Source organism: Amphibacillus sediminis NBRC 103570 (genome assembly GCF_001552275.1).
In the GTDB taxonomy this organism is placed as follows: Bacteria; Bacillota; Bacilli; order Bacillales; family Amphibacillaceae; genus Amphibacillus_B; species Amphibacillus_B sediminis.
Genome location: NZ_BCQW01000002.1, coordinates 57672 through 173014 on the forward strand (window position 1 = coordinate 57672; position 115343 = coordinate 173014).

A 115343-nucleotide genomic window follows, 5' to 3' on the forward strand; every position below is an offset into this window, starting at 1 on the left:
TATATAGTGCGGCTTCCGCTTATCTATTCCTACTTATTCCAGTATCCATTGCCTTATTCATTGCTTTACAACCTAAAACTTTAGCATTACTAAAGCAAGCTGTTCAGCAGAGTTTTTTATCATAATCACATATTATCACCCAGCGTTGGTTTTAATTGCCTTTAGGCTGTAACTGAAAAATCCTTAAGAGATAGCTTTTGATTATGTTGGTCTTGGTCAGGGAACTCTGGTAAATCAACACCTTCATCCATATATGGTATCATCTGTTCTAGATTAAATTTATCCCAATAATATAGATGCCCCACAATTTGTATGACTGACCATTTTCCTTCTTTAATAGGTTGGCAAAGACTTGCTTCTGGATCTATGTCAATATCTTGGACACAAATAGTTTAAGTTTTCAATGATATTTTTAGCCAGCATTTCGGCAGAAATTTTCTGCTTCTTGTGGCGTCATGTAATTTATACTGCCATGAATTCTTTTGCGATTATACCAACCTTCAATGTATTGAAATAATGCTATTTTTGCTGAGTATTCATCTAAATACTGAACATGGTTTACTTCTTCTTTCTTTAAAATGGCATGGAATGATTCAATGCATGCATTATCGTAGGGACTACCTTTATAACTAAATGAATGCGTCATATTAAACGTTTCAATTAAATTGGCGAATTCATCGCTTGTATATTGACTACCAAGGTCTGAATGAAACCATCTTTCTGAAATCATCATTGTAACGTTTACCGTGTTTTTGATTTGACATTGGACACAACCTCCTAGTAATAATCTTAAAGACTTAACTACGTTGTGTCCATGAAACTATACTAGCATCATTCAGATACTTTTTTTAATGGCTTGATTGCTTCAATTAAACTTTCAAATTGACTTAAAGTTTTATTAGTCAAGTTATTATCCTCCTATCATTTTAATAGAATCTTTTCATTTATAGTAATCATATACTAAAGCCCACCAATAAGAAAGCGCTAGCTAATCACGTTTCTGTTGATTGGAACTTAAATACTTTTTTCAAATTTAACGTTGTATTTAGACTATAACTATTCCTAGAGTGCAGCTGGAAACCTGTTAAAGGCTTTTGATAAAACCGCTTTAGGAAATACTGATTTTGAAGTATAGAATGTTTCATGTTGCTTAGATTAAACTTAAAATTAGTATTTGCTCCTTTACGTTAGGGTAACCATAAAGTAATTCAGAATATTAACCAAAAGGTTGAAAAAGTATATAAAGTTCCTTATAATATTGTAGTGCAAGAGACTCATGACTACCCCTACATCCGTATCTTGCAAATACGATCGAATAGGTGGTTATTAAAATGAAAAAATATCGCGTATTGTTATACTACAACTACGTAGAAATGCATGACCCAGAGGGCTATGCCAAAGAGCATAAAGCATTCTGTGAATCATTAGGACTTAAAGGCCGCATTCTCGTGGCTGAAGAAGGGATAAATGGGACTGTTTCTGGAACTATTGAAGCGACACAGGCTTATATGGATGCCATGCATGCAGATCCTCGCTTTAGCAACATGCCATTCAAAATTGACGAAGCAGATGGACATGCCTTTAAAAAAATGAAGGTGAAGCCTCGTCCTGAGCTCGTTACACTTCGTTTAGGTGATGAAGATATCAATCCAAAGGAAGTCACAGGAAACTATCTTGACCCTAAAGAATTCTTTGAAGCAATGCAAAAAGAAGATACTGTTGTCATTGATGCTCGTAATGATTATGAATATGACCTTGGACATTTTCGTGGTGCTGTTCGTCCTGATATTCGTACTTTCCGAGAGCTACCTCAGTGGATTGAGGCACATAAAGAAAAATTTAAAGGAAAACAGATTTTGACTTACTGCACAGGCGGGATTCGTTGCGAGAAATTTTCTGGTTGGTTGATCGAAAAAGGCTTTGAAAATGTCAACCAGCTTCATGGGGGAATCGCAACTTATGCCAAAGACCCTGAGGTTAAAGGACAGCTTTGGGATGGGAAAATGTATGTGTTTGATGAACGTATTAGCGTTCCGATTAATCAGGTTGAGCATGTCGTGGTTGGTCAGGATTACTTTGATGGTAGCCCTTGTGAACGCTATATTAATTGTAGCAATCCCGACTGTAATAAACAGATTCTATGCTCAGAAGAAAATGAAGCAAAATATTTGGGTGGTTGCTCATCAGAGTGCCGAACTCATCCACGTAATCGTTATGTAATCGAGCATAATCTTTCAGAAGATGAAGTTAAGACACGTTTAGCAAAGATTGCTGAAGAAGAGAACACCAATAAAGCGATCTAAGGTTATCCTTTTACCTTGCTAGAGAATTTATTGTTTAAAAAAACATTTCAAAAGGGGCGTTAAGAAGATCATGACTTCTTAACGCCCCTTTAGTGTATTTTCTTATGACTCTATGTCAGATATCATTCTCAATACTGGGAAATAACATCGATTGGTACGAGGTCTTATTTTAAGCTAAATTCTTAATTAAATCAGCCATTTCAATTGCAGTAATAGCTGCTTCAGCCCCTTTATTCCCAGCTTTTGTGCCTGCTCGCTCCACTGCTTGTTCAATCGTTTCGGTGGTTAATACACCAAAAATAATCGGAACTCCTGTTGAGATAGAAGCATTCGCTATCCCTTTAGCGGCCTCATTACATACATAATCGAAATGCGGTGTTGCACCTCGAATCACGGTTCCAAGCGTAATAACAGCATCATAGCGCCCTGACTCCGCCAATGTCTTTGCTATTAATGGCAACTCAAATGCGCCTGGCACCCAAGCAACTGAAACATTCTCTTCTTCTACACCGTGACGACGCAGTGCATCCTCCGCACCACTTAATAACTGGCGTGTAATAAATTCATTAAATCGTCCTACTACAATAGCGATGTTAAGTCCTGTCCCGACTAGGCGTCCTTCAAATGTTTTTTTCATAATCTCTCTCCTTTAACCCTTTAATAAATGACCAAGCTTAGACTTCTTAGTCGCTAAATATTTTTCATTATTTTTGTTGGCTTCAATTTGAATGGCTTTACGATCAGTTACGTTTATTCCATACTCCTTCATGCTCGTCATTTTTCTTGGATTATTGGTCAGCAAGATAATTTCTTCTGCACCGAGATCACGTAAGATTTGAGCACTAATCGCGTAATCACGTAAGTCATCGGCAAATCCCAACTGATGATTAGCTTCTACAGTATCGAGGCCCTCTTCCTGTAAGCGATAGGCCTTTAATTTATTGATTAAGCCAATTCCTCTCCCCTCTTGACGCATGTAGACTAAAATTCCAGTACCAGCCTGCTCAATATCCCGTAAGGCTTGCTCAAGCTGTGGGCCACAATCACAGCGCTGAGAACTAAACACATCACCTGTTAAACATTCAGAATGAATTCGAACAAGCGGCGTATCGCCTGGTTGAATTCTACCTTTAATTAGTGCCACATGCTCCTTGCCTGTCACTTTCTCTGTATAGGCCACTAATTTAAAATCGCCATATTCAGTCGGCAAAGCAATGTCAATTTCTTTTTCAATCAACAGATCATGACGCTTGCGATAGTTAATTAGGTCTTGAATTGTAATAATTGGCATATGCTCTTTTTCAGCCAAAGCCTGAAGTGAGGGTAAGCGAGCCATTGTCCCATCCTGCTCGATAATTTCACAAATGACTGCAGCAGGTACTGAACCTGCTAATCTTGCTAGATCAACAGCTGCTTCTGTATGACCAGGACGAGTCAGCACACCAAAGTCCTCAGCTATTAAAGGAAAGACATGACCAGGACGCTTAAAATCTGATGCGACAGCCTCCTCCTTAATTAATGCCTGAATGGTTTCAGATCGCTCAAACGCACTAATACCTGTCTGCGTATCAACGGAGTCGACACTGACCGTAAATGCTGTACCATGTGAATCGGTATTATGCTGTACCATTGGTTCTAGCCCTAAAAATGCCGCTCGTTGTTTAGTTATAGGCGTGCATATCAGACCCTTCCCCTTGGTTGCCATATAATTGATTGCTTCAGGGCTGGCATGTTCCGCCAATATGACAAAGTCCCCTTCATTTTCCCGATCCTCATCATCAACAACAATAATCATTTCGCCTTGACGTAGTGCTGTTAATGCTTGTTCAATCGTATTCAATTCGATTACCTCCTTAGCTAGGAAAACCAGACTGTAATAATGTTTCTTTTGTCAACACTTGATTAGCTTGCTTTTGCTTCACTAACATTTTTTCAATGTATTTAGCAAGAAGATCGAACTCTAAATTAACCAAATCCCCCTGCTGTTTGTCTGCCAAAATAGTTGCCCTCTGTGTTTCTGGGATAAGGGAAACAATAAAGCCATCTGCTTTAACATTAGAGATAGTTAAAGACGTACCATCTACTGTAATTGATCCTTTATTCACGAGATAGGATAAATCAGCCTGCCCAGTGACAATTCGGATATAGTGCGCATTCGCTTCCTGCCACGTGCTTTTTATTATCCCAGTCTGATCAATGTGTCCTGAAACGAAGTGACCACCAAAGCGACCATTAGCAGCTAAGGCACGCTCTAAATTGACTAAGGAGCCTTTTGTTAATAGACGTAGCGAAGTATCACGAAAGGTTTCTGGCATCACATCAACAGTGAAGCTAGCCGAATTAAATCGAGTAACGGTTAAGCATACACCATTAACGGCAATACTATCTCCCACCTTTATGTCTGTTAATACCTGATTTGCTTCGAGAGTTAGAGCCATACTCGCTCCTTGCTTATGGATGGTACGAACGATACCTTTTTCTTCGATAATACCGGTAAACATAGTTACTTAGCCTCCTTTTTAGGTCGAGCAATAACTTTCAAATCAACACCAAGCTGTTCAATTGCTTCAAACTTCAAATCAAGTGCCTCAGCCATCAAGAGTGGTGAATTGCCAGCTACCACTCCTATTGCTTGTTTGCCTGTTAGTAGCTTTGGAGCGATATACCAGTGACATACCTGAAAGGCTCTGGCTTTGATAAAACTGGCATGAACTGTGCTTCCACCTTCGACATATAAGGATTGAATACCTAATTCACCTAGTCGACCAAGTAATTCGTCGATATCGATATAAGGTGTGGCAAGCTGGACGACCTTTATATGTGAATAGTGTGATTGAAACGATGTGGCGTCTGCTTGACTGCCACATACCACCCATGTTGGAGCTAGATCGTTTAATATTTGACGATCTGGTGCTATCGCTAAATCGGTGGCTAAAATAATTCGAATGGGATTTTTTCCGTATTGGGGCTTACGTACGGTTAGTTGAGGGTTGTCTGATGCAATGGTTTGACGACCAACGAGAATCGCATCATGAATGGCCCGTTGATAATGGACATCTTCACGTGCTTGATCTGATGTAATCCACTGACTGTTACCTGTTTTAGTTGCAATTTTTCCATCCAATGTCATTGCCGCTTTTAATGTGACAAATGGACGTTGATGCTTCATATAATAAAAAAATGGCTCGTTAAGCTTAAGCGCCTCTGCTTCACCAAGACCCACCTCGACCTCAATGCCCGCCTCCTTTAACCGCTTAATACCTTTACCGGCTACCTTAGGATTCGGGTCAATGGACGCAATAAAAACACGTTTTATTTTTTTCTTGATTAATAAATCTGTACAAGGTGGGGTTTTTCCAGTATGAACACATGGCTCTAAAGTGACGTAAATATCAGCTTGGGCAGCTTGTTCACCAGCTTGATTTAAAGCATGAACCTCAGCATGTGGTTCACCGGCCTGTAGATGACTGCCCATTCCTACAATACGGCCATTTTTGACGACAACTGCCCCTACTGACGGGTTCGGGCTAGTCTGTCCCACTGTACTTTGAGCCAAATTTAATGCCACAGCCATGTAATCTTCTTTTCTCAATAACTCACCTCCTAAATGATAAAAAGCCCTAGATATGTGATCTAGGGCTTAATGGATAGACAAAATAAACGCAGTTTGTTATTCGATTCACAAATTGCATTTAACTAGACGTAAGGTCTTGATTTACATCTATCATTCTTTTTCCCATCCAGACTTTAACTGTCGGTTTTGGATTCTCACCAAATCCACCGTCGCAAAAAATTGCTCCGGGTCACGGACTTAAGGTAAAGCGGCTACCTTTCACCGTCGGTCGGGAATTACACCCTGCCCCAAAAGAATTTTCCTATTCGATTGCTGATATTTTAACATAATTTAAAACAAAATGCACTTAATTAAATGTCCGAGGCAAACCATAGTTTAGTAAAGTCAATCCAACCCAGCGCATTAATGGTGACTCCCCTGAAATAGGAGGGATAAATTGCATATTGTTTTAATCGATACAAATAATGACAGTAATGATTTGTAACAAGCTGTCCTTCGATTTGATCAAGAATGGCTAGCGTTTCGAACCTGTCCCAATCACTTGAGACGAAAAGTGTTTCAATGTCAGCTTTCGTCTTATTCGGAAGGTGTGAACTAAGGACACTATGATCCCCTAAAAACGTATTAAAATATGTGATAAGCGGATTTTCATCTGCTAGTTGTTCACTAAGTAAAAGATCAAAAGCAGTTAAATCCTGTTGGAAAAAATCTTGATAATCAAAAAATGCCAGTTCTACTATTAGACCTACCTCTTTAAGGCGATCCTGAATCCAATTTCCATCCTGCTCATTACCTGCACCGTGATAGCTAGCTAATCGCAAGGTTTTTCCTTGATATGAGCTTAGATTAAGACTGGATTCTGCTTGTTCTATTGTTTGGTTACGCGAAGATACTTGCTCCAATTCTCTCCTCATTCGTGTAGCTGGTACCGAACGACTCCCTGCTAAATCTTTGATTAAACGCTGTGACTGTAATGCCTGACATATCGCTTGACGTAATTCATGATCTCTAGAAAGTAATCCAGTTTTACCGTTTAATGTCAGCATTTTGCTACCCTTATCAATAGCCGTATACTGTTTAAAGCTTTTGGTATCACGCTGATAAGGATAGGGATAAAAGTTAATCGGAAATAACGACGAATCAATTTTTTGTTTAGTATTGTTATATAATTTCGGAAAAAAGTACAGGGTAACACGATCAATCAATGGTCTAGTACCATAGTAGCTTTGATGTACTGCTATATTTAATCGATCTTTAGTATTTTCAACGACTTTAAATGGCCCTGCACCGACAATTTGACCGTCACTCTTTAAAAGAACTGCACCCGCTAATGTAGCAAATAGATCTAACAAATAAGGCATCGACTGTTTACAGCTTATCCTTATGATTAGCGTTGTTACAACTTCTATTTTGTCAATATGGTTCATAAACCAACGATAGGGTGAATCCTTATTTTTATGCCTTAACAGACTATGCTTGACATCCTCTGCTATTAATTTCTTACCATTATGAAAATAGAGATCTTTACGCAAATAGAACAACCACTTGGATTGATCAGCATTTGTCTCCCATGCGTGAGCTAGTCCAGGCAAAAAATACGGCTCATTTTGGTTAAAGGTAAGCAATGAAGCGTATAAATGGCGCATGATATGATTTTCTGTTCGCCGATTAACTGATGCAGGATCTAAGATCGCCAGAGGACGATATGATGGAAAACGAACCTGTTCTTCTTGCTCCAAAGAGGACTGTCGATAAGAATTATTGAATACATGTTCGACTAAAAAGGCCTGAAGTGTTCCTTGGGCAAGCTGATAGCTTTGGATAAATTCAATGGCTTCGTCAATCGAATGCTGATCCACCAATTCCCTAGCATACTGAAGGATTACATCTTCAATGGGAAGACGTAGGATAATCCTTGAATGATGACCGCGCCCTTTACCTGCTTGCCAGTCGATCCAAGCTCTTTCCTGCATTTTTTTGATTATAATTTTGACATTTCGCTCTGAACAATAAAATAGCTTAGCTAAATCTGCGATCGTTATTGAAATGGGCTGGTGATAAGAAAACGAATAAGTTAAACATAGTGTATAATAACGGTCAATTAACATGAAAGCCTCCCTTAAAAGAGGAAATAGTTTTAGATTAAGTTTACACTTTTTTTCCTCTTTTTTAAAGCTAAACTATTACGTAAAGGGGGATGCAGAATTGAAATTAAGAATAGCGACATGGAATAAAATAAAGCAACAAGAGCTCAGTCATGCCTTAACCGATTTACCTATCGAACATGGCTTTGTCGCCAATACGATTGCCGACATCCAGGAAACTGGACAAACCTTTACTGAAAATGCATTTTTAAAGGCAGAAACCATTCAACACTATTATCCTGACGACATTATCATAGGCGAAGATTCCGGCCTATCAATTGAGGTACTAGCGGGCTTTCCAGGTGTGAAAACGGCACGCTTTATCCCTGGGTCAGATCGTGAACGAGCCTTAAATCTTTTTGACAGGTTAAAACACTATCCTTTAAGTAAACGGAAAGCGGCCTTTCATAGTGTCATAGCAATTTTATTCCCTGATGGAAGCAAAAGCATAGCAACAGGAACAATGCGTGGTTGGATTAATCGTAATGAGGATAAACCTATTTCTGGTTATGGAAGTATATTTCAATTGGAAAATCGTATTTATTTGGAAGAACTGTCCCTACAATCCTACCTCGCCCTTTCTCATCGCCAGCTTGCTCTACAGCAAGCATGTTATCTAATAGGGGATTGGCTGAATCAGGGAGGTGACAGCTGTGAAACGAGCTAGTAAAAATAAAATTATTGGCTTAGCCATTTTAACCGGTGTTGCCATTATGGGTGATGCCATGCTATTGATTATACTACCTTTATACTGGAGCGAGATGGGGTTGACTGCAGTTTGGCAGGTTGGTGTCTTATTATCGGTTAACCGCTTTATTCGCCTACCTATCAATCCACTTGTAGGGCTTTTCTATCGCCACTACTCTTTGCGAACAGGCGTATGGATAGCCATGCTCTTGGCCCTATGTTCGACCTTTTCTTATGGATTTTTTAACCAATTCAGCCTTTTATTTATCATGCGTATTCTTTGGGGGATTGCATGGTCAATGCTTCGATTAGGTGGCTTTTTAACGATTATGCAAGTTACCACAAAGCAAAATCGCGGCCAGTCTGTCGGGATGTATAATGGTATCTGGGGAATCGGAAGTTTAATTGGCATGGTTGCAGGAGGGTTCCTAATTGGTCATGTATCTATTCGTTTTGTGACCACTTTATTTACGTTAATAGGATGTATCAGTCTTCCATTCATACCGATGCTAGTGCCAAGCAGCAAGGGGGAATTAAATAAAAACCATGACAAGCAACCGATGACCTGGTCAAGCAATAAACTTGTCGCCATGGCAACAAGTCTAGTAATGGGATTGATTATTTTTGGTATCTTTGCTTCTACACTTAGTCCCATTATTGAATTAAATAATCAAGCTAATTTGATAATATGGTCAGTCAGTTTAAGCTCCGCAGCTTTAGCGAGCATCGTTCAAGCCGTAAGGTGGGGATGGGATCCTTTTTTAGCGCCTTTTGTGGGTAAACGATTGGATCGAATTAAGCATCGAGCCATTTTCATCAGTAGTCTATTAGGGGTCATTGCCTTGCTGTTTACTATTATCGCTTTTGTCCAGCATCTCCCATTACTCATCATCATGTTACTTGTGTTTCAGCTAGCTGCAACTATTTTCGTCACAACAACTGATACCATTGCTACTGATTTAGCAGCTAAAGAGAACAGTGTAAAAATAATGACCATTCATACGATATTAGTGGATATCGGTGCAGCTATGGGACCCTTTCTATCCTATCTTATTTTAGAGTTCTCTACACTGCCGACTGTCTATTTACTTTCAACAGTTCTACTTGCTGGCTTAGCTATCGTTTGGTTGAGTTCGGCATTGCGTGAAAGAAAACGTATGCTAAAACAAGGCTGGAAAGTGAGTAACTAAATAAGCGTAGAGTAAGGTTGGAACTAACTTGGACTTAATCCTTAAATACATTGTAACACCGCAGATAAAGTGAAACTTCGTTCATTGGGGGGTTCGGACGCATAGGATGTGCAGACGTTGCGACACGACGTCGCGAACTTAGTCAGCGTCCTCTATCCCCCACTTAAACGTTAGTTGAACCAAACAGATCGTTACTGGCTGTTGGATCTCCTACTTAGTCATGGCGTGTTCACTATTTCTTGAAGTGGGAGTTTTACAAAAGCCCTTCGATGGGGCGAGTAATCGCAGCCAGCCAGTTACACTGCGATAAAACATACTCCCTTGCGGGCATGGCTACAGGCTTATAGGATGTCAGACAGCTAGGCATTGCCACAAGGACGTAGCGATTTTAGCCTAACAGTCCTCTTAGCGGATTTTCCGCTCACAGCTTTTCTCGTTAGTGTCGCAAATTGCATCTGATCGTTAGTTAATCAAATGCGAGCGCCTTGGCGTATTTGCGCCCGGATTTTATCGAGCAACGCTCGATAAAATCTACTAAAAATCTGCGGCGTTGCCGGAAATTTTAACTTTACTCACTTGGGGTTTACCCCCCACTGAATGGTATGCAAATAAGCATTTATCTCACCACGGGAGACTTCTACTCGTTTAAAATTTACTAGATGGAATGACTTCCTTGTTAACATTTTGCCTTTACTAACATGCAAGCTAAACTTGTTTGAAAAACGACTAAATGAGACACGAATTGAATATAGGATTGATCCCACTCTGTTACAAATCTATCATTAATCTTCACCGATAATACGTACCTCACACTCAAGTTCGACCCCAAATTGCTCTTTCACTTTCTCTTGCACCATTTCAATTACAGCGATGTAATCTTTGGCTGTTGCATCATTTTTATTAACAATGAAGCCTGCATGCTTTGTTGACACCTCAGCTCCCCCGATTCCTTTCCCCTGAAGCTGACTGTCTTGGATAAGCTTACCAGCAAAATAACCAGGGGGACGCTTGAAAACACTTCCACACGATGGAAATTCAAGTGGTTGTTTAGATTCCCGACGTTCGGTTAAATCATCCATAATTGTCTTAATTTCCGATTGGTCACCAGGCTGTAAGGCGAAGCGTGCTTCGATCACAATATAACCATGGTTTGGAATATTACTTGTACGGTATCCCAGCGCTAAATCAGTAGCAGGTAGCGTCAAAATCTGACCAGATCGATCAATGACCACGGCCTCAGAGAGACAATCCTTAATCTCACCACCATAGGCTCCTGCATTCATATAAAGAGCACCACCGACCGTTCCGGGAATACCACAGGCGAATTCAAGTCCTGTCAGTGACTGAGCCAACGCATAATAGGAGGTATCAATAATACGTGCCCCACTTTGGGCAATGATATACTCACCTTCGTGCCGAATTGCATTTAATTGCTTTAGATTCATGACAATACCACGAATTCCACCATCTCGAACAATAAGGTTTGACCCATTTCCTAACAAAGTAAATGGAATTTGTTCACGATTCGCTAACCTTACAATTGCTTGAACCTGTTCAACAGAAGTAGGCATGACAAAATAATCTGCCTTACCTCCCAATTTAGTATAGGTATGGTTACGAATCCATTCATCTATTAAAACATTTGCTTCGCCAACTATATCCATTAATGCTGCCTTAATCGAATGACTTTGAGTCAATGCAATCATCCTTTAATCAATTGTTGCAAATTCAGATTTGCACAAACACAATTATAGCAGTAGTCGATCGGAATCGCCAATAGCAATTCAAGATAAGTTTTGTCAAATTACCGTTGCTCCAAGGGCTGATTCAAAATGTCCTAGTGCCCATTGATGTCCCTCTTGATTAAAGCTAGCTACGGCATCTTTGTGAATAACGAGCTTAAAACCCTTATTGTATCCATCAACAGCTGTATGCAGCACGCAAATATCGGTACAGACTCCCACTAAGTGAAGTTCTTGTATCTCACGCTCACGTAATTTCATCTCTAAATCAGTCCCAGCAAACGCACTATAACGTGTTTTGTCAAGATAATAGACATTAGCCATCGTTTTAATAGCTTGATAGTATGGCTCTAACTGTCCATATAAATCTCTCCCCGCTGTATTAACGATATTGTGAGCTGGAAACAAGTGACGTTCTGGATGATAGGGGTCATTTTCTTCATGTCGGTCAATCGCGAAGACGACAAAATCCCCTTGCTCAACAAATTGTTTTGTTATTTTTAACACTTGCCCTTCAATAGCTTGACCCGAATCACCACAGGTTAACTTTCCCTGAGGAGCTACAAAATCATAGGTATAGTCAATGTGAATTAAAGCCCGCTTCATACGATCACCTCATCGATTAATTTTTATTTAGTTAGCTCTACCATATACCTTGATTGTTATTTCAGCAAGTGCTAGCTTGTTATATTGGGCTGAACTAGGTTTTTTAGTGAAATATAGGTTATGTTCACTTAATTATCACACTTATTTAACAACCGCTTAATAATAGATCGGTATACTTTGATAGAGATATAGATTATGTGGAGGGAAGGCATTATGCAAATAAAAGCTACAGAGCGTTCAAGTTGGTTCACCATGCCTAAACGATTGATATTGTTAACCGTGGCATTACTGTTAATCTCTAATAGTATAATTGGAGTTACCTCCTACTATTCTGCTAGAAATTTAACAGTCAATCAAATCGAGCAGCGTTTAATGCGAGAAGTATATTTAATGCAACAAATTGCCTCAAATTTAAATTTTGTTTACATAAGTGATTACGATTATTTTATGCAACAACTTGAAAGTAACGTAAGAGATCAACAAGAGGTATTAGCGCAGGATGGACTAACGTCAGATTTTTTTTACATCTCTGAACACAATGTTATCCCTTTTCAAACCAGTTCGTCCTCACTTCCTGAAATTGATCACGTGTTAAGTGAACAATTACTCGAGCTTAAAACTGGCATTATACATCATCAGATTGATGGTGAACCCTACACCATCGCCTTTCAACACATGCCTGAGATTAATGGCATCTACGGTATTATCCTTCCTGAGGCTACCTACTTGACAGCGATTAATCAGATGGGGAAATTTACGTTTATCGTGACATTCATTAGTCTTTTGCTTTCGGTTGTTATAACGATTTGGTTTGTACGAAGTGTTACTAACCCTCTTCACCGAATACAAGAAACCATGCATCAAGTAAGAGAAGGTCAGTTAAAGCGGATAACCAAGCTTGGTACCTCTATCCCAGAGCTTAGATCATTAACGAGTAGCTATAATACAATGATTGATCAAATGACCAAGCTGCTTAAACAAATAAAAGAAACGACCGAGCAAGTTACGAAAACAGGCTTTGAACTCCAGACAGCTTCTGATCAAACTTTAGCAGCTAGTCGTGAATTGATCGACACGCTTTCAGGAGTAAAGGAAGGAGCCGAAACAACTGCAACTCAAGCTGATTCAAATTCCGAAGTGGCTCATTCTACACAAAAGCTAATTGAAGGAATGAAACAACAAATCCATCAAGCATCTTTTCGTTCTTCCGATATGAATCAAGCTGCTACTGACGGAAACAGACAGATGCAAGCATTAATGGCAACACTTGATCATTTCGAAGATCATGTTACGTATGCAACGAAATCAATACACAATGTTAACAGCTCCTCACAGTCTGTTTATCATCTTATTTCATTATTAGAGGATATTGTCGATCAAACAAAGCTGTTAGCATTAAATGCTTCAATTGAAGCTGCTCGTGCTGGTGATGCTGGAAAAGGCTTCTCTGTCGTAGCGGCTGAAGTCGGCCGTTTGGCTGAGCAATCTAAAGCGACAACAGATCAAATGGCTTCAACCATCAACCAAATGTTAAACAAAACCGATGCAGCAGTTCAAGCATTCGACCAAATGCTTGAAGAAAGTCAAACGAACCTCCAACATGCCGAAAATACACAGACGAAATTCGAATCATTGCTAGAAGAAATTAAACAAGTCAGCGAGGTCTTAGTTCGAGTTGGTAACGAGATGGGGAACGTAGAAGCTGTGATCCCAAAGCTTGAATCAGGTTCTACTAAACTATCAAGTATCTCACAAGAAACTTTGGCAAGTTCAGAGGAAATGGTCGCCACAAGTGAAACGCAAGTCAATCAAATGGAACAAATCTACCAAATTGGGGTTACCTTACTCGATTTATCACAACAATTAGAGCAATTAGTTAATCCGTTTCAATTTGAAGGAAATCACGAATAAGAAATTGTTCCTTAATCAAGAAAGGGCACAAGATATAAATGCCTATATCTTGTGCCCTTTCTATCTCATTTAATTTATAGATCTACAGCAGAAAAGCGTCTTGCCGCCAAATTAAAGGTATAACACATACCCATGATATAAATCACCAAACCTAACCCTAAAATAGGTAACTGTCGAAACATCATATCAGGACTTGTACTATCTAACCATTGAAGTGATGGAATATGTGCTAAAAATTCCATTATGAATATTCCGATTACCGCTGGGACACTGGCGATAATAAAAGTTCGCCCAACTTTAAATGCTGTTTGATAGAATTGAACAAAAAATATCAGATTAAATATGGCAAATATGATTAGTCCAAATCCATAATAGGCAACATTAGCTTCAATCCCCACTGGATTCCCCTCTGGAATAATATAAACACGCAAGATCGCAAATGGTATTGAAATAAGCAATTGTGTCAACTGAGTAAACGATACTAATAAACATTTACCTTTAACAACATCACTTTTTTTTATCGGCAAAAGAGCGGTATAATAGGTATCACGGGTTTCCCTACCAAACATAAACGTAATAAACGGAGCCAAACAACCAAATAAAAAAACAACGCCATAAGGGTAAGCAGGAACAATAACTAATATCCCCATTAACATAAACACGAACAATGTTGGATGTGCTGCCAGTCGCAATTCTTTATATAACAGGTTAAACATTATTGCTCCCCCTTTCAGTACGCAGCATGACTTCTTCTAAGGTTAATCCCCTACTATCACTAGGTTCCTTGAGGTGCTGAAAGGATTGGATAAAACTTTCCTTTTCTGCACTGGCCAGTACCTTGCCTTTCTTTATATATGTGATGTCATCCGCACATTTTTCTAAATCTGAAGTAATGTGAGTAGAAAATAAAATACTACGCTGTCCATCTTTAATTAACTGCCTAAATAGGACCAATAAATCGTCACGTGAAACAGGGTCTAATCCACTGGTAGGCTCATCAAATATTAGAAGCTTAGCATGATGCGATAGTGCCAAGGCAATTGAATATTTTACTCTCATGCCAGCAGACAACTGTTTGACTTGTTTTAGCTCATCAAGATTAAATTCCTGCATATATTTTTGATAGGCTGATTCGTCCCAGTTCGTATAGAATCTTCTCGTAACGTTTGTAATATCACGAAGCTTTTTGTGTTGGTAGAAATCGACACCACCAAATACCACACCAATCTCTTGTTTACAAGCCAATTCATTGTCTGGAAACGATCGCCCTAGCATTTCAATCTGCCCATCATCTGGGCAGACCATATTTAATATGGATTTAAGTGTCGTTGTTTTACCAGCACCATTTACACCAATTAACCCCATGATCCGACCGTAAGAAAGGGAAAATGAGACACTTTGTAGAGTAAAAGAAGGATACTGCTTAGTTAGTCCTTGCACAGATAATATATTCATTTACTGTCACCCCTACTTGAACGATTTTCGATAATGTGGTTGGCTATGCTAAGAAAAAATTGCTCAGGCATTAAGGCGATACCAGCTGATTCAGGATTAGAATCACCTAAAACAATTAAGGCATCACCCTGTTTTAGCCCAAACATATCACGTGCTTTTTTCGGAATGACGATTTGTCCTCTTTCTCCGATCTGAACGGTTCCAAACAGATGTTTATCTTTGGGCGGCACAGGAACACCATTTTTTCTTTGATCAAAGTGGACTAAATCATCCAATGAGACCTCATATAGATTAGACAATGCATCGCAATGCACGATGTCAGGTACAGAATCACCAGCTTCCCATTTAGCCACTGATTGCCGTGTCACACCAATTGCTTCTGCCACTTTTTCCTGTGATAATTGCTTCTGCTTGCGCAGACTAGCAAGGTTATATGCAAGATTTCCTTCAGTTTGATTATTCATATTTATCACACCCCTTGATCACAGTTTACACTTATCCTTTGGATATGCAATCAACCAACAAACACAAATCATGTTAAATTTAGTTACGTCATTTAAATCACACAACAATAGTAAAAGCATAAGCTGTTCGTTGAAGTCACTGCCAATAGCTATTGCTGCCCACCGAAAAAACGCATCCGATCTTGCCAAGATCTGATGCGTTGCTATTCTAGTCCGATAATAGTACTACCATTAAAGCCTTTTGGGCATGAAGGCGATTCTCTGCTTCCTGAACCACAACTGAATGTTCACCATCGATCACATCAGCTGTTACTTCCTCTCCACGGTGGGCCGGTAAACAGTGCATAAAAAGATAATCTTCTTTTGCATGTGATAGAAGTTCTTCATTAATCTGATAACTAGCAAATAGTTGTTCTCGAGCTGCCTGTTCACTCTCCTGTCCCATACTTGCCCAGACATCCGTATAGATAACATCAGCATCCTTAATTGCCGCTATCGGATCAGTCGTAACGGTAATCGTGGTTCCTGTCTCTTGTGCCAGTGCTTGAGCCTTCTGTACAATAGCATCTTGGGGTAAGTAGTCTTGTGGTGCCGCTGTACTAAAATCCATTCCCATTTTCGTTGCACCTACCATTAAGGAATGAGCCATGTTGTTTCCATCACCAATGTAAGCCAGTTTGAGTCCAGCAAGCTTTCCCTTTACTTCTTCAATCGTTTGTAAATCGGCTAATACCTGACAAGGGTGGAAGTCATCGGTTAGCCCATTTATAACGGGAATGGACGCATGTTCCGCTAACTCTTCCACATCTTTTTGAGCATAGGTACGAATCATGATACCATCTAAGTAACCAGATAAAATTTTGGCCGTATCGGAGATAGGCTCACCACGTCCAAGTTGTAAGTCATTCGTGCTAAGGAATAAACCAATTCCGCCTAATTGATAAATACCTGCTTCAAATGATACACGCGTACGCGTTGATGATTTCTCAAAAATCATCCCTAAAACTTTACCTTTCAGTGGTTGATAGCTTTGACCAGCCTTATGCTTAGCCTTAATCTCCTTGGCAAGCTCCAGTAAATAAGTCAATTCCTCTGTAGTATAATCAAATAATGTTAGAAAATCCTTCCCTTTCATTTGTGTGTGCTGATCCATTACGACACCCCTAACTTCAATTATTTAGTTAAAACGACACATGTTTGTTGATAGCTTTAATACTGATCCGCCACTCATTCCATCGCCACGCTCAATCTACTTGCTTCTAACTCGGCCTGATTGTATACAGATATCAAATATTTGCACCCCGATTTGTCAAACTTTGCTCGCTATATTTCCGTTGAAAGTCTGTGGCATCCGCTGGAAGCTCTAACTTTATACAGCCGGGGTCTGTGCCCCTGCTGAATGGAATACATATGGGTATTCATCTCACCACTATAAAAGTGGGAGATTTCTGCTGATTGAAGTTAAAGCATTTGTCTCTGCTCGATAGCTAGCCAGCGTTGCTATATCCATGTCACGATAATCTAATGCGGTTAAATAGGCGATTAAAGTCTCTGGATAGCTTAATACAACAGCTCCATTAACCAATCCTTGCTCTCGAATCGCTGTTGATTGATTATCACAAATAAGGTTAAATTGCTCATTCTCGATCGCCTTAATCGCTTCTTCAACCGTTAAAACATGAGCTACATTGACCCCATATTCAGCTAACTGATCGGCTGTGTCTGGTGTAGCAGAAAGAGCTACTTTGGTATGCTTTAACGCATGCACTAATTTATCATCGATAGTCGATAAGGATAAAAATAAACCTTTGCCAGCTGTTACCGGAAGTAAGCTCTCTCCCTTCCAACCAAATGCCTTTGCTAATGCTTCTTCAACAGTTTTGCCCAATCCAATCGCTTCACCCGTTGATTTCATCTCAGGTGACAAGAGCGGATCAACGCCAGGTAATTTATTTGAAGAAAAAATAGGCATTTTCACAGCATAAAACGGGATATCCTGATGTAGACCCAGAGCCCATCCTTGATCTCTTAAATGCTCGCCCATCTGAACACGTACCGCTAACTCAACCATTTTTACTCCTGTCACTTTGCTCACAATTGGGACTGTTCTTGAAGCCCTTGGATTGACTTCTAATACGTAGATCGTTTCCCGATCAGGACTAAGCACAAATTGTATATTTAACATACCCTTTACCTTTAAAGCTTGAGCTATTTTCTGGGTATACTGAGTTATCGTTTCTTTCTCCTGTTTAGATAGACTTCGTGCTGGGAAAACAGCAACACTATCGCCTGAATGGACACCAGCAGGCTCAATATGCTCAAATATACCTGGTATGATAAGATCTTCACCATCACAGACCGCATCTACTTCAACTTCAATTCCCTCAACAAATTGATCAATTAATAGTGGAAAAAGACGTGAAGATGGGGTTTGTTTGGACAGGTTCGCTACGTATTGCTCCAACTCTTTTTCTGATTGGATGACCAACATCCCCTGACCACCAATGACATAAGATGGCCGAATTAAAATAGGGTAACCTATTTGTTTTGCCGTTTCTTTGGCATCGCCTATCGACATCACAGCATCGCCAGGAATATGGGGAATATTAAGTTGTTGTAGTAACTGGTAAAATAAAGCCCGATCCTCAGTTTTGTCAATCAGCTCAAGATCAGTTCCGATCACATTAACTCCTGCTTTAACTAAATCATCTGCTAAATGAATTGCTGTTTGACCTCCAAATTGGACAAGAACACCGATGGCCTGTTCTTTCTCCACAACCTGCATCACATCTTCTGCATTAAGTGGTTCAAAATAGAGATGATCAGCCGTGCTATAATCGGTACTTACCGTTTCAGGGTTATTGTTAATGACAATCGCCTCTATGCCTTGATGTTTTAGAGCAAGCGCTGCATGGACTGAACAATAATCAAATTCAACTCCTTGACCAATTCGAATCGGTCCAGAGCCTAAAACGATAACCCGTTTGTCACCCACTAATGGTTCTACTTCATCATCCTCATACCAAGAGCTATAGAAATAAGGTGTATCCGCAGAAAATTCCGCTGCACAGGTATCAACCATTTTATAACTTGCTCGAATGTTTCGTTCATCCCATTTTGTCTGAACAATCTCCTCTTCAACATTAAACAGCTCAGCCAATCGTTTATTGGAAACAGCATATTTTTTTATTTGACTTAATTGATTAGCGTTGATTTCCGACCACGTCTGCTTAGCTAGATTCAATTCAAAATCAATCAGCCATTTAATTTGGTCGAGGAAATATTTGGTGATTCCTGTGATCTTCTGGATAATAGCTACACTGTACCCACGTCGAAAGGCTTCAGCTAAGACAAACAATCGTTGATCTGTGGGTTCACCTAAGGCTTGATTAAGCGCTGTATCTGATAACTTCTCAACACCTGGAAGCTGCAGGCTGGTCAAGCCAATCTCTAATGATCGAATCGCTTTATTTAAAGCTGCTGGGAAGTTACGTGCAAGTGCCATTACCTCACCAGTCGCCTTCATTTGTGTACCTAAAGTTCGGTCAGCTTGATAAAACTTATCAAATGGCCAACGTGGAATTTTTAGAGCAATATAGTCAATAGCGGGTTCAAAGCTGGCATATGTATCACCCGTAATGGGGTTAAGCACCTCGTCCAGGTGATAGCCTAGGGCAAGCTTTGCAGCAATTCGCGCAATTGGGTACCCAGTCGCTTTAGAAGCTAGTGCACTCGAGCGACTCACACGTGGATTCACTTCAATGATAATGTACTCGTCACTGTCAGGATTAAGAGCAAATTGAATATTACACCCCCCAATTACACCGAGCTCCCGTATCACTTTTATCGAAGATGATCTAAGCATTTGATGTTGCTGATCCGTTAATGTTTGAGTTGGAGCAACCACAATACTGTCTCCTGTGTGAACACCAACTGGATCGAGATTCTCCATATTACAAATAATGACACAGGTATCGTTGGCATCTCGCATCACTTCATATTCGATTTCCTTCCAGCCTTTCACACTTTGCTCTATTAACACTTGATCAATCGGACTTTGTTGTAAACCATTTTTGACAATCCGTTCAAGCTCTGACTGATTGTTAGCAATCCCTCCACCTGCACCTCCCAATGTATAGGCAGGTCGAACAATGATCGGATAACCTATTTGTCGTGCAAAGGCTACGGCATCAGCAATAGATTCAACGGATAAGCTTTCTGCAATCGGCTCATTTATTTGCTTCATCATCGATTTAAATAGTTCTCGGTCTTCGCCTTTTTCGATCGTGTCTAGTGGTGTGCCTAACAAGGCTACTTTATGCTGCGCTAATACCCCTGCCTCAGTTAAAGCCATCGCTAAATTTAAACCTGTTTGCCCACCTAATGTAGGCAGCAGCCCATCTGGCTTTTCTTTTTCAATAATTTGACTAATTGACTCAAGCGTTAGGGGCTCTAAATAAACATGATCAGCTATGTTCTCGTCAGTCATAATTGTAGCGGGATTGTTATTGACTAGCACGACTTCAATCCCTTCCTCTTTTAATGCTAAGCAAGCCTGTGTTCCCGCATAGTCAAATTCAGCGGCCTGACCGATCACGATCGGACCAGATCCAATGACCAGGACCTTCTTTATCTCTGTTAATTTAGGCATGTTGCTTCTCTCCCTTGATGCTTAACGATTGTATAAAATCTTCAAAGATATAATGGGTATCAACTGGGCCTGGATGTGCCTCAGGATGAAATTGAATTGTTTGTATTGGCATAAACTTATGCTTTAGTCCTTCAACCGATTGATCGTTCACATTTAGGTGGGATATCTCCCAATCGTTTTGATTGATCGTTGAGTCTTTCACTACATATCCATGATTTTGTGATGTAATCATGACCTTGCCCGTAGTCAAATCCTTAACAGGATGATTACTACCGCGATGGCCATACGGCAAACGTGTTGTCTCAGCTCCAAAAGCTAATGCAATCAGCTGATGACCTAAACAAATACCAAGTGAAGGGTACATCTCTGCTACAGCCTTAACTGTTGGTAAATAATCACTTAAACTCGCAGGATCCCCTGGGCCATTTGAAAAAACAACAGCATCTGGATCAAGCTCTAAAATAGTGTCCAGGGTTGTATGAAAGGGTACAATGGTTACATCACAGCCAACTGAGCGGAGCGCATCAACAATTGATTGCTTATGACCATAGTCAAAAACAACAACATGATGGTTTACGGTGCCATTTGCTTGGTAATATTCCATTTTATTAACCGATACCGTTTCAACAACTAATGGATTGACCCGTTCCTGTTTCGGATAATCATCAGGTTTAGTACTAATTTTTCCATAGACTTCACCATACGTCCGAATGATCTTAGTCAAGGCTCGGGTATCAATATCATATAAGGCAGGAATATTAGCACGATCAACAAAATCAACTAAGGAATAATCCGAATGATAGTGTTCTGGATCATTACAAGGTGTTGAAATAACTAATCCAGCTAAAGCTGTATAAATACTTTCCTTTACTAGATCGTTACAACCGTAGTTACCAATTAAAGGGTATGTTAGTGCAACAATTTGTCCAGCATAGGATGGATCAGTCATAACCTCTTGGTAGCCTGTCATTGCTGTATTAAAAACTAGTTCGCCTTCCTGCTCAATTGGCTTGCTCAGCCACTTCCCCTTTAAAACGTCACCTGTATTTAATACCAAATAGGCATTTTGATCGTTCATTCTAATCTCCTCCCCTTACTAGCGTCAATAAATAAATATACAACAAAATTAATAAATATTCATTTATATGGATAGAAAAGCTCAGCTCTACGCTAAGCTTGTTGAATAATTGAATCGGATCATCGAACTTATCTGTATGAGATCATTCTAAATCTTCGTAACGATAAGTAACGAATCTCGTTATTGTTTGGTTTTCGATAACTTAAAAGGTATATGCTCGGTGGCATAAACCAATGCCCATCGGTTGCTTTATTCCTAAATCAGTGTCTTTTGACATTTACATTAAGTAATCGTCAGCTGTGAAAGGCATGTTATTTTTTGCTCAAGCCAAAGTTGACTTTGTTTTAGCAAGGCTTCTGCCTGTTCAACTTGACTTTCAACCCTTTTTTGAGCTGTACCTCCTGCAACGTCACGAGCATTCACGACTGCTTTAGGATCTAATACCTGATAGATATCATGGTTAATGACTTTAGAAAACTGTTGGAATTCTCCTAAAGAAAGCTCTAATAGATACTTTTTTTGTTCAATACTATACAGTACGGTCTGACCAACAATAGCATGAGCCTCACGAAAAGGAATACCTTTTTGAACCAGATAATCAGCTAAGTCAGTGGCATTGGAGTAATCCTGTGCAACGGCTTGGTACATTTCCTTTTGATGGATCTGCATTGTCTCAATCATTGGGGCAAAGAGGGCTAATGCTCCTTTAATTGTTTCAACTGTATCAAACATTCCTTCTTTATCCTCTTGCATATCTTTATTATAAGCGAGTGGTAGTCCTTTTAAAGTGGTCAGCATTCCAATTAAGTGTCCATATACCCGGCCTGTTTTACCACGAACCAATTCAGGAACATCTGGGTTCTTTTTTTGCGGCATCATACTGCTACCTGTACAAAACGCATCATCTAATTCGATAAAATTAAACTCTGCACTTGACCACTGTACTAACTCTTCAGATAGCCTTGATAAGTGAGTGATAATTAGGGAAGCAGCAGCCAAAAACTCAACAACGAAATCTCGATCACTTACACTATCCAGACTATTTTCAGTAATAGAATCAAAGCCAAGCTTTGTAGCTACATATTCTCGATCAATAGCAAAAGTTGTCCCTGCTAGAGCACCTGCTCCTAATGGTGAACGATTAATTCTTTTCCAGGAGTCCATCAATCGTTCCAGATCACGTTGGAACATAAAGACGTAAGCAAGCAAATGATGTGCTAATAGCACTGGCTGTGCACGTTGCAGATGCGTGTAGCCTGGTAAAATCGTTTCGGTATTCGCTTTTGCCTGAGTGATGAGAGCTTGCTGCAATCCAGTTAGTAGCTGTCCAATTTGGAGTAGTGCGTCACGCAGGTATAAACGCATGTCAAGCGCTACTTGATCATTTCTACTTCTACCCGTATGGAGCTTTCCACCTACAGCACCAACTTGGTCGATTAACAGCTTCTCGATATTCATATGGATATCTTCATTGCTCACAGTAAGCTCAGCTGTTCCTGCCTCAATCTGTTTTGCAACCTTTTTTAATCCTTGGCTGATGACGATCGCGTCATCTTGTGAGATAATCCCACAGTCAGCAAGCATACTAACATGGGCAAGACTTCCTTGTATATCAAACATCGCTAGCTTTTGATCAAAGGATATCGAAGCTGTATATTCATCTACGAGTTGATTAGTTGGCTTGGTAAACCGTCCACCCCATAATTTCATTGCTTGACCGCTTCCTTTATATCTATTATCGTCTTCGCCATGACATCTTTTTTAAGCTGTTGTGCTCCTGTAACTGTCTCATGTACTTGTGTAGGTAAGCCCCAAAGCTTAATAAAACCAAGGGCAGCCTCATGGTCGAAGGCATCTCCTGTCGAATAGGTGGCTAAATCCATATCATAAAGTGAATAGGTAGATTCACGCCCTACTACAAATGCTGTTCCTTTAAAAAGCTTAACCTTTACATTACCAGAAACATAGGTCTGAGTTTGTTTAATAAAGGCCTGCAAGGCTTCAGTCAGTGAAGAATACCATAAGCCATCGTACACGGTTTGAGCCAGCTTTTGCTCAATAATTGGCTTAAATTGCGCAACTTCTCGTGGAAGTGTCAATGCTTCAAGCTCCTGATGTGCTGCAATTAATGTAATCGCAGCCGGTGCTTCATAGATTTCTCTAGATTTAATCCCGACTAAACGATTTTCCACATGATCGATTCTACCCACTCCATGTTTCCCTGCAATTTGGTTAAGCTTTAAAATTAACTGGTCCAAAGCAAGGGTTTCACCGTTAATCGCCACAGGCTTCCCTTGTTTAAAGGTTAATTCAATGATTTCTGGTTCGTCAGGGGCATTAACGGGGTCCTGAGTTAAATCAAATGCATCCTTTGGTGCTTCAATCCATGGATTTTCTAAAATTCCACATTCATTACTACGTCCCCAAAGGTTTTGATCAATACTGTAAGGGCTATCCTTAACGATAGGAACTGGAATACCATGCTTTTCGGCATAGGCTAGTTCTTCATCACGACTCATCTTCCATTCACGTACGGGTGCAACAATTTTTAATGAAGGATTGAGTGCTGTAAAGGCTACATCAAAGCGAACTTGATCATTTCCCTTACCTGTACAACCGTGTGCAACAGCTACCGCTCCTTCACGTTCAGCAATATCCACTAATACTTTTGCAATGAGCGGACGAGATAGTGCTGAAATTAATGGGTACTTGCCTTCATATAATAGATTTGCTTGTAGCGCTGGTAAAACATATTCTTCAGCAAATAATGCTTTAGCATCAACTGAATAAGATTTAATGGCTCCAACATCTAGTGCCTTCTTTTTAACAAATTCAAGATCCTTTCCTTCCCCGACATCTAAGCCTACGGCTATGACGTCATAGTTATATTGGTCCTGTAACCATTTTATGGCGACTGAAGTATCCAACCCGCCTGAATAGGCTAAAATAATTTTATCCTTTGACATGAGCACTCTCTCCTTAATTCTTATTCCGAAACGAAATATCAATCTATTTTGTATTATTATGCGTTAAAAAGAATAAAAATTCAAGATATTTTTTTATTAATCTTTCTTCATCCACAACTTAACCCTTATTTACTATACTTTAAGATCATTGATTTTATCGATCGATTGAATAAATATTTATAGCGAGACTCAACAAAGCATCGAATACTTAGCAACGTGATCTCATTATTGAATTTGCTTTTTCTCGCGTATCTAGAGGGATGCGATCTGTGAATCCGCCGCCATTTAATTAATGTTGATTTTATCGCAGTGTAACTGGCTGAGGCTGCGATTACTCGCCCCATCGAAGGGCTTTTGTAAGACTCCCACTTCAAGAAATAAATAAACACGTCGTGTCACAATTTATGCACGAGCACATCCTATGCGTCGAAACCCCACTGAACGAAGTTTCACTTTATCAAATGCACCTTGGCGTATTTTGCCCAGATTTTGCCGAACGTAGCTCGATCATTTTCCTTTGAAAATCTGTGGCACCGTCTAGGCTTTAACTTTCTTCAGACGGGATTTGAACCCGAAATGAAGGAATATAATTGGCATTCATCTCACCACTAATAGAGGTGGAGAACTTCTGCTTAATGCCGTAAAGTACACATTCTTTAGAAACGTTACTATAAACCAAAGCGACTAATGGATAATTCGATCTAAAACATATGAATAGGAGGGAAAACATGAGGCTATACTTGAGATGCTTTTATCTATTGCCTATGACCACTTTAATCATAGCTGGCTGTAGTGGAAATACCAATACCGAGGATACAGCACAGTATGAGCTAATTTCTGACCAACAAGAAGATAGTTTTTCAGGTGAAGCCAACATGACAGAGACGTTAGAAGCCCGAGCAGAAACCGATACGTTAAACCGTCAAATCATTTACCATGCCTACCTTGATCTTGAAGTACGTGATTTTGACTCAGCACTAGAAACGATTGAACAGAATTCAGCTTCCATTGATGGCTATATTGTTAATCGCCAAATAAATCAATTAGATAATAATGAACAACAAGGACACTTTACGATTAGAATTCCACAGCAAGATTTAGATTTTTTTCTTAAAAGTCTTGAATCAGATAATGTCGCCATTAGTCATCAACAAATTAATGGAGACGATGTAACTGAACAATATCTCGACCTTGAAACACGCCTGGCTTCAAAACAACGAGTCGAAGCACGATTACTTGAGTTTATTGATGATGCAGAAAATACTGAGGATTTGTTAAATATTTCACGGGATTTAGCCGATGTACAGTTAGAGATAGAGCAACTTAAGGGGCAGCTACAATATTATGATAACCGGATTGAATATGCGACTGTCGAATTAAATATTGAGCAAGTTAATACAGAACTCGTCCATGAGCAAGATTTACAGGTTTGGCAACGTATTAAAAACCAGCTCTTAAAAAGCTACAATTTAATTGTAATTGGAAGCACGAGCTTAATCGTTTTTTTAATAGGAAACCTACCTATTTTGCTAATTGTTTCTCTCCTTACATGGGGACTTTATCGGCGCTTTTATCGAAAAAGAAAGGAATCCTAACATCGATATAGAAACCGGGACAAAAGGATAAATCACCATGCCGCGTGACCTTACATTCTGTCAGTCCTAAGTCATAGCTATGGTGAATAGCCATTGAGTTTAATGAAAATGTACCTGTTGTGCTGGTACGCAGTAAGTATTTTGCCTGAGCTGTGAGAACACTCTACTCTTAGAAGTAGTAATTAGTTAAGCACTAAAAGGCGCATACTCTCTCTAAAGAGCATGCGCCTATCTTTATTTCATTTAACTGATCCGTCAGAGATTCCTTTAATAATGTACTTTTGCAAGAACATGTAAAGGATAATAATTGGAATAATCGCTAAGACTAAACCAGCTAGCGCCAAGTTCCACTGTCTTGAATATTCACCAAAAAAATAAAAAGTTTTTAATGGAATTGTGTGCATACCAGGTCGATTGATGACTAGAGATGGCAAAAGATAATCATTCCAGAACCAAATCGCATTTAAAACAATGACAGTTACAGTTGTTGGTTTTAGCATCGGCAACATAATATACCAGTATATTTGGAACCGATTACACCCATCCATAATAGCCGCTTCGTCCAGAGCCTTTGGAATCCCTCTTAATGCTCCAAAATAAAGGAATATGGCTAAACTTGAGCCCAAGCCTAAGTACATGATGGCTAGGCCTGTTCTATTTAGCATGTCAACAGCACCAAAAATCGCTACAAGAGGGATCATAATGGACTGGAATGGAACTAACATTAAAATCGCAAACAAAAAATAAATGACCGAACTAGTTTTAGATGGTCTTCGTGACAAAGCATACGCTGCCATCGAGGTACAAAAGACGATTAACACGATACTCCCAGAAGTGACCAGAGCAGAATTATAAAAACTCTGAACAAATTCAAGACGCGCAAAAGCAACCGGGTAATTATCTAAGATAAAGTCGATAGGTAGGTTGAGTGGACTCCTGAAAATCTCTCCCCTTGTCTTAAACGAGTTAACAATCACTAAATAAAAAGGGTATATCCATAATAAAGAGGTTAAGATACCAATTATTAAAAAGGAAAAAGTCGCGTATCTTTTTTTCTTCATTACATATCCACCTCTCTTTTACGTGTAAAGTAAATTTGTATAACAGACAAGCTTGCCACAATAATGAGGAAAATGACTGCTTTCGCTTGAGCATAGCCCATTTGACGGGTCATAAAAGCCGTATTATAAATGTTCATAGTCACCATCTCCGTTGAGCCAAATGGTCCACCACCTGTCAACGCCATGTTTTGGTCATAGACCTTAAATGCATTCGATAGTGTTAAAAACAAGCTAATTGTAAAGGCTGGAGCGATTAACGGGAATTTGACATGCATAAACCGTTGCCAAGCATTGGCTCCATCTATTGTGGATGCTTCCAACAATTCTTGTGGGACATTATTCAGAAAAGAAATGTAGATGACCATAATATAGCCACTCATTTGCCACACAAACAGGATAACGAGCCCCCAGAAACCAGTTTCTGTATCTGCTAACCAACCACTAAAGAAGTCCCAGCCGGTTAACTGGGCAAGACCATCAAATGCTCTTAGGTAGATAAATTGCCAAATAAAACCTAAGATAATCCCACCAATTAAATTTGGCATGAAATAAATTGTACGGAATATCGTACTCAATTTACTTGTCTTTTGCGTCACAAGCAAAGCAAGTCCAAGACCCATTACATTAATTCCGACAATAGATGCAATAGAAAAACGTGCTGTAAAACTAAGACTATTTAGGAAGTTCTGATCTGATAATAACTGTCTATAGTTAGATAAGCCTACAAACTCAGTTATTTGAAACCCATTATATTCAGTAAAGGAAAAGTAGACTCCTTGTAAAAAAGGGTAAATGATGACAATGGTTATCGCTAATAAACATGGCAATAAAAATAGCCAATAGGTCGACTGTCTAAATTTCATTTTGCTTAACACCTACCATCGTTGAAGTATAGTTAGTGGAGTCAAAGCCATGACTTTGACTCCAGGAGAGATGTTATCTCATTTCTGAAAAATAGTTGCTGACTATTTCTTCAAACTCTTCCCAACTTACTGAACCACTTAAATACTTCTGAAATTCTGGATGTAAAACTGTATTGAAAAAACCATCAGGATATTGGTTATTAGCCCACATAGCTGTTTCACCATCTAAGAGCATTCGATAAATATCTTGTGAAATCTCATCTTGAATTAAATCTTGATCATATCCCTCATGTGCAGGTATATACCGAAAATCGGTCATAATCATTTCTCGGCCATAGTCCGATGTGTACATCCAATCTAAAAATTCTTTCGATGCCTCAATTTCAGCCTCTGGTTTTTGTCCATTAACCCCCCAAAACCATGATGGACCCGCCGCAATTCTGCCTTCTGTATCCGATTCAACAAAGAGTGGTAAGATACCTAATTTATTCTCAACAAAATCGGGATCGATCTCAATTAATGTTGGAATAATCCAATTACCTTGGTGAATAATCGCAACGCGTTCATTAACGAATAAATCCTCAACTGACGTACTATAATCTAATGACAGGATTGGTTGGATGTTATAGGTATTTATCAAATCGGTGTAATCACGGAATCGGTCACCATACTCAAAGTTAAGTTGTTGAGATGCATACGCATCTGTAACGCTATGATTAAATTCGGCAGAGGTGAAATGTGCCGAGAATTGACTAACTACCCAATCTTCTGCTCCGCTAAAGGCAAAAACTTCATCTAGACCAAGCGCTTCCTTTTGAGTATCAATTGTTTCTATAGCATCAACAAAATCCTGATAAGATTCAATACTATCTGGATTAACACCTGCTTGGTTAAAGATATCTCGATTTATCATTAATCCAAAACCCTCTATATTTAACGGAATGCCGTACTGGGTGCCATCTATCGTAGCCCCTTCTAATGTTCCATCAATGGCAGTCTGTGCAGCTTCCATATCAGAGATATCAGTTAAATAATCCATGTATGTTTGAACATCTGATAACCCACCTAAGGTTATAATATTTGGGTCTTCTCCTGATGCGAAGCGAGCTTGTAATGCTGATGGCGCATCTTCTCCACCACCTACTGTCGTTAACTCTATGTTTATCCCCGGATTCTCATCCTCATAGGTTGCAATCATTTCTTCCAATTGATCACGTGTTTCCACTTTGATATTGAATATAGAGATGGTGACATCATCACCACTATTTGTTCCATTTCCACAGGCAGCAGCTATTATTAATACGATTAGCAAGAACACAATTACTTTAATTGAACGTTTCATTTTTAAACCTCCTTCATTTTAATACAAGATAAATGTGGTCTAGATGATAATTTGTAACGTTTGTACATCAAATAATGAGATCACTATTTTCCCTTCAAGATTTTGGCTAACCTTTCCTTGAGAACAAGATTGAATTGAATAAAAATCGTTTAAAACAAGCTGATAATGCTTATCTTTTAAATTACAATTAACATTTAAAATGTTATCATGGCGTTCAATCACCATTGTCCCCTTTATTTTACCTTGTGTATTTGTTACGTTAGCAGTAGCCTGTTCACCGTTCTGTAATTGGTAAAGGGTAAAAGTTGCATGATGATCATATTGATAGTCTGGTAAATCTTCACGATTACCCGTAACAAGCAATGTATTTTCTCTTACATATAACGGAAGATTCATATAATCATAGTACATATTAAACCACTTACCACCATCAACTACCTCATTCGTTAGGAGATGCGTCCACTTTCCTTGTGGCAAATAATAATCCACACGGCCTTTTTCATTAAAAATTGGTGCGACAATGAGAGAAGAACCTAGCATGTATTGCTTGTCAATAAATTGAGCGGTTAAATCATTCGGAAAATCTAGTAATAATGGTCTCATGACAGGGATTCCTGTTTTATGATTTTGAACTGATTCAGCATACAGATAGGGCATAAGTCTATTTTTAAGCTTAGTAAAATATCTGGTAACATCAACAGCTTCTTGATCAAATGCCCATGGTACTCGGTAAGACGTCGAGCCATGGAGACGAGAATGTGTTGATAGTAAGCCAAATGCTGTCCATCTTTTAAATAAATCCGGTGTCGCTTTATTTTCAAAGCCACCAATATCATGGCTCCAGTAGCCAAACCCTGATAAAGCTAGTGATAAACCTCCTCTCAAACTCTCTGCCATTGATTCATAGGTTGCATCACAATCACCTCCCCAATGAACAGGAAACTTCTGACTACCAGCAGTTGCAGACCGCGCAAAAACGACCGCTTCCCCTTCTCCCTTTTCCTGTTTCAGAAGTTCAAACACAAGCTTGTTATAAATATAGCTATAGTAATTGTGCATCTTTTTAGGATCAGAGCCATCATAATAAACAATATCGGTGGGAATACGCTCGCCAAAGTCGGTCTTAAACGAATCAACCCCCATATCTAAAAGCGCTTTCAATTTCCCCTTATACCATGAACATGCAGCTGGATTTGAGAAGTCAACAATCCCCATACCAGCTTGCCATAAATCCCATTGCCAAACTGTACCATCCTCACGCTTAAGTAAATAACCATACTTAACAGCTTCATCAAACAAACTCGATTTTTCAGCAATATACGGATTAATCCAGACACAAATTTTTAATCCTTTTTCTTTTAATCTCTTAATCATTGCCTCTGGTTGTGGAAATGCATCATGATCCCATTCAAAATTACTCCATTCAAACTCCTTCATCCAAAAACAATCAAAGTGAAAAACTCGAAGCGGTATATCATGTTTAGCCATACCATCTACAAAGTAATTGACTGTTTCTTCGTTATAGTTTGTGGTAAATGAAGTTGTTAACCAAAGACCATAGGACCACGCTGGCGGTAAAGCAGGCTTGCCAATTAATTCAGCATAATGCCGGTAAACATCTTTGGGCTCATCTCCACTCATAATATAAAAATCAAGCACTTCTCCTTCAACGCTAAATTGTGTTTTTGAAACAGCTTCTATTCCAACTTCTAGACTAACCTTTTCAGGGTGATTGACAAATATACCATATCCTCTGTTACTTAAAAAAAATGGCACATTTTTATAAGCTTGCTCTGAGCTTGTTCCCCCGTCTTGATTCCAAATATTAATCACTTGTCCGTTTTTTATAAATGGGCTAAAGCGTTCACCTAATCCATAGATATACTCACCTACTGCTAGATTAAGCTGTCCGCGCATATAGGATTCTTTTTTCGGACCTTGAATCCAAGCTAATCCTTTTTGATTTAAATGGGTCAGTTCTTCTCCATTTGCCTTGTAAACTGTAATTGTAAGTGGACTAAATTTAATAGTAACCTTTGTCTTACCTGTCTCCAATATAAGACAATCCTCTTGCTTATCAATATTAAATTCTTGCTGCTGATCATTAAGTTCAAATTTGGGATTTTCAATGATTGCCCCTTTATGATGCCACGTTTTAATGCGTACGACATCTTTAATAGGTGAGCTTAATTCTATTGTTAAATTGGCTGTATTTAAAGTATCACCTCTACTTTCTATCCACTTACAAGGAGCAAAAAGGGTTACTATTTTTTGATCAATACTTACATCTCTAACATTATAAGTATGATTAATCTTATAACCTTCTTTCGTCAACCAAAAACCATCTGTAAACTTCATAAGTACCTCCTTATTGTAACCGCTTTAAAATGAATACATTACGTATTATACTAAGAGTATTGTAGTTGGTATTGCACAATTAAGTGGTAAATAACACAATTCTGATATTTAAATAAAGTGAAACTTCGTTCAGTTTACACTGCGATAAGATAAAAAGGAGGTTCACATTGGATAGAAAATTATTAGAAAATCGGCTTCACGGGGATACTATGTTTCCTGTACGTGTTTACACTGTTGACTATTTAGATGGTGATGTCATCTTTAATTTACATTGGCATCCTGAATTTGAGATTTTATACTTAGAAGAGGGAGAGATGACCTTTCAGGTTGGTACTGATGTTTACCAAATGAAAGAAGGAGATGCTTATTTTATACGTAGCGAACAATTACACGGAGCCTATCCCGTAAAAGGAAGATCATTCAAATTTCATGCGATAGTCTTTCATATTAATCTTTTAAAGAGCTTCACCTTTGATTTGGTTGATTCAGAATATCTAGAGGTGCTTGAGTCATCCTTCTTTCCTAATGCTAAGAAAATTAATACGACAGCAAAAAACAACCTCATTATTCAATTATTAAAGATATACTTCGAAAAAAAATACGGATTTGAAATGGAGATTAAAGCTTACTTACTACTGATATTAGCTGATGTTTTCAGGGATGATTCTCAAAAATTCAAACAGCTATCTGTTAGTGATGAAAACAAGCTCGATTTAATTAAAATGATTATGAAATATATTAATCAGCACCATCAAGAAAAAATCTCTGTTGCTATACTTGCAGAGCAGCTCCAAATGAGTGAAGGGCACTTTACTCGTTTCTTTAAATCCATTGTGCACCTAACACCAATCGAGTATGTCAATTCCGTTCGAATTAACAAAGCCTGTGAGCTCCTCAAAAAAACCAATAAACCAATAGTTGAGGTTGCTATGGACGTAGGCTTCAATAGTCAAAGCTACTTTATTCGTACCTTTAAAAAGCAGCGTGGATGCTCGCCACGGGAGTTTAGAAAGACTGAAATAGATCTATGGTAATTCTTTACAAAAACCCAAAGTGAAAAATTTTATTATTTTGTACACATGTTAAGGATTATCTTTACTTCGACACGTTTTATGGCAATATAAAGGATGGTGTTCTATGTATTCTACACTTAAGGATACCGGTTAGTCTTTCTTTGTACATAATAAAAAAGAAGAGTGCAACCTACCAATTATTGGTGATTCCACTCTTTTTAATCTTGGGTTACTAATCAAATGCGCAAGGGGTATTTACGCATATAGCTTCACTCTATAAAATGAAATTTCGTTCAGTGGGGGTTTCGACCATACGATGTACTCGTGAAGACGTTGCAACATGACGTCGCAAACTTAGTCAGCTTCCTCTCTCCCCCACTGAACGTTAGTTGAACCAATCGGTCGTTACTGGCTGTTGGATCTCCCACTTAGACATGACGTGTTCCCTTATTTCTTTGAAGTGGGAATCTTACAAAAGCCTTTCGATAGGGCGAGTAATCACAGTCCCAGCCAGTTACACTGCGATAAATTCCAGCTATAAATTTCCGTTGAAAATTTGTGGCCCGTCGGTGGCTTTAAGTTTTATTCAGACCAGAGTTTGAACTCCCATTGAATAGCAAACAAATATACTTTTATCTCACGACTTTTAGAAGCAGGAGCCATCTACCTGCTGAATGTAGCTAGACTCATTCAAAGAAATTATTCTTTAGTTTCGACTTGCGCTCATGACGTTCAAATGCTAATTCAATTAGTCGATCAATCAAATTAGGATAGTCAACACCCGTTAAACTCCAAAGTTTTGGGTACATGCTGATCCTAGTAAATCCAGGAATGGTATTAACTTCATTGACGACTAATTCTCCGTCTTCCTTCAAAAAGAAGTCGATTCGTGCCATTCCCTCACAATCTAAAATTTTAAATACTTGTAATGCTACTGCTCGAACCTTTTCTGTCTGCTCGGTTGAAAGCTTTGCAGGGGCTGATAAAATTGCACCCGTTTCATCAATGTATTTAGATTCGTAGGAATAAAATTCAGTCTGTGGTAAGATTTCTCCAGGTAATGAAGCTTCAGGACTTTCATTTCCGAGTACAGCACATTCAATTTCACGACCAATGATTGCCTGTTCGATAATTAATTTGTCATCAAAGATAAAAGCCTCTCTAATTCCTTGTTCAAACTCCGTTTTCGTGTTAACTTTGCTAACACCAACAGATGAGCCTTGACTAGCTGGCTTAATAAACAATGGTAACCCCAATTGTTCTTTGACCTTGTCAAATGAGATCTGCTCTAACTGATGTTTCTTATAAACTAAGCCATTAGCAACAGACAGCCCAGCCTGCTTCAACAGCCTTTTGGTAAAATCCTTATCCATACTTGCAGCTGAACCCAATAAGTCCACACCAACAAATGGAAGATTTAGTGTTCTCAATAATCCTTGCAGGCTACCATCTTCCCCTAAAGTACCATGTACTACTGGAAAAATAACATCAACTTGTGCTATTGGCTGATTTGTTGCCAAATTAATCAGTTGAGCCCTGCTTTCTCCTGGCACAACTGCCACACGTTGATCAGTATGATTTAAGCGAATTTTTTTGGGATCATCTGCATTAATTAAATAGGTGTCTGGGTCATTTAGATGCCATTTTCCTTCTTTATCAACCCCGATAAGGACAATCTGATATTTCTCTTGATCGATTGCATCAACAATATTTTTTGCAGATTGAAGTGAAACCTCGTGTTCTGCAGACTTGCCACCAAACATAATCGCTACCGTTTTTTTTTCCATCTTTCTACTCCTTATCTAAATCTCTAAGAAACAATTTCCTGAGGCTTTGGCTTTCTAAACAATGCCATGGCTCCAGCGATGGCATATAACATGCCACCAAATAAAGAAATACCGAATTGAAGAAAACCGATTATTAAACCTAGTGCAAGTAGTACGATACCTGCTGGCTTCGGTCTTTTATTACCTTTCAACATAATGGCTGATAAAACACCTGCAACTATAGCAATAACTGCAATAGCAATCATAAGAATCGCGCCTCTCGATATCGTTTCTAAAAACTCTGCATACTCAGGCATCTCTTCGACTGCAAACTCTAATTTCATCTCATTATATAGATTTGATACTGCACTTTCATCATTTTTTACAGCCATCATACTAATGCCTAACACACAAAAAAAGGCAAAGATAATCGCACCAAGTGTAATTAAAATTATTTCAATTTTCCTTTTAATCATGTCGTACTAGCTCCTCTCAGAATACTCTGTATTTATTCTAACATAGTCGTATGCCCTGCACTAATATTTTCTCTATTTCATTAAAATTAATCGATAATGACTAAACAAAAAAGGAAAGCGTTTACTTGATTTTTTTCACAAAAAAGACTTGAATTTTCTGAAAAATGGAGATATGATAATTTACATAACTTAATGTGTTAACTATCCTTACATGAAAGGGGAGTCATATCTTTGAAAAAGATTGAAGCGATTATTCGACCAGAGAAATTCCAATCATTACGAGATGCACTGGCTGATATTGGTGTAGGTGGTATTACAGTTACTGAAGTCGCTGGTACCGGTAAGCAAAAAGGGCAAACCGGAGTGTTTCGCGGCACAAGTTTTGAGGTCAAGGTATTGCCAAAGATAAAGATTGAGTTGGTTGTGCCTGAATCGAAAACGAATGAAATTATTGATCTAATTATTGAAAAATGTAGTACCGAGAAGATCGGTGACGGGAAAATCTTTGTCTATCCTGTAGAAGATGCCATTCGCATCCGGACAGGTGAGCGCGGACGGGAAGCTGTTCTTTAAAAATGAAAAGGAGGATTCATATGTTTAAGAAAGTTGCACTTTTATTTTTTATCGGTTTCTTACTAGCATCTCCTATATATGCTGCAGAAGCAGGTGAGGTTGCGTCTATAGATGCCTTAAATATGATGTGGATTATGCTCGCAGCATTTTTAGTATTCTTTATGCATGCTGGTTTCGCAATGGTCGAATCTGGCTTCACACGAGCAAAAAACTCTGTCAACATTATAATGAAAAACTTTTTAACCATTAGTATTGGACCAATCCTTTACTTTTTAGTTGGCTATGGTATTATGTTCGGTGCATCAGCTGGCTCAGTTATTGGATCTGATAGCTTTCTGTTAATGGGTGTTGATGACATCGGCTTCTTTGTCTTTCAAGCTATGTTCGTGGCTACATGTGCTACCATCGTTTCTGGTGCAGTAGCAGAGCGAATGAAGCTGGGCATGTACTGTTTAATCGTTTTAGCGATGACTAGTATCGTTTATCCAGTAGTAGGGCATTGGATTTGGGCTGATGGCTGGTTAGCTAATCTAGGCTTTAGTGACTTTGCCGGTTCAACAGTCGTTCACTTAACTGGTGCAGTTGCCGCCATCACCGTCCTTTTATTTCTCGGACCAAGAATCGGCAAATATACAGGTAATAAAGTTAATGTTATCCCTGGCCACAGCATCCCAATGGGAGCGTTAGGTGTATTTATTTTATGGTTAGGTTGGTTCGGCTTTAATGGTGGAAGTACGTTAGAGGCTGATCCTAACCTAGTACCGTTAGTCATTGCCACTACTTTATTTTCAAGTGCCGCCGCTGTTCTATCGACTGCACTTTACTCGGTCATTCGCTTCAAACAACTTGATGCTTCGCTAGTGTTAAACGGTGCCTTAGCAGGCTTAGTTGGTATTACTGCAGGGACTGCAGAGATTTCTATAGTAGGTTCAATTATTGTCGGATTAATCTCTGGTGTCATTCTAGTAGAAGGCATTACCTTTATCGACACTAAACTTAAAATTGATGATCCAGTAGGTGCAACTACCGTTCACGGAATCTGTGGGATTTGGGGAACTATAGCAATTGGTTTCTTCTCTGTCGATACCGGTTTATTCTATGGCTTCGGCTTAAATCAATTAGGGATTCAAGCACTAGGTGTGATCAGTGTTATCGCCTGGACTTCACTAACTGTAGGTACATTCACATATTTACTAACTAAATTTAGTTCAATACGTGTTGAAGAAGAAGAGGAAGTTAACGGACTAGACACATCAGAACACAGTGTTAATGCTTATGAATTCAAAGATACATTAGGTAGTAAAGAAACGATTCCGAGTCATGGTGAACTTGGCTTAGCTGATCGTTTAAACAACCTATCCGAGAGCAAAGTGCCTTCCTAAGCACAACCACTTAACGATGGATACGAATCTTTTTCCTCCTGTTTGATCATGATAAAGTGTTTGTTCAGTGGGGTTTTCAACGCATAGGATGTGCTCGTGCAGACGTTGTGACCATGACGTCGCTTAGTCAGCTTCCTCTCTCCCCCACTGAACGTTAGTTGAACCATCGGGCCGTTACTGGCTGTTGGATCTCCCACTTAGACATGACTTGTTCCCTCATTTCTTGAAGCAGGAGTCTTACAAAAGCCCTTCGATGGGGCGAGTAATCGCAGCCCCAGCCAGTTACACTGAGATAACATTAATAGCTAAATATCAAATGGATAGCCTCTTGCTATTGTCCCGCTAAATGGTCAGCTACCGCCTTCACATAGAATGGTAAATCAGGTGGTCGGCGACTTGAAATAATATGGCCATCAACGACTACTGCTTCATTAAACCAATTTGCGCCAGCATTAGTCATATCATCTTTAATGCCTGGTGTACTTGTGACATTAACCCCCTTAAGGATATCAGCTGAAATCAAGACCCAGCCGGCATGACAAATTTGACCGATCGTTTTCTTGGTTTGATCAAAGTGTCTCACGATCGCTAAGACATCGTCATAGCGTCTAAGTTTATCCGGAGCCCATCCTCCAGGCACTAACAAAGCATCATATTGACTTGCTTCAATGTTGGAAAAACTGACATCAGACTTAGCGGGTACACCATACTTCCCTTTGTAAACCTTATCTGCCTCTAAAGCTGCTAAATCGACTACTGCTCCTTCTTCCTGTAAGCGTAAGACTGGATACCACAACTCTAAATCTTCAAAATCTTCCTCTAACAATGCCAACACTTTTTTCCCTTTTAATCGCATCAATATCCCCTCCTCGAGATGGTACTAGTATACTTACCTTAATCACCTTTACTCAAACATTTTGCTCTCATGACGAAATTGCTTTGCTGCTTGAAACGGATTCTCTGCCATACTAATAGCAGAGATAATTGATACACCATCTGCTCCAGCCTGCCTAATCTCGGATACATTCGTTGCTGAGATACCTCCAATAGCAACAATCGGGAGGTTATTTACAGCTTTTCTAATCCTGACAATCCCCTCTAGTCCAATTGGTTGTTTGGCATCCTTTTTGGTGCTTGTTTGAAAGATTGGTCCCACCCCAATATAATCCGCTTGATCACGCAAGGCCTGAACTGCTTCTACGACTGAAGTGGCCGACACTCCAATGAAAGTGTCTTTGGTTAGTTTCTGTCTAATGGAGTAAATGGATTCATCCTCCTGTCCCACATGAATCCCATCAGCATTTAATTCAATAGCCAAATCAACATCATCATTAACTACAAAGGGAACACGGTATTTTTTACATCGCTTTTGCATCGCTTGTGCCAACTCTTTTTTGGCAGTGCCTTGTTTGGCTCCCAGCCCTTTTTCACGAAATTGAAAGCAGGTGATGCCGCCTTGGAGGGCCCTTTCTAAAATAATAAGCGGATCCCGTCCAGCTGTATCCTTACTTCCTAGTATGAAGTAAGCATCTAGATACCTCCGGCTAAATTTCATTTAAATTCACCCTTACTTGTGATATTTAATCGTTCAATAACGTCCTGACTAGTCGTATAGGATAAGGCATCTAAAAACCTATATTGAAATTGCCCCGGTAACTTAGCTTGCTTTGCTGCCTGCTCAGCAGCAATTGTATAATAAGCAATGGCTGCAGTAGCCGCATCGATGGTTGACGATTCAACAGCTAAAAAAGCAGCCACAACAGCACTGAGCAAACATCCTGTTCCCGTTACTTTCGTTAAGAGGCTTGTCCCATTATTGATCAATACATACTGATGATCAGCTGCAATGATATCTTCTTTTCCTGTTATTAAAACGGATTGCTTTAAATTTTCCAAGGCCGTTTTGGCTACCGCTTTAAGATCTATTTCTCCAGACGAATCGACCCCTCTAACTTTGGCATCGATACCTGCTAATTGACTAACTTCTCCTGCATTCCCTCGAATAATGGCTATATCAACTTGCTCCAAAATACGCTTTGTTGATTCGGTTCGAAATGTTGTTGCCCCGACCCCAACTGGGTCTAAAACAACAGGAATTCCTTTCTCGTTAGCAGCTTGTCCTGCGATTAGCATGGCCTCGACAAGCTCTTCTGTTAAGGTTCCGATGTTTAAAACCAAAGCATCCGCGTTTTGTGCCATTTCAGCAACTTCACGACGATCATGAGCCATGACAGGGGCTGCACCCAAAGCATAAAGCCCATTAGCTGTAAAATTCATCACCACCTGATTGGTGATATTATGGACCAGTGGCTGTGTTTCTTTAACCCGTTCAATTATTGCTGCGACCCTATCCATGGTGATGTTCACTCCTTTGACTCGGTAGCCCCTTTAAGCGATAGCCCCAGTGATTGGTTGGTCCATTTCCTATTCCTAAATTAAGCGGGTAACGGATCGCATCCGTAATAAATTGCTTAGCGATCCTAACAGCATCAAAGCAGTCTAATCCTTTTGCTAATTCTGCTGTAATAGCTGCTGCAAAGGTACACCCCGTGCCATGGGTATGTACGGTCTCAAATCGATCCGCTGTTAAATATTCAATTGTTTTGCCATTATAAAAAATATCAGTTGCCCCATCCGAAAGGTGTCCCCCTTTTACAACGGCAGACTTTGCCCCTAATTGATCGACTATTTTTCGTGCAGCACGTTCCATCTCTTTAAATGTACTGATCTTCTCTTCAATCAATAATTCCGCTTCGGGTATATTTGGCGTAACTACTGTAGCTAATGGCACTAATAAGCGACGAATGATCGCCTGAGATTCTTTTTCGATTAGTTCATCTCCACTAGTAGCTACCATTACCGGATCTAACACATAAGAAATATCGGGGAAGCGTGCCAAATAATCAGCAATAAGCTCAATCATCGATGATTTTGCGATCATACCTGTTTTTATCGCATCTGGTCTAATATCCGTCATGACACTGTCAAGCTGTTTGTCAATAAAGTCAATGGGCATGTGAGCAACAGCCTGGACACCGGTTGTATTTTGAGCAACTGCTGAAGTTAGCACACTCATCCCATATACCTCACGCTCTTGAAACGTTTTTAAATCTGCCTGAATCCCAGCGCCACCAGTAGGATCAGTACCTGCAATCGTTAAAGCTGTTTTTACACTAACCATTCAAAATCCTCCCTTTTCATATTATTATTTTTACAAGCACACTAAGTTATTACTTTCCCTCTTTCTGACTTATTAAGCTTTTACAAAATTACAAAAAGCCGCTCCAAATACATGGAGCAGCTCTCTTCACCTTTAATATATATAAAGAATACAGCTCCACTTTCCTACGTTGGTGCTAACCAAATCAGGTTCAAAGGGACCAAAGAGTCAACTCTTTATCTCAGCAAATAATGCGCCCCTAGTGGATCTAAGATTATTAAATTGTAATTATACTAAACCATGAAGTCAATAAGCTGTCAACTAAAATCAAATGCGCCTATCGAGATTCGCTCGATAAAAAACTCCAGTGAAAATCAACGGCATCCGCCAGAGGGTTTAGCTTTACTCAGCCGAGACCGAATGGAAGACAAATAGGTATTCATCTTACTACTTATAGCAGTAGTGGGAGACTTTTGTTAAAGTTAATGCTTAATTGGCCCAATTACCTGAATGGGCCAAATTCTAAATACAACTTCTCCAATTATTGAATCCTCGTTAATAACACCAAATGAACGACTATCCCGACTAATCGGACGATTATCCCCAAGAACAAAATACGTTCCATCAGGTACGACTTGATAGCCATAATCTGCTTCCAGATCAAAATCTTGGGTAAAGATTTGCCCTTCAGCTAGCTGACTTTTAAAATCATCAAGATAGCTTTCTTCATACGGTTCATCATTAATATAGAGGGTATCATTTTCAATAACAATTCGATCACCTGGCAAGCCTATTACTCTTTTGACATAATTGTCATCGGTGTCAGGTGATACAAATGCAATTTCATCAAAGCGATCTATTGAACTTATCTTACTAATAATAATCCGATCTCCTTCATGAAGGTTCGGAAGCATCGAGTCACCTTTTACAATAGAAGGTTCCATTATAAAGTGTCTTACACCAAATACAATTAGCAGTGCAATAATAATTGCTTTTAACCAAGATATAATTTCTTTTACCATGTATGCCATCCTTTTCCTTGCAATTATAATCAATAGTATTATTATACGACTCTCCCGTTATAATTGCCACAAATCTACTAAAAAAGCGTCATCTAGTTTCATTCATTGCGCCTTTTGACCTAACCGTTCAATAAACTGACGGGCAAATTGCTGACAACGCTCAACATCCGCTTGATCCGGAGTTAAGTCCACTTTTAATAAAGTTTCCATCACTTCTGCACCAATCTCGGTAAACCGTTCTGCCATAATATCTAAGGCTGTCCCATATCGGGGATAATAAGAGTCACATGATCCAAACAGCCCGACAAACTTATTTGATAGATCTAGCTCTTCAAGATCTTCATAAAACGACTCCACTTCATAAGGAAGCTCCCCATCACCCCATGTATAAGTACCAAACAAAATTGCATCATAGTTGACCAAATCAAAGGCCATAATATCATCAATATCAATTTGAAAGACTTCTAGTCCAAAACCATTAGCCTTTACTTCCTCCTTGATTACCTCTGCCATCTCTTCTGTATTTCCTGACATACTAGCAAAAACTAAAGCCATTTTCACAGATCACCACTCCTCTCTTCACATATTAATTGATAATGATTATCAATGTCAAGAAAGGAGTGACATCTATTGTTCTGCCCTTTTATAGCAAGCCTTTAAGGCTGATTCAACCATTTCATCAAATTGATATTGATCGAACACCGATAACGCTGCAGCAGTTACTCCCCCGGGACTAGCAACCTCATCAATTAAATCTTTGGCACACTTTAAATCCGATGTCAGCATCTCTGCCGATCCTTTGATCATTTGCGCGACCAGCTGTTTAGCTACTACTTCTGAAACTCCAGCATTTAAAGCACCTTGAACTAAATTATCAGCCAACCGATAAATAAAGGCTGGAGCACTACCTGTTATTGGTGTTAAGGCATGCACCTGGTCTTCGTTTAGTTTTTTAAACTGCCCAATACCAAATAGGATCTTTTCCAAATAATACTCTTGTTCATCTGTTACATGCTTGCCGGAAGCAAATAGCGTAATGGATTCACCTTTGGCTGCTGCTGTGTTCGGCATTACCCATGCAACCGCTGCTCCTTCAGGTAAGCGTTCCTGCATATAGGTTACATCAATTCCTGCTGCAACAGTAACGATCAATTGGTTTGTCATAACTGCGGACAAATCTTTAAGTACTTGATCGTGTGCTTCTGGTGGCATTGCCAAAATAATTAAATCCTGATCCGCCACATAATCTTGCCAGTTGAGCGTTGTCTTTACTTTAAATCGATTTTCGATCGCTTCTAAACGCGTCGTATTACCATTATTTGATACGATAACATTTTTAAAATCTGCTTTTTTTAAGCCAACAATGATCGCAGTCGCCATTCTTCCGGCCCCGATAATTAAGATTTTTTCTCCTGACATGACTTTTCCTCCTTATTCCCCCTGGAAACGATTTAACCTTGCCACAAATTAATCTATTTCAGTAAAATCCAGGAGTATTGTATGTTCTTTCGTTTACTTGATCCATTATCAAACGATCGAGTGGATCTAATTTCTCTCGATCTAACTCACCACCAATGATTGATGTTGCTATTGAATGGATGTCTAAGCTCTTCAGGGTAGGCTTGATTAAATTGGTGCTCAGCTACCTCTTGTTCTAAAAAACAGCATAAAAATAACCCTAAACGTTTTTGCAAAAGTTCTACATATGCCCTTTCAATAAATTATTGCATTATAGGTTGAATCTCCCCTAATTAAATAGAGCCACCTAGTATGACTTGATCAAACCTAGTCAAGTCTACCTTCTGCTCAGCCTCTAGTAATTGAATAAGCCCAATATTTTTTAAAAGCTTTTCACTCAGGTATGTAGCCGTTAAAATGGTTGTACCATGGGTAGACGCAAAGACAATAGCCGTCTTCATCAATCATCCCCCTCAATGCTAATTTTATCACATCATTATTTCTATAATTTAATCATCTCGATTATCATAACCTTAAGTAATAGAGCTGTCAAAATACGTGATAAATGTATTCTGACGGAGGTGGTACGCTTATTTAACACAGCTCTTATTCATCTAGCTATAATTGTAATATATGATGGAATCCAATTAAATACAAGCTTTTTTGCATAATTCTGTAAAATTGTCACCTTTAAGTTAATTACAGCGATAGTCGCTAATTATTGAAGGTACAAATAAAACCGTATTTCTATGCTAATTTCAATAGTTATCTCGTCCTACTCAGCTTCAATTCGGTAACTTCCCCTGTATGTTGGAAAGGAGATGATCAGGCGTTTTCTAGAGCTCGATCATTGCCAAGTAATTAGTGGTTAATTCATGTATCTAGCTTTAGATGAACCCGAAATCACTCATCTTTTTGTGAATATGTTAGTTATTCTTATACTTAGTACTTACGGATTTTTTACTACTTCGAAATTTCATTCTTATCGTGTAAAAAAAGGCTAGACAGTTGCACCTGTCCGCCTTTTTAAAATCTACACTGAAGTGACATTAAGTTTTACCTCAATATTACCTCTTGTTGCTTTAGAGTATGGGCAAAACTCATGAGCTTGCTTTACTAGTTCTTCTGCTTCGGTTTGGTCTACTCCCTCTACTTCAACATTTAGTACAACGCCAATTTTAAATCCTTCATCTTGAGGGTCTGTTTGTAAGCTGACATCGGCAGTTACGTTTGAGTTGATCTTCTTCTTTTGCCGTGACGCAATCAGGTTTAAGGCACCGTCAAAACAAGCAGAATAGCCAGCAGCAAATAATTGTTCGGGATTTGATCCTTCAGCATTACTTTTTCCGCTCGGATCAACCAAATTTAAATCAATTAGACCATCATCGGACTTAACATGGCCCTCTCGGCCACCTTGAGCCGTGGCATGAGCAGTAAACAAAATTTTACTCATTCATTCACACTCTCCTCTTTATTGTTTTATTTTACTATTCCTTTTTAGCTAAAAAATAAACCTCTCTTTTAATTTTATCAAATGCGCCTTGGCGTATTTACACTAAATTTTATCGAGCTCCACTTTAAATTAATGTTAGACTTCAGACAAAACTTAAGAAGAACCGCTTTGTTTTATCTAGAAATGGGGGTTAAGTCATAGCTGCGAGAAAGGTTTATCCTAAAACTACTGAAACAACCAAAATTAACTGAGTCTTTTTAACAAAAAAAGCTTGTCAACCGCCCTTGAATGGACTTGTTAACAAGCTGAGAAAGCTAATTCGGCTTTCATTTAACGAAGTATAAGGAATAGAAGGTATATTATTTAATGACACAGTTTTTTCCAAAAAGATCCAAATAGTGATCAGCTAGTTGACAGCCAATCTACTTGTTGTAATGGAACCTATTTGAACATTGCCGCTAAAGTTTAAGTTAATGCAATCACTTTTTTACGATTAAGAATAGCTTCGGCATTTTTTACCCGTTCTTCAGAAGGTGGTTCAACACCTGCTAACGGATAATCAAGACCAAGATTCTCCCACTTATAAACACCAAGTTTGTGGTAAGGTAAAACATCAATACGCTCTACATTAGATAAGGTTGCAATAAAATCAGATAGACGTTGAAGTAACTGATCATCATCACTACCACCTGGGACTAGAACATGTCTGACCCATATAGGTACATTCTTCTCATCTAGATAGCGCGCCATATCTAAAATATGCTCGTTTGATACACCCGTTAACTCTTTATGTTTGTCAGGGTCAATCTGTTTTAAGTCAAATAAGATTAAATCGGTAACTTCCATAAGCTTATCTAAGGTATCCATAAATCGAGGAGAGCGACTAAAACATCCACCCGACGAATCGATACATGTATGAACACCAAGCTTCTTCAGTTCTGTGAACAACTCAAGGATAAATTCAGCTTGAATTAATGGTTCTCCACCACTAACCGTTACACCGCCGTTCGATGCCTCAAAGAAAGGTAAATATTCTTTAATATCTTGAACAAGCTCAGCTACAGTCATTTCCTTACCACCAGTCATTTTCCATGTGTCTGGATTATGACAAAACTGACAACGCAGCAAGCACCCTTGAGTAAAAATAATATAGCGTAAGCCTGGACCATCTACCGTACCGAGGGTTTCAATTGAATGAATACGCCCTTTCATAAAGTCGTCCTCCCTTTTGATTAATAAAGGAGAAGACTATTCTTCTCCTTTATTTTTGAATATACTTATAAGCTTTCGTGGAATGTCCGGTTAATCACATCAATTTGTTGTTCTCTTGTTAGTTTAATAAAGTTAACTGCATAGCCAGAAACGCGAATAGTAAGTTGTGGATATTGTTCTGGGTGCTCCATTGCATCAAGTAATGTTTCACGATCAAATACGTTAACATTTAGGTGATGCCCTTTTTTCTTAGCATAGCCATCTAGCATAGCAGCTAAGTTAGCTTTTTGTGTATCTAAATCTTTACCTAGAGCTTTTGGCACAATTGAGAATGTATTTGAAATACCGTCTAATGAGTAGTCATATGGCATTTTAGCAACAGAGCTAAGCGATGCTAAAGAACCATTTGTGTCACGTCCATGCAATGGGTTAGCACCTGGTGCAAATGGCTCACCTGCTTTACGACCATCTGGAGTGTTACCTGTCTTTTTACCGTAAACAACATTAGATGTAATCGTTAAAATGGATTGTGTATGCATTGAATTACGGTAAGTTTTATGCTGTTTTATTTTGTTCATAAACGACTTAACTAAGTTAGCCGCAATTTGATCGACTTGATCATCATTATTACCGTATTTAGGGTAGTCGCCTTCGATTTCATAATCTACGGCAAGACCATTTTCGTCACGAATCGTACGTACTTTGGCATGTTTAATCGCACTTAAAGAGTCAGCTACGACAGACAGTCCTGCAATACCGCAAGCCATTGTCCGTAATACTTCACGGTCATGCAATGCCATTTCAATTCGCTCATAACTATATTTATCATGCATATAATGAATGATGTTTAGCGTATTTACATAAACGCCTGCTAACCAATCAAGCATCGTATCATATTTTTTCATCACTTCATCATAATCTAGATACTCTGAAGTAATTGGTGCATAGTTAGGGGCAACTTGTGCTTTAGATTTTTCATCTACACCACCATTAATCGCATATAACAATGCTTTGGCTAAGTTAACGCGTGCACCAAAGAACTGCATTTGTTTACCAATCCGCATGGCAGATACACAGCATGCAATACCATAATCATCACCATAGTGTGGGCGCATTAAATCATCATTTTCATATTGAATTGAACTTGTTTTAATCGACATAGCTGCACAATATTTTTTATAGTTATCTGGTAATTTTTCTGACCAAAGCACGGTTAGGTTTGGCTCTGGAGCAGGACCTAAATTATCAAGTGTGTGCAGGAATCGATAAGAGTTCTTTGTTACTAATGGACGACCATCCTCAGCAATACCAGCTAATGATTCTGTTACCCAAGTTGGGTCTCCACTGAATAATTCATTGTACTCAGGTGTTCTTGCAAATTTAACTAAACGTAATTTCATGACAAAGTGATCAACCAGTTCTTGAGCCTCTTCTTCTGTTAAGACACCGTTTTGAAGATCACGTTCAATATAAACATCTAAGAAAGTAGATACACGACCAAGACTCATAGCAGCACCATTTTGCTCTTTAATGGCTGCTAAGTAACCAAGGTATAGCCATTGGAACGCTTCTTGAGCATTTGAAGCTGGTTTAGAAATATCAAAACCATAGATCTCGCCTAGTTGTTTCAACTCTTGCAATGCACGAATTTGTTCAGAATGCTCTTCACGATCACGAATAACGTCATCTGACATTACGCCATTTCCACCAATTAGGGCTAAGTCGGCTTGTTTAGCTTCGATTAATTTATCGACACCGTAAAGGGCTACACGACGATAATCACCGATTATACGTCCACGTCCATAGGCATCTGGTAAACCTGTGACAACACCGGCACGACGTGCTGCTCTAATTTCAGGTGTATAGGCGTCAAATACACCTTGGTTATGTGTTTTACGATATTCTGTGAAAATCTTTTCAACTTCTTCATCTAACTTATAGCCATATGATTCAGCAGAAACAGCTGCCATTCGAATACCGCCAAATGGTTGTAGTGAGCGCTTAAATGGCACATCTGTTTGAACACCTACAACTTTTTCCTTTTCTTTATCTAAGTAGCCAGCATCATGTGAAATGATCGTCGATACGATTTTGGTATCTAGGTCATAGACACCTCCTCGTTCACGCTCTTCTTTAGTAAGCTCCATAACCTGCTTCCATAGTTCAGTAGTAGCTTCTGTTGGTCCAGCTAAAAATTCTTCATTTCCTTCATATAGACTGAAGTTTTTTAAAATAAAATCACGAACGTCAATTTCTGACTGCCAGTTACCTTCGCGAAAACCATTCCAAGGATCGTTTTTTGTAACTTCTTCTGCTACTTTCATTTCCGCTACCTCCTCAAAATTTAAATCAATCCACTCTTAGAGTTATTGATTAACTTAATTAAAGTATAAATCCGAATGGAACAAAAATAAAGTGAAAAACATCACATTTTAAAACTGTTATAGTAAATGTTCATATTTTGTTCAAAATTTAAATAGCGTTAAATTTTGATTAGTATACACAGAATGATATCGTTTAATCACTTTTCAATAAAAGGTTTTTAAAATTCCAAAAGCATACTACACGTCAATATACATAGTGATATAAATCCTCTGTATCATGCTGTTATATACATAGACAACAAAAATAATAGTACAGATAAACTCACTTAATCAGATTATTTTTTCCGTAATTCCCAAAAAGATAGGAGGCTTTTTTCTTTACTTCAACGAATAGGCTTGTCATTATAGAAACAAAGGAGGCGATTAAACATTATGGATTCTTTTATTTTTCATAATCCGACAAAATTGATCTTCGGAAAAAATACGTTACAACACTTAAAAGAAGAAATTCCTCATTATGGTAAACGGATTCTGCTCGTTTATGGTGGCGGAAGCATAAAGCGTAATGGCATTTACCAAAACGTGATCCAGTTACTTGATGAGATTAATGCAACTGTTTTTGAATTGTCTGGAGTCGAGCCAAACCCTCGCGTGACAACAGCACGAAAAGGTGTTGAAATTTGCAAACAAGAAAACATTGACTTTATTTTAGCTGTTGGTGGTGGAAGTACGATTGATTGTGTAAAAGCAATTGCTGCGGGAGCAAAGTCCGAGCATGATGTTTGGGATATTGTGACAAAGAAGCATCCAGCCGAGGCTGCCTTGCCGTTTGGAACTGTCCTTACCCTAGCTGCAACTGGCTCAGAAATGAATAGTGGTAGTGTTATCACCAATTGGGAGACAAACGAAAAATACGGCTGGGGTAGTCCATATACTTATCCTCGCTTTTCAATTTTAGACCCAACCCATACAATCACTGTACCACGTGACCAAACGGTGTATGGAATCGTTGACATCATGTCCCATGCCTTTGAACATTATTTTCACCAGACATCCGATACTCCATTACAGGACCGTATGGTAGAAGGGTTACTAAAAACAGTCATTGAAACGGCTCCAAAACTGTTAAATGATTTAAATAGTGATCAATATCGTGCTACCATCCTTTACTGTGGTACGATGGCTTTAAATGGTATGGTAAATATGGGCTATCAAGGCGATTGGGCTACACACAATTTAGAACATGCTGTTTCAGCCGTACATGATATTCCGCACGGCGGTGGCCTAGCCATTCTATTCCCACATTGGATGGAGCATGTGCTCGATACGAACGTGGATCGATTTAAGCAAATGGCTAGCCGTGTTTTTGATTTAGAACAAGGAAGCTTGTCTGACCGCGAATTCGCATTGTCAGGAATAAAAGCACTGAGAGCTTTCTGGAATTCTATTGGTGCTCCAAGCCGTCTTAGCGATTACAAAATTACCGTGAATAGTATAGCAGAAATGGCAGATAAAACAGTTGTAGCAAAACCTCAATTTGGCAACTTTAGACCACTTACGCGTGATGACGCTGTTGCTATTTATCAGGCAAGCTTATAGTTATCTCTAGATGGTGACTGAAGTTTCACTTTATTCTATCGCTTTTCAGTCAGGACCACATGGATGTCATTGCATCTCTGACTGGAAAGCTTTTTTATCCTCACACGCACATCATTGTCCTTTTGTCCAACTCTAGCCTTAATCCTTGTTTTCACTCCAGTCTATTCTTCTGCATAATTTGAACTTTTTAGTCGATACTAGCTATAAAATTCTTATTAGCAGGTGATAAATATGACAGATGCTCTTCTAGAACAAAAAATTAAAAAAATCATATCTGACCATCAAATTGGAACAATGGCAACTGTTGCTCAAAATCGACCCTATTCACGATATATGACTTTTTTTGCTGATCAATTTATTCTATATACTGCGACCGCAAAGCAAACTCATAAAGTAGAGGATATCGAAGAAAATCCTTATGTGCATCTTATTATTGGATTTACCTTTGATGGTACACATGATGAGTATGTAGAAATAGAAGGCCAATGCTCAATTCATGATGATCCTAGTATAAAGAAGAAATTATGGAATAAAGAACTAGAGCCCTGGTTTTCTGGTGTCGACGACCCTAACTATCTTGTTCTTAAAATCACTCCTCAAGCTATTCATTTAAAGAACGATCATCAACAAAAATCGAATACCTACAACCTAAGCTAGTTAAGGTTAATTGATGCTGAGCAATGCAACCTTTCGTTCATATGTTATGGTCTAAGGCTAAAAAGCATTTGCTCAGCCTGTTCAAACGATGGTATTTGCTGTCTTATCATCCAAATTTCTAGATTATTGGTTAAACACAATAACTACACCAGTAATCTATTATTCTCATCTTCACGACCAACCCTAATTGTGAAACGTTTCACAAATCTGTCACAATTTCGATATTTTGTAAGCGTATACAGGTGATATGATGATATCAGAAAGAACGAGGGAGGGATAAAATGATATTGACAGAGTGGAAAGACTTTGGAACCGACGCTGAATATTATACTCAGTTTAGCTTTGAACAAGAAGTCAATGATCAATTTGAAGCAATGAGCGTTCAGGAAGGAAAAGATATTCCAAATCTGATTTGGACTAAACAATATGTAGTTGTAATCAAAAACAACACGCGTTTGATAAACGATGTCACATTTATTAAGTTTCCTCGTAACCCATCAGTAAGCTAAGATTGTTTTTATTTTTTGAGTTAGTATGCTCAATACTTCACATAAAATAGGAGGTTTTACTATGGTTACAAAAGTAGAAAAAAAGCTAGATGTTCAAGAACAAACAGTTGCAGAAAATATTGATCAGTTAGTCGCAAATGCTCAAAGCGCATTGAGCGAAATGAAGAAGCTTACGCAAGAGCAAGTTAACGATATTATTAAGGAGATGGCGCTAGCTGGCTTAGATAAACATATGTATCTAGCAAAACTAGCTGTTGAAGAAACTGGCCGCGGTGTCTATGAAGACAAAATTATTAAAAATATTTTTGCCACTGAATATATCTATCACAATATTAAATATCAAAAAACAATTGGTGTAGTTAGCGAAAATGAGCATGAAGGTATTGTGGAAATTGCTGAACCGATTGGTGTAGTTGCTGGGGTAACTCCAGTAACAAACCCTACTTCAACAACCATGTTCAAATCAATTATTTCAATTAAAACAGGTAACCCTATTATCTTTGCATTCCATCCATCTGCACAGAAATGTAGTTCTGAAGCTGCACGGACACTTTATGAAGCAGCTGTTAAAGCGGGGGCACCTGAGCATTGTATTCAATGGATAGAAAAGCCATCAATAGAAGCAACTCAAACACTTATGAAGCATGATGGCGTGGCTACTATTTTAGCGACAGGCGGACCTGGAATGGTTAAATCAGCCTATAGCTCAGGTAAACCAGCTTTAGGTGTAGGTGCTGGTAATGTTCCATGTTATATTGAAAAATCTGCTGATATTAAACGAGCTGTAAATGACTTAATCCTTTCTAAAACATTTGATAATGGTATGATTTGTGCTTCTGAACAAGCGATGATTGTCGATAAAGACATTTACGAGCAGGTTAAACAAGAAATGATTGATAACAAATGCTACTTCTTATCTCCAGCTGAGAAAACTAAAGTAGAAAAACTAGTAATTAATGAAGAAACCTGTGCAGTTAACCCTAAGATTGTTGGGATGAAACCAGTTAAAATTGCTGAAATGGCAGGTGTAAAGGTTCCAGAAGATACAAAAATCATTGTAGCAGAATTAACCGGAGTTGGACCTAACCATCCGCTATCTCGTGAAAAGCTCAGCCCAGTGTTAGCCGCTTATAAGGTAAACTCTAGTGAAGATGGTTTAAAACGTTCAGAGGAAATGCTTGAATTCGGTGGTTTAGGGCACTCAGCTGTTATTCACTCTAATAACCAAGAAGTCATTGATGCCTTTGGTGCTCGTATGAAAGCAGGACGGCTTATTGTTAATGCCCCTTCATCCCAAGGCGCCATTGGTGACATCTATAATGCCTATATTCCATCATTAACTTTAGGTTGTGGATCATATGGCGGTAACTCTGTATCAACAAATGTAGGTGCCATGCACTTAATTAATATTAAAAAAATGGCGAGAAGGAATAATAATATGCAATGGTTTAAAGTTCCACCAAAAGTTTATTTTGAAAAAAATTCAGTGCAGTATTTAGCGAAAATGCCTAACATCTCTAAAGCATTTATTGTAACAGATCCAATGATGGTTAAATTAGGTTATGTCGATAAAGTTTTATATCAATTACGTAAACGTCCAGATTATGTCCATTGTGAGATCTTCTCAGATGTTGAACCAGACCCTTCAAAAGAAACCGTTATGCGCGGAGCGGAAGCGATGAATGCCTTTGATCCAGATGTAATCATCGCACTTGGTGGGGGATCTGCTATGGATGCCGCTAAAGGTATGTGGTTATTCCACGAACACCCAGAGACAGACTTTAATGGATTAAAACAAAAGTTCTTGGATATTCGGAAACGTGTTTACAAGTATCCTAAACTTGGAGAGAAGGCACAGTTTGTTGCCATTCCAACTACTTCAGGTACTGGTTCAGAAGTAACATCATTCTCAGTTATTACCGATAAACAACAAAATGTAAAATATCCTTTAGCTGATTATGAATTAACGCCAGATGTTGCGATTATTGATCCACAATTCGTCATGACTGTACCAAAAGTCGTAACAGCTGACACTGGTATGGATGTTTTAACACATGCGATTGAAGCCTATGTGTCTAACATGGCTAATGATTATACGGATGGTTTAGCTATCAAAGCGATCCAACTTGTTTTCGAGTATTTACCTAAAGCCTATCGTGACGGCAGTGATGCTCTGGCTAGAGAAAAAATGCATAATGCTTCAACCATTGCGGGGATGGCTTTTGCCAATGCATTCTTAGGTATTAACCATAGCTTGGCGCACAAACTTGGTGCAGAATTTCATATCGCCCATGGACGTGCCAATGCGATTCTAATGCCACATGTTATTCGGTATAATGCTAAAAAACCGACAAAGTTTGTATCCTTCCCGAAATATGAACACTTTGTAGCAGATCAACGCTATGCTGAAATTGCCCGTGCATTAGGCTTACCAGCTCAAACAACCGAAGAAGGTGTTGAAAGCTTAGTTAACGCCATCTATAAGTTAGCAAAAGAATTAAATATTCCAATGAGCATTGCAGAAAACGGTGTTGACAAAAAAGCATTTGAAGCCAAAGTAGATTATTTAGCCGATCGTGCTTTTGAAGATCAGTGTACAACAGCTAATCCTAAGCTACCACTCGTTACTGAATTAGCTGAGGTATACCGTAACGCCTATAAAGGTTAATGAAATTAGTTCCCCTATCTAGTCTATATAATTGAGTAGGCGGGAGTAATTAACTCCCGTCCTCTCATACCACCTTAAATCAGACTGTCTAATCAAATAACTAGCACAGTAAGTACACATTTTGGATGATTTTATTAGCTCCACGATGTTCTAGTAAATTTGGCTCGTCTTTTTATAGTCATAGTGTCTACTCCAGCTCGCGGTGGGCAATACAAGCCAGAATTCATAGCATTTTAGTCCACAGTAAAAAGAACCCTACCCAAAATAAGGTAAAGTCCTTTCACTTTATATAACAATTATTCTTTTGGCTCTAAGTCTTCCAGCGAATCAATGCCCATATAACTTGGAACAGCTAAACCGGTTCTCGCCCCAATTAAGTTTGGTCCAAGGTCGTCAAAATCACCTTCATAGTTCTTATAGAGTTCCGAATGTGTTACCGGCATCCATACAGCCAATGAAGCATCCGCACCGCCTGTGGCGATCGACTCAAACATAATGGCAGGGTCTACCTGTGTAAGGGTCACATCAAATCCTTTTTGCTCTAATGTTTGTCCAGCAACATTAGCGGTAAAAATTGCATCATCCCATGGTAAAAGGGCTATTTCAATCGATGTACCATCGACATCATTTACACCTTCTGTCCATTCTGCGACCGTATCTTGATTAGCCTCTATCCAATTCGCTGCGACATCTTCATAATCTCTTTCTTGAGCTTCTAATAATGCATTTTCAACATCTTCGAGCTCTAAATGGATGCGGTCGAGAATTGTATAGGCTTCTGGCATATCATTCTGGAGACCTTTCCGAGTTATCGTCGTAATGCGCTCTTCATCACCATGAATACCTTTAGGATCCTCCAAATAATGTATATCCCATTTTGCAAACATATAATGTGGTGACCAGGCACTGAATACAATCGGTTCTTCATTTTCAATTGCTGTCGATAATTCCGACAACATTGCTCCAGCCGAAGACAAATCCTGCTCCCAGCCAGCTAGGTTCTCATATGATTCTAGTACTTCAAAGTTTTTCTGGGTTTGCCCAGCACCAGGCTCTGTTCCCGTAATGGTATAGTCTAATTGTTCACTTAGGCTCATATCATCCTGCACTTCACCATCATTTGTTCCACAACCTGCCACGGTAAGCGCTAAAGCTAACCCAGCTATGATACTGGTTTTTTTCCATTTGAAATTTAACATAAACATCATCCCCCAAATATGGTTATATTATTTCATTTCTTTAAGCGAATATGCATCGTCCTGCTCAAAAAAGCGGATGAGTTAATGTTAAACTTAATCAGCGACTACCTCAAACGTTAAAATACGCTATTTTTCGATGTATAGGTTGTAAATTTAGTTTTAAATAAAGATAACTTACAAAAAACGCATCTTTTGTCTCATATACTCCGTATTAAGAGGTTCTTTTAACTTTCGAACACTTTAATCGAGGGTAGATACCAAAAGGCTAAAGCACAATCTCAACTAAAGGTGAACTCTGGAGACATTACATAATCGAGTATAAATATTATATATGGTAAATATTGATACATCGCCTTAACCGCATTCTGAAAGACACTGTTGCCCGAGAGAATTACAGGTTTTATGGCAATACTTCGTGCAACTTCCTTCATATGTTTCTACTTAATACATAAAGCAGGATTTACAATTTGGCGACCGATATGCCTCAAATTAAAAAAGTCAGGTAATAATAGAATGAACTGTTTTAAGTAAGGTTCGCTTTGAATCTACATGATAATCAATTTTAACGGGGTTTGCTGGTAATGGATGATCTCTACGATTACACCAGATCGTCTTCCATCCTGCTCGTTTTGCTCCTACCATATCATTATGGTAGGAGTCACCGACATAGTATGTTTCCTGCTTATTTAAGCCCATTATTTCCTCAGCCAACTGAAAAATTTCTAGTGCCGGCTTTGCAAAGCCAACTTCCGAAGAAATAATAATGTGTTGTTCCGGTATCCACCTTTCTAGTGCCAATTGATTCACTTTCTTCCTTTGATGAACATTTGGTCCATTTGTAATAATGCCTAGTTGAACATGATGAGCTAAACAGAAATCTAGCGTTTGTTTGACATCCGACGTTAACTCTATCTCTTCTTGGAACTTTTGATAATCTGCTTGAAAGGCGATAGCTGCATCTTCTGTTATAACTATTCCGAACTCCTCAAAGGCTTTCTTGATACGATATATATGCATATCTTCTTTGCTCATTAATCCGCCCTCTGTTAAATGGAACACTTTGTCACTTAGTTTTCTACTTGAAAGATAGAATCTGTCTACTAAAATATCCGTATATGAAAAATGAATTTCAAAAGCCTTTTTAAACGGTACCAACTGATCATATAGTGTGTCATCAACATCAAAAATTAGTGTTCTCATGTTATACTCCTTTATTCATCTAAAGATTAACAAAAAAGATTGAGACTGTTCACTGATGTGTCTAATCTCAATCTCTCTTATACTAAAATAAATGATACGTCTCTACTACTTTATCAACATTGAAACCATAGGCATCCATGACCACCGTTCCAGGCCCACTTGCCCCAAATCGATCAATCGCTAAGACTTTTCCTGTTGTGCCAACATAACGTTCCCAGCCAAAGCTTGAACCCATCTCAATTGAAATACGTTTTGTAACATCTGAAGGCAGAACTGCCTCTTTGTACTCGTCGTCTTGTTTATCAAACAAGTCAAAGCATGGCAATGACACCACAGATACATCATGGCCATTTTCACTTAACCTCTGTTGCGCTTTAATCGCCAGCGCAACTTCAGAGCCTGTTGCAATTAGAATCCCCTCTGGTTTTTCACCACGCTGCCGAGATATAACATAACCACCTTGAGCAACGCCCCTTTCAGCCTTCTCCTTTGTACCTTCAAGCACCGGCAGATTCTGACGACTTAAAACCAATACGGTCGGTGTTTGCTTAGATTTCATTGCAATTTTCCAAGCTGCCACCGTCTCATTACCATCTGCTGGCCGAATAACATGGACATTTGGCATACAGCGTAAACTAGCAAGTTGCTCAATCGGCTCGTGGGTTGGACCATCCTCGCCAACCGCTATCGAGTCGTGCGTTAAGACGTAAGTGACTGGCGTTTCCTGTAAAGCACTTAGTCGAATAGCTGCCCTTAAGTAGTCGGCGAAAACAAAGAATGTACCCCCATAAATTTTCGTTCCTCCATGTAGTTGGATACCATTCATAGCTGCGGCCATTGCAAATTCACGGACACCGAACCAAATATTCCGACCATGATAATTCCCTGCTGCAAAATCCTCTGCATCCGTAATCATCGTATTGTTAGACGCAGATAAATCAGCTGAGCCACCCCATAAATACGGAATAGTTTTTGCTAATGCTTGGATCGTCTCTTTGCTTGTTACGCGACTGGCAGAGCTTGTTCCAAGATCATAAGATGGCAACATTGCATCCCATTTTGTTGGTAATCTTCTTTCATGAGCAAGTCTATATTGTTCAGCAAGTTCCGGATATGCTTGTTCATAGCGGGAAAAAAGTTCTTCCCATTCCGCTTCTGCCTTACCCCCAAGGGCCATGTGTTTACGAAAATGGTCTTGAACGTCGAGAGAAACGCTAAATTTACGTTTGCTATCCAAGCCATAAAATGCTTTTACCTTTTCTGTCTCTTTCTTTCCTAGAGGCGAACCATGAACTTTTGACGTGCCCTGATTTGTCGCTCCATAACCAATGACTGTCTTAACCTCAATAATAGTTGGCTGATTTGTCTCCGCTTTCGCCTGCTCAATTGCTCGATAAATAGCGTTGAGATCATTTCCATCTTCAACTAAAATATGTTGCCAACCATAAGCAGTGAACTTTGCTTTAACGTTCTCCGTATACGCTTTATTCGTAGGTCCATCTAAAGATATATCATTAGAATCATATAAAAGAATAAACTTCCCTAACTTCAAGTGTCCCGCTAATGAACAAGCCTCCTGTGCAACCCCCTCCATCAAATCCCCATCACCACATAGGCTATACGTATAGTGATCGACAATAGGGAAATTTGGTTTATTGTAGGTAGCTGAAAGGTGTGCTTCTGCCATAGCCATTCCTACAGCCATGGCAATCCCTTGTCCCAACGGACCAGTCGTCGCTTCTACTCCATCGGTATGATTGACTTCCGGGTGCCCCGGTGTTCTAGAACCCCATTGACGAAAGTTCTCTAGATCATTTATTGAGACATCATAGCCTGCTAAATGAAGAAGGCTATAGAGTAGTGCTGAACCATGGCCTGCCGAAAGGATAAATCGATCTCTGTTAGACCATTCTCTCGACGTTAAAGGATTAATTTTTAAGAACTTAGTCCATAGAACATATGCCATTGGGGCTGCCCCCATTGGCAGACCTGGGTGCCCCGAATTTGCAGCTTCAATAGCATCAATACTTAAACCTCTGATTGTGTTAATAGCTTCCTGATCAATTTTTTTAAACATATTGCCCCCTCTTTCTTAAGCATAATAGCTAATCAAAGTGATTAGCTATTATGCTTAACGCTCTTTACTGAAGCTTTTCCAGTCATTTAGAAATGTTGATCTATTAAAGGATGCGCCGATCGTTTTGGAAACAGATTACCTGGTATCGTAGCGATATAAGACCCAAGATTAGTGACAGTTTCTCAGTGCGCCATCAACGTTTGCGGTATCTAAGAAAAATTTCATTTCTTCACCTATTCGCGCAATTCTATTTAACAGCTTTTATAATACGACTTGTTACACCTTTAAGATTGTAGCATTCAGAATATTCACGAATTGGACGTTTAATGTGATCAACGACATAACGTTGCCCATCAATATTGTGCGCTTTAAGATTGGCATACATTTTCTCAATTTCTTCTTTAACTTCAGCATCATTAAAGGTATAGTGTCCCGCTATATCCAATATTTCTGCTTGAAGCTTGTCGTCCTGCATGTCTAAAATTTGATCAACAGTTAAATCCTTTTGCTCACCTACCATCCATTTTCTCCAGCGTTCACTCTTGATCGCATGGATAAGGAGGGTCTCACGCGTTTTAGAGATGTTATCGATCAAGCCATACGATTTTAATTTTTGTTCTACAGTTGCTAGTTTCAAATAAGCACGCGTTTCTTCAGTACCATATTGTGGTGCAACATTTGTTGCGGTAATTTGTGATGGGATATGCTCTAACAGCGTAACATCATCCAAATAATCACCATTGTGCTCCTTAAGGCCAACCCCATATTTCTTAGCCATCTCTGCTAAGTCAGAGGCATTTTTAAAGTTAAATGTACCGACTTGCTCAGTCTTACGTGTTAACGTACCGGTTTGTCCAACTATAAATGTTGGCAATGGTAAATCGCGTTTTTCTAATTCTTCTTTCAAACGAACGATGAAAGTCTCATAAGTCTCCGTTGAGGTCAAGCCACCATTTGTTTCTTCTGTGCCAACCTCATATCCGATTTCAGGTAACTGGCGTGCTTTTCGCTCTGTTTCGCAGAATTCAATGAGTTCAACCGTTCTTTCTAACACCGTTTCCAACGGGATTACTTTACCAACCTCAAATGGATCTTTAGTAGGGTCAATCATTAACAGATCAAAGCCAGCCTCAATATCTGCTACGTAAGATTTCTTACCTAGCTCCATTGCTTCTTCTGTTGGCAAATGGTCATTACGTTCTTTATCTCGTTGCCATGGCCCACCATGGTCCCGACATAAATAGTACATGTTGTCATATCCAATTTCTTCAGCAACTTCTTTTACTGCTTGTGAGAAAGTGAACTGATTCCACCCATTTACATAACCACCACCTAATTCATCGGCATCGACCTGATTACGACTTGCGATAAACATAACCGGATAATTGTCTTCCATTGATAGTTCCAATGTAGCTTGTACACAGTTTCTGGACATGGGCCCAATTCCTAATAGTGTTGCACTTTCCCCTGTTTGTTGTAACGTTAATAGACCTTCCACAACTGTTTTAATTGGTAGCTTTTCCATCTCTTCGTCATCTCCTATTTTTTTATTTCTCTCTATTCTCTTTATTGATAACTCTATTTCTTTTCATCTACTAGATTTGGTTTGGTAAAGTGAATAATGGCTACTGAGACTAATGTTCCTATTAACATAGACAAGAAGAACCATAGCTTTCCATTTACAACCGGTAAAACAATTAAGCCGCCGTGTGGGACAAGCGCCTCAACACCGTTAACCATCCCTAATGCCCCACCAACCGCACTACCAATAATAATTGCGGGTAGTACACGCTTGATATCTTTCACTGCAAATGGAATGGCACCTTCAGTAATCCCAATTAAACCCATAAAAAATGCTGAAATACCTAAGTCCCGATCCTCTGCTGTATATTTCTTTCGATCAATAAATGTCGATATAGCAAGGGCCAATGGAGGAATCGCAACCGCAATACGGTGTGCCCCATTTGGTGCATAAATTCCTTCAGCCATTAGCGCTAAGGTAAAAGCAGTAGCGGTCTTATTAATCGGGCCACCCATATCAACGGCAGTCATTGCCCCAATAATTAAACCTAGAATAATAGCACTGCTTCCTTGCATTTCACTCAACACACTAACTAACCAATCCATCGCACCTCCAATTGGAACAGCAATCACATAAATGTAAATCATCCCTAAAACAAATGTTGTCACTATAGGTACAATTAAAATTGGCATAATGGTTTTGATTGTGGCTGGTACTTTCCATGTTTTACACCAACGAACAAAGTAACCAACTGCAACCCCCATAATCATTGCGCCTAAAAAACCTGTCTGTACTTGTCCCTCGCCAATCGGATTATTGGCAACGAAACCTAAAATCATCGCTGGCGCTAACGCTGGTTTTCCAGCTAAGGAGTGTGCGATATAACCCGCCAATAGCGGTATCATCATGGAAAAGCCTGCAACACCTAAATCATTTAAATTCTTCATGAATGGATTGGTCACTTCCATACCTGCTTCTGAAGCTGTTCCGGTTGCTAAGGCGATCGCTAAGAAAATACCACCGACAACAACTGCTGGCAGCATAAAAGAAACACCTGTATTGAATGCTTTCTGCAAATCTTTAAAAAAATTCGTTTCTTTTTTCATTGTTCAACTCTCCTTATTTCCGATTTAAATAATAACTAAAGAATTAAAGATTTACTGCCTTATCAATAACTTCAGCAGGATGTTTGATCGCTTCACCAGGATCAACAGAAATTACTTTACCCTCTGCCTCTTTTGCTTCAAATCTCTCTTCTCCGTCTATCCCAATCGCTACTGCTAAAATGACAGCATCAGCCTCATCAACTTCAAATTGTTCTAATTCACCTTCTACTCCCATACTTCCTTGTGTTTCTACTTTAACCTCAAAACCTCTCTTACGGCATTCTTTCTCAATTGCTTCTTGAGCCATATAAGTGTGCGCCACGCCTGTTGGACATGCAGTCACTGCTACTATTTTCATTCTTTTCTCCTCCTTAAATTTCTATTGAATTTAATTGTTGATAAATTTTATCTGGGTCTGTTTGTGTTAATAATTTCTCTCTAAACTCTTCATCTAGTAATTTTTTGCTTAACTGTGAAATAAATTTTAAGTGTAGCTGGCTTTCACTTTCCTTAGGTACCCCAATTAGAAAAACCATTTGAACCATTTCCTCTTTTTCTTCCGTCCATCGAAATGCTTTATTTGTTCTCAAATATGCAATAAATGGATTTTGTACCGTATCTGTTTTACCATGTGGAATAGCAATCAAGTCACCTATCGCAGTCGGTATTTCTTGTTCACGTTTTTTTACCGCCTGATAAAAATCATCCTCATCAGCTAGATAATGGTTTGCTTTAGCATTATCAACAATATAGTGAATCACATCATCTTGATTGGATAACTCACTATCCAATAGAATCATTTCAGGCGAAATAACATTTTGGTTACTCTTTTCCCCCATCATAATCACTCCCTAATGTTCTTAATAAGCTCTTGATTGTGAATGACTCTCGTAGTCCTTGAAGACTGTCTGAATGATCCACTATGTTATATATATCTGATAAAATATTTCTCGCCTGTCTTGTGTCTTGCTTTGAGATACAAATTAGAAAAGTAATATCTACATAGTACTTGTCCCACTTAAATTTCTTTCGGTTTTTTATGACGACAATAAGTGTCTTTTGAGCATAAATGGGATTCCCGTGTGGAACAGCAACTCCTGAAGGTAAGTCCGTACCGCCAAGATTTTCTCTTTTCTTAAGACTCGGTACAAATTCAGGTAGGACGTACTGTTTATCAATCAAATCTTTGCCTACTTTATCTATGAGCTCTTCTTTTGTAGCGAAATCGGTATTGATATAAATAAATTCTGGTTGAATAAAACGTCTAAGATGCTGGCCATTTGAGAAGGTTAAAACATTCTTAATTTTACCTGGCTTATATCCTGCCTGACTGATCTTTTGAATATCATCATCTGTTAACAGAGGCGAAACAATAATGACTTTCTTTCCTGGTATATCAATTTTTATTGTTGAAATAATTAAATCAAATCTGTCCAGATCCAAATGATCCAGCTCCGGGATTGATCCCACTTCAAGTGTATCGAAGGAAGGAATCACATTTTTAATCCGATTGGCTAGTAGCTCTGATGCTGCGATACCCATTTGACAAACAATCAGTATCTTTTTGTTCATTTTTGCCCGTTCAATTGCTGCTTGAAAGTAGATTGTAAGGAAGGCAATCTCATCTTCATCAAAAGATAGCTTTAATTCTTTTTCATATTCACTCAGAACAACCCAGATTGTATTAAAGGTTAACGAAAATTCTGTCTTAATTTGTGACGTGAACGGATTTTCTGTTTTATAATTTGAGCGCAACCGATAGATCATCGGTGGAATATGGCTTTTTAATTGAGCTTCTAGCTTTTTATCATTTGAGAAATCAATATTTAATGCTTCAGACACCCTTAGTAAAAGTCTGTTGACAATTTCATTATCAAATTTCTCAACCGGCATGGATTCAAATCGATTCGAAATTAAATGCTGAGATAAATATTCAATGTCCTTATTTGTATAAGTGAAGTTCAAGCGTAATGCCGCTTTTTGCATTAACTGCACGGCACTTTCTTCAAAGAATAATTTGTTATCAGATACTTCAGTTTTCTTGCTCTCCTCAATGTGATTACCCTTTAAATTTCTATAGACTAGAATTATAAAAACATTAAGAACATTTTGAACATAATGATCAGAGATAGCATTGACGTTTTCTCGAACATACGAGTATAAGATATTTGTACACGCACTTATTAACTGCTCACCATAATAAGACTCTAGTAGTTTTATTTTTTTCGATATGACTTCATCAAAGTAAATACTCGAATGACTTAACAGGTATCGATTGAATTGCAGATGTGCTTTTTGAATGTCTACTTCGCTTCCATCAATTTTGGTTCCATGTACATCACTTTTTAATTGGATGTTTGATCCCTCGTTCAAAATCTTCATTATAAACTGGAAATCCTTAGTGATTGATGTTTTACTGACCATAAATCGTTCGGATAGACTGTTAAAGCTGACTACAGCTTCATCGAATAGAAGCATCTTTATTATTTCTATCCTTCTCGCCACCGTACTATAGCTATTTAATGGCTCCTCATTATGCTTCGGCTCAGAATCTTTGTTCTGCTTTCTAATTGCAATACCTACCCCCCTTTTTTTCTCTAAATATTCACCGGAACTTTGTAAGTACTCTTTGATAACGCCGAGCTCTGAATGGATCGTTCTTTTTGAAACCCCCAACTTATTTGCAAAAAAGGCTACTGTTTGAAAATCTTCTTGATGATTTAACAGCTCAAGTAGTGCCTTCTGTCTTTTGGTTAACATATGATACGCACTTCCTAACGTAAGAACTTGGATTTTGATAGCGTTATCATGAATACACTTTCATTATAGTCATGACAACGCTTAGTGAATATGACATTTCATTGCAACAAGTTCCCATGCCTGCTTATCAACTTGTTGCAATTTGTCGTTTTTTGTTTGTATTCTATTTATATTTTGCCCTATCCTTACTGATTTAAAAAGTAATTAAATAATAGAGATGCAATAAACAATGATAGCACTTATTATGGGGGAATTGTTTTCTTTCAACGAAGGATTCTATGATTAAACTGTGTAGGAGAGCTACAGTGAGTGATTCGCTTGCATCGAGGATATTAGAAGGAAAGCTTTGAGCTATTTCTGTCTGGTTAGGTGAAGGATTATTGAAGTTTGAAGATAAAAGAGCGGCAGACTAGATGCCTACTCCGTAGCCATTACTATGATTCTTTTGTAGAACTGTTCAATCAGATGACTACAGTTATACCATTCTATGGCTCTGATAGATAACGGTCTTGAGAGGAATACTCTACATGTCTAGACTTTCACCACCAAGTTATGACCATGCTCGGCACACCAAAAGGAGCGTCTAGGTATCAACCTAAACGCTCTTTTCATTGTCTATCAGGACTCACCATCTTTACTAAACGATTAAAGGATATCAATCACTTTGCTTTAATCTTTCTAACCGTTCTAAACTGTCTGCAATCATTTCATCTACCAGAGTTAAAACATGCTCTGGTACGATTGGCTCAGATTGATTATCCTTCAGTTCTGGTTCTCGATCAACTAGAAAGTATAACAAATAAAGGGCCCATTTTGAATTTTCCTTTGATAAAATTAACTGACCTATATCTTCTTTTAATTGTTGCCTAATTTCTTCAATCATCTATCATTCACTCCTTAAGAGCTCATATTTAATTGAAATGGGTTGTTTACAACTAAACCATCCGGTGCGTTCTCCGTATATAAAAAACCTGTCAGGCTGAGTTTATAGTCTGGTTCATTACGCCACGTAATTGAAAATTCGGGAAAAATAATCTTTTCACTTATTTTTAAACTGTCAGGGGCCTGATATGTAAACCATAGTTCGTTTTCCTTAGCTTGGTCTGGGTTTACTTGAATCCATGCCTGCCCATTCTTTTTGTCGTCATTGGCTGCTTGATATTTACCAGAAAATTGATATGGCATGCTTGCATCAATTTTTAGACATAGTGAAAGGTGCTCAATCGGCTCCTTTAAACAGTTATGAATATAAAAACTCGAGATTAAGCCATTTAGTTCATTTTTATATTGTGACAAACTTAATGAATGAGAAAAATAACAGATGGGATCAATAGAATTGACTTGTTCTTTTGACTTATCGACCAGCTGTTGACAATAGCTTGACCAGCTCTTCTCCCATTCCTCTAAACGCTGCCTAAGCGTTAAAATTGTACTCATCACACGTACACCTCCCGCTACATTGTATGCAGTTGAATGACTTGGTAGACATGGAACATTTCAAATTACATCTAGACAATGAGTGCAAAGGCCATCCGCCTTTGCATAAAGACAATCATGAGCCTTGATTATAACAAGATCAATTCCAGACCTAGTTTATTTAGCTAAGACGAACGACTTGTCGGTATGCGCTTCCGGACATATGTCTTTTTATTGGTAAAAAGGATCGTTCATCCTTCTGCTTCACTTTATCGCAGTGTAACGGGCTGGGGCTGCGATTACTCGCCCCATCGAAGGGCTTTTGTAAGACTCCCCCTTCAAGAAATAAAGGAACACGTCATGTCTAAATGGGAGATCCAACAACCAGTAACGGCCCGATTGGTTCAACTAACGTTCAGTGGGGGAAAGAGGAAGCTGACTAAGCTCGCGACGTCGTATCACAACGTCTGCACGAGCACATCCTATGCGTAAGTTTCACTTTATCTTTGGCCAAAAAAAATGAGCTATTTTCATTTTTTAATGAAAATAACTCATTCAAGCTACTACTTCTTCGGTGGATGTGGCTTATGTCTACCAGGAAAAACAACTGGGCATTGTGGCGGAATAATTGGATTAGGACATTCATCAATCGCTAATACGTCACGTGGCTCGCAGAAGCTTGCTTCTAACTCAAGTGTTACGTCAGCTACTGATTGCACGCTTTGACATACATTTAATGAAACGTCGACACTAGTTAATGTCGTTGCTGTACAGTTAATGCTAGCACTACATGTCACATCGGATACTCTTACAACAAGTCTTGTTCCTTCCGGTGCACATAGGAATACTGACTCCGGAATCTCAATCTCAATTGGGTCTCCTATTTCTAAGAATGGTGTTGTACCATCGAAGCCACTAAATTCAACGACTAATGATAACGTCTTTTCAAAGCTAACTCGTTGTAAAGTAACTTGTGTTCCATCAATTATAAATTCACGATCTTGGCGATCAGCCGTTTCTACAACAGCAATTTCAGCATTTGGTGGTAATGGGTTTCCAGTTAGCGGATCGACTAGATAGCATCTTGTCGTTAGATTGCTTACTGTAGGACCACATGGATCAATTGGTAAGACACCAAGATCAGCAGCTAGCACAGTTTGGTTAACTGTTTCTTGTAGCATAACCCAATCATATACTTTTTCCGCATTAAAGCAAAGTAGTTCTTCTACTGGTTGCGGTGGTCGAATTAACATATGCTCTACTCCTTTACTGATATTTTTTATTTCAATAACAAAATATGTGAATAACCTGATCTTGCCCTATGCAAAAGTCTATTTTCTAGTCAATTTATACAAAATGGGCTGATTCCCCTTCTTCATTTAATCTATAGCTAAAATAAACACTTATCCGCATTTACCGCATATATTATGATGTATGATTTATGCCGAGGTGAAGTTCATGTTTCAACTAACAGAAGATTGGATTGCCCAACAGGAACGCTACGAAAAACTAATAAAAAGCTACCAAATGAATGATCTAACTAAGGAATACCTGGCATTAAAACAGGCGTATCAATTACTGCTTACAGAATACGAAACACTTAAAAGGGAAAATGATTCATTAACTGATCAATTACGGAAAAAGAGTATAGATCTTGAACAACTACAAAAATCGGAGATCGCTCATTCTAAGCAAATTGAAGCAGGGCTTAATTTACATGTTATTGAAACTTTGCTTTTTCATATTCAAGCCTTTGAACAATTATTTGATTTATTATGTCAACTTGACTACGAGATTAGCTTAAAGGAGGTGGATTGGGCTATGTCTGAGGAAAATAAATCCAATCATAACGAAACTAAACCGGATGTTAATTTAACTAATGAAAAAAGTAGTAGTGAAGCAGACCCTATGAATGAACAGGAGTTACCGCGACGCTTTAACTTTAAGGACCTTAAATCCTACCAAAAAGCATATATTTTACCTGAACCTAAGGAGGATACACAGCACCAACTAAAGATGCCTCAAGTATACTATGATAAGAAAAAAGTCTTAATGAAGTTAAAAGAGAAACAGCTCCAGCGCCTCCTTCATTCAAAGCTTTTGCAAAGTGTTGCAGATTCTGATCAGGCTAAAGACGAGGCTATAACCAATCAGCACGAACCTAAACAAAAATCAGATCCACAAAAACCAGCGGATATTAGCATGACTGAGGTTGAAATCCAAAAACAAAGTGTAGCTGATAGGAGAGAAATTAACGACAATAAACAAATTGATGCTAAAATTGCCGAAGTCGAGATTAATCAGCAAAATGATACTGAAAATGTCGAAGCTGAAGATAGTAAACGGAATGATATTAAAATGACCGAAGCTAAAAGTAATCGCCAGCAAGATCATGCTGAAACCGCCAAAATTGAAGATAGTATGCCAAATGATGATGTAATGACCGAAGCAAAAGATAATCACAAACAGAATCATACTGAAACGGTCAAAAATGAAGGTAGTATGTCAAATGATGACGTAATGATTGAAGCTGAAGTTAATCAACAAGATGATGTAAAACTTCACGAAGCAACCGAAGATATAACAGCTGACAGACCAGAACCATTAACAGCGATACAAAGAATCGCGAAAAAGCTCAAACCATTATTTAAGTCCAAAGATTAACGTTCCCCGTCCAAGCAGAAACACCATTTAAACATAATGTATAATAAACCGTTTGTTTGAAAAAGGAGGAACTGCTGTGGGACAGAGAAGAGTCATTAAGGCTAAGCCTGTTAAACAATCTGGCGGATGTGGCTGCGGTAAAAAAAAGATCATTATAAAAAAATGAACTTATTGACCTTGGGGTTCAATCACTATTAAATCAACAAGACAACGAAAGGTGAGCAAGAACTATTGTGGCTAACGAAAAAAGACCTTCCCTTAAAGCAAATGTGTAGAATTGGCTTAGAGGGAGGTCTTCTTGCATTGTTCAAAAAATACTTTAATAATCAAACCGTTCAATGATAAACTGAATCAGACTGGCAAAGGCTGCTATACTTAAAATAGTGATGATGAATGTAAATACCATAGGAAATACGGTTAATCCTAGCAATAAAAGCAGGGCTGACCATATTGAAACACACCAATGGCAAGCATAAAGTTCACCTATATGATAACGCCAACCACTTCCTTTACCTCTAACAATCAGCTCTAGGTTACCATTCTCCAATGGTCGTTCAATTTCTTCAATTAAGTAGTTTCTAAGCTTGCTTGAAATATAATCATAACGAAGTAGACGCATAAGACGTAATGATGCCATAATTAGCATGATAAATTCAAAGCCTGTCACCATGTCACTCACCAACCTTTACTTAAGATAGTTTAGTTTATGCTGGATCAGGCATGTGTGACTAACTTATTAAATTCTTTTACTAATATAAGGGCGATGATTTACCCAAGAGACATTAACATCAATGCCAAAAAATTTACTTAACGAGGATTCAGTCAAGCGTGATTTCGTTAATCCTGAGTCAAACACCCTACCTTCTTTTAGCATTAAAGTCTGACTAAATTCAGGCAGTATCTCATCAACATGATGTGTTACGTATAAAATCGTAGGGCAGTCTTTTTGTTTAGCTATCCGCCCAACTGCTTCAAGTAGCTGTTCTTTAGCTAGAAAATCGAGCCCGTTTGTCGGTTCATCTAATATGAGTAACTTTGGCTCTCCCATAAGCGCACGTGCAATCATAACACGCTGTCTTTCACCCTGAGATAACGTATTAAATGGTCGATTGCCATAATGATAACAACCCATTTCCTTTAATAGTTGCTGAGCACGTTCACGCATGGGGTCAGTCGGTGTCTCATACAATCCTATTGAAGCAAAGCCGCCACTTAAAACAATTTGATAGGCACTATCTGATTCATAAAAACGAGATTGTAATGTTTGAGAAACAAGTCCTATCTCTTGACGCAGTCTTTCTCCTAAAATATCCTTGCCAAATTGTCTACCTAAGACATTAATCTCTCCTTTGGCAGGAAAGTGGTAGGCACTAAGCATATGTAACAAAGCGGTCTTCCCTGCACCATTTAAGCCTAGCAGAGCCCAATGCTGTTCTGATTTGACTGTCCAATTAATGTCTTGTAAAATCCATCTTCCATTGCGTAATAAGCCAACATCTTTAAGCTCGATAATATTCATGCTATTCACTCCCAGTCAAGCTACATATATTTATAAAAGGCAGCCAATCAAATGTGCTTTACCATATTTGCACCCAGATTTTATCGAGCAAAGCTCGTAAAATTTCTGCTGAGCCCCCACTGAATGAAATACAAATAGGCATTCATCTCACCACTTATCGAAGTGGGGGACTTCTGCTAAATAAAGTTAAACCTTTTTAACACAGCCATTTTCATATCTTGACAACTTAAATACTTAAAGTAAGCGAAAAAGACTAATAATAATTATTAAAGTCCGATTTGATCATTATAAAGTGAAGCTTCGTTCAGTGGGGGTTCGACGCATTGGATGTACTCGTGCAGACGTTGCAACACGACGTCGCGAACTAAGTCAGCCTCCTCTCCCCCACTGAACGTTAGTTGAACCAATCGGGCCATTACTGGCTGTTAGGTCTCCCACTTAGACATAACATGTTGACTTATTTCTTGTAGTGGGAGTCTTACAAAAGCCCTTCGATGGGGCGAATAATCGCAGCCCCAACCAATTACACTGCGATAAATGTCACGATTCACCCCGTTATGCTTAACCTGGCTTTAATTTTGATAAAATAGATAGGATCGAACTCTTTTGGTATACTATAGCTATCAACAACCAGCTAACGAGGTGAAAGCAACATGTCTGAAAATATTAATGATTACATCCAAAAAGGTGTATATGGAACTAGGCAATCCAAGCCTGACGAACGCCGCCTATTCTTAGGAAGTCTACGTGAACGTGCTGTCTTTGTCTTAATTAACGATCAAGTCATACAGGAGCAAGGCGTTAAAGAGCTTGAACAAAAAATGATCGAACATCCGAAAGCCCAACTTCTGTTTAATGGCCATTTGAATTTAAAGCAACTCAATCCATATCGACAAATTGCCTTAAAGCATCAATTCAATTACTCTATTGTCGAAGAAAAAAATAATCAAAAGGCTTATGGCATTGTTTTATGTTATGATCATGCTGTTGATGCTGATCATATTTATTTAAAAGAAGTTGAAACAAATCAGCAAACTAATCATGCTTCTGAAAAGAAGACATCCTTATGGCAACGATGGTTTGGCACTGGTGATTTATAATCATATTAACTTTGTCAGTGACCTAAGTCTCAGTGAGCAGCTTTATTAACCCAAAATGGCTCGATCATTATCCATTTTGCTTCCACGAATGTCTTGAAAGGCTTGTAATAGTTTTTCAATGGTTAATGCTTCCTTTTCTTGGCCAGACACATCAAGAATAATTTGCCCCTTATCCATCATAATAAGGCGATTACCTAAATCTAATGCTTGCTGCATATTATGTGTGACCATTAGTGTCGTAAGCTTTGTTCTCTCAACTACTTCTCGAGTTAAATTAGTTATTAATTCAGCTCGTGAAGGATCAAGCGCTGCTGTATGTTCATCAAGTAATAAAATATTTGGATCAGTAAAAGTTGCCATCAAAAGTGACAGCGCTTGGCGTTCTCCGCCAGATAGTAAGCCTACACTTGCATTTAATCGATTTTCAAGACCTAAATGTAATGTAGCTAATGCTTCTTTAAAGGTTTCTCGTCGCTTTTTCGTGACACCCAAGCGTAATGTTCTTTTTTTATTTCTTGAATAAGCGATCGCCAAATTTTCTTCAATCGTCATCGACGGAGAGGTACCTGCCATTGGGTCCTGAAAAACCCGTCCGATATAGCCTGAACGCTTGTATTCGGGTAAAGACGTTACGTTCTGTTCACTAATGGTTACATGGCCAATATCTGGAGCTAATACCCCAGAAATCACATTCATTAATGTCGACTTTCCTGCACCGTTACTTCCAATTACAGTAACAAAGTCACCCGCTGCTAATTCTAATTGAATATTCTCTAAGGCCCGCTTTTCATCTGGCGTCCCTTCATTAAACGTTAAAGATACATCTTTTACTGCTAGCATGACTTAGGCACTCCCTTTTAAACGTTGCTCTAACGCTAAACGTTTCTTACGCTTCCGCTTCAACTCTTTATGGTTGTTAATCATTTTAGGAACAATCAAGGCAATGATCACTAGAAATGAGGTAATTAATTTCATATCTCCTGTATCCAAAAATGTTGACCTAAGTGCGAGAGTTACTACGACTCGATATACGATAGCACCCACAATTACCGCAAAAGTAGTGCGTGTAATCGATTTTGTTCCTACAATGGATTCTCCGATAATAACAGAAGCTAAGCCAATTACAATCATTCCAATCCCCATATTGAGATCGGCAAATCCAGCATATTGACCATATAATGCCCCCGATAAAGCAACTAGGGCATTCGATAAACCTAACCCAATAATTTTCAAATGATCTGTGTTGGCAGAAAAACTTCTGATCATTCGTTCATTATCACCCGTTGCTCTTAAGGCCAGCCCCATCTCTGTTTTTAAATAAAAGTCAGTTATCAGTTTAATGATCAACGTTACCAAAGCCATCACCATTAACGTTGCCCATGTTCCTGGGACACGTTCTACTCCCAAAGATGTTAGTATGCTAGATAGTGCTGTATCGATCCCAGCATTTGTCCAGGCTTGCTTCAGTTGTGTAAATATCGTGGTTTCCGATAATAAAGGAATATTAGATACCCGCCCCATGATCCTAAGGTTAATTGAATAAAGTGCAGTCATCATCAAAATACCTGATAACAATGGATTTATCTTACCTTTTGTATTTAGAATGCCTGTTAAGGTCCCAGCAATAAAGCCAGCAAAAATCGCAAGCAATGTTGCTAGAATAGTCGGGATATCATGCGTAATAGCGACAGCTGCAACAGCTGCCCCTGTCACAAAACTCCCATCAACAGTTAGATCGGGGAAATCAAGGACGCGAAAGGATATATATACCCCTAATGCCAGAATTGCATAAATTACACCCGATTCTACTGCACCAAAAATTGAAATAAACACATTATAACTCCCCTTCTTAACAAAAAAACTTATATTATCATGATAATTTTGCTAAATTTTTTATATCCTATCTTCATCTTATGATCGCGCAACGCATTTTTAGCTAACTACTTGCTCAATAATGAGAAGACCGACCCTGCCTTTAACATAGGTCGGCCACTTATCATATTTTAACTTGATTCAGCAGAAGTCTCCCACTTCAATAGTAGTGAGCCTATTTGTCTTTCATTCAGTGAGGGGTACAAACCCAAGCTGAATAAGTTAAAGCCTCTGGCAATTTTTCGAGGGATAGCTCAATATAATCTGGATGTAAATACGCCAAGGCGCAATTGATTTTTGTCCTAACATTACTGTAACTCTGCAATTTCGTCCCAATCACTATGCCATTCAATTCCCTGCTCTTCTACTGCAGACTGATTAATAAACAATTGCATTTCTGGTGGGTATTCTACCTCGATTTCCGCTGGTGATTTAACACCTGTCAAAATATCAACGGCCATCTCACCGGCTCGATAACCAATGGTATAATAGTCAATGCCAAACGTTGCAAAGCCCCCTCGTTCGAGTGAATCAGGTTCACCAACAACTAGCGGAATATCCTGTTCATTTGCGACCGCAACCACTGTTTCTAAGGCAGAAACCACCGTATTGTCTGTCACAATGTAAATAAGATCAGCATCACCGACTAGTGAGGTTGTTGCCTGTTGGACATCGGCAGAGGTTGCAACGGTACGTTCAATAATACTTAAACTAGTACCTTCGGCAGCCTGTTTAACATGATCAATTTGAATAACTGAATTTTGCTCACCTGCATTGTATACAACACCGACTGTTGCATCTGGAAAATACTGATCGATAAAATCCACCGTCTTTTTAATTGCATCTGGATGCATATCCGTTACACCAGTAATATTTTCACCCGGTTGATCCATTGCTGCCACGAGCCCTGCTCCAACTGCATCCGTTACAGAGGTAAAAACAATTGGGATATCATCTGTGGCTTGTAAGGCTGATTGTGCGCTAGGTGTTGCATTAGCAAAAATTAAATCGACTTCATCAGCAACAAAGTTTTGTGCGATGGTAGCAGTATTACTTTGGTCGGCCTGAGCACTTTGCAAGCTATATTCGACTTGTAAACCAGCATCATCAATAGCTGCTTGGAAGCCCTGATAAGCAGCATCTAACGAAGGATGCTCGACAAACTGAGAAGCACCAATTCGATACGTGACTTGACCTTCCACTTGATCTTCTTCCAATGTACCTTCTGTATCATTTTCTCCACACGCAGACAGGAAAATTAAAAATAATAGGCTCATCAGTCCAACTAATAACTTTTTACTCATAATCCGTGGCTCCCTTCACTGACTGTATTTTTCAAATTTTCAGAATTTATGCCGACTATTATAACACATATCCAAATTATACGGCAATATTTAGTTGTCATTAAAAAAGCCTGTTAACAATAGATATCCAGAATTAGCGTTATCAGTAATTGTGGGGAATTACTATACCTTATTCAGGAAATGAACGATGGTAACCAAAAGTAAATTAAAGAGAGGTAGCATAGAAGGCATACATTTACTAACGACAAAATAAGCGAGGCGCTGTGAAAAGCAGCATGTGAGTCTAACATCGCCACATTAAGTGGCGATGTCTAGGCCGAACTCGTAAACGAGACTAACAAACGCATATCCTATTCAGCCTTTGTTTCCACCGGTAGATCAGCATATGATATCCAGTCACTAAAGCTCCCTGGATAAAGCTTAACTTTTTTATAGCCGAGTGCGGTTAAAGCTAAATAATTCATACAAGCAGAAACACCTGAACCACAAGAAATAATAATTTCTTTCTCAGGATCTAAATCAGCAAAGTATTCCTTCAACTCTTGCTTAGAACGCCATTTCCCCTCTTCATCAAGTACGGCAGTCCAATCGAAGCATTTCGCTCCTGGGATATGCCCAGCTTTATGATATAGTGGTTCTGTTTGACCTAAATAACGCTCCAAAGACCGTGCATCAATAAGGACCGAATCTTCCTTATTTTGGAGAGCCTTTACACCTTCAATATCAACGACCATAGCTGGATTTGCCTTCGCTTGGTAAGTTAAACATTTATTAGGTCGTTTTACCACTGAGGTAACTGGGTATTCAGCTTCTTTCCATGCTTGATAGCCACCATTTAATATATATTTTTTATTATGACCATAATAATCCAGTAACCAATATAATCGAGCAGCAAACATGGCATTTCCTTGATCATAAATGACCACTGTAGAATGACGATCGACTCCAGTCTTTGCTAATTTTTTCAAAAAAGTATCCGAAGGAGGTAAGGGATGACTGCCACCATGCTTAGCTGGCTTAGCAGATAGATCTCCGTTCAAATCAAAATATTGTGCCCCTGGAATATGTCCCTCCTTATAAAGCTGGTAGCCTTTATTAGGATTCAATAACTCAAAGCGTGTATCAATGATGATAACATCAGCAATTGTATGATAAAGCTCTTCAGGACTTATTAAAAAATGCATCATACGATACCTCCAATATTCTAAATTTATCGCAGTGTAACTGGCTGGGGTTACGATTACTCGCCCCATCGAAGGACTTTTGTAAGACCTCCACTTCAAAAATTAACGGAACACGTTATTTCTAAGTGGGAGATCCAATAGCCGTAACGCCCGATTGGTTCAACGTTCAGTGAGGGGAGAGAGGAAGTGACTAAGTTCGCGACGTATTGTCGCAACGTCTGCACGAGCACACCTATGCGTCGAATCCCTCACTGAACGAAGTTTCACTTTTATTGAGCAGGTAGAAGAATTAGCACCACAAACTATGGAACCTTGGATATATGTCGGACTCACGTAGGGTCTGGACACCTATAATTGAATGCTTATCAGACGACTTTATTAACCAGTTAACTCGCAACAGTGCTCTTAAGTGGCAATCTCTATCGAGTCAAATAATAACTTAGCTTAATATGTAAAAATGGTTGGCATTATCAATCGCTTTAATCATTTAATCATGTTGATAATGTCCATATGCATTATGTCGAGATGATTGATCAAAAGCTCTGATTCATTAGAAAAATTGGCTTATCGCCAAGACCTATGGCGAAAATTATCGTTTTCTTATACTTAATTCGATAGAAAAGTTATCCTTCTTAAATATAAAAAAACTAGCAAACTTATTATATCATAAGTTTGCTAGGGCTTGATTTTAAATTAAGCGAACACGACTTGTCTGCTTTAACTGTTCAATTGTTTCAACACCTATACCAAACATTGCCATCTTAAGCTCTAATTCTCGCGTTGCCATCACGCTTAAAACAGCCTCCTCAGAGGTAATCGCTTCTTTTAAAATGGAACGAGCAAATCCAACATGACTTGCACCAAGGGCGATAACTTTTGCTGCATCTACGCCTGTTTTCATACCTCCACTAGCTATGATCGGTTTATTCTCTACCCTCTTTTTCACGTCTAACAAACATTCTAAGGTTGAATTACCCCAATCGACAAAAGCTTCAGCAGCTACCCTTCGAATAGGATCATGAGAACGCAGCTTTTCAACTTGGCTCCAAGATGTGCCCCCTGCACCAGCCACATCGATAAATTGTATGCCTACCTGACTCAACCGATAAGCGGTATCGCCATCAATTCCCCAACCCACTTCTTTAACGCCAACTGGTACATCAAGCTGCTGACATAATAGTTCTAATTTAGTTAGAAGTTGATGAAAATTAGTATCACCATTAGATTGAATAACCTCCTGAATCGAGTTGAGGTGGAGTACAAAGACATTTGCTCCTGTAATATCAAGAATTTGTTGACATTTTTCTGCTGTAAAACCATAGTTCAGCTGAACCGCACCTAAATTGGCGATAATTGGAATGGTTGGTGCGTATTGTCGAATTTTAAAAGATTCACGGTAGCTTTTATTTTCAATAAGCGCACGCGTTGAGCCTAATGCGAACACCCAGCCTCTTTGTTCGGCTGCAGTAGCAAGGTGGCGATTAATTTCAGCCGCTTGCTCCGTGCCCCCAGTCATTGAACTAATGAGAAATGGTGTTGCAATAGGTTGACCTAAAAAATTCGTTTGCAAACTAATCTGATCAAAGTTGATCTCTGGTAGAGCATTATGAATCAAACGCACGGATTCTAACCCAGAGGTAATGCCAACTCCAGTTACTTGGTCTGTTAAGCATAGCTCAATATGTTCCGCCTTACGCTTATTTATTTCATTTGACATGTCACTACTCCTCATATATTCGTTATTATCAAACCAAAATATCTAATCACTTTCTAAGAGACAAATACTGAACCTGTTGATGATATGTAAGCTCTGTGTTGATTATCTCCATTATAATGACCTTATCCATTGAACGAAAGCAAGATGCTGTATAATATATTCGTTTGCAAATGCGCCTTGGCGTATTTAATCCCCTCAAATGAAGTAGATATTTTCGTTCATCTCACCACTTATACAAGGGGGGGCTTCTGCTGAATGAAGTTAAAACTAGTATACCCATTTGGGTTAATGTTTAGCTAATCTGGCAAATCTATATCATTAAGCTAACTTATTTTAAGCATGCTATGATAAAATAAAGTTGTAGCCTGCGTTCAAACATGGCTCGTAAGGTCGACTTATGGAGTGTACGTCGATAAGTACACGAAAAGCGATCAAAAAACAAGCCAACAATGAGATGTGACGCTTATCATTTGGTGACAATTTGAACATCATCATATTTTAAATGGAGTGGAAAAAATGAAACAAAACCTAATTAATCGATTTACCTCGTATGTCAAAATTGATACACAATCAAATGAAGACAATCAAGATTGCCCATCTACGGAAGGACAATGGACATTGGCTCGTCAGTTAGTACAGGAGTTAAAAGACATCGGCATGGTGGATATAACGATTGACGACAGCTGCTATGTGATGGCAACTTTACCAGCGAATACAGACAAGCAAACTGAAACAATTGGTTTTTTAGCACATTTAGATACAGCGACTGACTTTACCGGTAAGAACGTTAATCCACAAATAGTGGAAAATTATGATGGTAACGATCTAACTTTAAATAAAGAAAAGCAAATCACCTTAAAAACATCAGACTATCCAGAAATTAAAAAATACCAAGGTCACACCCTTATTACTACGGATGGGACAACGTTACTTGGTGCTGATAATAAAGCAGGTATTGCCGAAATTATTACAGCTATGGACTATTTGATCCAGCACCCAGAAATTAAACATGGCCCAATCCGAGTAGCGTTTACTCCTGATGAAGAAATTGGACGAGGGCCTCACCGCTTTAACGTTGAAGCATTTGATGCTGATTACGCTTATACGGTCGATGGGGGCCCATTAGGTGAGCTGCAATATGAAAGCTTTAATGCGGCCGCAGCAAAAGTCACCTTTTACGGTAACAATGTTCACCCTGGTACTGCTAAAAACAAAATGTTAAATTCAATTAAATTAGCTATGGCGTTCAATGATCGTTTACCAGCTGAGCAAGCACCAGAGTTTACTGAAGGATATGAGGGCTTTTATCATTTACTATCCTTTAATGGAGATACAGAGAAGTCAACGCTTTACTATATTATCCGAGATCATGACAGAGAGAAATTCGAAGAAAAAAAGCAACGACTAAACAAAATCACTAAAGAGTTTAAACAAAAGTATGGTGATAAAGCTATTACTTTAAATTTAGCAGACCAATATTATAATATGAGAGAAAAGATTGAACCTGTTCATCATATTGTCGACATTGCGGCAGAAGCAATGGAGCAGCTTGATATTAAGCCAATTATTGAGCCAATTCGTGGTGGAACAGATGGATCTCAGTTGTCATTTAAGGGGTTGCCTACACCAAATCTCTTCACAGGAGGAGAGAATTTCCATGGTAAGTATGAATATATTTCAGTAGAAAACATGGAAAAAGCAGTTATGACCATTGTACGTATAGCCCAATTATTTGAACAACGCGGAAAATAAGGTTATCTTTTCATAAAGTGAAACTTCGTTCAGCGGGGGTTTCGACGCGTTGCGACACGCCCCCGCGAACTTAGTCAGCTCAAAAAAAGAAACAAGCTTCGATCCGGGAGGTATAAGTGATCGGTATCTTTACAACTTAATTATTTACTAGCGAACTTGTATAGGAACTTGTATAGAAGTTTTTATTTTGGCTTAAATATTAACCAGTAAAAGAGCATTAACTTAACAACTATTCAGCTCTCTGGAGTTTTCCTAATAAGTAGTCGATGTTAGCATCTAGTTTTCTGAGGCGTTCAAGTGCGATTTGATCACTAATTTCTCGATAGTGATGCGCTCCACCCGCTTCTTCAACTTCCGTATCTGCCTGAGCGACAATCTTCTGTAACGGTGTCAAACACAAGGAACCATCAGGCAAATAGGAATCGGTATGAAGTAAAATAGCTAATGCGATCGCCTTAGCATCTTTATGGTTTTCCCCTTGACGGATCAGCAGTTTATGAGCCCGTTCCGCCCCTTTAATTGCGTGTATATCGTTTTCTCTGTATTGCTTAAAATCCCACTTACCATCTTGGTACCATTGATAATGACCAATATCGTGGAGGAAGCCTGCTTTGGCAGCATGATCTGGGTTTACGTTTGTTTGACTAGCAATTTTGACAGACCGCTCTGCAACATCAATAGCATGGGCCATCCCTGAACGTTTGACATATTTTTGCACAATCGGATGTTGGTAAAGACTAACCAAGGTTACACGACGCATCAAACCACCTCCTTATATTAACTTCCTGGTAAAGATATTGTTCTATAAAATAGCACATTCATCATTGATTTTCAAGCTAGTTGACTAAAAAACTGTCAAGGCGTTTCCTCATGATTTGATGATATTTTCTCGTGATCGAATATGATAGAATGAAGAATATATTTTCTACTAGTTGGATGAAGTATGAGTAATATCTAGATGGGTTGTTCACTTACTACTAGAAGGTTCGTGTTTGCGCTACTCGCATCATAACTATAGGCATACACTTCGTGGATAACCAACGCCAGCTTGAGCTGTTTGCTGCTAATCCAGCATTTTTTATGTAGTTCAATTAAGATGAATAAGGATGGATGATAATGGATAAAGAAAAAGCAATTGTCGTTTTTAGTGGTGGGCAGGACAGTACAACCTGCTTATTCTGGGCATTAAAAAAATTCGCTGACGTTGAAGTGATCACATTTGATTATAATCAACGTCATCAAGAAGAAATAAAGGTTGCTAAAGAGATTGCGGAAGAGTTAGGTGTTAAGCAAACCATCTTAAATATGGAGCTACTTAACCAACTCACACCAAACGCTTTAACACGCCAAGGTATTGAAATAAGTGAAGGAAAAGAAGGTCAGCTTCCTTCTACATTTGTGCCAGGGCGAAATTTATTATTCTTATCATTTGCTACTATTTATGCAAGTCAAGTAGGGGCCAAGCATATTATTACAGGGGTATGTGAAACAGATTTTAGTGGTTACCCGGATTGTCGTGATATTTTTATTAAATCATTAAATGTGACTTTAAATTTATCAATGGACGAGCAATTTGTCATCCATACTCCACTTATGTGGCTCGATAAAAAGGCAACCTGGGCGTTAGCTGATCAGCTCAATGCATTTGAATTTGTCCGTGAGAAATCATTAACCTGCTATGAAGGTATACGTGGTTCAGGATGTGGAAAATGCCCTGCCTGTAAGCTTCGTCAACGGGGGTTGGATTTATTCTTGCAAGAAAGAACAGGATTAGGCTAGATTGCGTTGAGCTGATCCTTCACCATGATAAAATGACAAGTAATCATACAGTATCTCATACTCGTAAGCGAGGAATTTGCCTAGACTCCCTTTAAGAGGGCATTTAAAAATAGCATTCGACTTTTTTAAATGCCTATTTAATCTCACTGAAAAAGGAGTCTATCTTTTTAGTTCCCGTATGATTCATGCTGTAATAAAAAGTGATAGAGTGCACCATATAAGTTAGCTGCACTTCTAAAATGACAAGTTACGATATTTGGTGTTGCGATATGATGAGGATTAGCTGTTTTAATCGTTTCAACCGCTTTTTTTATACCTTCCAGAAAGACGGGTTGTACACTTATTCCTCCACCAATGGCAAAGATTTCTGGGTCGATAATATATTGTAGATTTAGAATTTGACCAGCGACATGCTGACAAAAGCGCTCAAAAATTGCAACCGCTTCTGGATCTTGATTATTAATATATTCAAATACACCTACTCCATCATTTTCAGCTAATCCCTTAACTTTGGCAATTTTATTGACCATTTCAGCAGCGGAGCATGATTCACCAACAAATAGAGCCTTATTAGCTTGATGATCGTAGCTATCCATAACATAGCTTTGCTCGCCAGCTTCGCGATTAGCACCTCGATGAAGCTTACCATCAATAATTAATCCACCACCCACACCTGTTCCGAATACTAGGACAACACTATGTTTATAACCTTTCACACTACCTTGCCATTGTTCTGCCAATGCTGCACATTTCCCATCATTCTCAATCGAAACAGGTACGCCACAGCTTTCGGTTAACATCGTGACAAGATTTTTCCTATGTAAGTATTTCAAAGCACCACCATAATAGACGATACCTGTATCCACATCTATTGTTCCTGGACAGCTAATGGCAATCCCTTTGATGTTAGGCGCTGACTCCTTAAACACATCGCTCATTTGTTGGACTAAATCCTCCGCGCTTTGATAAGGGGTAGGAAATTTACCCTCATCTATTTGCTCGCCTGACCGGGTCATCATTGCATATTTAACAAAAGTCCCACCTATATCAAAAACCAAATACATACTAACAGCTCCATTCGTTTTACATTTCTTTTCTTCATTATACAAGCGCTTTCAGTTTTTTTGTAGTGTTATCTCTAACTCTCTTATTATAATATTTTTATCGCAGTGTAACTGGCGATTGGTTCAACTAACGTTAGTGGGGGAGAGTGGAAGCCTGACTATTTCGTGACGTCGTGTCGCAACATCTGCACGAGCACATCCTATGCGTCGACCCCCCCGCTGAACGAAGCCTCACTTTATATTTTTAAAATTAAACGACCTTAACTTTATAGTAAAAGCAAAGGTCGTTTACAAATGTTATTAAATACCACTGTTGATTGAATAGCCTTGATAGCTTAGTTTGTTCTCTCCATTAAATTAATCCCAATCCCCATAAATAATACACCCATTAAGAGTAAAATCGAAATCGGTTGAATAATGTCTGTTAGGCCACTTCCATACAAGATGGCATCCTTTAATGCCTCTATCCCATAGAAGATCGGGACAACCTTCGATAAAGCAAGTAAAAAATTATTACTCACCAGCTCAATTGGCCAAAATGCACCACCCAACATTGCGGTTGCCGTTGAAATGATTGGAATGATCGCCTGTAGCTGTTGTGGTGATTGAACGAGACCACTCACAAGCACACCTAAAGCAACAATGGTAAAGACATATGTCGCTAACAGGATGATGATCGCCCAATACTGATCACCAAAATCGTATCCCATAAAGTAATGAAAGATAAAAAAGCACAAACCAACTTGCGTCAAACCTAGTAGAAAATAATGGAGTATTTGTCCAAGATAAATTTGTGTCTTTTTTAACGGTGAGAAAATGAGTCGATTCCATGTACCAGAACGCTTCTCAATCACAATATTACTGACACTAAATAAGAGGGTATACATGACAAAGTAAAGGGTCATCCCTACGAGTACCTGAATACCAGCTTCTTGTCCAGCTGTTGAATCCCCACTTAACGCAGATATTTCTGTTTCAATATAATTTTGATGCTCTACATTAGCATCAGGGAATTGCTCAGTCACTTCAGCTAATCTAAGTTCAGTGCGATAAATGTTTTCAACATGTTGGTTAACAGGCATCAGGAATTGGGAATTTTGTCCAACTAAAAATCGGTAGTTTAACTCCTCTAATTCAAGTGCAAAACTAAGTTGATTATTCCTTATCAATCTCTCAATCTCGTCACGATTATGCCATTCAAATTGATAAGCATCAGATTGGTTGAGCTGCTCTAACCATGGCTCAGCTTCATCCTCCGTCATTTGATCACTAAACGTTCTAATCGTAATGATTTGACTATCTTGATTTCCTGCAAGGAAAAACACAAAGATCAATGTTAGACCAAAAAAGGATAAGACAATAAGTGGCTCTCGGATAAGACGTAACCATTGTAAATTATGAACAGGTAGCATTAAGTCAACCTCCTTTTCGGAAAAATAGCAACTGCAAGAAGGATAAATAATATCGCCATCCCGCATACACGATAAAGCATTGGTAATATTTCAGAGATCTCGAACCCTTGAATCATTTGTAAATATGCTGTCATGATAGCACCATTAGGCGTCCAGTTACCCAGTTCTCTGATAAATGGGGAGATCTGTTCAACTGGAGTAAAGCTACCACCGACAAAAGCAAAGAGTGTAATGACACCACCAGAAAAAATTCCAGAGACCGTATCATTATTAAACCGTAAGGCAATAGACGTAATAAGCATTGCCAAAGTACTCACTGTCGCAGAAAATACAAACGTGATAAGGCCTATGACTAACCAAAACTCTACATTTTTATTCTCAAATGTCTGGAATAATAAATGAGATACACTAAACAGTATGGCCAACTGTAAGAACGTTAGAAAAATCGCCGAAGTAAATTTACCAAAAAGATAGCGTAACGGAGTTTCACCAGTAATCATTAAGCGCGCAAATACATGTGATTTTTTTTCCTTAAAGGCATTGGCTGAAACTGTACTAGCAACATATAAAGCAAACATAACAGCCATACCAATGGTATAGTATTGAAATGCCGAAACAGGATCTTGCATGCTAATGCTGACTGTCTCACCGAATGAAACGGTATCTAAGTCTGTTTGCACAGCAGCTCCTTCGGTAGCTTGAATAATAGATGTTTCAAAGTTAAAATGATCATTAAAATTCTGAACAATGTTCTCAACAATTCCTGCCTGAATTTGTTCTTTATTCTGGACAACAAGCTCAACTTTAGACCCTGTTCCTTCATCTAAATAAAGGGCAGATAAAAGATGATAAGAGAACTGCTCAGGAATGATAACAATTGCCGCTATTTCTTCTTCCTCTAAAGCCAACATCGCTGATTCTTTATCATAATCCGTTGAAACAGCTAATATATCATCCAAATCAGGATCTGTTAAAAAATTTATAAATGATGTTGCTGGATCTGTATCTTCAATATTAGCTATTAAATCAGCTACTATCTCATTAGGTATGCCTTGATCTCGCAAATCGACCTCTAAATCAAGGATCGCTTGATCGATGTCCTGTTCATTAACGAGTGCAACCGGAATCTCCTCTATCCCATTTGTGCCTGACATTAGGTCCCCTAATGCAAAACCTAAAATAGCAATAAGGATAAAAGGCATAATGAGTAGCACTAACACCTCAGATCGATCACGTGAAATTGTTAAAAAATCTTTTTTGATCACATTCCACATAAGTAAGTCCCCCTTAGTCCCTCAATTTACGCCCGGTTAGATGAAGAAAAACATCCTCTAGCGTTGGTGTCTGGACATGTAGACCCATTAACTTTACACCAGCCTCTTCAGTAGCTCGAAATACGTCAGTAAAGATATTTTCTCCTTTTGGCGCAATGACCTTAAATCCTTTTTCAACCTCGGTCACTTTTTGTATTGATGGGAGAGAAGCGATCTGATTCGCAAGTGCATTTGTTTTATGTTGTACCTCAACAAGAACCGTCTCCTCACCAGATAAAATACTCTTTAATTCATCCTTTGTCCCGGAAGCAATAACCTTGCCATGGTCCATAATGTAAATGCGATCACATAATCGCTCAACTTCTTCCATGTAATGACTTGTGTATAAAACAGTCATGCCTTTCTCTTGGTTGAGCTGTCGTACCATTTCTAAGATATAGTTTCTTGATTGCGGATCAATCCCTACCGTTGGCTCATCCATAATCAATAATTCAGGTTGATGCATAAGCGCAACCGCAATATTGATCCGACGTTTCATACCGCCAGAATAGCCTTTAATCTTTTCCTTTTTTCTTTCCTTTAATCCTACGAGCTCTAGTACTTCTTCAACCTTGTTATCTAATTTTTTCCCCGACAAACCATACACCCTACCGAAAAATTTCATATTCTCATAGGCGGTTAATTCTTCATAAAGGGCGATTTCCTGAGGAACAACACCTAAAATCGGCCTAACTAAATCAGGCTGCTTTAAGATACTCTTCCCCTTAAAACGGACATCTCCATCTGATGGTCTAATTAAGGTTGACATCATTGAGATAGTCGTGGATTTACCTGCTCCATTTGGCCCTAACAACCCAATGGACTCACCACTATCTAAATATAAGTTAACCCCATCAACAGCCTTTTTTGATTTGTACACTTTACTTAGATTTTCTACTTCTAACATAGTAAAATCCCTCCTTATTAACTGTATTACAGAACTAATCTTTGCTTAAACTCTGTGTTCAATAAAATTCCCAAGCTAGCGTCATGGTCATGATAAAGTGAAACTTTGTTCAGTGGAGGTTTTTTCCACCCCCACTGAACGTTAGTTGAACCAATCGGCCCGTTACTGGCTGTTGGTCTCCCACTTCCCTTATTTCTTAAAGTGGAGGTCTTACAAAAGCCCTTCGATGGGGCGAGTAATCGCGGCCCCAGCCAGTTACACTGCGATAAAAGCTTAACGAAAAAACAAGCTAACACGACTTTCTATCATTTGATAACTCAGTCAAATACACCTTGGCGTATTTGACCCAAATTTTATCGAGCCTCGCTTGATAATTCTCGACCAAAATCTGTGGCTAACTGCCGAAGGCTAACTTAATTCAGGACAGGGTTTTAACCCCCCACTTAATGAAAGACTCATAGGGATTCATCTCACCATTTATAGAAGTGAAAGACTTCTGCTCAATGAAACAAAACAGCATGGTTAGATTATCTATCCTCATCCTATTAAAAAAAAGACAGTATGCAAACTGTCTTTGGTCACGAGATTTATTTAAAGATATGACCTCCGTCATTTTTTTATTCAATATGATGTCGGATCGCGTAAATAGCTATCTGGGTGCGATCACGTAGAGCTAGCTTATCTAAGATAACTGAAATGTGATTTTTTACTGTACCAACAGATAAATACAATTGGTCGGCAATCTCTTTATTACTTAACCCCTGTCCAACGCATCTGATAATATCCAATTCCCTTTTTGTTAAAGAAGAATCAATATCAGATCGCCGATTTCCTTGAATCAATGTAGGCATCACCTTGGCGGCTACCTGATCCTCAATAGAGAGTCCACCCTTTAAACAGCTTCTGATCGAACGGATTAACTCCTCTGCATCAGCATCCTTTAACATATAACCATTAGCGCCATTTTTCAAGGCCTCTAATGCATAGTCTTCATCATTAAATGTAGTTAAAATGAGAATTTTGTACTTAGGCCAGCGCTCTTTTATTATCCGCATTGCTTCGAGTCCCGTCATTTCAGGCATACGAATATCAAGAATAATTAAATCAAAAGGTTGTTTCTCACAAAGCTCAATCGCCTCTTTGCCATTAGCTGCTTCTCCCTTTACCGATAACTCTGGGTCGGTTTCGATCATCATCTTTAAGCCTTGTCTAACCAAAGCTTGATCTTCTGCAAGCAAAATAGAAATCATTCTATGAAACACCTCTCTCTAATGGAAACATCCCATTAATACGGAATTCGAGCTGGACTTGTGAAATGGTTAAAGATCCGCCCAGCTGTTCTAGTCGTTCTCGCATTGCAGTCAACCCAAAGCCTTCATTAATTGTTTTATTTTTTTTGACTGGGTTGCTGATTTGAAACTGAAAGTAACGATCTCCAACTAAACTAAATTCAATCCGAGCACGTCTCGCCTCACTGTGGCGCATCATGTTAGTCAAGGCTTCCTGGATCGATCGATAAACTGCAACCGATTGATCATTCGTCAATGTTAAGGATAGGGCACCGGGCTGTACAACAAATGCTACCCGGATATGACTTTCAGCTTCAAGCTTACGGACAAGCTGCATGATCGCTGACAAGCCTGTTGTTTCTTCATACTTCAATGTTTTGACAGCTTCTCTCGTTTCATTAAGGCTCATTTGAGCCAATTGCTTGAATTGATCAAATTTTGCTTTGAGCTCAGCTTCCTCCGTCTGTAGTCTGGCAACCTCAAGTTGCATTAATAAAGCGGTCAGCCGATGTCCAACCGAGTCATGGATCTCACGAGCAATTTGATTCCGTTCCTCTTGTCGCACTAACTTCTCATTAGCGACAACTTGTCGTTTTAAGCGACGGTGCTCTTGCGATAATTTGTCTTTCTCTTGCTGGATAGTAGTTAACAAGCTTCTGCTTTGAAACCATTGTTTAAAGATAAACACCATTACCACAACAAACAGGCTTATGTATATGACTTGATGATAGTCTTGATGATACCAGGCTAGAAGGACCGCTGCCCCATATTGAAACAAGACAAGGATTAGCAGCTTCAGCCCTTTCAAATGTTGAATAGCTTGAATCATCAACAGAAGTAAGAGCAGCAGCTTGAAACCACTATCATCACCAGACCCAAACAGCACCATTACAAGTGTGGATAAAACCACTTGAATCAGCAAATAACTCAATAAATTCCGTTTTGTTAAAGGTAAAATAAAATAACATGTAAAAAAAACAGCACTTATTAAAATAATAACAGCTTGATCAGGGACTCGGTCATTGAGTAGATAAAGTCCTGTAAACCATGTTATTAGAATATATGTAAGACTAAACCAAAAAGCCATTGTAGCTTCATTCCTTTAATTACGTCATGAATTAAGCATAGCAAAATCAAGCATTGCAGAAAAGAAAAAAATGAAAAACCCTTGATAAAGTGAAACTTTCGTTCAGTGGGGGATTTAACGCATAGGATGGGCTCGTGCAGACGTTGCGACACGATGTCGCGAACTTAGTCAGCTTCCTCTCCCCCACTGAACGTTAGTCGAACCAATCGGACCGTTACCGGCTGTTGGATCTCCCACTTAGACATGGACGTGTTCCCTTATTTCTTGTAGTGGGAGTCTTACAAAAGCCCTTCGATGGGGCGAGTAATCGCAGCCCCAGACCGTTACACTGCGATAAACTTTAACAGAAGCTTCATTTTTAATTGAAAAGTTTTTAAGCCAAAACATCCGTTAATTCAATGATCATTTAAATATCCCAAAACTATATTAACCCGCTCCTCAACTGAATAATCTCCTTCAATCCTTAACACTGGACAAGGCAGTTCCTCCATCCAATGTTCGTGTAACGTTTTACTTCTTACCTCCATTCCTGCATTATCGTATAAAGAAGCCCATTCAATAAATGTTTTAAATTGATCGTATTTACTGCCATGAGGCAATATTTGATTTCCATACCTTAAGAATTCTCTCTCTCGTAGTCTTTCAAGCCGAATATCCTGTGGAATCCATAAGAAAATAACCAGGTCAAAATAACTTCTGAGGTAATCTCCCCAACCACACAAGGCACCAGATAAAATCCAATTTTTGCATTTAGATAAATCCTCATTCAATATTTTTCGTCTTTCAGGCACTGGTCTTTTTCTCGTAAATTTATTTTCCCAATAGTAATTGTCGGTATCAAACTGTGTATGTGGTAATACCTTCGCTAATGCAGCGCCCAATGTCGTTGTGCCAGACCCAGAAGCTCCAAAAATGTGTATCTTTTCCTTCATACTTCAGTGTACCTCCTCCAACTAATACTGTGTAATGTATTGTATTCAATACTCTCGTAATCAACGCTTGGTTTAACTATAACATTCAACCAGCCTAATTATACAATATCTATCTATTAAATTGAATTTTCACATAACCCCAAAGATATTAGAACTAAAAAACAAGTCGATTATGTCATCGAATTCTGTAGCCACTTCAAGTAACTAGACAGAACGAAATACTTTGTTATTTTACAATGCAAGGTAATTAATATCTTCGTTAACACAGATAAATCAGATGCGCCTTGGCGTATTAGCACTCAGATTTATCGAGCTACTCGATAAATGTCCACTGAAAATCTCTAGCATCCACCCGAGGCTTTAACTTTATCCAGAGGGAATTTCCCCCCTGAATGGAAGACAAGTACATTCATCTATCACTAATAGAAGTGGGAGAGTTCTGCTGAATGAAGTTAAACATGAAAAAAGTAGAGGTGTTGAACACTCTACTTTTTGTTAGAAATGGATAAGCTGTTCTCTAGTCTCATTCTTGAACAAAATTTATTGTACTTCTTACTGTATCAATAGGGCGGACCATACTTTCAATTTGCTCACGCTTTGGTTCTAAGAAAGGAGGCAAGGATAGCTTTTCACCCAAGGTTTCATATGGTTCATCACCCATAAAACCTGGGCCATCCGTCGCCCATTCAAACAAAATTTGGGGAGCAACACGAGCATATAGTGATTCAAAAAAGAAACGGTCGACATAGCCAGACGTTTGAAAGCCGAATTTCGGTAAATAATCAATCCATTGCTCTAAAGCACTTCGATCATGGACACGAAAAGCTACATGGTGAATGGTACCATAGCCTTGACGCCCCTCTGGCAGAACCGTGTTGTGCTCGACGATTACTTGTGCACCATTGCCACCCTGACCGACTTCGAATAGATAACTATTGCCATTCTGATCAATTTGTTTAAATTGAAGAACTTGTTCTAGCACTTTTTTAAAGTAATCAAATTGACTAATTCGAATATGAATCGGACCTAAACCGGTGATTGCATATTGCAGGGGAACTGGACCGTTTTGCCAAGGGATACCTGCCTCTACCCCGACATTTGTTTGATCGGATATAAGCTGATACTTTTGGTCATCAAAATCAACAAAATTAATGACCTTTTTGCCAAACTGTTCCTCAACCCCACCGTGTTTTACCTCTAAACGATCAAATCGATTACTCCAATAATCTAACGCCGCGTCATTCGGAACACGAAATGCCGTTCGATGTATTTCATTAGTTCCGTGTGTCCCTTTCGGAATACCTGGAAAATCAAAAAAAGTCATATCTGTCCCTGGATTGCCTTGATCATCTGCAAAGAAGAGATGATAGGTTTGGATATCATCCTGATTAACGGTTTTTTTTACCAAGCGCATCCCTAGAACAAAGGTGAAAAATTGATAATTTTTCTCGGCACTGCTTGTAATAGCTGTTACATGGTGAATCCCTTTAAGCTCGCTTACCAATGATTTTCCTCCTAACACTGGAATTTAAATATCTCTAATTCGAGATAAATATAACATATACTTAGCTGAGGATCAAACCTACTGCTTGTTTTCCCGTTTTCAGATAAAGTGAAACTTCGTTCAGTGGGGGCGACGCATAGGATGTGCTCGTGCTGACGTTGCAGCGACACGACGTCGCAAACTTAGTCAGTTTCCTCTCTTCCCTACTGAACGTGATTTGAACCAATTGGGCCATTATTACTGGCTGTTGAATCTCCCACTTAGAAATGACATGCTCCCTAATTCTTGAAGTGGAGGCCTATGCGATAAATTATTCCTTCTTTCGCACATACCACTAAAAAAGCCATTCAATCTAATTAGCTTTTTTAGCTTAACCATTTAAGCAATAATAACACTTTAAGATTACAATATCGTCTAAAGTCATGTTAGATTAAAAAATCTTCACACCTGTTGTCGGAACATTTAGTGGTAATGGTTCAATACCAGCTTCTTGCCACGCATGATAGACTGTTTGTATATCACGTTTTCGGTTAATCAAAGCAATACCGCAATCCCCAGCTCCCGCACCAGAAGTCTTGCCAGCCCCGAATGGTTCTGCGCTTTTGATTAATGCACTCAAACGTGATGTTTCAATGTTAACAGACGCCTCAATAGCAATCCTCTTTAATGCCTGCCGATTCGCTTCGACCCCTGACAATATCAAAGTCGGTTCACCCTGGCTAAAGCCTGCTAGAATACACGAGACAGCTTTTTGACTATTTTGTAAAAACGCTTGATAACACTGAGGCTTATCCCGTTTTAATGCTCTAACCTTTGTAACCAATGGCGCAGTACTGGCAGACGAACCAGTCCAACCAACCAAAAAGTGAAGGTTCTCCGGTAACTGTAAGGGTGAAATCTTTAATGCTGGCCAATCAGCTTTAACAAGATCTTCGAGTTCAATCTCCTGCTTAAGTTGATTCACTAACCATTCACTATCAAAGGTACGATAATTTAACCAACCCCCAAACGTCGACGCGGCAATATCAGCACAGGATCCATTCCCTTGTGCTTTAAAATGGGCAATTGAAGCTAGCTTAAAAATAGCCATTTTATTGTCTGCGTAATGCTGATGTTTACTAGAGCACATCAATAAAGCCGTAACTAAAGCAACAGATAAAGCAGCACTTGAGCCGAGACCGTATTTCCTACCGGTTTGATGATCTAATTCACTCGTTACCGCTAGATGAACCTTTATCTCTTCACCAGTAAATGCCAAAATCGTCTCAAAGATACTTTTGATAAAATCGAGACGTTTATCTGTTTTTGTAAAAAGAATATTCATACCATCATAGCTCCAGCCTATATCTGTTAGATTAAGCTGAGGCAAATCAAGACGATTAAGATTACTTGATTGAATATCAACCGCTAAATAGCGATCTACAGCAACCACGATACTATCCTGATCTGGTTCAGTTACAGCATACTCTCCTGCAATAAAAAGTTTGCCAGGTGCTTGTACGAGATAGCGCTGTGCGTTCAATTTCCATCGCTCCAATCATATCGCTATATATGAGACTCCTGGACCAATGCGGCAAGAGTAAATGTTTTGCACTACCTTTAGCTGCGCTAATGCTTTGCTTAGTTCCTGCTCCGTTTCAGGTTGACAAACAACCTTGACATTTGGCCCTGCATCAATCGTAAAATAGCTTTCCAATCCTTGTGCGCGAAGAGCCTCTATTTCTTCCATTACCTGCATGGTCTCGCTTTTCCAGTATCTAAATGGGGGATCTGTGCCCAATGTCGTCGCATGCATCTTTAATGCATTTGCTTCTAATGTCTGCCCTAATAGGCTAAAATCACAATTAGCAATTGCTTGTTTTGCTGTCCTCAACTCTGACTCTGCAGCCGCTAACCAGCCTTGGTAAAATGGCGATGTTTCTACAGTTTGCTTCATCCCTACTCGGCTCAAGACTTGCTTGGTCTCTTTGGTTACTTCAATCGACAAAACCCTAAGATCCCATGAATCTTGATCGAGTATGGGGACAGCATAAGAGTCTGTTCCATCTGGGTTTTCTCCCTTTTGCCATTCCACAAAACCACCATAGATCGAACGACAGGCAGATCCAGACCCTTGGCGAGCAACCTGGGACAACTCACGCAGACTTAAGCTTAAGCCAGCCGCTTTTACACTTGCTGCCGCTAAAGCCGCATAGCCAGAAGCAGATGAGGCAAAACCAGCTGCCGTTGGCACATGATTAATAGACTCGACCTTAGCAAAGCAATTGAGCTTAGCTAAGGTACGAACTTTATTTAGGAAAGCCGTTATTTTCCCAGTTTCTAACTGATCGGCTTCTTGATTGTTAAGCCAAAAATAATCCCGATCTAATTGTTGATCAAAACTGACTGTTGTTTCTGTAAAAAAGCGATCAAGGGTAATAGAAAGGCTACTATTCATTGGTAAAATTAATTCCTCATCACGCTTACCCCAGTACTTAATTAAAGCAATATTAGTATGCGCTCGAGCTTTGGCTTTCATAATTACACACTCCGTCCTTAATGGCACATTGCCATGTTTGCGCAGCACCTGCATCGTCTAAAGTTTGTTGAATTGTCCGGGCTAATTCTAACGTATCAGCAAGTGCTATCATACAGCCCCCTCGACCACCACCTGTTAATTTAGCCCCTAAAGCTCCTGCTTCTCTTGCTGCTGTTATGTAGTGATCAAGACTAGCATCACTTACACCTAAGGCTTCGAGCTCATGTTGAGCTAAATTGAGGGTGATTCCTAATTTGGTTAACTTACCACTCATCATATGTTGTCTCGCTTCAACTGTAAGTCGAGTTAGTTGGTCAATTTTCACCTTTGTTTGGTTTGGATACTGTTGATAGAGCTGTCTAACATGCCCAACTGCTGCACGGGTATCACCAATACGTCCAGTATCGCCAACAATCAAATAAAACGGTCGTGCGACATCAACTAACTCTGTTGGCTCATCTTTAGCAAACCAAATGGGATGATCAGAAGTAGTGGCTTCACGATCAATCCCGCTAGGAGAGCCATGGGCGTATTGCTCTGCTAAATCTACAAGTGGGATGAGCATTTCACGTGACAATGGTTGGTTAAAAAAGCGAAACAAGCCACGCACTAAAGCCACAGCTATCGCAGCACTTGAACCAAGACCACGGCCAATTGGGATAGTCGAAATCAGTTTAATTTTGAAATGACGAACGGGCTGATTAAGCTGTTGGCAGGCTGCTTTAATACAATGAACCAACCCTTTCATTTTGGTTGGCATATCTTCTAGTATCCCTTGAAAAAATATACTATCAAATAAGACCTCACCGACGAGTGGCGTTATTTCAACTCGAACAGAAGCGGCTTGAAACGGTAGCGCAATTGCCGGTGCCCCGTAGACGACTGCATGCTCGCCAATTAAAATAAGTTTACTATGTGCTTGTCCAATCGCTAATTTTGGCGACCACTTTTCCATTCTGTCTACTCCTTTATAGGTAAATTAATGACACTTTAATTCACCTCAATATCGTAATATTCAATACCAGCGCCCAATAATCATTCTATTTACATGGCTATCATCTGAACAATCCACGGTGCGGCATAAAGAATCATAAACTGAACACCATAGTTTACCCCTAATCGATGCATAAAACCAGCTACAAGTCCAATAAGTAGAACGCCAGCAATATTTATCCAGCCTGCGTCAATAAAAGCAAGTAGGATAACTAATCCAAAAAACAAACCGAGCATGGCCTCATGAGGAACTTTTTTAAATACGAATAAACAAATACGTTCAGCATATTTAATGACAATAAAATAAGTTAATAAAATGGCAGTTACAGCACCAATCATTGTTGCCCAAATAAAATCACTCATCGATAAGATGTGGTGTAAATTATGCTCTAAAGTTAACACAGGGGGCGCATTAAACAATGCATTGGCAGGTCCAAGTGCAACTGGCGATAGTGGTATCCCTATAGCAATAAGTGGGATTAGCGTTCCTGATATGTATGTTGCATTTGTTAAAGCATCCATACTAGAGATAGCTAGTGTGCTTTTTTTGATCGGGTCCTTCACAAAACTTGAAACAAGCTCGCCAAGTAAAATAGTGATCCCTACTGGGCTCATAATAAAAAGAATCGCTCCTACACAAGACGCAATCGTACTTAAACTAAGCTCCTGTGTAGTTAAAATTCTAAATGGATTGGGTAAACCACGGTATTTACTATTCTTAGCTGAGCGAATCGTTTTTTCACTGTAACGTGGTAATGATTTTCTAATCTTACTATTTAACAATTCAAATAATGTTATAATAACAGGTCCAATCGTAATACCCAAGAAAAACGAAACAAATACATCCTTTCCCTCTGGAATCACACCCAAACCCCAGTATAAATGACGTAGCCCTTGTATTAAAATAGCAAATGGTAAAATAGAAGCAAGTGCAATCCAACGTTGTTTAGACATTAGTGCCAAGATAACAGCTCCAGCAAAAAATAACTCATTGGCATAGCTAGCAATAAAATCAGAATATCTCATTAAAAAATGGGCTAACAGCAAGCTAACTGGTATAGCTACAAGAGTTCCAATCACAGAGCCTGAGGCCATTTTTCGCATGGCAAGTTCAGGTTTGCCATGTTCCTTCAGTACAATAGCATGCTCAACCATCGGGGCTGCCATGACCCCACCTGGAATCCCAGCAACAGCTATTGGGATCGAATCTGTCAATTTCTTAGCAATGATTGCAGCCATGAAGAAGGTTAAAATAACAATCGGTTCTAATCCTGTTAAGACTAAAACTAAAGTAACCGGGGCTAAAACAGCTGTCTCATCTGTTCCTGGAGCAATACCAACAATTGTATAAATGATCGTTCCAGCAAAGGCAGCTAAAACCATTTGCAACATTAACATCATATCCATGACTTATGCCTCCTCCTCATGCTCAGTTTCTTTAAATTGACGCTTCGGCTTAATCAAAATAGCCGAAATGGCAAAGCCAACTAGCGCCCCGACCAAACCGAATAGCATAGGAAGCGGTTCAACATTAGGTGCAACAAAATAAGCGCCTAATGTAGTAATAGCGGTAATCACCATCGCTACTATTAAATCTTTCAGGTTGACTAAATCAGTCCATATTTCTATATTCTCACCAGCTTCATTTGAAACTGATTGTTGCTCCTCACTCATATATCATTTCCTCCAGTGCATTAATGACTTTCTAACCAGCTTTTATTATAATCTAATTGAAAATCGTTATCAATAACCAAAATACAGTGATAGCCATCATAATCTTAACATGGGAGACACCATCACAAAAGCGATTCGCTTGACTAACTCGTCTTGATATGATTAAAGGCATAATTAAGAAAAACCCCCCAATAAAGTAGATCAAGGAATTTAATGAAAGAAAAAACGGACAAGGACAGATGATTCATAGATAAAGTGAAGCCTCGTTCTGTGGGGGGTTGACGCATAGGATGTGCTCGTACAGACGTTGCGAACTTAGTCAGCTTCCTCTCTCTTCTACTAAATAGGATACTAATGGGTATTGATCTCACCACTTATAGCCGGGCGAAACTTTCGCTGAATGAAGCTAAAAGGGATTGAACAAATTAAGTGTACCTGCACTAAGTTGACGAAATGACTTTCAAAGGCGAACAACAATCAGATCGATGTGCTGATGGTTTGAGCAAAGGAGTGGATGCATTTAGATACATGAGTAGAAAAAAACCAAGCTAACAATGAGATCCGCCTGATATATTGAACGATTCCACTAGATACTCGTAATTATCCCAAAATTTATATGTTTTCTGTTTTATTAAATAAATGGTATGATAAGAAATAAATGATCTAGTATAAGAGGGGGAAACAAATTGAAAAAGACATTAACATTGGCTGGTTCTGATTCTAGCGGTGGAGCTGGTATTCAAGCTGACCTAAAAACCTTTCAAGAACACAACGTTTATGGAATGACTGCATTAACTTCAATTGTTGCCATGAAGCCAGACAACTGGAGTCATGATGTAACGCCAATCGCTGTTTCAACCGTAGAAAAACAGTTAGACACGATTCTATCTATTGGTATTGATGCTATGAAGACGGGTATGCTCGGATCTGTTGAGATCATAGAGCTTGGGGCAACGAAGCTTAAAGCAAACCAGATCAATAAAGTTGTCATCGATCCAGTAATGGTATGTAAAGGTGAGGATGAGGTATTACAGCCAGAAAATACTGATGCAATGCGAGAACTATTGCTACCACTTGCAACCATTACAACACCTAACTTATTCGAAGCCGGCCAACTCGCCCAAACCGGTCCAATTAAAGACATAGCAGGGATGAAAGAGGCTGCAGCTAAAATTATTGAACTCGGTGCAGAAAATGTTGTTATTAAAGGTGGAAAAGCACTTGAACACGAAAAGGCTGTTGATCTTTTTTATGATGGAAGCGAATTTCTATTGCTTGAGAAAGAAAAAGTAAACACAACTTATAATCATGGTGCGGGTTGTACTTTTGCTGCTGCTATTACAGCTAACCTTGCTCATGGCAAATCTGTTAAGGAAGCCGTTATTGCTGCAAAAGAATTTGTTCACGCTGCTATCGTTGATGGTTGGAAATTAAATCAATTTGTTGGCCCTGTTATGCATGGTGCCTATAATCGTCGCTAAAATTAATCTCAGCTCCGAACAATCAAAGGCGCCTTGGCGTATTCGTATCAGATTTTAGAGAGCTTCGCTTGATAAATGTCCGCTACAAAATTTGTGGCATCCGCCGGAGGCTTTGACTTTTTTCAGCCGGGGTTTGTACCTCCACTGAATGGAAGGCAAATAGGCATTCATCTCTTCTGCTGAATGAAGTTAATCCGGCGATATTGTCTTGTTCTACTCTTGATGGTGGTGAACGCATGATAAATACAAAACTATCGGTAGCGATACATATCTTATCAATGGTCGCTACCTCTCAGCATCAGCCTGTTACCTCAGACTATATCGCAGCTAGCGTAAATACGAACCCGGTCGTCATACGTCGAATTAGTAGCCAACTAAAAAAAGCTGGCCTCATTACTGCGCAAGCCGGAAAACCAGGGTTTATCTTATTAAAAAACATTGAGGATATTTCATTATTGATGATCTATCAAGCCGTTCAAACACAGGATGAATTATTTTCGATTCATAACAATCCTAATCCACAATGTTGGATTGGTAAAAACATTCAGGCTACTTTAGATCAAGCCTTTCTTCGTGCACAGCAGGCATTAGAGAATGAATTAGCTGAGCAAAAGCTTAGTGACATTATTCAACACCTTTCCACACAAAAGTAATGGAAAGGTGTTGCTTATAGTTGTAAATTTCTTTGGTCATCTTGTTATATGAACTACTAAGATTGGAAAGCTTAAACTTGACTAATCTATGAATTGTAACTAAAATAGTTACACATAACCCTAATAAGGAGTGAATACTATGAAGATTGGTATCATTGGAGCAACTGGAAAAGCTGGATCATTAATTTTAGAAGAAGCTAAAGCACGCGGGCATGAAGTGACTGCCATTGTACGAAACCAAGCAAAATTAACGGACAAAAATATCCCCGTCATCGAGAAAAGTATCTTTGATCTCACAAAAGAAGATTTAGTAAATTTTGATGTGGTGGTTAACGCCTTTAATGCACCTGAAGGAGAAGAACATCAACACGTTGATAGCCACGTTGTCTTAATCGATGCACTAAAGGGAACAGATACCCGCCTTATTGTCGTAGGTGGGGCAGGTAGCCTTTACGTTGATGAAGATAAAACCACACGTCTATATGAAACGCCTGACTTCCCAGATTTTATTTATCCAACCGCTTCAAACATGGGTAAAGCGCTAGATTTACTCTTAGCGTCAAGTGATCTCAAATGGACGCATCTGAGCCCAGCAATTACTTTCGATCCTGACGGGGTCCGAACTGGAAGCTACCAATTAGGAAACGACCATGTGATCAACAATCGTGCAGGAGAAAGTTATATTAGTTATGCCGATTATGCAATTGCAACTGTAGATGAAATTGAAAATCGAAAACATGAGAATCAACGTTTTACGGTCGTTGGTGAAAAAGGATAAAAGTTAAGCTCCAGGTTGGTTTCTCCGGGACCAACCTGGTTCTTTTTTCGTTACTTAGATAAAGTGAAACTTCGTTCAGTGGGTTTTTTTTCATCCCTCACTAAACATTAGTTGAACCAATCGGGCCGTTACTGGCTGTTGGATCTCCCACTTAGAAATGACATGTTCCCTTATTATTGAAGTGGGAGTCCTACAAAAGACCTTCGATGGGGCGAGTAATCGCAGCCCCAGCCAGTTACACTGCGATATACCTCAGTGTTTTGCTTTAACCAATATCTCCCTTGTAAGCTCATGTTTAATATTAGGTAAAGCGGGTAGTATTGAACTAAGGGAGGAGATACAATGCCTTGGGATTCGCAGGACTATCCAAGCTCGTGGAAAAACTTTAATGTTGTCATGCGGAAAAAGGCGATTGATATTGCCAATGCTATGCTTAAAGAAGGTTATGAGGAGAATCATGTTATTCCCATTGCAACAGAACAGGCTAAGCAATGGTACAAGCATGCTTCTCAAGAAGAGCGTCAGAACGTAAAACAAAAGACAGATCAAGCATTACATGAAAGCAGCCGTCATTCAGAAAAAAGACCGGAATTAATTGATCATGCTGTTCACATTCTACCTGATGGAGCAGATTGGTTAGTTAAGACAGCAGATGCCAAGCGCGCTGCTAATCGTTATCATGTTAAGACTGATGCTATTAAACGTGGTAAGGAAATCGCCGAAAACAAAGAAACACAACTTATCATTCACAAGCAATCTGGCGAGATTCAAGAGGTATTAAACTACTAAGTCTATTTAAGGGCGTGGCGTAATCGCAACCACACGCCCTTCTTTTAATTAACCAAGCTTATTTCATGATATATTCTAAAGCTGGCTTAGGCTCACCGTTCGCGTCGAAAAGAAACGGCCAGTTTTTCCGCCCTTTAATGGGAAAGTCACTAAGCCATGTATAACGGTCCGAGATACCCCAGAAAGTGACGGCTGAAATGTGGTCCTGATACTTTTGAAACAGTTCAAAAAAGCGTTGATAACGCTCAGCTTGGAGATAAAGCATTTCCTTACTTGGCTCAGTCACATCCGTCCGTTTATCATCAAAGGAAAACATTGACACATCCATTTCAGTAATATGAAGCTGCAACCCCAGCTCGGCATAGCGCTGTATTGCCGCTTCGATATTTTGATAGCTTGGATCATATAAATTCCAATGCGCCTGTAAGCCAACACCATGAATCGGTACACCTCTCTCAAGCATACCTCTAATCAATAGAAATATCTTCTCACATTTATCTGGGTTTGATTCATTATAATCATTGTAAAATAATAGCGCATCGGGATCTGCCTCATGAGCATACTGAAATGCATAATCAATAAAGTCCTCGCCGATTATGTCTAGCCATTTTGATCGTCTTAAATACTCACCTCCATGATCAGATATAGCTTCATTAACAACATCCCACGCATAAATACGACCGCGGTAGCGCGAGACCACCGTCTCAATATGCTCTTTCATTCGAGCTAATAGTTCAGCTCTTGTCACATCATGACCATCTTGATCGGTAAAGAACCAAGCTGGGGTTTGATTATGCCACACCAGTGTATGTCCGCGTAAGCCCATACCACTTGCCTCTGCAAATTCTAGAAAGTGATCAGCTCGCTCAAAATGGTATTGAGCAGGTTTAGGATGGATTTCTTCAAACTTCATTTCATTTTCAGCCGTAATCGAATTAAAATGCAATTTTAATAGCTCTTGATCAGCTTCAATGGTGTTGGCATTGACAGCCGCTCCTATTAAAAACTGTCCTTCAAAATAAGATTTTAAAGCTTCCATTATTTAATTGAACCACCTTCCACTTTATCGGCTTGCATCCATTCAAGTTCATAACCATTAATACGTCTATTCAGCCTTGATCCCGCCTTTTCCTTAAGCGTAATGTCCAGGTGTGTCAAACGATAAGCATTAGTTCTTTTTAATTTAGTCAATGCTTCGTTACTCTGTCTTAATTCGTGCAGGATTATTATCGAAAAGAAACTAAATCATGATTTAACTGTTTCGTCACATGGTAAACCTGCTGATATAATGCAAAAAGCTGACGATATTTCTTCACATTTTCAGAATTAGGATAATAGGTTTTAGCGTGCTTTACAAACGCAGCAGCACATTCTTTTAATGATTGGTACCAGCCCGATCCCACTGCCGCAAGAATAGCTGCTCCCATTCCCGGACCTTGCTCATTAGCAAGTGTAACTACTTCTGTATTAAAAATATCCGCTTGAATCTGTAGCCATAAATCACTTTTGGCACCACCGCCAATCGCCACAACCCGATCAACCTTCTTTCCTTTTTCACGGAAAATTTCAACCGACTCATTCAGGCTAAATGTGATGCCTTCAATTACTGCGCGAGCAAAATCACCACGTGTATGACTAGCATGTGCACCTATAAAGCTAGCTCGGATGGAACTATCTGGATGCGGTGTCCGCTCTCCTACAATATAAGGGGTAAAGACCATACCTTTTGCACCTACTGTAGAGCTTCTGGCTTCATCAATTAACTGGTCGAAGGATATTTCTTTTGCAAATGTTTCCTTGAACCAGCTTAAACTATATCCAGCCGCTAGCGTGACACCCATTGTGTAAAAGGCAGATGGATCACCATGGTTGAAATAATGGACTTGACCTTGGAAGTCTTTATTCCCTTTTGCTTCATAAGATAACACTACACCCGAGGTTCCTGTACTGCTAAGCGTTAGACCATCTGTTAAAATACCAGCACCAATTGCACCACAGGCATTATCAGCGCCACCGGCAAAAACCTTACAGTCTGTTGTTAAACCTGTTTCAGCTGCTACTTCTGCTAAGATGGTACCTGTCATTTGATCAGAGCCAACTAAAGCAGGGCAAAGTTCAAACGGTATTCCATTTTTTTCGCACATTTCTGTACTCCAAGCTTTATTCGCCACATCAAGAAGTAATGTTCCAGCTGCATCAGAATAATCCATGCTCAGATCACCAGCTAAACGATAACGGACATAGTCCTTAGGTAATAAAAACAGGCTTGCTTGGTTAAAAATGTCCGGTTCATGCTTTTTTACCCATAGGAGCTTTGGTAAGGTAAATCCTTCAAGTGCTGGATTTTTTGTAATCGCATACATCCGATTAAGTCCAACATTAGCTTCTATCTCACGACACTCTTCTGTTGTACGGGTATCATTCCATAAAATTGCGCGCCTTAGTGGCCGATAGTCTGCTCCAAGTAGGACAAGCCCATGCATTTGACCAGAGAAACTTAATCCTTGGATAGCTTGAGGATCATTGACACGCACGGTCAGTTCCCTCAAAGCAGCCTTTGTTTGCTTTACCCAATCTTCAGGATCTTGCTCACTGTAGCCCGGCTGATCATGATAAAGTGGATAGGCTTTCGTAACTTCATCAACCACCTGACCTGCTTGACTCACTAGTAATACTTTTACTGCACTTGTACCGAGGTCAACTCCAATGACATACCCCATTAACGAAACCTCCTTTTATAGGTTTGTTCAAAACGACTCAGCGACATCGCTCACGTATCATCCGCCCATCGCTTCTTAGTCTACTTACTTCTCAATGAGTATTTTGAACAGATACTTCTAGATAAATCATGCGAATGGCGCTAGGCTATTCGCATGATTCTTTATAATTCTAACGAGCTTCACTCAATAAAGTGAAACTTCGTTCAGTCGGGGTTTGTACCCGCACTGAATGAAAGACAAATAGGTATTCATCACACCACTTATAGTAGCGGGCACCTACTGCTAAATGAAGTTAAATATTTAATAAGTATTGGTTCATTCTTGCTTTGATTTTCTCTACCTGACCAGAGCGAACCTCGATATCTTTTAGGTCGATCGCATGTGCCTCCAATTCTTTTAGGCTGGTTTGACGATTGATAATTTTTTGACCAAGATCTGATTGGAAGGTTTTATAACGCTCATCAACGATTGTTTCAAAGAATTTATCATCGATCATTTTTTGTGCGACACGTAAACCGATGGCAAAAGCATCCATTCCAGCAATATGAGCATGGAATAAATCCTCTGTTTCAAATGAGCCTCTACGAACCTTAGCATCAAAGTTTAGACCACCTCGTCCTAATCCACCATTTTTCAAAATTTCGTACATAGCTAAAGTTGTCGTATAAAGGTCTGTTGGGAATTCATCCGTATCCCAGCCTAATAATAAATCACCTTGATTCGCATCAACCGATCCTAACATGCCACTTTCACGCGCTACACGTAATTCGTGTTCAAACGTATGACCTGCCAATGTCGCATGGTTAGCTTCGATATTAAATTTAAAATGATCTTGCAATCCATATTGATATAAAAATGCTGTGGCAGTAGCAACATCAAAGTCATACTGATGTGTTGTTGGTTCCTTCGGCTTTGGCTCAATTAAAAATTGTGCGTCAAAGCCAATTTCTTTAGCATAATCAATTGCCATATGATAAAGATTAGCTAGGTTCTGCTGTTCGAGCTTCATATCCGTATTTAATAAGGATTCATAGCCTTCTCGGCCACCCCAGAATACATAATTTTCTGCGCCCAATTCCTTACCAACTTCAAGGCCTTTCTTGATCTTAGCAGCAGCATATGCGTAAACATCAGCATTTGAAGACGTACCCGCTCCGTGTGTCCAACGTGGATTGGTAAACATGTTCGCTGTATTCCATAGTAGCTTTGTCTTGCTATCCTTCATATAATCTTTGATCATGCTAACAATTTCATCTAGATTTTGATTCGATTCTCGTAATGTATCCCCTTCTGGTGCAATATCAACATCATGAAAACAAAAGAATGGTGCATCAATTTTTTCAAAAAATTCAAATGCTGCTTCTACGCGGGCTTTTGCTAAATCCATTCCTTTTAAGTGATCCCATGGGCGTTTAGCTGTTCCAGCACCAAATGGGTCCCCTCCATCTCCGGTAAACGTATGCCAATAAGCAATACCAAATCGAAGCAGTTGCTCCATTGTCTTGTCACCCACTTTTTCCTCTGGGTTATAGAATTTAAAAGCAAAGGGATTATTGGAATGACGTCCTTCATACTTGACTTTTGTTACTTCATTAAAATATGCCACAATAAAAACCTCCTATTAAACTTATTATGTGATACTGTTATTCTATCACGCTTCACTTAGTTAGTCTATTGAATTAACTAAGTTTATCATAAAAAATTTAACGCTTTCATCGTAGGGTGACTTCAGTTGAGCATAAATGCGCCTTGAGTATTTGCGCTCAGATTTTAAAGCGCAATAAGCTTCTAGTGAAAATCTGTGGCATCGCCAGAGACTTTAACTTTATCGCAGTGTAACTGGCTGGGGCTGCGATTGCCCCATCGAAGGGCTTTTGTAAGACTCCCAATTCAAGAAATATGGGAACACGTCGTGTCGCAACGTCTGCACTGGCACATCCTATGCGTCGAACCACCCACTGTACGATTCGCCGGGCTTGAAAGACTAAGTAAAATACAGATAGGCATTCATCTCAGCACTTAATAAAAGTACGAAAGTTTTGCTGAATAGGTTAAAATGGAAAATAACGTTTAGCATTATGATAGCTAATATTGGTGATCAGTTGACCTAGTAATTGTAAATCATTAGGAACCAAACCTTGTTCGGCCCAATCGCCAACTAGATTCGCAACAACTCTACGAAAATATTCATGACGTGTATATGATAAGAAGCTTCGCGAATCCGTTAACATCCCGACAAAGCTGGAAAGGAAGCCGATACTTGCTAGATCATTAAGCTGCCGCTCAATCCCTCGCTTTTGATCATTAAACCACCAACCTGAGCCAAATTGCAATTTACCTTCAACACCTGATCCTTGAAAATTACCAATTGTTGAGGCAATCACCTCATTCTGGTTTGGATTTAAGTTATAGATAATCGTTTTAGGTAGCTGATCTGTTCGATCTACTGCGTTCAACAAACGATTAAGTGGTTCAGCTATTAAACTGTCATCAATGGAATCAAACCCACTGTCAATGCCGATCTGAGCTAACATCCGTTCATTGTTATTACGAATTGCCCCGAGATGGAGTTGCATCACCCAGCCCTTTTTATGATAAGTTTGAGCAAGTTTAATTAGTAACGCCGTTTGATACTGAGCGACCTCTGTCGGTGCCAAGGCTTCCCCCGACAATGCTTTAGTCAAAATTGACTCACATTGTGGTTCAGTAGCTTCTGTATAAACAAGACGTTGAAAACCATGATCAGCTAAACGACAGCCATGATCATGAAAGTAGTTAACCATTTTCTCAATTAAATCGACTAGTGATGCCCAGTCCTGCACTAGCAGATTATATTTTAAGGCTAGCTTTTCCAAATAAGTACGAAAATTTGGTGCTGAGATATCCAGCATTCGATCTGGGCGTAATGTTGGTAAAACACGTGGTGTAAAGCTGGACTGTTTTTTTATCGAAGCGTGATGCACGAGATCAGCCAGAGGATCGTCTGTCGTACAAATCACTTCGACATGTGAACGTGCTATCAATTGCTGTGCTCTAAAGTTATCTTGTTGCAGCAAACGATTCGTTTCCTCCCATACTTCTTCCCAATTATGCTCACTAAGGATAAGATCAAGATCAAAATAACGTTTCAACTCCAAATGAGTCCAATGATACAATGGATTCCCAACTGTCTTAGGAACTACTTTAGCCCAGGCCTGGAATTTTTCCTTTGCTGATGCTTGACCTGTAATATAGTGTTCATCAACACCGAATGTTCGTAGCGCACGCCATTTATAGTGATCACCAGTCAACCACAAATCCGTTATCGTTTTAAATGATTTATTTTCGGCAATTTCTTTAGGTGAAAGATGACAATGATAGTCGATAATTGGTAATTTTTCAGCAAATGTATGAAAGAGTGAACGTGCTATCTCCGATTGCAACAAGAAATCATTATCAATAAATGTCATGCCTTACTCCTTTACACGCCCGAATAGGCGATAAAACCACCGTCTACAGGTACACTGATGCCCGTTACAAAACCACTAAACGTATCATCAACTAGCCATAACAAGACACCATGAAGATCCTCTGGCTTACCTAACCGCTTCATTGGTGTTTGTGAAAGTACTTTTATCGTTCTAGCGGTATAAGATCCGTCCTCATTCGTTAACAGACGTCGGTTTTGCTCTGTCAGAAAGAACCCAGGGGCGATGGCATTGACACGTATACCCGTTTCTCCAAAATGTACGGCCATCCATTTGGTGAAGTTATCGATTCCCGCTTTCGCCGCACTGTAGGCGGGAACTTTTGTCATCGGAGCTGGCGCACTCATTGAAGACATATTGATGATTACACCTTTTGTTTTCAATAGCTCCTTAGCAAATATCTGTGAAGGTAACAATGTACCCATCAAATTAAGGTTAAAGACATGATTAAACCCTGCTGGTGTTAAATCAAAAAAGCTTCGGACCTCTGGATCATCTATATCCTTTTCACTGTATAATTCGTTTGTCGTTGATCCCTCTGGATGATTGCCACCTGCGCCATTAATTAAAATATCAACCTGTCCAAAGGCTTCAATAACCTCTACACAAGCCTGCTCAACTACTTCCTTCTTCGTTACATCGCAAAAGATAGAAATAGCCTCCCCACCGCTTTGATTAATGGCTTGAGCTGTTTGATCACCAAACTCCTTAGGATAGTTTAATATCGCTATTTTCACCCCATGCTTAGCTAATTCTCTAGCCATCGAGCCACACAGTACACCACCGCCTCCTGTAACAACTGCTACTTTACCAGCTAAATTTGGATGTGTTGACCCCATTATCTATTCCTCCTTTAAAGCATCCCAAATTCCTTGTATATAGACAGCCCCTAGAGCACGGTCATAGAGACCATAACCAGGACGACCATCCTCGCCCCAGATCATCCGACCATGATCTGGTCTAACGAATCCTGCATATTGATGTTGGTGTAATATTTTTATTAAGCCCCGTATATCTACTGAACCGGTCGCATCCTTGTGAGCAACCTCATAAAAATCCCCATTATCCTTATGAGCAATATTTCGAATATGCAAGAATGGAGCCCGATCCTTAGCAATAAACTTATCAAATATGTGTAAAAGGTTATTCATTTTATTTGCTGCTAGTGAGCCAGAACAGAGGGTTATACTATTTTCTGGTTCATCAATGGCCTCAACAATACGATCTAAATCCTGTTCATCTTTTACAATACGGGGCAAGCCAAACACAGACCAAGGTGGGTCATCCGGATGAATAGCCATTCTAACCCCACACTCTTTTGCCACTGGAATAACGCGTTCTAAAAAGTAAACCAAGTTAGCGAACAAACGCTCTTCTGTCATTCCTTCATATTGTTCGAAAAGCCGGGCAATATCAGCTAATCGCTCAGGCTCCCAACCCGGCATGACCATTCCTTTAGATCCTCGTGCAATTTGATCAATTAACTCTCTTGGCTCAATCCCTTCAATCTTCTTGCCCTCATAGGCGAGCACTGTTGATTGATCAGCTAATGGCATGGCCAAGTCGGAACGAGTCCAATCAAAAATGGGCATAAAATTATAGCAAATAACCTTAACACCATATTTACTCAAGGTCCGAATCGTTGCTTGGTAATTCTTGATCATCTGGTCGCGTGATGGTAAACCAAGTTTAATATCATCATGGACATTCACACTTTCAATGACTTTAAGCTCTAGTCCAGCTCTAAGAGCCTGATTATAAAGCATTTTGACATCTTTTTCAGGCCATGCCTCTCCCACAGGTATATGGTAAATGGCACCGACTACCCCCGTCATGCCCGGAATTTGCTTGATATAACTAAGCGGTATATCGTCATCTCTGCCAAACCATCTAAATGTCATCCTCATGAACTGTTTCCCCCTATCTAATAAATGGTACGCTTATGCTGATCCGGTATGCCTGATTTGCGATAAAAATAAGTATTGATAATATCGCGCCATTCCTTGGCAGACCATAACTGATGTTCTAAACGTTCTTTTACCTCTTGATAGCGTTGTGTATCGATAAACTCTGCTAAACTTTCCCATAACTTAATCATAGATTTAACCTGCTCCACACCTTTAAAATGCGTATCATAGATATGTTGAATTACAGTCTTGCCACTTTGAAGTACATGCGTATATGGAACATGGTGAAAGAAAAGTAATAATTCATCTGGACATTGCTCAATTGACTCGTACCGGTCTCGGTTTTCTGGATAGTATTGACCTGTATAGCCGGTGCCTGTTTTTAACGTACGATCAACACCTATCCCCTTTCGATCAGCAAAGTGGTATGTCCCCCACGTCATATACTCGTATCCATCAATATTAGGGCCATAGTGATGATTTACATTGACCATCCACCCAATCCCTAGTGGCGAGGTATAATTCTCATAGATTTCCCACGAAGGCATGACTATGCTTAATAAAGTATCGACTAGCTTTGAATCATGACTAAACGTTAGTTTAATCCATTCATTCGCAATTTGCTCAGCTGTTAAATCTGGATTCCAGATTAATCGTCCATAGCCGTATAAATTTAATTGGGCAATCGTATGCCCTGTCCAGTTAAGATCCTTTCCTATATTTGAAACACCGACAATTCCAGCAATGTGATTATTGAACAACTCACCACTGACAATGTCTTTAACTTTAGAGCCTTGACCTTTCGCAAAGGTGTCGAACTCTAATACTTGCTTCCATTGTGGAATTAAATAAACTAAATGACGTTGTTGCCCAAGATATTCTTGTGTAATTTGAAATTCAAGCAATTGATTGGTTTGGGCTAAACCACCAATTAATGGAGATACCGGTTCACGCACTTGAAAATCCATGGGTCCATTCTTGATTTGTAGCACAACATTATCATTGAATTTTCCATCTAGAGGTACGAAATGATCATAGGCTGCTCGTGCTCGATCAGTCGTACGATCACGCCAATCTTGTTTACAATTATAAACAAAACAACGCCATATAATCTTACCACCAAAGGGTTCTACTGCTTCCGCTAGCATATTAGCCCCTTGGGCATGATTACGGCCATACGTAAAGGGGCCTGGTCGATTCTCAGAATCTGCTTTAACTAGAAAACCTCCTAGCTCAGGGACAGCTTGATAGACATGTTTGGCAGTTTCCTTCCAAAACTCTCTAACTTGATCATTAAGGGGATCAGCAGTATCTAAGCCGCCAATCTCTATTGGTGAAGCATAATTTATACTTAAATACAACGTAATACCATACAGTTTAAAAATATCTGATGTTTGTTTTACATCCGTTAAATAAGTATCTGTAATCAGCTTCGTTTCTACTTGATGTACATTAACATTATTTATTGTAATCGCGTTAATCCCTACAGAGCTTAGTAATCTAGCATAATCATGGATACGCTGACGGTCTTTAATAAACTGGTAATTGTCGTAGAAGATCGACCGACCAGCATAGCCTCGTTCAACGGAACCATCCATATCATCCCAATGATTAATCATCCTGATCGGGTTTTTTGGCCATTCTTCAATTGCTAAATGCTTTAACGACTGCTCCTGCTGAACTAAACGGAGTAAATGAAAGGTTCCGTATAGAAGTGCTCTACTTGTCCCCCCTGTTAATATAAGTCTTTCTTCTTCCGTTTTAATTGTAAATGCTTCTTCCTGGTAATCTGGATTTATCTTAAGATATAGGCCACGAGTACTTATCGCTGATGAATGGATGGCTGGGCAATAATTGATCATTTCAGCTAATGCAAGCTGGATTTCAGCCAGCGTCCGATCGATAACTTCATCACGTGTTTCAACGATAATTTCGCTAAGACTTTCTTTAACTTCTTGGCTATAAGCGTGGTTGCCTATCGGCCGATATTGTAGCCACGCTCGATAGCTTGTCAATTGGTCCACTGATAATTGATCGACTAACCGTTCAGATGTTCTAAATTTTTTCATAATCATTCCCTTTCTTAATAAACAGAGCGCCTCAAGCTAATCAGCCATGGGCGCTTAGAGTCTAATCCTTAACCTTTGACACCACCAATAGTAAGTCCCTTAACAAAATATTTTTGTAAAAATGGGTAAACCATAATAATCGGTACTGACACAACCACTGTCATCGCTGCACGGATGGATTGTGGTGTTACGGTTTCCACAACACCACTTTGAGACGCAGCAAAAGCAGATTCGGCACCTGCGCCTGAATTAAAGGCAGCGTTAGAGTTACTTAGTACCTTCATCAACTCATACTGTAAAGTACTCAACTCAGGGATAGAAGAGTTATAAATAAATACATCAAACCATTGATTCCATTGGCCAACTGCAACAAATAAGGATACTGTAGCAATGACAGGTAATGACAATGGCAAAGCAATTCGGAAAAATTGAGTAAATTCACCCGCTCCATCCATTTTAGCTGATTCAAATAAGGTCTCTGGCAATCCTTCAATAAACGAACGAATAACGATGACATTAAAGACCCCAATTAATGTCGGCAAAATATACACCCAAAAAGATCCGATTAACCCTAACTCCCGATGCAGTAAATACGTCGGAATTAGCCCAGCATTCATATACATGGTCATGACAAATGTAATCGTGATAAATTTTTTCAGAAAGAAATGTGGTCGAGAAATCGTATAAGCAACCATTGCAGAAGCAAATACACCTAATACCGTTCCAATTAATGTTCGTAATATCGATGTTAATCCAGCACGTAAAATTTGTGCCTCATTAAACACGTGTTGATAGTTGTACCAAGTAAATTCTCGGGGTAGTAGCCGTATTCCACCACGAATCGTGTCTGTAGATGCGTTCAATGAAATAGCGAGAGTATTGAGCATTGGATAAAGCATAATCACCACTAGCACGAGCATTAATACGATATTAATTGAATCAAAAATTAAGTCATCGACGCTTCTTCTTTTACCTGTTAATCTATTTATTAGCCCCATAGTAGCTCTCCCTTCTAAAATAGTCTCGCCTCACCAAGTTTTTGGGCAACTTTATTGGCAGCAAATAAGAATATGAATGAAACTACGGTTTTAAACATCCCTGCTGCCGTTGCAAGCGAGAAGTTAGCCATCGAAATCCCATAGCGTAAAACAAAGATATCAAGGTTCTCTGCATAATCCATATTGAGCGGATTCATTAGTAGGTACTGTGCTTCGAAACCAGATTCCAAAATATATCCAATATTCATGATCATTAAAATGACAACAACTGAGCGAATTCCTGGTAGCGTAATATAGAAAATACGCTGAAGTCTTGAGGCTCCATCAATTTCAGCTGCTTCATACTGCTCCTGATCGATCATTGTAATAGCTGCTAAATAAATGATCGAATTCCATCCGACACTCTTCCAAACATCTGAAGCTCCGATAATTCCCCAAAAATACTCTCCAATTCCTAAAAACATAATCGGTTGTTCAATAATGCCTAGATTCATTAAGATAACGTTTATAATTCCGTCTTCCATAGCCAAAGCAGAGGAAACGAGTCCCGCTACAACAACCCATGAAAGGAAGTGAGGCATGTAACTAATCGTTTGAACAATACGTTTAAACCGTATCTGTCGTAATTCATTTAATAGAACCGCTAACGTGATCGCAGTTAGAAATCCTAAGACAAGGTTAATCAGGCTCATGGCTAGCGTATTACGCATGACTTCTAAAAAACGCTGATCTTGAAATAAAAACCTAAATTGATCAAACCCTACCCAGTCCGAGTCAAAAAAACCTCTGGCTGGCTTAAAGTCTTGAAAGGCCATCACCCAACCACCTAGTGGTAGATATTTAAAAATAAATAGCCATATCAGAAACGGAATACTCATCCATAGTAATTCCTTCTGTTCACGACATTTAGTAAAGAAATATTTAAGCCTACTTCCTTGCTTTTTTCGTTTTTTTGGTTGCTTTGACTTTTTTTCTTTTTTTAAATCTTCAGTTACAGTTAACGGACTTACTGGTATCCCCATTAAGCTGCCTCCTTTTTCATATATTAATTTAGAAAAATAAATCAACCATCAATCTATAAAGTGAAACTTCGTTCAGTTGGGGCCATCACCCACCGAATGGAAAAGATATTGGCATTGATCTCACCACTTATAGAAGTGGGAGACTTCTGCAAAATGAAGTTAAAAACCTAAGCAAGGTCTCTCCTTCTTAGCATCGATTGATTTCATTCCATCTATTTTTCTAAACTAATCTCTATCTTTCAATTACCAGTATCAACTAGCTTTATAACAAGGATGATGGCAAACTATGGTTTGCCATCTCCCTATGAATACTAGATTTATCTAAATTGCCAGTTACCATTAATACGTTCTTCAACTGTTTTCGTGAAGAATTCTTCATATGTTTCTACTTCTAATTTGCGATATTCTTCTACAAAAGTCTCCCATTCATTATCAAAGTCTTCAGGATCTGCTAATACAATGCGTGGGTAATGTCGTTTTGTTAGCTCTTCAGCTCTTTCTTGGAATAAAGCGACATCAGAACCTTGTTCGATGTTTGCGCTCCACGCAGGATACCATGGGCGATCATCTGGTGCTGAGAATAGCTCTGAGAATGTTTGAATGCCGTATGCATCTAAGTATTCACGGTCATCTTCATCATAGGTTTCTGAAGCAACCTCTGGCTGGCGACGTGCTTCAACAGCATTGCCATCAGAGAATGTTCCATTCAGTCGTGGCCAATTCCATTCGAATACTGTCATACCGAAGCTTTCTCGTTCATCTTGATCGCCGGTTAATTCAATTTGTTCCTCTGTTCTGTAATAACGGCCATCATCACCAACTGTGTAGTGGCGACCCTCTTCGCCCCACATGACCAGCTTCTGCATATCCTCTTGAATGAGACGATCCCAATACTGAATAATACGCTCTGGATTTTCAGCACTTACGGAAATACCTACACCACGATTTTGTGTAAATGCTGGTGGATCAAGATATTGATCAGTAATGTCTTCATCTAACACAATTGGCAGGGCCATAAATTCTTTATCTGGTTCTTCCATTTCCTCAATTGCTATTCGCGCTTGACCAAATTGCCAGCCGTAGTCAAAAAAGCCAAGAACTCGCCCGGATGACAGCTTGGCCAAATAATCATCCGTGTTCATAACAAACATTTCTTGATCTAAATAACCTTCCGCATTTAATTCATTTAATGCTTCTAAATAACGTCTCGCATAATCAGAGTCTGCATATACACGCGCTTCATGTGTTTCCATATCTATCATGACACTACCATCGTTTGGATAACCAGCTAAGTGATTAGGTACGTTAGAAAATGTAAAAAAGCTTGTGTCATAGGTTAACCCTGTGAATGGTACTGTCGGCAGACCATCTATTTCAGGATTTTCATCTGCATAACGTTTAATAATATCGAAATATTCATCTAAAGTTTTAATCTCTGGAAAATCATATTCTTTAAGAATCCCACGTTGAATCCAAAATGCACCTTGATCGATATTAGGGTTTGGTTGATATTCATTAATTGTTGGGCCAAATGGGATGTAATAAATATTACCATCAGGCATCGTAAAGCGATCAAGGTAATCTGCGTACATCGCTAAAATATTTTGACCATGCTCTTCTAGTAAATCATTGAGCGGAATGAAAGCTCCTGCATCAAGTAACATGTCTATACCATGGTCTGGAACAATTACATCAGGGTATTCACCACCAGCTACCATAACACCTAGCTTTTCCATTAGATCTCCAACTAGGTACTCCATTTGGAAGTTAACACCTGTTTCTTCTTCAAGCATGGCTCCTACCTCTGTTTCGTTTGTGTGTATATCTTTACCCGATGCACCAACAAAATAGTGGTAAGTAACCGGTTCATTTGTCGTTTCTGCAGTATCTCCATCCGATACCGCATCATTGCTAGATGTCTGATCATCTCCATTACCACATGCCATTAACAACATGAATAGACTTAAAAAGATTAGGACTAACAAAGTCTTCTTTCTAAACAATTGACTAACCCCTTTCAATAAATGATTTCGCTATAATGAAAGCACTTTCATTATAGCGAATGCCTTTAACATGCACACTAGGGTAAACTAAAGGGCGATCCTAAAAAAATATAGGTTTTTTGGAGCGCTTTGCTTAAAACCTCCTTCTTTTTTGGGCCACTTATTTTTTTGCGACTCGCTTTCTAGGGGCATATATTCGCTGCATCAAAACCGGATCGGTTCAAATCTCCTTGCGTATAATGTAAAAACGCTTAAAGTTAACTTAGTTAAACGTTTACGTATTCACAATAAGATAACTATTTCATTTATTTAGACGAGCATTATCGAACAAAAAAGAACGCGTGTGATCTATTATCGCACGCGCCTAGTAACAGGAAACTTTATCTTGGATCACTTTTTACAAAACTAGCGTCCTCTTCTATTTTCTTGTTCGGTAAAACAAGCTTGACTGTTGTTCCCTTATTTTCTTCACTTGATAATGAAAAAACAAAATCATTCTTATAATAAAGCTTAAGTCGGTAATAAACGTTCTGAATGCCAACACTATCCCCCATATAATTTTCACTTTCAAGCTGATCTAATATTTGCTGCAGCTGCTCTTTCGTCATTCCAACACCATTGTCTGAGATTTCAAAAGCAATCGCATTGACCTGTTTATAAATTTTAATTTGTATGACCCCTTGGTCTTTGATCGGTTCGATGCCATGGATACTCGCATTTTCAACGAAAGGTAAAATTGAAAGATTAGGAATTTGATTATGTATGACTTCCGGATCGACTGATAATTGATAAGACAATTTATCACCAAATCGATATGCTTGAATTTCTAAAAAAGCTTGAATTAAATGAACTTCATCTTGCACCATCACCCATTCTTTTCCCCAGGTTAAAGCATTTCTAAAGATTCCAGCCATATTCTCGATAATATTGGCTGTTTCAATTTCATTTTTTATCAGACTTCTCATCCGAATCGTTTCTAATGAATTAAACAGAAAATGAGGATTAATCTGACTTTGTAATGCACTTAGTTGCGCCTGTTTTTCCTTTAGTTGCAAGTCCTTTTTCTCCAGATTAGCCTTGTAGACTTCATTAAATAGGGTATTAATCTTTCTCGTCATTCGATTAATTTGTCCCATTAGTTGTCCGATTTCATCTTTAGATTTGATATAGGGATATTCTTCAAAATTTTGTTTTTCAATCTTCTTCAAATGACGCAGTATTTTCTCCAAACGGAAATGAAATGATTTTGAAATAAATAAAATGGTTAATGTTGGTAAAACAAAGTTGATGATACTTAATATAAGAATAAAGCGACTCGATTCGAGTAACTCTCCTGTAAACACAGACTGATCGACCACTCCGATAACTTGCCAATTCTCCAAATAATTATGGTTTATTTCGCGTCGAGCTACGATGTGCTCTGATGTTAATTTAATCTCAGAAAAGACAATATCATTTAGAGCCCAAGGGATATCTGGATTATTGGTATAGACGATATAACCATGCTCGTCAATTAAATAAAAATCACCTTGAAGGGTAACATTGCTAAAAACTTGTTTGATCGCTATCGGGTTAATACTGACACGAACGATTTTTTCATAGGCATCATAAAGAAAATAATAGTCCATTTTTTGTAATATCGAAATGGAAAGATCATCTTGAACAGTCCGATCTCTAAATACCACTGGATGAGAGACTTGTGTGATCTGACTGTACCACGACTTGGATTGAGCCTCTTCATTTAGTTGAAGAACTCCTCCAGAAAAAATCACTGTTGGATTATTTGTGTAAAAATTAATATCTTGAATAGAATGATACAAAGGTTTAGCAGTGCCATACTGCTTTAATACGTCATTATAAGCCTCTACATATTTAATAGCACTTTGGTAGTCCTGATCAAAGAAGTTATAAAGTCTAACATCTAAATACAGAGTCGTTACCATCCCAATCGCTTGATCGGTTAATCTTTTGAAGTCCTCATGGGCTTGGTCAACCACTAAATGAATATCTGTTCGTTTTTGCTCTAAAAAGCGCTCAGTGGTCATCATATAAAATATTAAATTGGAGCAGACAATTGGGATAAACACAGAAATAAAGTAAACAATTAGAAATTTATTACGGATTTTTAAGTCATTAAAGGATTGGATAAACTGCCTCATACCTACCGCCTTTTCACTACTCAATTAAGATTGACGCATCGATATGATCTTGTCTTTAACGCTTTTATAGCTATACTTTCTCCAAGATACATCATCCCCATCCTCGATACGTTGAAGCTTCCATTCTGTTCGTCTAAAAGCATGGGTAACATTCCACATGATTAACCACATTAGCACACTAGCAAAATAGAATGGTACCAGACCTGGTATGAAATAAAAAACAGCTAAACCAACCGTTAAACTTGCTATGATTGAAATAAGCGAAAGCGGATTTGATATAGCAATTAGCAGTGCTGTTCTAAAATATTGAAAAAAGCGAAGCTCGTAATGAACATAGACGGGAAAAAGAAAGAATAGCAGCAATAAATAAATAGCCATACTTATATACCAAAATAATAAGATAAGCGTATGCTCTAATCCCGAAACGATCGCTAAGTAATTATAATTAAAGTACAGCACAAAGCCGATCAACAATAAGATGTAGCCTAGACCATTTGCTTTAAAAAAGTCCTTCTTAAAGCTTGACCAAAATACTGTAAAGATAGCTACTTCCGGGTCTCTGATTAACCACTTTCTTAATACCGTGTAGACCGCGACTGTTGCTGGAAAGACACTTATAACACCTAAACCAGCTATAGTAAAAACAAGCCATAAAATATTTAAAAAGGCTAAACGCCAAATCCATTCCATAATCCGATACCACTTCGTTGCAAAAAAACCATAATTGTTTTCCACAGTTGTTCCCCCTTAAGTTCGATAGCTACTTAATCCAAAGGTCTAGCACCTGCTTAGCAATGGATTGATGTGGCGATGATGCCACAATACCTACAATGAGCTTGTGAGCTTGACTAAACTCTAAACCTTGCATAAATGACATTTCTGGTGTTAAGGGTAAAGCATATAAATATTCGATACCGTCCCCTTCAACACGACGTTTATACGCGCTAATTAAGTCTTGGTCCTCAATGTATTGAGCAAATTCATCTAAAGGCACTAAACCATAGGGATCTATGAGTATTTGATCCAACTCTGCGTCGACTACAAACATATCTACCTGCTTATTTAAAATTTCTATTGTAAGCTTTTCATACGAAAAAAAGTGAAGATCAACCACTACTTCAAGATCTAACGATAGTTTATCGTGAATGATTGCCTCAACATAATCCTGAAT

At 38.9% G+C, this 115343-nt stretch carries 99 protein-coding genes, 1 pseudogene and 2 riboswitches (2 of these 102 cut by a window edge); of the genes and pseudogenes, 21 read left to right on the forward strand and 79 right to left on the reverse strand.

All coding sequences use genetic code 11. The annotated features are described in order from the left end of the window. Nucleotides 1-125, forward strand: partial view of an MFS transporter gene (locus ASE01S_RS02280; protein WP_067837636.1) — the 3' portion only. It extends 1087 nt beyond the left edge of the window; the window shows 125 of its 1212 coding nt (coding positions 1088-1212); its start codon lies beyond the left edge, outside the window; the stop codon is at nt 123-125. 36 nt (nt 126-161) lie between these two features. Here ASE01S_RS02280 and ASE01S_RS16435 read toward each other — a convergent pair whose 3' ends face one another. Both ASE01S_RS16435 and ASE01S_RS02285 read right to left on the reverse strand, forming a co-directional pair. Further along, complete coding sequence (locus tag ASE01S_RS16435) at nt 162-389, reverse strand: DinB family protein (protein ID WP_373277925.1); 228 nt, start codon at nt 387-389, stop codon at nt 162-164. A gap of 23 nt (nt 390-412) precedes the next feature. Next, a pseudogene (locus tag ASE01S_RS02285) lies at nt 413-709 on the reverse strand (integrase core domain-containing protein); the annotation flags it as partial. Between the two features lie 622 nt (nt 710-1331). Between ASE01S_RS02285 and trhO the strand changes: the two are divergent. Beyond that, nucleotides 1332-2303 carry an oxygen-dependent tRNA uridine(34) hydroxylase TrhO gene (trhO, locus tag ASE01S_RS02290; RefSeq protein ID WP_067837642.1) on the forward strand — a complete coding sequence of 324 codons (972 nt, stop codon included), beginning with the start codon at nt 1332-1334 and terminating at the stop codon, nt 2301-2303. Nucleotides 2304-2472: 169 nt separating this feature from the next. Here the strand turns inward: trhO and ribH are convergent, their stop codons facing one another. The 5 genes from ribH to ASE01S_RS02315 all read right to left on the reverse strand — a co-directional run bounded on the left by ribH (nt 2473) and on the right by ASE01S_RS02315 (nt 7985). Then, nucleotides 2473-2940 carry a 6,7-dimethyl-8-ribityllumazine synthase gene (gene ribH / locus ASE01S_RS02295; protein WP_067837645.1) on the reverse strand — a complete coding sequence of 156 codons (468 nt, stop codon included), beginning with the start codon at nt 2938-2940 and terminating at the stop codon, nt 2473-2475. A 12-nt stretch (nt 2941-2952) separates the two neighbouring features. Then, nucleotides 2953-4143 (reverse strand): bifunctional 3,4-dihydroxy-2-butanone-4-phosphate synthase/GTP cyclohydrolase II, encoded by a 1191-nt coding sequence (locus ASE01S_RS02300; protein ID WP_083511993.1) that lies wholly within the window; start codon nt 4141-4143, stop codon nt 2953-2955. A gap of 13 nt (nt 4144-4156) precedes the next feature. Then, on the reverse strand, nt 4157-4804 hold the full coding sequence (gene ribE / locus ASE01S_RS02305) for a riboflavin synthase (protein WP_067837648.1): 648 nt from the start codon (nt 4802-4804) through the stop codon (nt 4157-4159). A 2-nt stretch (nt 4805-4806) separates the two neighbouring features. Continuing rightward, nucleotides 4807-5895: a bifunctional diaminohydroxyphosphoribosylaminopyrimidine deaminase/5-amino-6-(5-phosphoribosylamino)uracil reductase RibD gene (gene ribD / locus ASE01S_RS02310; RefSeq protein WP_157065128.1), complete on the reverse strand. Its 1089-nt coding sequence runs from the start codon at nt 5893-5895 to the stop codon at nt 4807-4809. A 132-nt stretch (nt 5896-6027) separates the two neighbouring features. Next, nucleotides 6028-6176: riboswitch (FMN riboswitch) on the reverse strand. Nucleotides 6177-6227: 51 nt separating this feature from the next. Further along, complete coding sequence (locus ASE01S_RS02315; RefSeq protein ID WP_067837652.1) at nt 6228-7985, reverse strand: ABC transporter substrate-binding protein; 1758 nt, start codon at nt 7983-7985, stop codon at nt 6228-6230. A gap of 97 nt (nt 7986-8082) precedes the next feature. On the opposite strand from ASE01S_RS02315, the gene ASE01S_RS02320 reads away from it, so the two are divergent. Next, entirely contained in the window at nt 8083-8688 is a 606-nt protein-coding gene (locus ASE01S_RS02320; protein WP_067837658.1) for a non-canonical purine NTP pyrophosphatase, read from the forward strand. Next, nucleotides 8675-9898: an MFS transporter gene (locus tag ASE01S_RS02325; protein WP_067837661.1), complete on the forward strand. Its 1224-nt coding sequence runs from the start codon at nt 8675-8677 to the stop codon at nt 9896-9898. The genes ASE01S_RS02320 and ASE01S_RS02325 overlap by 14 nt, the downstream gene beginning before the upstream one ends. A 782-nt stretch (nt 9899-10680) precedes the next feature. On the opposite strand, the gene murB is transcribed toward ASE01S_RS02325, so the two are convergent. Both murB and ASE01S_RS02335 read right to left on the reverse strand, forming a co-directional pair. Continuing rightward, nucleotides 10681-11595: a UDP-N-acetylmuramate dehydrogenase gene (gene murB / locus ASE01S_RS02330; protein WP_373277923.1), complete on the reverse strand. Its 915-nt coding sequence runs from the start codon at nt 11593-11595 to the stop codon at nt 10681-10683. 102 nt (nt 11596-11697) lie between these two features. Continuing rightward, on the reverse strand, nt 11698-12246 hold the full coding sequence (locus ASE01S_RS02335; protein ID WP_067837662.1) for a cysteine hydrolase family protein: 549 nt from the start codon (nt 12244-12246) through the stop codon (nt 11698-11700). 213 nt (nt 12247-12459) lie between these two features. Between ASE01S_RS02335 and ASE01S_RS02340 the strand changes: the two genes are divergently transcribed. Further along, a complete protein-coding gene (locus tag ASE01S_RS02340) occupies nt 12460-14157 on the forward strand; it encodes a methyl-accepting chemotaxis protein (RefSeq protein WP_067837665.1) in 1698 nt (565 codons plus the stop codon). Nucleotides 14158-14231: 74 nt separating this feature from the next. On the opposite strand, the gene ASE01S_RS02345 is transcribed toward ASE01S_RS02340, so the two are convergent. From ASE01S_RS02345 to ASE01S_RS02380, 8 genes are all read right to left on the reverse strand, one after another. Beyond that, nucleotides 14232-14873, reverse strand: coding sequence for an ABC-2 transporter permease (locus ASE01S_RS02345; protein ID WP_217995632.1), 642 nt, complete (start codon nt 14871-14873; stop codon nt 14232-14234). Next, entirely contained in the window at nt 14866-15612 is a 747-nt protein-coding gene (locus tag ASE01S_RS02350) for an ABC transporter ATP-binding protein (protein ID WP_067837670.1), read from the reverse strand. Before ASE01S_RS02350 ends, ASE01S_RS02345 begins: the two co-directional genes overlap by 8 nt. Further along, on the reverse strand, nt 15609-16076 hold the full coding sequence (locus tag ASE01S_RS02355) for a helix-turn-helix domain-containing protein (protein ID WP_067837673.1): 468 nt from the start codon (nt 16074-16076) through the stop codon (nt 15609-15611). The genes ASE01S_RS02350 and ASE01S_RS02355 overlap by 4 nt, the downstream gene beginning before the upstream one ends. A gap of 208 nt (nt 16077-16284) precedes the next feature. Next, nucleotides 16285-17229 (reverse strand): ornithine carbamoyltransferase, encoded by a 945-nt coding sequence (gene argF / locus ASE01S_RS02360; protein WP_067837676.1) that lies wholly within the window; start codon nt 17227-17229, stop codon nt 16285-16287. Between the two features lie 276 nt (nt 17230-17505). After that, nucleotides 17506-20727 carry a carbamoyl-phosphate synthase (glutamine-hydrolyzing) large subunit gene (gene carB, locus ASE01S_RS02365; RefSeq protein ID WP_067837678.1) on the reverse strand — a complete coding sequence of 1074 codons (3222 nt, stop codon included), beginning with the start codon at nt 20725-20727 and terminating at the stop codon, nt 17506-17508. Then, complete coding sequence (locus tag ASE01S_RS02370; RefSeq protein WP_067837680.1) at nt 20720-21805, reverse strand: carbamoyl phosphate synthase small subunit; 1086 nt, start codon at nt 21803-21805, stop codon at nt 20720-20722. The genes carB and ASE01S_RS02370 overlap by 8 nt, the downstream gene beginning before the upstream one ends. A 282-nt stretch (nt 21806-22087) precedes the next feature. Beyond that, nucleotides 22088-23515 carry an argininosuccinate lyase gene (gene argH, locus ASE01S_RS02375; protein ID WP_067837683.1) on the reverse strand — a complete coding sequence of 476 codons (1428 nt, stop codon included), beginning with the start codon at nt 23513-23515 and terminating at the stop codon, nt 22088-22090. After that, entirely contained in the window at nt 23512-24771 is a 1260-nt protein-coding gene (locus ASE01S_RS02380; RefSeq protein WP_067837687.1) for an argininosuccinate synthase, read from the reverse strand. The genes argH and ASE01S_RS02380 overlap by 4 nt, the downstream gene beginning before the upstream one ends. A gap of 728 nt (nt 24772-25499) precedes the next feature. Here ASE01S_RS02380 and ASE01S_RS02385 point away from each other — a divergent pair. Beyond that, the gene (locus tag ASE01S_RS02385; RefSeq protein WP_067837689.1) at nt 25500-26366 is read left to right on the forward strand and encodes a DUF4349 domain-containing protein; all 867 of its coding nucleotides are present in this window, start codon (nt 25500-25502) and stop codon (nt 26364-26366) included. 239 nt (nt 26367-26605) lie between these two features. On the opposite strand, the gene ASE01S_RS02390 is transcribed toward ASE01S_RS02385, so the two are convergent. The 4 genes from ASE01S_RS02390 to yicI all read right to left on the reverse strand — a co-directional run bounded on the left by ASE01S_RS02390 (nt 26606) and on the right by yicI (nt 31990). Next, entirely contained in the window at nt 26606-27427 is an 822-nt protein-coding gene (locus ASE01S_RS02390; RefSeq protein WP_067837692.1) for a carbohydrate ABC transporter permease, read from the reverse strand. Next, nucleotides 27427-28290: a carbohydrate ABC transporter permease gene (locus tag ASE01S_RS02395; protein WP_067837697.1), complete on the reverse strand. Its 864-nt coding sequence runs from the start codon at nt 28288-28290 to the stop codon at nt 27427-27429. The genes ASE01S_RS02390 and ASE01S_RS02395 overlap by 1 nt, the downstream gene beginning before the upstream one ends. Before the next feature lie 73 nt (nt 28291-28363). Continuing rightward, on the reverse strand, nt 28364-29632 hold the full coding sequence (locus ASE01S_RS02400; protein ID WP_067837699.1) for an ABC transporter substrate-binding protein: 1269 nt from the start codon (nt 29630-29632) through the stop codon (nt 28364-28366). Between the two features lie 39 nt (nt 29633-29671). Then, nucleotides 29672-31990, reverse strand: a complete 2319-nt coding sequence (yicI, locus tag ASE01S_RS02405) for an alpha-xylosidase (RefSeq protein WP_067837701.1) — start codon at nt 31988-31990, stop codon at nt 29672-29674. Between the two features lie 167 nt (nt 31991-32157). On the opposite strand from yicI, the gene ASE01S_RS02410 reads away from it, so the two are divergent. Further along, nucleotides 32158-33024: an AraC family transcriptional regulator gene (locus ASE01S_RS02410; RefSeq protein WP_245630308.1), complete on the forward strand. Its 867-nt coding sequence runs from the start codon at nt 32158-32160 to the stop codon at nt 33022-33024. A 665-nt stretch (nt 33025-33689) separates the two neighbouring features. Here the strand turns inward: ASE01S_RS02410 and ddlA are convergent. Next, nucleotides 33690-34790, reverse strand: a complete 1101-nt coding sequence (gene ddlA, locus ASE01S_RS02415) for a D-alanine--D-alanine ligase (protein WP_067837705.1) — start codon at nt 34788-34790, stop codon at nt 33690-33692. A 23-nt stretch (nt 34791-34813) separates the two neighbouring features. After that, nucleotides 34814-35245 (reverse strand): DUF4064 domain-containing protein, encoded by a 432-nt coding sequence (locus ASE01S_RS02420; protein ID WP_067837709.1) that lies wholly within the window; start codon nt 35243-35245, stop codon nt 34814-34816. Nucleotides 35246-35476: 231 nt separating this feature from the next. Here ASE01S_RS02420 and ASE01S_RS02425 point away from each other — a divergent pair, with 231 nt between their 5' ends. Beyond that, nucleotides 35477-35818, forward strand: coding sequence for a P-II family nitrogen regulator (locus ASE01S_RS02425; protein WP_067837712.1), 342 nt, complete (start codon nt 35477-35479; stop codon nt 35816-35818). 20 nt (nt 35819-35838) lie between these two features. Beyond that, nucleotides 35839-37200 carry an ammonium transporter gene (locus ASE01S_RS02430; protein WP_067837715.1) on the forward strand — a complete coding sequence of 454 codons (1362 nt, stop codon included), beginning with the start codon at nt 35839-35841 and terminating at the stop codon, nt 37198-37200. A 331-nt stretch (nt 37201-37531) separates the two neighbouring features. Here the strand turns inward: ASE01S_RS02430 and ASE01S_RS02435 are convergent, their stop codons facing one another. From ASE01S_RS02435 to pflB, 11 genes are all read right to left on the reverse strand, one after another. Then, nucleotides 37532-38056, reverse strand: coding sequence for a type 1 glutamine amidotransferase domain-containing protein (locus tag ASE01S_RS02435; protein ID WP_067837718.1), 525 nt, complete (start codon nt 38054-38056; stop codon nt 37532-37534). Nucleotides 38057-38104: 48 nt separating this feature from the next. After that, nucleotides 38105-38755, reverse strand: coding sequence for a thiamine phosphate synthase (thiE, locus tag ASE01S_RS02440; protein WP_067837721.1), 651 nt, complete (start codon nt 38753-38755; stop codon nt 38105-38107). After that, nucleotides 38752-39555, reverse strand: a complete 804-nt coding sequence (thiM, locus tag ASE01S_RS02445; RefSeq protein ID WP_067837724.1) for a hydroxyethylthiazole kinase — start codon at nt 39553-39555, stop codon at nt 38752-38754. The genes thiE and thiM overlap by 4 nt, the downstream gene beginning before the upstream one ends. Then, complete coding sequence (gene thiD, locus ASE01S_RS02450) at nt 39548-40381, reverse strand: bifunctional hydroxymethylpyrimidine kinase/phosphomethylpyrimidine kinase (RefSeq protein WP_067837727.1); 834 nt, start codon at nt 40379-40381, stop codon at nt 39548-39550. Before thiD (ASE01S_RS02450) ends, thiM begins: the two co-directional genes overlap by 8 nt. Nucleotides 40382-40525: 144 nt before the next feature. After that, nucleotides 40526-40631: riboswitch (TPP riboswitch) on the reverse strand. Between the two features lie 211 nt (nt 40632-40842). Then, a complete protein-coding gene (lepB, locus tag ASE01S_RS02455) occupies nt 40843-41382 on the reverse strand; it encodes a signal peptidase I (RefSeq protein WP_083511997.1) in 540 nt (179 codons plus the stop codon). 102 nt (nt 41383-41484) lie between these two features. Next, nucleotides 41485-41937 carry a flavodoxin gene (locus ASE01S_RS02460; RefSeq protein ID WP_245630313.1) on the reverse strand — a complete coding sequence of 151 codons (453 nt, stop codon included), beginning with the start codon at nt 41935-41937 and terminating at the stop codon, nt 41485-41487. A gap of 72 nt (nt 41938-42009) precedes the next feature. Next, nucleotides 42010-42801, reverse strand: a complete 792-nt coding sequence (gene proC / locus ASE01S_RS02465; protein ID WP_067837736.1) for a pyrroline-5-carboxylate reductase — start codon at nt 42799-42801, stop codon at nt 42010-42012. A 332-nt stretch (nt 42802-43133) separates the two neighbouring features. Beyond that, the gene (locus ASE01S_RS15695; protein WP_157065129.1) at nt 43134-43301 is read right to left on the reverse strand and encodes a flavodoxin domain-containing protein; all 168 of its coding nucleotides are present in this window, start codon (nt 43299-43301) and stop codon (nt 43134-43136) included. A 572-nt stretch (nt 43302-43873) separates the two neighbouring features. Next, on the reverse strand, nt 43874-44293 hold the full coding sequence (locus tag ASE01S_RS02470) for an organic hydroperoxide resistance protein (RefSeq protein WP_067837739.1): 420 nt from the start codon (nt 44291-44293) through the stop codon (nt 43874-43876). Between the two features lie 465 nt (nt 44294-44758). Then, on the reverse strand, nt 44759-45505 hold the full coding sequence (pflA, locus tag ASE01S_RS02475; RefSeq protein ID WP_067837741.1) for a pyruvate formate-lyase-activating protein: 747 nt from the start codon (nt 45503-45505) through the stop codon (nt 44759-44761). A 65-nt stretch (nt 45506-45570) separates the two neighbouring features. Further along, nucleotides 45571-47829 (reverse strand): formate C-acetyltransferase, encoded by a 2259-nt coding sequence (gene pflB / locus ASE01S_RS02480; protein ID WP_067837745.1) that lies wholly within the window; start codon nt 47827-47829, stop codon nt 45571-45573. A 432-nt stretch (nt 47830-48261) separates the two neighbouring features. On the opposite strand from pflB, the gene ASE01S_RS02485 reads away from it, so the two are divergent. The 4 genes from ASE01S_RS02485 (at nt 48262) to adhE (ending at nt 53262) form a co-directional block, all read left to right on the forward strand. Continuing rightward, nucleotides 48262-49428, forward strand: coding sequence for an iron-containing alcohol dehydrogenase (locus tag ASE01S_RS02485; protein ID WP_067837748.1), 1167 nt, complete (start codon nt 48262-48264; stop codon nt 49426-49428). A 231-nt stretch (nt 49429-49659) separates the two neighbouring features. Beyond that, complete coding sequence (locus ASE01S_RS02490; protein WP_067837751.1) at nt 49660-50085, forward strand: pyridoxamine 5'-phosphate oxidase family protein; 426 nt, start codon at nt 49660-49662, stop codon at nt 50083-50085. 281 nt (nt 50086-50366) lie between these two features. Then, complete coding sequence (locus ASE01S_RS02495) at nt 50367-50594, forward strand: hypothetical protein (protein ID WP_067837754.1); 228 nt, start codon at nt 50367-50369, stop codon at nt 50592-50594. A gap of 61 nt (nt 50595-50655) precedes the next feature. Beyond that, nucleotides 50656-53262 carry a bifunctional acetaldehyde-CoA/alcohol dehydrogenase gene (adhE, locus tag ASE01S_RS02500; RefSeq protein WP_067837757.1) on the forward strand — a complete coding sequence of 869 codons (2607 nt, stop codon included), beginning with the start codon at nt 50656-50658 and terminating at the stop codon, nt 53260-53262. Nucleotides 53263-53558: 296 nt separating this feature from the next. On the opposite strand, the gene ASE01S_RS02505 is transcribed toward adhE, so the two are convergent. The 11 genes from ASE01S_RS02505 to ASE01S_RS02555 all read right to left on the reverse strand — a co-directional run bounded on the left by ASE01S_RS02505 (nt 53559) and on the right by ASE01S_RS02555 (nt 65795). After that, nucleotides 53559-54461: a glycine betaine ABC transporter substrate-binding protein gene (locus tag ASE01S_RS02505; protein ID WP_083511998.1), complete on the reverse strand. Its 903-nt coding sequence runs from the start codon at nt 54459-54461 to the stop codon at nt 53559-53561. A 498-nt stretch (nt 54462-54959) separates the two neighbouring features. Then, nucleotides 54960-55661, reverse strand: coding sequence for an HAD family hydrolase (locus ASE01S_RS02510; protein ID WP_067837763.1), 702 nt, complete (start codon nt 55659-55661; stop codon nt 54960-54962). Nucleotides 55662-55743: 82 nt separating this feature from the next. Continuing rightward, entirely contained in the window at nt 55744-57738 is a 1995-nt protein-coding gene (tkt, locus tag ASE01S_RS02515) for a transketolase (RefSeq protein ID WP_067837765.1), read from the reverse strand. A 247-nt stretch (nt 57739-57985) separates the two neighbouring features. Then, nucleotides 57986-59263, reverse strand: coding sequence for a class II D-tagatose-bisphosphate aldolase non-catalytic subunit (locus tag ASE01S_RS02520; RefSeq protein ID WP_067837768.1), 1278 nt, complete (start codon nt 59261-59263; stop codon nt 57986-57988). 53 nt (nt 59264-59316) lie between these two features. After that, nucleotides 59317-60366 (reverse strand): PTS fructose transporter subunit IIC, encoded by a 1050-nt coding sequence (locus ASE01S_RS02525; RefSeq protein ID WP_067837771.1) that lies wholly within the window; start codon nt 60364-60366, stop codon nt 59317-59319. 43 nt (nt 60367-60409) lie between these two features. After that, nucleotides 60410-60724 carry a PTS fructose transporter subunit IIB gene (locus tag ASE01S_RS02530; protein ID WP_067837774.1) on the reverse strand — a complete coding sequence of 105 codons (315 nt, stop codon included), beginning with the start codon at nt 60722-60724 and terminating at the stop codon, nt 60410-60412. A 13-nt stretch (nt 60725-60737) separates the two neighbouring features. After that, nucleotides 60738-61205, reverse strand: a complete 468-nt coding sequence (locus ASE01S_RS02535) for a PTS sugar transporter subunit IIA (RefSeq protein WP_067837778.1) — start codon at nt 61203-61205, stop codon at nt 60738-60740. Further along, the gene (locus ASE01S_RS02540) at nt 61189-63126 is read right to left on the reverse strand and encodes a BglG family transcription antiterminator (protein WP_067837782.1); all 1938 of its coding nucleotides are present in this window, start codon (nt 63124-63126) and stop codon (nt 61189-61191) included. Before ASE01S_RS02540 ends, ASE01S_RS02535 begins: the two co-directional genes overlap by 17 nt. Nucleotides 63127-63781: 655 nt before the next feature. After that, nucleotides 63782-64009, reverse strand: a complete 228-nt coding sequence (locus tag ASE01S_RS02545) for a hypothetical protein (RefSeq protein ID WP_067837788.1) — start codon at nt 64007-64009, stop codon at nt 63782-63784. A 14-nt stretch (nt 64010-64023) separates the two neighbouring features. Then, the gene (locus ASE01S_RS02550; protein ID WP_157065130.1) at nt 64024-64566 is read right to left on the reverse strand and encodes a hypothetical protein; all 543 of its coding nucleotides are present in this window, start codon (nt 64564-64566) and stop codon (nt 64024-64026) included. 539 nt (nt 64567-65105) lie between these two features. Continuing rightward, nucleotides 65106-65795 (reverse strand): BMQ_0737 family morphogenetic spore coat protein, encoded by a 690-nt coding sequence (locus tag ASE01S_RS02555; RefSeq protein ID WP_067837797.1) that lies wholly within the window; start codon nt 65793-65795, stop codon nt 65106-65108. 205 nt (nt 65796-66000) lie between these two features. Between ASE01S_RS02555 and ASE01S_RS02560 the strand changes: the two genes are divergently transcribed. Then, nucleotides 66001-67206 (forward strand): hypothetical protein, encoded by a 1206-nt coding sequence (locus tag ASE01S_RS02560; protein ID WP_067837799.1) that lies wholly within the window; start codon nt 66001-66003, stop codon nt 67204-67206. Nucleotides 67207-67525: 319 nt separating this feature from the next. Here the strand turns inward: ASE01S_RS02560 and ASE01S_RS02565 are convergent, their stop codons facing one another. Next, on the reverse strand, nt 67526-67876 hold the full coding sequence (locus ASE01S_RS02565) for a DUF1360 domain-containing protein (protein ID WP_067837802.1): 351 nt from the start codon (nt 67874-67876) through the stop codon (nt 67526-67528). Nucleotides 67877-67942: 66 nt separating this feature from the next. Continuing rightward, nucleotides 67943-68725, reverse strand: a complete 783-nt coding sequence (locus tag ASE01S_RS02570; protein ID WP_067837804.1) for an ABC transporter ATP-binding protein — start codon at nt 68723-68725, stop codon at nt 67943-67945. Nucleotides 68726-69378: 653 nt separating this feature from the next. Here ASE01S_RS02570 and ASE01S_RS02575 point away from each other — a divergent pair. Further along, nucleotides 69379-69825, forward strand: a complete 447-nt coding sequence (locus tag ASE01S_RS02575; protein ID WP_067837809.1) for a YueI family protein — start codon at nt 69379-69381, stop codon at nt 69823-69825. A 45-nt stretch (nt 69826-69870) separates the two neighbouring features. Here ASE01S_RS02575 and ASE01S_RS02580 read toward each other — a convergent pair whose 3' ends face one another. The 5 genes from ASE01S_RS02580 to fni form a co-directional block, all read right to left on the reverse strand. Next, nucleotides 69871-70665 carry an ABC transporter ATP-binding protein gene (locus tag ASE01S_RS02580; RefSeq protein ID WP_067837812.1) on the reverse strand — a complete coding sequence of 265 codons (795 nt, stop codon included), beginning with the start codon at nt 70663-70665 and terminating at the stop codon, nt 69871-69873. 3 nt (nt 70666-70668) lie between these two features. Further along, nucleotides 70669-71658, reverse strand: a complete 990-nt coding sequence (locus tag ASE01S_RS02585; protein WP_067837816.1) for an ABC transporter permease — start codon at nt 71656-71658, stop codon at nt 70669-70671. A gap of 347 nt (nt 71659-72005) precedes the next feature. Further along, entirely contained in the window at nt 72006-73001 is a 996-nt protein-coding gene (locus ASE01S_RS02590; RefSeq protein WP_067837819.1) for an ABC transporter substrate-binding protein, read from the reverse strand. A gap of 350 nt (nt 73002-73351) precedes the next feature. Beyond that, nucleotides 73352-74185, reverse strand: coding sequence for a sulfurtransferase (locus ASE01S_RS02595; protein WP_067838200.1), 834 nt, complete (start codon nt 74183-74185; stop codon nt 73352-73354). A gap of 688 nt (nt 74186-74873) precedes the next feature. Then, entirely contained in the window at nt 74874-75902 is a 1029-nt protein-coding gene (fni, locus tag ASE01S_RS02600) for a type 2 isopentenyl-diphosphate Delta-isomerase (protein ID WP_067837822.1), read from the reverse strand. Between the two features lie 516 nt (nt 75903-76418). Between fni and pepT the strand changes: the two genes are divergently transcribed. Further along, nucleotides 76419-77654, forward strand: a complete 1236-nt coding sequence (gene pepT, locus ASE01S_RS02605; protein WP_067837826.1) for a peptidase T — start codon at nt 76419-76421, stop codon at nt 77652-77654. A 229-nt stretch (nt 77655-77883) separates the two neighbouring features. On the opposite strand, the gene ASE01S_RS02610 is transcribed toward pepT, so the two are convergent. Beyond that, nucleotides 77884-78414, reverse strand: coding sequence for an HD domain-containing protein (locus tag ASE01S_RS02610; RefSeq protein WP_067837834.1), 531 nt, complete (start codon nt 78412-78414; stop codon nt 77884-77886). A 356-nt stretch (nt 78415-78770) separates the two neighbouring features. Between ASE01S_RS02610 and queC the strand changes: the two genes are divergently transcribed. Continuing rightward, complete coding sequence (gene queC / locus ASE01S_RS02615; RefSeq protein ID WP_067837841.1) at nt 78771-79433, forward strand: 7-cyano-7-deazaguanine synthase QueC; 663 nt, start codon at nt 78771-78773, stop codon at nt 79431-79433. Nucleotides 79434-79600: 167 nt separating this feature from the next. Here queC and ASE01S_RS02620 read toward each other — a convergent pair whose 3' ends face one another. The 13 genes from ASE01S_RS02620 to ASE01S_RS02680 all read right to left on the reverse strand — a co-directional run bounded on the left by ASE01S_RS02620 (nt 79601) and on the right by ASE01S_RS02680 (nt 94126). Continuing rightward, nucleotides 79601-80497 carry an ROK family protein gene (locus tag ASE01S_RS02620; RefSeq protein ID WP_067837844.1) on the reverse strand — a complete coding sequence of 299 codons (897 nt, stop codon included), beginning with the start codon at nt 80495-80497 and terminating at the stop codon, nt 79601-79603. Between the two features lie 335 nt (nt 80498-80832). Then, nucleotides 80833-81909: an ABC transporter permease gene (locus tag ASE01S_RS02625; protein ID WP_067837847.1), complete on the reverse strand. Its 1077-nt coding sequence runs from the start codon at nt 81907-81909 to the stop codon at nt 80833-80835. Then, on the reverse strand, nt 81909-83183 hold the full coding sequence (locus tag ASE01S_RS02630) for an ABC transporter permease (protein ID WP_067837850.1): 1275 nt from the start codon (nt 83181-83183) through the stop codon (nt 81909-81911). Before ASE01S_RS02630 ends, ASE01S_RS02625 begins: the two co-directional genes overlap by 1 nt. A gap of 13 nt (nt 83184-83196) precedes the next feature. After that, nucleotides 83197-84129: an ABC transporter ATP-binding protein gene (locus ASE01S_RS02635; protein WP_067837855.1), complete on the reverse strand. Its 933-nt coding sequence runs from the start codon at nt 84127-84129 to the stop codon at nt 83197-83199. Nucleotides 84130-84746: 617 nt separating this feature from the next. After that, entirely contained in the window at nt 84747-85379 is a 633-nt protein-coding gene (locus tag ASE01S_RS02640) for a response regulator (RefSeq protein WP_067837860.1), read from the reverse strand. A 1-nt stretch (nt 85380) separates the two neighbouring features. Next, the gene (locus tag ASE01S_RS02645; protein ID WP_067837866.1) at nt 85381-86505 is read right to left on the reverse strand and encodes a sensor histidine kinase; all 1125 of its coding nucleotides are present in this window, start codon (nt 86503-86505) and stop codon (nt 85381-85383) included. Nucleotides 86506-86900: 395 nt separating this feature from the next. Next, entirely contained in the window at nt 86901-87437 is a 537-nt protein-coding gene (locus ASE01S_RS02650; protein WP_067837873.1) for an ATP-binding protein, read from the reverse strand. A 523-nt stretch (nt 87438-87960) separates the two neighbouring features. Then, nucleotides 87961-88941, reverse strand: coding sequence for a ring-cleaving dioxygenase (locus ASE01S_RS02655; RefSeq protein ID WP_067837879.1), 981 nt, complete (start codon nt 88939-88941; stop codon nt 87961-87963). 430 nt (nt 88942-89371) lie between these two features. Then, on the reverse strand, nt 89372-90463 hold the full coding sequence (locus ASE01S_RS02660; protein WP_067838202.1) for a phosphomevalonate kinase: 1092 nt from the start codon (nt 90461-90463) through the stop codon (nt 89372-89374). Nucleotides 90464-90478: 15 nt separating this feature from the next. Then, on the reverse strand, nt 90479-91459 hold the full coding sequence (gene mvaD, locus ASE01S_RS02665) for a diphosphomevalonate decarboxylase (protein WP_067837885.1): 981 nt from the start codon (nt 91457-91459) through the stop codon (nt 90479-90481). After that, the gene (gene mvk, locus ASE01S_RS02670) at nt 91431-92414 is read right to left on the reverse strand and encodes a mevalonate kinase (protein ID WP_067837887.1); all 984 of its coding nucleotides are present in this window, start codon (nt 92412-92414) and stop codon (nt 91431-91433) included. The genes mvaD and mvk overlap by 29 nt, the downstream gene beginning before the upstream one ends. 89 nt (nt 92415-92503) lie before the next feature. Then, entirely contained in the window at nt 92504-93859 is a 1356-nt protein-coding gene (locus tag ASE01S_RS02675) for a tripartite tricarboxylate transporter permease (protein WP_067837890.1), read from the reverse strand. A 3-nt stretch (nt 93860-93862) separates the two neighbouring features. Then, complete coding sequence (locus ASE01S_RS02680) at nt 93863-94126, reverse strand: hypothetical protein (protein WP_067837893.1); 264 nt, start codon at nt 94124-94126, stop codon at nt 93863-93865. Between the two features lie 686 nt (nt 94127-94812). Here ASE01S_RS02680 and thiD (ASE01S_RS02685) point away from each other — a divergent pair. The 4 genes from thiD (ASE01S_RS02685) (at nt 94813) to ASE01S_RS02700 (ending at nt 97827) form a co-directional block, all read left to right on the forward strand. Next, nucleotides 94813-95607, forward strand: a complete 795-nt coding sequence (gene thiD, locus ASE01S_RS02685; RefSeq protein ID WP_067837897.1) for a bifunctional hydroxymethylpyrimidine kinase/phosphomethylpyrimidine kinase — start codon at nt 94813-94815, stop codon at nt 95605-95607. Nucleotides 95608-95843: 236 nt separating this feature from the next. Then, a complete protein-coding gene (locus ASE01S_RS02690; protein ID WP_067837899.1) occupies nt 95844-96260 on the forward strand; it encodes an Rrf2 family transcriptional regulator in 417 nt (138 codons plus the stop codon). A gap of 139 nt (nt 96261-96399) precedes the next feature. After that, a complete protein-coding gene (locus ASE01S_RS02695; protein ID WP_067837904.1) occupies nt 96400-97038 on the forward strand; it encodes an NAD(P)-dependent oxidoreductase in 639 nt (212 codons plus the stop codon). 342 nt (nt 97039-97380) lie between these two features. Then, nucleotides 97381-97827, forward strand: coding sequence for a DUF2188 domain-containing protein (locus tag ASE01S_RS02700; RefSeq protein WP_067837907.1), 447 nt, complete (start codon nt 97381-97383; stop codon nt 97825-97827). Between the two features lie 58 nt (nt 97828-97885). On the opposite strand, the gene ASE01S_RS02705 is transcribed toward ASE01S_RS02700, so the two are convergent. The 13 genes from ASE01S_RS02705 to ASE01S_RS02765 all read right to left on the reverse strand — a co-directional run. Next, on the reverse strand, nt 97886-98866 hold the full coding sequence (locus ASE01S_RS02705) for an endo-1,4-beta-xylanase (protein WP_067837910.1): 981 nt from the start codon (nt 98864-98866) through the stop codon (nt 97886-97888). 187 nt (nt 98867-99053) lie between these two features. After that, complete coding sequence (xylB, locus tag ASE01S_RS02710; RefSeq protein WP_067837914.1) at nt 99054-100547, reverse strand: xylulokinase; 1494 nt, start codon at nt 100545-100547, stop codon at nt 99054-99056. Nucleotides 100548-100839: 292 nt separating this feature from the next. Then, on the reverse strand, nt 100840-102153 hold the full coding sequence (gene xylA, locus ASE01S_RS02715) for a xylose isomerase (protein WP_067837917.1): 1314 nt from the start codon (nt 102151-102153) through the stop codon (nt 100840-100842). Nucleotides 102154-102598: 445 nt separating this feature from the next. Continuing rightward, a complete protein-coding gene (uxaC, locus tag ASE01S_RS02720) occupies nt 102599-103996 on the reverse strand; it encodes a glucuronate isomerase (RefSeq protein ID WP_067837920.1) in 1398 nt (465 codons plus the stop codon). A gap of 11 nt (nt 103997-104007) precedes the next feature. Beyond that, entirely contained in the window at nt 104008-104853 is an 846-nt protein-coding gene (locus tag ASE01S_RS02725) for an SDR family oxidoreductase (protein ID WP_067837922.1), read from the reverse strand. Nucleotides 104854-104856: 3 nt separating this feature from the next. After that, nucleotides 104857-105921: a mannonate dehydratase gene (gene uxuA, locus ASE01S_RS02730; RefSeq protein WP_067837929.1), complete on the reverse strand. Its 1065-nt coding sequence runs from the start codon at nt 105919-105921 to the stop codon at nt 104857-104859. A gap of 17 nt (nt 105922-105938) precedes the next feature. After that, nucleotides 105939-107990 carry an alpha-glucuronidase family glycosyl hydrolase gene (locus tag ASE01S_RS02735; protein ID WP_067837935.1) on the reverse strand — a complete coding sequence of 684 codons (2052 nt, stop codon included), beginning with the start codon at nt 107988-107990 and terminating at the stop codon, nt 105939-105941. A gap of 68 nt (nt 107991-108058) precedes the next feature. Further along, nucleotides 108059-108988, reverse strand: coding sequence for a carbohydrate ABC transporter permease (locus ASE01S_RS02740; RefSeq protein ID WP_067837940.1), 930 nt, complete (start codon nt 108986-108988; stop codon nt 108059-108061). 14 nt (nt 108989-109002) lie between these two features. Continuing rightward, complete coding sequence (locus tag ASE01S_RS02745) at nt 109003-110010, reverse strand: ABC transporter permease (RefSeq protein ID WP_067837943.1); 1008 nt, start codon at nt 110008-110010, stop codon at nt 109003-109005. Nucleotides 110011-110327: 317 nt separating this feature from the next. Beyond that, nucleotides 110328-112013 (reverse strand): extracellular solute-binding protein, encoded by a 1686-nt coding sequence (locus ASE01S_RS02750; protein WP_067837945.1) that lies wholly within the window; start codon nt 112011-112013, stop codon nt 110328-110330. A 380-nt stretch (nt 112014-112393) separates the two neighbouring features. Continuing rightward, nucleotides 112394-114172, reverse strand: a complete 1779-nt coding sequence (locus ASE01S_RS02755; protein ID WP_067837947.1) for a sensor histidine kinase — start codon at nt 114170-114172, stop codon at nt 112394-112396. A gap of 24 nt (nt 114173-114196) precedes the next feature. After that, complete coding sequence (locus ASE01S_RS02760) at nt 114197-114907, reverse strand: YesL family protein (protein WP_067837950.1); 711 nt, start codon at nt 114905-114907, stop codon at nt 114197-114199. 25 nt (nt 114908-114932) lie between these two features. Next, nucleotides 114933-115343: the 3' portion of a hypothetical protein gene (locus tag ASE01S_RS02765; RefSeq protein WP_067837956.1), read on the reverse strand. It continues 144 nt past the right edge of the window; the window shows 411 of its 555 coding nt (coding positions 145-555); its start codon lies off the right edge, out of view — the gene reads right to left on this strand; its stop codon occupies nt 114933-114935.

Coding starts and splice junctions, on each gene's coding strand:
- ASE01S_RS02635 (WP_067837855.1), bottom strand. CDS start 84,129: ATGTTAGAAGTAGAAAATCTAAGTAAAGTGTACAAATCAAAAAAGGCT.
- ASE01S_RS02630 (WP_067837850.1), bottom strand. CDS start 83,183: ATGTGGAATGTGATCAAAAAAGATTTTTTAACAATTTCACGTGATCGA.
- ASE01S_RS02385 (WP_067837689.1), top strand. CDS start 25,500: ATGAGGCTATACTTGAGATGCTTTTATCTATTGCCTATGACCACTTTA.
- ASE01S_RS02675 (WP_067837890.1), bottom strand. CDS start 93,859: ATGGATATGATGTTAATGTTGCAAATGGTTTTAGCTGCCTTTGCTGGA.
- ASE01S_RS02400 (WP_067837699.1), bottom strand. CDS start 29,632: ATGAAACGTTCAATTAAAGTAATTGTGTTCTTGCTAATCGTATTAATA.
- ASE01S_RS02590 (WP_067837819.1), bottom strand. CDS start 73,001: ATGAGTAAAAAGTTATTAGTTGGACTGATGAGCCTATTATTTTTAATT.
- ASE01S_RS02335 (WP_067837662.1), bottom strand. CDS start 12,246: ATGAAGCGGGCTTTAATTCACATTGACTATACCTATGATTTTGTAGCT.
- ASE01S_RS02700 (WP_067837907.1), top strand. CDS start 97,381: ATGCCTTGGGATTCGCAGGACTATCCAAGCTCGTGGAAAAACTTTAAT.
- pflA (WP_067837741.1), bottom strand. CDS start 45,505: ATGAAAGGGCGTATTCATTCAATTGAAACCCTCGGTACGGTAGATGGT.
- thiD (WP_067837727.1), bottom strand. CDS start 40,381: ATGGTTAGTGTAAAAACAGCTTTAACGATTGCAGGTACTGATCCTACT.
- xylB (WP_067837914.1), bottom strand. CDS start 100,547: ATGGGGTATGTCATTGGAGTTGACCTCGGTACAAGTGCAGTAAAAGTA.
- ASE01S_RS02495 (WP_067837754.1), top strand. CDS start 50,367: ATGATATTGACAGAGTGGAAAGACTTTGGAACCGACGCTGAATATTAT.
- ASE01S_RS02340 (WP_067837665.1), top strand. CDS start 12,460: ATGCAAATAAAAGCTACAGAGCGTTCAAGTTGGTTCACCATGCCTAAA.
- ASE01S_RS02525 (WP_067837771.1), bottom strand. CDS start 60,366: ATGAAAAAAGAAACGAATTTTTTTAAAGATTTGCAGAAAGCATTCAAT.
- argF (WP_067837676.1), bottom strand. CDS start 17,229: ATGGATCAGCACACACAAATGAAAGGGAAGGATTTTCTAACATTATTT.
- tkt (WP_067837765.1), bottom strand. CDS start 57,738: ATGTTTAAAAAAATTGATCAGGAAGCTATTAACACAATCAGAGGTTTA.
- ASE01S_RS02570 (WP_067837804.1), bottom strand. CDS start 68,725: ATGAATATTATCGAGCTTAAAGATGTTGGCTTATTACGCAATGGAAGA.
- ASE01S_RS02430 (WP_067837715.1), top strand. CDS start 35,839: ATGTTTAAGAAAGTTGCACTTTTATTTTTTATCGGTTTCTTACTAGCA.
- ASE01S_RS02395 (WP_067837697.1), bottom strand. CDS start 28,290: ATGAAATTTAGACAGTCGACCTATTGGCTATTTTTATTGCCATGTTTA.
- ASE01S_RS02725 (WP_067837922.1), bottom strand. CDS start 104,853: ATGGGGTCAACACATCCAAATTTAGCTGGTAAAGTAGCAGTTGTTACA.
- ASE01S_RS02490 (WP_067837751.1), top strand. CDS start 49,660: ATGACAGATGCTCTTCTAGAACAAAAAATTAAAAAAATCATATCTGAC.
- thiE (WP_067837721.1), bottom strand. CDS start 38,755: ATGAAATTTAGCCGGAGGTATCTAGATGCTTACTTCATACTAGGAAGT.
- ASE01S_RS15695 (WP_157065129.1), bottom strand. CDS start 43,301: ATGAAGACGGCTATTGTCTTTGCGTCTACCCATGGTACAACCATTTTA.
- pflB (WP_067837745.1), bottom strand. CDS start 47,829: ATGAAAGTAGCAGAAGAAGTTACAAAAAACGATCCTTGGAATGGTTTT.
- adhE (WP_067837757.1), top strand. CDS start 50,656: ATGGTTACAAAAGTAGAAAAAAAGCTAGATGTTCAAGAACAAACAGTT.
- ASE01S_RS02510 (WP_067837763.1), bottom strand. CDS start 55,661: ATGAGAACACTAATTTTTGATGTTGATGACACACTATATGATCAGTTG.
- carB (WP_067837678.1), bottom strand. CDS start 20,727: ATGCCTAAATTAACAGAGATAAAGAAGGTCCTGGTCATTGGATCTGGT.
- ASE01S_RS02735 (WP_067837935.1), bottom strand. CDS start 107,990: ATGAAAAAATTTAGAACATCTGAACGGTTAGTCGATCAATTATCAGTG.
- ASE01S_RS02470 (WP_067837739.1), bottom strand. CDS start 44,293: ATGAGTAAAATTTTGTTTACTGCTCATGCCACGGCTCAAGGTGGCCGA.
- ASE01S_RS02545 (WP_067837788.1), bottom strand. CDS start 64,009: ATGATTGAAGAAATTAGGCAACAATTAAAAGAAGATATAGGTCAGTTA.
- ASE01S_RS02740 (WP_067837940.1), bottom strand. CDS start 108,988: ATGGGGCTAATAAATAGATTAACAGGTAAAAGAAGAAGCGTCGATGAC.
- ASE01S_RS02520 (WP_067837768.1), bottom strand. CDS start 59,263: ATGGAAAAGCTACCAATTAAAACAGTTGTGGAAGGTCTATTAACGTTA.
- ASE01S_RS02530 (WP_067837774.1), bottom strand. CDS start 60,724: ATGAAAATAGTAGCAGTGACTGCATGTCCAACAGGCGTGGCGCACACT.
- ASE01S_RS02595 (WP_067838200.1), bottom strand. CDS start 74,185: ATGCATTTTTTAATAAGTCCTGAAGAGCTTTATCATACAATTGCTGAT.
- ASE01S_RS02610 (WP_067837834.1), bottom strand. CDS start 78,414: ATGCGTCGTGTAACCTTGGTTAGTCTTTACCAACATCCGATTGTGCAA.
- ASE01S_RS02650 (WP_067837873.1), bottom strand. CDS start 87,437: ATGAAGGAAAAGATACACATTTTTGGAGCTTCTGGGTCTGGCACAACG.
- ASE01S_RS02350 (WP_067837670.1), bottom strand. CDS start 15,612: ATGAATATATTATCTGTGCAAGGACTAACTAAGCAGTATCCTTCTTTT.
- ASE01S_RS02620 (WP_067837844.1), bottom strand. CDS start 80,497: ATGTATTTGGTTTTTGATATAGGTGGGACTTTTGTTAAATATGCAATG.
- ASE01S_RS02435 (WP_067837718.1), bottom strand. CDS start 38,056: ATGCGATTAAAAGGGAAAAAAGTGTTGGCATTGTTAGAGGAAGATTTT.
- ASE01S_RS02315 (WP_067837652.1), bottom strand. CDS start 7,985: ATGTTAATTGACCGTTATTATACACTATGTTTAACTTATTCGTTTTCT.
- ASE01S_RS02370 (WP_067837680.1), bottom strand. CDS start 21,805: ATGAACGATCAAAATGCCTATTTGGTATTAAATACAGGTGACGTTTTA.
- ASE01S_RS02645 (WP_067837866.1), bottom strand. CDS start 86,505: ATGGCTTTTTGGTTTAGTCTTACATATATTCTAATAACATGGTTTACA.
- yicI (WP_067837701.1), bottom strand. CDS start 31,990: ATGAAGTTTACAGATGGTTTTTGGTTGACGAAAGAAGGTTATAAGATT.
- mvk (WP_067837887.1), bottom strand. CDS start 92,414: ATGGAAAAGTGGTCGCCAAAATTAGCGATTGGACAAGCACATAGTAAA.
- ASE01S_RS02555 (WP_067837797.1), bottom strand. CDS start 65,795: ATGTTAATTCGACCACCGCAACCAGTAGAAGAACTACTTTGCTTTAAT.
- ASE01S_RS02390 (WP_067837692.1), bottom strand. CDS start 27,427: ATGAAGAAAAAAAGATACGCGACTTTTTCCTTTTTAATAATTGGTATC.
- ASE01S_RS02695 (WP_067837904.1), top strand. CDS start 96,400: ATGAAGATTGGTATCATTGGAGCAACTGGAAAAGCTGGATCATTAATT.
- proC (WP_067837736.1), bottom strand. CDS start 42,801: ATGTCAGGAGAAAAAATCTTAATTATCGGGGCCGGAAGAATGGCGACT.
- queC (WP_067837841.1), top strand. CDS start 78,771: ATGGATAAAGAAAAAGCAATTGTCGTTTTTAGTGGTGGGCAGGACAGT.
- ASE01S_RS02355 (WP_067837673.1), bottom strand. CDS start 16,076: ATGAATAATCAAACTGAAGGAAATCTTGCATATAACCTTGCTAGTCTG.
- uxuA (WP_067837929.1), bottom strand. CDS start 105,921: ATGAGGATGACATTTAGATGGTTTGGCAGAGATGACGATATACCGCTT.
- ASE01S_RS02535 (WP_067837778.1), bottom strand. CDS start 61,205: ATGGGGGAAAAGAGTAACCAAAATGTTATTTCGCCTGAAATGATTCTA.
- uxaC (WP_067837920.1), bottom strand. CDS start 103,996: ATGACATTTATTGATAATGATTTCTTGTTGCAATCGGAGATAGCACGT.
- ASE01S_RS02345 (WP_217995632.1), bottom strand. CDS start 14,873: ATGTTTAACCTGTTATATAAAGAATTGCGACTGGCAGCACATCCAACA.
- ribE (WP_067837648.1), bottom strand. CDS start 4,804: ATGTTTACCGGTATTATCGAAGAAAAAGGTATCGTTCGTACCATCCAT.
- ASE01S_RS02705 (WP_067837910.1), bottom strand. CDS start 98,866: ATGGAAGCTTTAAAATCTTATTTTGAAGGACAGTTTTTAATAGGAGCG.
- lepB (WP_083511997.1), bottom strand. CDS start 41,382: ATGGTAAAAGAAATTATATCTTGGTTAAAAGCAATTATTATTGCACTG.
- ASE01S_RS02755 (WP_067837947.1), bottom strand. CDS start 114,172: ATGAGGCAGTTTATCCAATCCTTTAATGACTTAAAAATCCGTAATAAA.
- ASE01S_RS02460 (WP_245630313.1), bottom strand. CDS start 41,937: ATGGCTTTAGTTTTTGCTAGTATGTCAGGAAATACAGAAGAGATGGCA.
- ASE01S_RS02485 (WP_067837748.1), top strand. CDS start 48,262: ATGGATTCTTTTATTTTTCATAATCCGACAAAATTGATCTTCGGAAAA.
- ASE01S_RS02625 (WP_067837847.1), bottom strand. CDS start 81,909: ATGCTACCTGTTCATAATTTACAATGGTTACGTCTTATCCGAGAGCCA.
- ASE01S_RS02580 (WP_067837812.1), bottom strand. CDS start 70,665: ATGCTAGCAGTAAAAGATGTATCTTTAACGTTTAATGAAGGGACGCCA.
- ribH (WP_067837645.1), bottom strand. CDS start 2,940: ATGAAAAAAACATTTGAAGGACGCCTAGTCGGGACAGGACTTAACATC.
- ASE01S_RS02680 (WP_067837893.1), bottom strand. CDS start 94,126: ATGAGTGAGGAGCAACAATCAGTTTCAAATGAAGCTGGTGAGAATATA.
- ASE01S_RS02565 (WP_067837802.1), bottom strand. CDS start 67,876: ATGGTGACAGGCTTTGAATTTATCATGCTAATTATGGCATCATTACGT.
- thiM (WP_067837724.1), bottom strand. CDS start 39,555: ATGGATAGGGTCGCAGCAATAATTGAACGGGTTAAAGAAACACAGCCA.
- ASE01S_RS02420 (WP_067837709.1), bottom strand. CDS start 35,245: ATGATTAAAAGGAAAATTGAAATAATTTTAATTACACTTGGTGCGATT.
- ASE01S_RS02560 (WP_067837799.1), top strand. CDS start 66,001: ATGTTTCAACTAACAGAAGATTGGATTGCCCAACAGGAACGCTACGAA.
- ASE01S_RS02640 (WP_067837860.1), bottom strand. CDS start 85,379: ATGATTTCTATTTTGCTTGCAGAAGATCAAGCTTTGGTTAGACAAGGC.
- ASE01S_RS02505 (WP_083511998.1), bottom strand. CDS start 54,461: ATGTTAAATTTCAAATGGAAAAAAACCAGTATCATAGCTGGGTTAGCT.
- fni (WP_067837822.1), bottom strand. CDS start 75,902: ATGTCAAATGAAATAAATAAGCGTAAGGCGGAACATATTGAGCTATGC.
- ASE01S_RS02745 (WP_067837943.1), bottom strand. CDS start 110,010: ATGGGGATACCAGTAAGTCCGTTAACTGTAACTGAAGATTTAAAAAAA.
- pepT (WP_067837826.1), top strand. CDS start 76,419: ATGAAACAAAACCTAATTAATCGATTTACCTCGTATGTCAAAATTGAT.
- ASE01S_RS02540 (WP_067837782.1), bottom strand. CDS start 63,126: ATGTTAACCAAAAGACAGAAGGCACTACTTGAGCTGTTAAATCATCAA.
- trhO (WP_067837642.1), top strand. CDS start 1,332: ATGAAAAAATATCGCGTATTGTTATACTACAACTACGTAGAAATGCAT.
- mvaD (WP_067837885.1), bottom strand. CDS start 91,459: ATGAAAGCCAAAGCTCGAGCGCATACTAATATTGCTTTAATTAAGTAC.
- ASE01S_RS02690 (WP_067837899.1), top strand. CDS start 95,844: ATGATAAATACAAAACTATCGGTAGCGATACATATCTTATCAATGGTC.
- ASE01S_RS02575 (WP_067837809.1), top strand. CDS start 69,379: ATGTCTGAAAATATTAATGATTACATCCAAAAAGGTGTATATGGAACT.
- ASE01S_RS02380 (WP_067837687.1), bottom strand. CDS start 24,771: ATGTCAAAGGATAAAATTATTTTAGCCTATTCAGGCGGGTTGGATACT.
- argH (WP_067837683.1), bottom strand. CDS start 23,515: ATGAAATTATGGGGTGGACGGTTTACCAAGCCAACTAATCAACTCGTA.
- ddlA (WP_067837705.1), bottom strand. CDS start 34,790: ATGGAAAAAAAAACGGTAGCGATTATGTTTGGTGGCAAGTCTGCAGAA.